At 48.9% G+C, this 115,343-nt stretch carries 83 protein-coding genes, 1 pseudogene and 1 riboswitch (1 of these 85 running past the window's edge); of the genes and pseudogenes, 54 read left to right on the top strand and 30 right to left on the bottom strand.

The window, feature by feature from the left end; genetic code table 11:
- From KW844_RS12500 to KW844_RS12480, 5 genes and pseudogenes are all read right to left on the bottom strand, one after another.
- On the bottom strand, positions 1–262 hold the 5' portion of the coding sequence (locus KW844_RS12500; protein WP_218377072.1) for an urease accessory protein UreE. It extends 200 nt beyond the left edge of the window; only the first 262 of its 462 coding nucleotides appear in the window; the start codon lies at positions 260–262; its stop codon lies off the left edge, out of view.
- Positions 263–274: 12 nt separating this feature from the next.
- Positions 275–2,131, bottom strand: a complete 1,857-nt coding sequence (ureC, locus tag KW844_RS12495; RefSeq protein ID WP_304502630.1) for an urease subunit alpha — start codon at positions 2,129–2,131, stop codon at positions 275–277.
- 118 nt (positions 2,132–2,249) lie between these two features.
- Positions 2,250–2,546 (bottom strand): annotated as a pseudogene (gene ureB, locus KW844_RS12490) (urease subunit beta); the annotation flags it as partial.
- A gap of 31 nt (positions 2,547–2,577) precedes the next feature.
- Complete coding sequence (ureA, locus tag KW844_RS12485; protein ID WP_073084946.1) at positions 2,578–2,883, bottom strand: urease subunit gamma; 306 nt, start codon at positions 2,881–2,883, stop codon at positions 2,578–2,580.
- Between the two features lie 279 nt (positions 2,884–3,162).
- Positions 3,163–3,540 (bottom strand): hypothetical protein, encoded by a 378-nt coding sequence (locus KW844_RS12480; RefSeq protein WP_218377071.1) that lies wholly within the window; start codon positions 3,538–3,540, stop codon positions 3,163–3,165.
- Between the two features lie 270 nt (positions 3,541–3,810).
- On the opposite strand from KW844_RS12480, the gene KW844_RS12475 reads away from it, so the two are divergent.
- The 7 genes from KW844_RS12475 to KW844_RS12445 all read left to right on the top strand — a co-directional run bounded on the left by KW844_RS12475 (position 3,811) and on the right by KW844_RS12445 (position 11,201).
- A complete protein-coding gene (locus KW844_RS12475) occupies positions 3,811–5,961 on the top strand; it encodes a TonB-dependent siderophore receptor (RefSeq protein WP_218377070.1) in 2,151 nt (716 codons plus the stop codon).
- Between the two features lie 9 nt (positions 5,962–5,970).
- The gene (locus tag KW844_RS12470) at positions 5,971–6,975 is read left to right on the top strand and encodes an ABC transporter substrate-binding protein (protein ID WP_218377069.1); all 1,005 of its coding nucleotides are present in this window, start codon (positions 5,971–5,973) and stop codon (positions 6,973–6,975) included.
- On the top strand, positions 6,972–7,661 hold the full coding sequence (locus KW844_RS12465; protein ID WP_218377068.1) for a class I SAM-dependent methyltransferase: 690 nt from the start codon (positions 6,972–6,974) through the stop codon (positions 7,659–7,661). The genes KW844_RS12470 and KW844_RS12465 overlap by 4 nt, the downstream gene beginning before the upstream one ends.
- Complete coding sequence (locus KW844_RS12460) at positions 7,658–8,665, top strand: iron ABC transporter permease (RefSeq protein ID WP_218377067.1); 1,008 nt, start codon at positions 7,658–7,660, stop codon at positions 8,663–8,665. The genes KW844_RS12465 and KW844_RS12460 overlap by 4 nt, the downstream gene beginning before the upstream one ends.
- The gene (locus KW844_RS12455; protein ID WP_218377066.1) at positions 8,665–9,441 is read left to right on the top strand and encodes an ABC transporter ATP-binding protein; all 777 of its coding nucleotides are present in this window, start codon (positions 8,665–8,667) and stop codon (positions 9,439–9,441) included. The genes KW844_RS12460 and KW844_RS12455 overlap by 1 nt, the downstream gene beginning before the upstream one ends.
- A gap of 24 nt (positions 9,442–9,465) precedes the next feature.
- A complete protein-coding gene (locus KW844_RS12450) occupies positions 9,466–10,401 on the top strand; it encodes a helix-turn-helix domain-containing protein (protein ID WP_218377065.1) in 936 nt (311 codons plus the stop codon).
- Between the two features lie 80 nt (positions 10,402–10,481).
- Positions 10,482–11,201 carry an SDR family oxidoreductase gene (locus KW844_RS12445; RefSeq protein ID WP_218377064.1) on the top strand — a complete coding sequence of 240 codons (720 nt, stop codon included), beginning with the start codon at positions 10,482–10,484 and terminating at the stop codon, positions 11,199–11,201.
- Between the two features lie 119 nt (positions 11,202–11,320).
- On the opposite strand, the gene KW844_RS12440 is transcribed toward KW844_RS12445, so the two are convergent.
- Both KW844_RS12440 and KW844_RS12435 read right to left on the bottom strand, forming a co-directional pair.
- Positions 11,321–11,674 (bottom strand): VOC family protein, encoded by a 354-nt coding sequence (locus KW844_RS12440; RefSeq protein ID WP_218377063.1) that lies wholly within the window; start codon positions 11,672–11,674, stop codon positions 11,321–11,323.
- A gap of 780 nt (positions 11,675–12,454) precedes the next feature.
- Complete coding sequence (locus tag KW844_RS12435; RefSeq protein WP_218377062.1) at positions 12,455–12,958, bottom strand: ester cyclase; 504 nt, start codon at positions 12,956–12,958, stop codon at positions 12,455–12,457.
- Positions 12,959–13,123: 165 nt separating this feature from the next.
- Between KW844_RS12435 and KW844_RS12430 the strand changes: the two genes are divergently transcribed.
- The 19 genes from KW844_RS12430 to KW844_RS12340 all read left to right on the top strand — a co-directional run bounded on the left by KW844_RS12430 (position 13,124) and on the right by KW844_RS12340 (position 44,262).
- Positions 13,124–13,720 (top strand): hypothetical protein, encoded by a 597-nt coding sequence (locus KW844_RS12430; protein WP_218377061.1) that lies wholly within the window; start codon positions 13,124–13,126, stop codon positions 13,718–13,720.
- A 227-nt stretch (positions 13,721–13,947) separates the two neighbouring features.
- Positions 13,948–14,814, top strand: a complete 867-nt coding sequence (locus tag KW844_RS12425; RefSeq protein WP_218377060.1) for an esterase family protein — start codon at positions 13,948–13,950, stop codon at positions 14,812–14,814.
- A 232-nt stretch (positions 14,815–15,046) separates the two neighbouring features.
- Positions 15,047–17,623 carry an endo-1,4-beta-xylanase gene (locus tag KW844_RS29085; RefSeq protein ID WP_255578394.1) on the top strand — a complete coding sequence of 859 codons (2,577 nt, stop codon included), beginning with the start codon at positions 15,047–15,049 and terminating at the stop codon, positions 17,621–17,623.
- Positions 17,624–17,642: 19 nt separating this feature from the next.
- Positions 17,643–18,236, top strand: a complete 594-nt coding sequence (locus KW844_RS12415) for an RNA polymerase sigma-70 factor (RefSeq protein ID WP_218377059.1) — start codon at positions 17,643–17,645, stop codon at positions 18,234–18,236.
- Positions 18,237–18,314: 78 nt separating this feature from the next.
- Complete coding sequence (locus KW844_RS12410; RefSeq protein ID WP_218377058.1) at positions 18,315–19,394, top strand: FecR domain-containing protein; 1,080 nt, start codon at positions 18,315–18,317, stop codon at positions 19,392–19,394.
- A 119-nt stretch (positions 19,395–19,513) separates the two neighbouring features.
- Positions 19,514–22,918 carry a SusC/RagA family TonB-linked outer membrane protein gene (locus KW844_RS12405; protein ID WP_218377057.1) on the top strand — a complete coding sequence of 1,135 codons (3,405 nt, stop codon included), beginning with the start codon at positions 19,514–19,516 and terminating at the stop codon, positions 22,916–22,918.
- An 11-nt stretch (positions 22,919–22,929) separates the two neighbouring features.
- Positions 22,930–24,810, top strand: coding sequence for a RagB/SusD family nutrient uptake outer membrane protein (locus KW844_RS12400; protein WP_218377056.1), 1,881 nt, complete (start codon positions 22,930–22,932; stop codon positions 24,808–24,810).
- Positions 24,811–24,839: 29 nt separating this feature from the next.
- On the top strand, positions 24,840–27,686 hold the full coding sequence (locus KW844_RS12395; protein ID WP_218377055.1) for a SusC/RagA family TonB-linked outer membrane protein: 2,847 nt from the start codon (positions 24,840–24,842) through the stop codon (positions 27,684–27,686).
- Between the two features lie 12 nt (positions 27,687–27,698).
- Positions 27,699–29,447 (top strand): RagB/SusD family nutrient uptake outer membrane protein, encoded by a 1,749-nt coding sequence (locus KW844_RS12390; RefSeq protein WP_218377054.1) that lies wholly within the window; start codon positions 27,699–27,701, stop codon positions 29,445–29,447.
- A gap of 24 nt (positions 29,448–29,471) precedes the next feature.
- Positions 29,472–30,428, top strand: a complete 957-nt coding sequence (locus KW844_RS12385; protein ID WP_218377053.1) for a DUF5627 domain-containing protein — start codon at positions 29,472–29,474, stop codon at positions 30,426–30,428.
- A 4-nt stretch (positions 30,429–30,432) separates the two neighbouring features.
- Positions 30,433–32,541, top strand: coding sequence for an endo-1,4-beta-xylanase (locus KW844_RS12380; protein ID WP_218377052.1), 2,109 nt, complete (start codon positions 30,433–30,435; stop codon positions 32,539–32,541).
- Positions 32,542–32,704: 163 nt separating this feature from the next.
- Positions 32,705–33,538, top strand: coding sequence for an alpha/beta hydrolase (locus KW844_RS12375; protein WP_218377051.1), 834 nt, complete (start codon positions 32,705–32,707; stop codon positions 33,536–33,538).
- Positions 33,539–33,756: 218 nt separating this feature from the next.
- Positions 33,757–35,247 (top strand): S41 family peptidase, encoded by a 1,491-nt coding sequence (locus tag KW844_RS12370; protein ID WP_218377050.1) that lies wholly within the window; start codon positions 33,757–33,759, stop codon positions 35,245–35,247.
- A 70-nt stretch (positions 35,248–35,317) separates the two neighbouring features.
- Positions 35,318–35,526: riboswitch (cobalamin riboswitch) on the top strand.
- Positions 35,527–35,629: 103 nt separating this feature from the next.
- The gene (locus KW844_RS12365; protein ID WP_218377049.1) at positions 35,630–37,699 is read left to right on the top strand and encodes a TonB-dependent receptor; all 2,070 of its coding nucleotides are present in this window, start codon (positions 35,630–35,632) and stop codon (positions 37,697–37,699) included.
- The gene (locus tag KW844_RS12360; protein ID WP_218377048.1) at positions 37,696–38,847 is read left to right on the top strand and encodes a YncE family protein; all 1,152 of its coding nucleotides are present in this window, start codon (positions 37,696–37,698) and stop codon (positions 38,845–38,847) included. The genes KW844_RS12365 and KW844_RS12360 overlap by 4 nt, the downstream gene beginning before the upstream one ends.
- A gap of 24 nt (positions 38,848–38,871) precedes the next feature.
- A complete protein-coding gene (locus KW844_RS12355; RefSeq protein WP_218377047.1) occupies positions 38,872–40,344 on the top strand; it encodes a PKD-like domain-containing protein in 1,473 nt (490 codons plus the stop codon).
- Positions 40,345–40,392: 48 nt separating this feature from the next.
- Positions 40,393–41,325, top strand: a complete 933-nt coding sequence (locus KW844_RS12350; RefSeq protein WP_218377046.1) for a DUF4465 domain-containing protein — start codon at positions 40,393–40,395, stop codon at positions 41,323–41,325.
- Positions 41,326–41,361: 36 nt separating this feature from the next.
- Positions 41,362–42,882, top strand: coding sequence for a hypothetical protein (locus KW844_RS12345; protein WP_218377045.1), 1,521 nt, complete (start codon positions 41,362–41,364; stop codon positions 42,880–42,882).
- 24 nt (positions 42,883–42,906) lie between these two features.
- Entirely contained in the window at positions 42,907–44,262 is a 1,356-nt protein-coding gene (locus KW844_RS12340) for a DUF5074 domain-containing protein (RefSeq protein ID WP_218377044.1), read from the top strand.
- Between the two features lie 110 nt (positions 44,263–44,372).
- Here the strand turns inward: KW844_RS12340 and KW844_RS12335 are convergent, their stop codons facing one another.
- Entirely contained in the window at positions 44,373–45,635 is a 1,263-nt protein-coding gene (locus tag KW844_RS12335) for an NAD(P)/FAD-dependent oxidoreductase (protein ID WP_218377043.1), read from the bottom strand.
- Between the two features lie 113 nt (positions 45,636–45,748).
- On the opposite strand from KW844_RS12335, the gene KW844_RS12330 reads away from it, so the two are divergent.
- Positions 45,749–46,288 carry a YbaK/EbsC family protein gene (locus KW844_RS12330; protein ID WP_218377042.1) on the top strand — a complete coding sequence of 180 codons (540 nt, stop codon included), beginning with the start codon at positions 45,749–45,751 and terminating at the stop codon, positions 46,286–46,288.
- 61 nt (positions 46,289–46,349) lie between these two features.
- Here the strand turns inward: KW844_RS12330 and KW844_RS12325 are convergent, their stop codons facing one another.
- The 3 genes from KW844_RS12325 to KW844_RS12315 form a co-directional block, all read right to left on the bottom strand.
- Positions 46,350–47,342, bottom strand: coding sequence for an ATP/GTP-binding protein (locus KW844_RS12325; protein ID WP_218377041.1), 993 nt, complete (start codon positions 47,340–47,342; stop codon positions 46,350–46,352).
- Positions 47,343–47,555: 213 nt separating this feature from the next.
- The gene (locus KW844_RS12320; RefSeq protein WP_218377040.1) at positions 47,556–48,542 is read right to left on the bottom strand and encodes a fatty acid desaturase; all 987 of its coding nucleotides are present in this window, start codon (positions 48,540–48,542) and stop codon (positions 47,556–47,558) included.
- A gap of 59 nt (positions 48,543–48,601) precedes the next feature.
- Entirely contained in the window at positions 48,602–49,483 is an 882-nt protein-coding gene (locus KW844_RS12315) for a lysophospholipid acyltransferase family protein (protein WP_218377039.1), read from the bottom strand.
- Between the two features lie 323 nt (positions 49,484–49,806).
- Between KW844_RS12315 and KW844_RS12310 the strand changes: the two genes are divergently transcribed.
- Complete coding sequence (locus tag KW844_RS12310; protein ID WP_218377038.1) at positions 49,807–50,481, top strand: response regulator transcription factor; 675 nt, start codon at positions 49,807–49,809, stop codon at positions 50,479–50,481.
- Between the two features lie 57 nt (positions 50,482–50,538).
- Positions 50,539–52,944 (top strand): TonB-dependent receptor domain-containing protein, encoded by a 2,406-nt coding sequence (locus KW844_RS12305; RefSeq protein ID WP_218377037.1) that lies wholly within the window; start codon positions 50,539–50,541, stop codon positions 52,942–52,944.
- 211 nt (positions 52,945–53,155) lie between these two features.
- On the opposite strand, the gene KW844_RS12295 is transcribed toward KW844_RS12305, so the two are convergent.
- The 8 genes from KW844_RS12295 to KW844_RS12260 all read right to left on the bottom strand — a co-directional run bounded on the left by KW844_RS12295 (position 53,156) and on the right by KW844_RS12260 (position 64,098).
- Complete coding sequence (locus KW844_RS12295) at positions 53,156–55,450, bottom strand: TonB-dependent receptor (RefSeq protein WP_218377035.1); 2,295 nt, start codon at positions 55,448–55,450, stop codon at positions 53,156–53,158.
- A 169-nt stretch (positions 55,451–55,619) separates the two neighbouring features.
- Positions 55,620–58,016, bottom strand: a complete 2,397-nt coding sequence (locus KW844_RS12290; RefSeq protein WP_218377034.1) for a TonB-dependent receptor — start codon at positions 58,014–58,016, stop codon at positions 55,620–55,622.
- Between the two features lie 5 nt (positions 58,017–58,021).
- A complete protein-coding gene (locus KW844_RS12285; protein WP_218377033.1) occupies positions 58,022–59,347 on the bottom strand; it encodes an HTTM domain-containing protein in 1,326 nt (441 codons plus the stop codon).
- Positions 59,334–60,410 (bottom strand): imelysin family protein, encoded by a 1,077-nt coding sequence (locus tag KW844_RS12280; protein WP_218377032.1) that lies wholly within the window; start codon positions 60,408–60,410, stop codon positions 59,334–59,336. The genes KW844_RS12285 and KW844_RS12280 overlap by 14 nt, the downstream gene beginning before the upstream one ends.
- 91 nt (positions 60,411–60,501) lie before the next feature.
- The gene (locus KW844_RS12275) at positions 60,502–61,614 is read right to left on the bottom strand and encodes a DUF4856 domain-containing protein (protein WP_218377031.1); all 1,113 of its coding nucleotides are present in this window, start codon (positions 61,612–61,614) and stop codon (positions 60,502–60,504) included.
- Positions 61,615–61,937: 323 nt separating this feature from the next.
- Positions 61,938–62,981: a HAMP domain-containing sensor histidine kinase gene (locus KW844_RS12270; RefSeq protein ID WP_218377030.1), complete on the bottom strand. Its 1,044-nt coding sequence runs from the start codon at positions 62,979–62,981 to the stop codon at positions 61,938–61,940.
- A complete protein-coding gene (locus tag KW844_RS12265; RefSeq protein WP_218377029.1) occupies positions 62,978–63,652 on the bottom strand; it encodes a response regulator transcription factor in 675 nt (224 codons plus the stop codon). The genes KW844_RS12270 and KW844_RS12265 overlap by 4 nt, the downstream gene beginning before the upstream one ends.
- Before the next feature lie 89 nt (positions 63,653–63,741).
- Positions 63,742–64,098 carry a helix-turn-helix domain-containing protein gene (locus KW844_RS12260; protein ID WP_218377028.1) on the bottom strand — a complete coding sequence of 119 codons (357 nt, stop codon included), beginning with the start codon at positions 64,096–64,098 and terminating at the stop codon, positions 63,742–63,744.
- 130 nt (positions 64,099–64,228) lie between these two features.
- Here KW844_RS12260 and KW844_RS12255 point away from each other — a divergent pair, with 130 nt between their 5' ends.
- The 3 genes from KW844_RS12255 (at position 64,229) to KW844_RS12245 (ending at position 65,994) form a co-directional block, all read left to right on the top strand.
- A complete protein-coding gene (locus KW844_RS12255) occupies positions 64,229–64,852 on the top strand; it encodes a DUF2306 domain-containing protein (protein WP_218377027.1) in 624 nt (207 codons plus the stop codon).
- A 60-nt stretch (positions 64,853–64,912) separates the two neighbouring features.
- Entirely contained in the window at positions 64,913–65,452 is a 540-nt protein-coding gene (locus KW844_RS12250; RefSeq protein ID WP_218377026.1) for a prolyl-tRNA synthetase associated domain-containing protein, read from the top strand.
- 95 nt (positions 65,453–65,547) lie between these two features.
- Positions 65,548–65,994: a nuclear transport factor 2 family protein gene (locus KW844_RS12245; RefSeq protein WP_218377025.1), complete on the top strand. Its 447-nt coding sequence runs from the start codon at positions 65,548–65,550 to the stop codon at positions 65,992–65,994.
- A 6-nt stretch (positions 65,995–66,000) separates the two neighbouring features.
- Here the strand turns inward: KW844_RS12245 and KW844_RS12240 are convergent, their stop codons facing one another.
- From KW844_RS12240 to KW844_RS12230, 3 genes are read right to left on the bottom strand one after another with little or no spacing between them, the layout of a single operon-like run.
- Entirely contained in the window at positions 66,001–66,819 is an 819-nt protein-coding gene (locus KW844_RS12240) for a helix-turn-helix transcriptional regulator (protein WP_218377024.1), read from the bottom strand.
- A 48-nt stretch (positions 66,820–66,867) separates the two neighbouring features.
- Positions 66,868–67,566, bottom strand: a complete 699-nt coding sequence (locus KW844_RS12235; protein ID WP_218377023.1) for a LytTR family DNA-binding domain-containing protein — start codon at positions 67,564–67,566, stop codon at positions 66,868–66,870.
- Complete coding sequence (locus tag KW844_RS12230; protein ID WP_218377022.1) at positions 67,563–68,588, bottom strand: sensor histidine kinase; 1,026 nt, start codon at positions 68,586–68,588, stop codon at positions 67,563–67,565. The genes KW844_RS12235 and KW844_RS12230 overlap by 4 nt, the downstream gene beginning before the upstream one ends.
- Before the next feature lie 140 nt (positions 68,589–68,728).
- Between KW844_RS12230 and KW844_RS12225 the strand changes: the two genes are divergently transcribed.
- Complete coding sequence (locus KW844_RS12225) at positions 68,729–71,119, top strand: outer membrane beta-barrel family protein (RefSeq protein ID WP_218377021.1); 2,391 nt, start codon at positions 68,729–68,731, stop codon at positions 71,117–71,119.
- A gap of 112 nt (positions 71,120–71,231) precedes the next feature.
- Entirely contained in the window at positions 71,232–71,777 is a 546-nt protein-coding gene (locus KW844_RS12220; protein WP_218377020.1) for a serine O-acetyltransferase, read from the top strand.
- Positions 71,778–71,820: 43 nt separating this feature from the next.
- On the opposite strand, the gene KW844_RS12215 is transcribed toward KW844_RS12220, so the two are convergent.
- Entirely contained in the window at positions 71,821–73,710 is a 1,890-nt protein-coding gene (locus tag KW844_RS12215; RefSeq protein WP_218377019.1) for a DUF4157 domain-containing protein, read from the bottom strand.
- Between the two features lie 198 nt (positions 73,711–73,908).
- Here KW844_RS12215 and KW844_RS12210 point away from each other — a divergent pair, with 198 nt between their 5' ends.
- A complete protein-coding gene (locus tag KW844_RS12210) occupies positions 73,909–74,160 on the top strand; it encodes a hypothetical protein (protein WP_218377018.1) in 252 nt (83 codons plus the stop codon).
- Here KW844_RS12210 and KW844_RS12205 read toward each other — a convergent pair.
- Positions 74,157–74,837, bottom strand: a complete 681-nt coding sequence (locus KW844_RS12205) for a bifunctional 2-polyprenyl-6-hydroxyphenol methylase/3-demethylubiquinol 3-O-methyltransferase UbiG (RefSeq protein WP_218377017.1) — start codon at positions 74,835–74,837, stop codon at positions 74,157–74,159. The genes KW844_RS12210 and KW844_RS12205 overlap by 4 nt on opposite strands.
- Positions 74,830–75,498, bottom strand: a complete 669-nt coding sequence (locus KW844_RS12200; protein WP_218377016.1) for an SMI1/KNR4 family protein — start codon at positions 75,496–75,498, stop codon at positions 74,830–74,832. The genes KW844_RS12205 and KW844_RS12200 overlap by 8 nt, the downstream gene beginning before the upstream one ends.
- Before the next feature lie 94 nt (positions 75,499–75,592).
- On the opposite strand from KW844_RS12200, the gene KW844_RS12195 reads away from it, so the two are divergent.
- Positions 75,593–78,025: a DUF4982 domain-containing protein gene (locus KW844_RS12195; RefSeq protein ID WP_218377015.1), complete on the top strand. Its 2,433-nt coding sequence runs from the start codon at positions 75,593–75,595 to the stop codon at positions 78,023–78,025.
- A gap of 66 nt (positions 78,026–78,091) precedes the next feature.
- Here the strand turns inward: KW844_RS12195 and KW844_RS12190 are convergent, their stop codons facing one another.
- Together KW844_RS12190 and KW844_RS12185 are read right to left on the bottom strand one after the other, a co-directional pair.
- Positions 78,092–79,615 carry a RagB/SusD family nutrient uptake outer membrane protein gene (locus KW844_RS12190; RefSeq protein ID WP_218377014.1) on the bottom strand — a complete coding sequence of 508 codons (1,524 nt, stop codon included), beginning with the start codon at positions 79,613–79,615 and terminating at the stop codon, positions 78,092–78,094.
- A 19-nt stretch (positions 79,616–79,634) separates the two neighbouring features.
- Positions 79,635–82,709, bottom strand: a complete 3,075-nt coding sequence (locus tag KW844_RS12185) for a TonB-dependent receptor (protein WP_218377013.1) — start codon at positions 82,707–82,709, stop codon at positions 79,635–79,637.
- 424 nt (positions 82,710–83,133) lie between these two features.
- Between KW844_RS12185 and KW844_RS12180 the strand changes: the two genes are divergently transcribed.
- The gene (locus tag KW844_RS12180; RefSeq protein ID WP_218377012.1) at positions 83,134–85,098 is read left to right on the top strand and encodes an alpha-L-arabinofuranosidase C-terminal domain-containing protein; all 1,965 of its coding nucleotides are present in this window, start codon (positions 83,134–83,136) and stop codon (positions 85,096–85,098) included.
- Positions 85,099–85,132: 34 nt separating this feature from the next.
- Here the strand turns inward: KW844_RS12180 and KW844_RS12175 are convergent, their stop codons facing one another.
- Positions 85,133–87,610, bottom strand: coding sequence for a glycosyl hydrolase 115 family protein (locus KW844_RS12175; protein WP_218377011.1), 2,478 nt, complete (start codon positions 87,608–87,610; stop codon positions 85,133–85,135).
- Between the two features lie 275 nt (positions 87,611–87,885).
- Between KW844_RS12175 and KW844_RS12170 the strand changes: the two genes are divergently transcribed.
- The 9 genes from KW844_RS12170 (at position 87,886) to KW844_RS12130 (ending at position 99,772) form a co-directional block, all read left to right on the top strand.
- Positions 87,886–89,106 (top strand): PQQ-dependent sugar dehydrogenase, encoded by a 1,221-nt coding sequence (locus KW844_RS12170; RefSeq protein ID WP_255578377.1) that lies wholly within the window; start codon positions 87,886–87,888, stop codon positions 89,104–89,106.
- Between the two features lie 252 nt (positions 89,107–89,358).
- The gene (locus KW844_RS12165) at positions 89,359–90,321 is read left to right on the top strand and encodes an FHA domain-containing protein (protein WP_218377010.1); all 963 of its coding nucleotides are present in this window, start codon (positions 89,359–89,361) and stop codon (positions 90,319–90,321) included.
- An 8-nt stretch (positions 90,322–90,329) separates the two neighbouring features.
- Complete coding sequence (locus KW844_RS12160; protein ID WP_218377009.1) at positions 90,330–94,166, top strand: TOMM system kinase/cyclase fusion protein; 3,837 nt, start codon at positions 90,330–90,332, stop codon at positions 94,164–94,166.
- Positions 94,167–94,177: 11 nt separating this feature from the next.
- Positions 94,178–94,528, top strand: coding sequence for a hypothetical protein (locus KW844_RS12155; RefSeq protein WP_218377008.1), 351 nt, complete (start codon positions 94,178–94,180; stop codon positions 94,526–94,528).
- A gap of 13 nt (positions 94,529–94,541) precedes the next feature.
- Complete coding sequence (locus KW844_RS12150; RefSeq protein WP_218377007.1) at positions 94,542–95,249, top strand: hypothetical protein; 708 nt, start codon at positions 94,542–94,544, stop codon at positions 95,247–95,249.
- Entirely contained in the window at positions 95,227–97,179 is a 1,953-nt protein-coding gene (locus KW844_RS12145; protein ID WP_218377006.1) for a TOMM precursor leader peptide-binding protein, read from the top strand. Before KW844_RS12150 ends, KW844_RS12145 begins: the two co-directional genes overlap by 23 nt.
- Before the next feature lie 165 nt (positions 97,180–97,344).
- Entirely contained in the window at positions 97,345–98,022 is a 678-nt protein-coding gene (locus KW844_RS12140; RefSeq protein ID WP_218377005.1) for a hypothetical protein, read from the top strand.
- 58 nt (positions 98,023–98,080) lie between these two features.
- The gene (locus tag KW844_RS12135; protein ID WP_218377004.1) at positions 98,081–99,106 is read left to right on the top strand and encodes a hypothetical protein; all 1,026 of its coding nucleotides are present in this window, start codon (positions 98,081–98,083) and stop codon (positions 99,104–99,106) included.
- A gap of 117 nt (positions 99,107–99,223) precedes the next feature.
- Positions 99,224–99,772: a hypothetical protein gene (locus KW844_RS12130; RefSeq protein WP_218377003.1), complete on the top strand. Its 549-nt coding sequence runs from the start codon at positions 99,224–99,226 to the stop codon at positions 99,770–99,772.
- A 59-nt stretch (positions 99,773–99,831) separates the two neighbouring features.
- On the opposite strand, the gene KW844_RS12125 is transcribed toward KW844_RS12130, so the two are convergent.
- On the bottom strand, positions 99,832–100,716 hold the full coding sequence (locus KW844_RS12125; RefSeq protein ID WP_218377002.1) for a retropepsin-like aspartic protease: 885 nt from the start codon (positions 100,714–100,716) through the stop codon (positions 99,832–99,834).
- Positions 100,717–101,139: 423 nt separating this feature from the next.
- Here KW844_RS12125 and KW844_RS12120 point away from each other — a divergent pair, with 423 nt between their 5' ends.
- Genes KW844_RS12120 through KW844_RS12085 form a run of 8 tightly spaced genes read left to right on the top strand, consistent with a single transcriptional unit; the run spans position 101,140 to position 113,200 of the window.
- Positions 101,140–104,250 (top strand): TonB-dependent receptor, encoded by a 3,111-nt coding sequence (locus KW844_RS12120; RefSeq protein WP_218377001.1) that lies wholly within the window; start codon positions 101,140–101,142, stop codon positions 104,248–104,250.
- Between the two features lie 18 nt (positions 104,251–104,268).
- Positions 104,269–105,624 (top strand): RagB/SusD family nutrient uptake outer membrane protein, encoded by a 1,356-nt coding sequence (locus KW844_RS12115; protein ID WP_218377000.1) that lies wholly within the window; start codon positions 104,269–104,271, stop codon positions 105,622–105,624.
- Between the two features lie 25 nt (positions 105,625–105,649).
- Positions 105,650–106,990 (top strand): DoxX family protein, encoded by a 1,341-nt coding sequence (locus tag KW844_RS12110; RefSeq protein ID WP_218376999.1) that lies wholly within the window; start codon positions 105,650–105,652, stop codon positions 106,988–106,990.
- Between the two features lie 20 nt (positions 106,991–107,010).
- Positions 107,011–108,660 (top strand): hypothetical protein, encoded by a 1,650-nt coding sequence (locus KW844_RS12105; protein WP_218376998.1) that lies wholly within the window; start codon positions 107,011–107,013, stop codon positions 108,658–108,660.
- A 22-nt stretch (positions 108,661–108,682) separates the two neighbouring features.
- The gene (locus KW844_RS12100; protein WP_255578375.1) at positions 108,683–109,174 is read left to right on the top strand and encodes a c-type cytochrome; all 492 of its coding nucleotides are present in this window, start codon (positions 108,683–108,685) and stop codon (positions 109,172–109,174) included.
- Positions 109,175–109,191: 17 nt separating this feature from the next.
- Positions 109,192–110,403 carry a sulfite dehydrogenase gene (gene soxC, locus KW844_RS12095; protein WP_218376997.1) on the top strand — a complete coding sequence of 404 codons (1,212 nt, stop codon included), beginning with the start codon at positions 109,192–109,194 and terminating at the stop codon, positions 110,401–110,403.
- A complete protein-coding gene (locus KW844_RS12090; RefSeq protein WP_218376996.1) occupies positions 110,400–111,836 on the top strand; it encodes an NAD(P)/FAD-dependent oxidoreductase in 1,437 nt (478 codons plus the stop codon). The genes soxC and KW844_RS12090 overlap by 4 nt, the downstream gene beginning before the upstream one ends.
- Before the next feature lie 23 nt (positions 111,837–111,859).
- On the top strand, positions 111,860–113,200 hold the full coding sequence (locus KW844_RS12085; RefSeq protein ID WP_218376995.1) for a YeiH family protein: 1,341 nt from the start codon (positions 111,860–111,862) through the stop codon (positions 113,198–113,200).
- A gap of 46 nt (positions 113,201–113,246) precedes the next feature.
- Here KW844_RS12085 and KW844_RS12080 read toward each other — a convergent pair whose 3' ends face one another.
- Positions 113,247–115,085 (bottom strand): UbiD family decarboxylase, encoded by a 1,839-nt coding sequence (locus KW844_RS12080; RefSeq protein ID WP_218376994.1) that lies wholly within the window; start codon positions 115,083–115,085, stop codon positions 113,247–113,249.
- Positions 115,086–115,343: the final 258 nt, after the last annotated feature.

Here is a 115,343-nt window from a genome sequence, read left to right as displayed (position 1 = left end):
CCATTTCTTTCAGCGTTTTTGGCGTAAACACGATACACTCGCAGGGCTTAATCACCAGCTCTATGTACTTCTCGTCGTCCATCCAGAGGATATCGCCATCGGCCAGCGGAACGCGGTTGTGTTTTCTGATCACTATTTCCATTCCCGAGCGGGTAGGGCGCCTGATAATTGTTTTGGTTGTTTCATACCATTCAATTTCAAACACTTCTCTCGATCTGTTTCCGGTTACCGGATTTTTCAGTACTTCCTCAATAATGATCATCGCTATATTTTATTAGAACAACAGGTAACGCTGTGCCAGCGGGAGCACTTTCAAAGGCTCACAGGTGGCTACTTTGCCGTCTACTTTTACTACATATGTTTCCGGATCTACTTCCAGTTTAGGCATGGCATCGTTGTGGATCATGTCTTTCTTGCCCACGGTGCGGCAGCCTTTCACGGGCAGTGATTTCTTTTTCAGCCCCAGTTTGGCTATGTTGCCGGATTCTATGGATATTTTAGAGACGAAATTGTAGCTGGTTTGTGCTGTTGCGCCACCGTAGGCACCATACATTTTGCGGTACAGTACCGGCTGTGGCGTAGGGATAGACGCGTTAGGGTCGCCCATTTTGGATGCTACGATCATACCTGATTTGTAGATCATCTCTGGTTTAATACCAAAGAACTCCGGACGCCAGATCACCATATCCGCAATTTTTCCTGGTTCGATAGAGCCTACATATTCGTCAATACCATGCGCTTTCGCGGGGTTGATGGTGTATTTGGCCATGTATCTTTTTACGCGGAAGTTGTCGTGCCCCTGGCGGTTATCTTCCGGTAAAGCCCCGCGCTGTATTTTCATTTTATGCGCCGTTTGCCAGGTGCGGGTGATTACTTCGCCTACGCGGCCCATGGCCTGGGAGTCGGAGCTCATCATGCTGATGACGCCGAGATCATGTAATACGTCTTCCGCTGCAATGGTGGAAGGACGGATACGGGAGTCGGCAAAGGCCACGTCTTCCTTGATTTCAGGGCTGAGGTGATGACAAACCATCAGCATGTCAACGTGCTCCGCAACGGTATTATAGGTATAGGGTTTGGTAGGATTGGTAGAGGAAGGCAGGATGTTAGGGAACATCGCGATCTGGATGATATCCGGAGCGTGTCCGCCACCAGCACCTTCTGTGTGGAAGGTATGAATCACTCTTCCATTGATAGCTTTGATGGTATCTTCGAGGTAGCCTGCTTCGTTTAAGGTGTCTGTGTGAATGGCTACCTGTGTATCATATTTATCGGCTACGCGCAGTGCCATATCGATGGTAGAAGGAGTGGCCCCCCAGTCTTCATGCACTTTCATGCCCAGCGCGCCGGCTCTGATCATTTCGGCCTGTGCTTCTTCGTTGGATACGTTACCCTTGCCAAAGAAACCGACGTTGATAGGCAGCTCTTCGGAGGCCTGCAGCATCTTTTCCATGAAAAATTTACCAGAGGTAACAGTGGTGGCCAGGGTACCGTCGTTAGGGCCGGCGCCGCCGCCAATGAGGGTGGTAAGACCACTGTACAGCGCAGTGTCAATGATTTCCGGACAGATGAAGTGGATATGTGTATCGATACCACCAGGGGTAACGATATAGCCCCAGCCCCCATGCACTTCCGTGCCAGGGCCGATGATCATACCCGGCGTAACACCGTCCTGGGTATCAGGGTTACCAGCTTTACCGATGGCTTTGATCTTACCATCTTTTACCCCGATGTCCGCTTTTACGATACCCCAGTGATCGATGATGATAGCGCCGAGGATACAGAGGTCCAGTGCATCTTTGTCCATCGTGGAGGTAGATTGCCCCATGCCATCACGCACGGTTTTACCACCGCCGAATTTGTTTTCTTCTCCATATACCTGGAAATCTTTTTCTATCTCAATAAACAGCTCGGTATCGGCCAGTCGCATTTTATCGCCGGTGGTAGGGCCGAAGAGTGACGCGTATTTTTCGCGTTTGATGTATAGGTTGCCGTTTTCGAATCTTACTTCATTGCTGTTTTGTGCGAAGGCTTTGTTGAGGCCCATCACCGTGAGGCCGGCCGTGGTCACCCCTACGATCTTGATCCATTCCCGCCTGTTCCAGCCTTTCTTCTCTTTATTATCGGACATATTTTTTGATTTAATGAATAGTGAAATGTTTCAACGATGCCCCTTATTTGGCGCCTTTGAAATTGTTCTTCTTCGCTTTGGCTATCGCTTCCGTTTTAACGGTGTTGCTGGCAGCATTGCCATCGGTGAGGTTGTTGAACCCATGGATGTTTTTCTTGCCGCCAAATTCAACGAGTATCACCATCTTTTTTTCACCTGGCTCAAAGCGCACGGCTGTACTGGCGGGGATGTTGAGCCGCATACCGAAAGACTTGTTTCTGTCGAAATCCAGTGCTTTGTTTACTTCAAAAAAGTGAAAATGTGAGCCGACCTGGATAGGGCGGTCACCCGTATTTTTTACTTCTATTCTAACTGTATTCTTTTTAGGATTACAGATGATATCTTCTTTTCTCAGGATAAGTTCTCCGGGTACCATAATAGTTTCGTTTAACAGGTTTAGCAAATCGTTATCGGATCGGGTCATGAACGGTGACCAGCTTGTTCCCATCCGGAAACAGCGCTTCTATCTGGATGTCGTGTATCATTTCCGGAACGCCTTCCATGACCTGACTTCTGGATAAAAGTTTAGTGCCCCATTCCATCAGCTCCGCCACCGATTTTTTGCCATCCCTGGCCTGTTCCATGATTTCACTGGATATGTAGGCAATACATTCCGGGTAGTTTAATTTCACCCCGCGCTTTAGCCGTTTGGCAGCAAGCTCTCCTGCCTGGTGTAATAACAGCTTCTCAATTTCCCGGGTGGTTAGATGCATAGTAATTGTATTTTGTTATGATTGAATATTCTTTGGTGTCAATGCCTATGTAGCTGGACACAGGTAGGACAGGGACAGCCCGGCAAGGCTGAACTGGCAACGTTTTTACCCGTTACCCGTTATGGATATGAATAGGAATGCAGCAGGCAACAGTCTTGTACAGACTGCACGATACAACGCTTCCTGTGCGTTATTGGTAATGAAATAAATGAAAAAATAAAAATAGCTGGACGCAATAACGTCTTCTACACGTTATTCGCAAATGCAATGAAAATAAAATCAGGCTAAGAAAAGAAGGCGTTCCGGAGGCGGGGTAATGAGTTCAAGGGAATGATGTTCCAGATAAAAGGTATCTTCTCCCATAATATGCTGAACAGCTGTAAGAATGATAGTCACAGGATCTTTCCTGTCAACCAGGTATTCGGAAAATGGGGTGTCTTCTTCCACCCGTTCTTCGTTGAGGCCATTGCGCTCTTCGTTCAGGTCGGAATAAGCATCACTATCCGAATGATCGGCATTAATAGTATATGATTTTTTTTGTTCTGCCTGTTTGATTAAAATATCGGGCATACTAACAGTCACCCATGTGAATAACAGCATGGAGAGGATGGCAGAAAGTCGGCGTATAAACTGATATGTCTGTTTTGGTAACCGCATAGAAGTATGACTGCGTATGAATCGCAGCGAAAGTAGTAAAAAGTTATTAAACAACAAGAGCTTGCTAAATTATTTCTGATTTGTTTGTAATTCTTTAACAATTAATGAGGAATATTTTTCTGCTATGTGCTTTTTGTTTTCATAAAATAAACGACCTTCGTGTCACGAAAATAAAATTCTTGCTACTTCTACTAGCGCACATGGCTACACTCCGTTGACTCGCGGACTTCTACAATTGCCAATTTTACTGATTCACTTTACTATTTTATTATGCTACGGAAAACTATGCCCATAGCGGTGTTTAGCATTTTTTGCTTAACCGCTGCTGCGCAGGAAAAGGAAACTACAGATACATTAAAAGTACTGAGCCTGAATGAACTGACTGTTACCAGTAAATATTACAAAAAATATAACCTAAGTAAAATATCTTCCGATTTACGCCTGCAATCACCCTTAATAGAAACGCCGCAGAATATACAAATCATTAGTGCGGAAGTATTAAAAGATCAGGTAGTATATAATTTAATTGAAAGCGTAACCCGTAATGTGAGCGGTACTATGCGCGAAGAACTGCATAATGCCGTATCGCCTGATATCTACTCCCGTGGCGGATATATTAATGCACAACGTAATGGTGTAGACCTTCGGCCTTTAATCAAAGGGCCGCTCGGTGATGATGCCGCCATGATTGAAACCATTGAATTTGTAAAAGGTCCTGCAGGGTTTATGACGGCCCTCAGCGATCCTGCCGGCTCTTATAACATCGTTACTAAAAAACCGACGGGCATCAAAAAAAATACTTTCAAAATGATGTACGGCAGTTTCGATCTTTTCCGCGCGGAAGCTGATTTGGGAGGCCTGCTGGATGAGAAAGGGAAGTGGCAGTACCGGTTTAATATGATGGGCATGAGTACCAACGGATTTATGAAATTTGATAATGGTACCCGGCTGTTGATTGCTCCTGCTGTGAAATATGTAGCGAGTAAAAAAACTTCCTTTACCCTCGAATACATTTACCAGGGTATGAATTATATGTTGCTGAGTGAAGCCCAGATCTCCCCATATGGATATGGTACATTGCCACGGGATTTCTCCATATCAGATCCCAATACCAAACCTTACAGGGCAAAGGATCATAATATATTCTTTACCACTGAACATAAATTTAATGATAACTGGAACCTCACAGCCCGTATCAGTAATATCAATAATGAATATAATGGAAGTATCTTCTGGGTATACGGAAAAAATAATCACAACCCTGATATCCTAAACAGATATTATGTATATGATGGCGTGGGCTATAATACTTTTTCTGCGCAGGCTTATATACAGGGGAGATTCAATACCGGCCGTATTAAACATGCGGTGATGGGCGGCATTGATTTTAATGATAAACGCAACAACACCACTGATACTTGGGAAACGGCCAGCACCATTTATCCGCTGAGTATTTCCAATCCGCAATACAGCCAGGTAATCAATAACAACGGGATCGGTGGCTCTTTCGAATCTGAAAATGACATCTCCGGAGAAAAAAACCGGACTAAAGGACATTTATATTATATCTCCGCCTATGTGATGGATGAAGTATCGGTAACGGATAAACTGAAGCTGAACGCCGGGTTGCGTATGACGCAGTCCAACGCCGACTTTAACCAATACGGTACTAAAACAGCTGCCAGCGACCTCGTGGTAACTCCCCGTGTAGGCGTTAACTATATGTTGCTGCCGGCCATGAGCGTATATGCATTATATGATCACTCGTACCTGCCGCAGGCCGGTGTGGCCTATGATGGATCGCCCCTGAAACCGCTGACCGGCAAAAGTTACGAAGCCGGTATTAAAAAGGACTGGCACGATGGCACCTGGAATACCACCCTTTCTATGTACCAGATCTACCGTAAACGTACCATCCTGCGGGACCCGGTTTCCAATGCTATTTATCAGACAGGAGAAAACAGGTCAGAAGGGGTAGAGGTGGACGTCCGTGGACGGGTCACAAAGGGGCTGAACATCGTCATGAATTATGCCTTCACTGAATCGAAGATCACTAAAGATGAAAAGAACCCGGAGATGGTTGGCATGGCCACTCCTAACCGAATAAAACATATCCAGAACACCTGGCTGAATTATTCCTTACCTATCCGTAAACTGCCTGGTATAGCCATTTCTACCGGGTATCAGTATATGGCTGGCCGTGCGGAACGCTTCACTACCACTAATCCGGAAGCGCTGAAGGACTTCTTCCGCCTGGATGCAGGTATCTCTTATACAAAAAAGAAGTACAGCATTAACCTGATCGTCAACAATATCCTGGATGATCATTTATACAGCACCGCCTGGAAACGGAATGATATGTATTACTGGGTACAAACGGCGCCAAGGAATTTTCGTTGTGCCCTTACCGTTAATATTTAAAATGATTACATGAAGCAGTTATTGATTTTATTGGCGATGCTAGGGTATCTGTCGGCATGTACCAACAGTCACCATACACCGGCAGCAGCGGCCATCACGTTAACGGATGTACAGGGTAATAAAGTCAGCCTGGCTAAGCCTGCGGAAAAAATCGTGTGCCTTTTTGATCCCATGGTAGATGCGATGTACATGTTACAGATGCAGCATAAACTGGTGGGTATCCCGGCAGAAACCTATACGGATAAGGAACTGTTTACGCCTTATAGCCTCATCGACGAAAGAATAAAAAATAAGCGCCTGGCGACGCCGGGAACCAATGAAACGGCTAACCTGGAAAGTATCATTGCCCTTAAACCCGACCTGGTGATAGCACAGCACATGAATGCCGGTACCATAGAAGGATTGCAGGCCATGGGCATAGCGGTGTACCTGGCATCTTCCGAAAAGTACGAGCAGGTGCTACAGGAGCTGGAAGACCTGGGAAAACTTACTGGCGCTGTGGATAGGGCCAGTGAGCTGGTGGCATATACGCAGTCACAGTTTGATACTATGCAATCGGCCGCTGCGGCTATTACAGCAAAAAAGAAGACTTATTTCACCTGGGCTAATGGTCGCATATTTGCTACCACAGGGCGTAACAGCATGATGAATGATTGCCTGGAGATCGCAGGGGTCATAAACGTATGTACGGCACCGGTAGATCAGCCTAACATCAACGCAGAAACGCTGATCGGCTGGAATCCGGACATGATCGTGATGTGGAATGATCCGGCGGAATTGTTTTATGCAAAAAAAGAATTAGCCGGTATCACAGCGATTAAAAATAAAGCGATTCATCACCTGATGCCCATGTTTTTTTATAACCCCCATACGCTCAAATCATTGACAGCAGCAGTACGCATCAATGGATGGGCTACAGGTAGGTCCGACGCTGCTTCCCTGGAAGCAGTAAAAAAAATGATCATCACCTATTACGGAACAACAATCGGTAACCAATTAATCACTTTATTATGATGCAGGAAATATCAGCTTATTGGGATAAGCAAAGCGCTATTTGGAGCGCAGAAAAACAAACGGCCTGGACCCAGCCGGTTACAGCCGAATGGGGAGGGTATTTTAGGGAGATGCTACCGCAGCTGACCGGCAACAAGGTCCTGGAACTGGGCACTGCCTCTGGTTACTTCGCTAATATCCTGGCGATGGCGGGCTACGAAGTAACAGCAGCCGATATCTCTGCGAACATGATCGCAGAAGCTAGAACGGTGACGGCTGCACTTAATTTGCAGGTGGACTACCGCGTGATGGATGCGCAGGAACTTATTTTCCCGGAGCAGCAGTTCGACCTCGTATTTACCAGGCTGATGACCTGGACCATCCCGGATATCAACACTTTTTACAGTGAATGCTTCAAGGTATTAAAACCCGGCGGCCTGCTCCTGAATTTTGATGGTGATTTTGGCGCCTGCCAGTTCAGCCAGGAAGGACATGAGAATTATCCGGCCGATATTATGGAACAGGCAAACAGGATTAAGAGCCAGCTGGACATTTCAAAACATCAGCGGCCTGCCCGGGACCTGGAAGTATTGAGGGAAGTGGGGTTTGTGCAGGTAAGTGCTGATCGTTTGGAAGATCAGGCCTTGCGCCAGTCGCAGGGCACATCAGCACTGTTTGAATTGAAAGGATATAAGCCGTTACATTGAAACAAGGGATTATCTATTTAATATGTTACGCGCTGCCAGTGCCGGTTATCCTGCTTTCGCTTTTCATCGGTTCTACCGGTCAGGCGGATGCAGGTACGGCACTGGAACTGGCGTACAAGAGCGTGACTGCGGCAGGGCTGTCACCATCGGAGGCGGATAGCTGGGCGATGATAAAAAATATCATCTACAACGTGCGGCTGCCCCGAGTATTGATGACATTTTTAGTGGGTGCTGCCTTGTCGGTTTCCGGATCGGTGCTGCAGGGCATTTTCCGTAATCCGCTGGTGGACTCCTATGTGCTGGGTATATCATCCGGTGCGGCGTTCGGGGCTGCGCTGGCCATGACGTTTGTGTTGATTCCGGTGAGCCTGGGCGCTTTCGCCGGCGCCATACTGGCCGTGGCATTGGCCTACCTGATTGCGCGTTCAGGTTCCGGCATCGTTACGATTGTATTATCCGGTATGGTTATATCCGGTATGTTTGCAGCAGGACTGGCGATTGTGCAGTACCTCAGCAACCCCTACAAGTTGCAGGCGATTGTGCAATGGACGATGGGAAATTTGCATGCGGCCTCCTGGCAGGAGCTGCAGCGTGTATACCTTCCCGTGATACTGGGGTTGCTGATCGTATATATCTACCGCTGGCGACTCAATATACTCTCCCTGGGGGATGATGCTGCCAAAGCCACCGGGGTGAACCCTGCGCTGGATAAATGGATATTAATTGGCTGCGCTACCTTGCTCACTGCCATTACCGTGGCGGCGGTGGGGATCATCAGTTTTTACGGCCTATTCCTGCCGCATATAGTACGGATGATGCTGGGTGCGGACAACAGAAAAGCGATTCCTGCCAGTATATTCCTTGGCGGCACGTTTCTGCTGGTGATCGATAATTTCTCCCGTTCGCTCTTTGCGTTTGAAATTCCGGTAGGCATCTTCACCATGCTGCTGGGAGGACCGTTCTTTATTTACCTGATGCGTAAAAACAAATTAAACTGGAATTAATGGAATTGGCAATTGAAGTAAAGCAGCTGAATGTTTCTTACGGGAAGCAAGCCATTCTCCGGGATGTGAATGTAGGATTTGGGGAGCGCCGGTTTTCTGTGTTGCTCGGAACCAATGGCAGCGGTAAGTCTACCTTGTTTAAAGCCATGACCGGCTTACTATCCGGCTACAGGGGTACCGTGCTGGTAAAAGGTAAACATATTGGCGAGTTGAGCCATCAGCATAAAGCAAAACAGATTGGTTTTTTACCGCAGTTTTACCAGACGGTTTTTCCTTTTACGGTGGAAGATATATTGCTGACGGGCAGAGCGGCCTTTTCCGGCTTTTCCCCTCATCGGAAGGATAAAGTACTCGTAGGAGAGGTGCTGGCGGAATTGGGGCTGGAAAGGCTGCGAAATAAGCTCTTTCCGCAGTTGTCGGGCGGTGAGCAGCAGATGGTGATGATAGGCCGCTTACTCATGCAGGACCCGGAGATCATCATCCTGGATGAGCCTACCAATCACCTGGATGTATACTATCAGCAATTCCTGATGAATAAGTTAAAAGCCTTTGTGGGAGAGGGACGCACGGTGATTGCCATCATGCATAACCCTACGTTGGCATACCAGTTTGCGGATGATTTCTATTTTATGCTGGACAAGCAGGTAGTGCCGGCGTGCCAGGAGGCGGTGCCGGAACTGGATATGTTAAAGGCTGTTTTTAGTACGGATTTTTTGCATATACCGCATGAGGAGTGGAAGATTGTGTTGCCGGTGGGAGAAGGTGTGTTAAGATGATTTTCCTGGTTATCTTTACTGACCATGGCAAAGCAAATTTATACGCATAAAGGATTACCGCATTATACCCTGGCAAACTTTCGTCATCTCCACCGGGAGCCGGATGATAGTTCTTCCTTTGGTTACAATAACATCTCCCCAGAAAAAAAGATAAAAGGCTTTGAAATCTATTCCAGTGAAGGCCTGGTGCCGGCGGTGGGGCCGCTGAAATCAGACTTTTACCGGATGAGTATTACCCTTAGCGGGGGTGTGGATGTGCAGCTGGGGTTGGAGCAATTCCGGCATCAGCCGGGAACCATTAGTTTTACTTACCCTGGCCAGGTGTTTAGCAAATCTAATATTCAGCCGGAGACTTTTGGTTATTATGCCTTGTTTGAAGCTGACTTCCTGGGGAGCTTTTTACCACCGGACCAGTTTCAGGAGGAGTTCCCTTTTTTCAATGTGAATGGGCAGCTGTTTATACAGCTCACCACGGAGGAAATCACACAGGTAGCAGCGTTTGTTGCCAGGATCAATGAGGAGGTACAGGAGGTGAAGGCTGGGAGAGAAAATGCGGTGCGCATGTATTTCTATCTCTTGTTGCTGGAAATTAAGCGCAGTTATATCGCTCAGGGGTTGCATCTCACGCATACGGATACACGCACCGGATACCTTATTCCAAAATTTCATAAGCTGGTGAGTCAGTATTTCCTGCAAAAACGCAAGGTGGCCGATTATGCTGCTATGTTAGGCGTGACCCCTAACCACCTGAACCGGACCATAAAAGATGCCACGGGGCATACCGCCTCAGAGGCCATCAGCACCATGCTTATCCGTGAATCCAAGGCGTTGCTGCGCTATACGGACGATACCATCTCCCAGATCAGTTTTCAGCTTGATTTCAGTGACCCGGCGTCTTTCACCCGCTTTTTCAGGGAGCAGACGGGGCGGACACCACTGGATTTCCGGAAAAATGCATAATCAGGTTAATTCAATGCATAGATGCGTTAATAGTGTTCTGTTGTAATCATTCGAAATTTGCTGGTATAAAATTGAACATTATGCCAGGAAAATTTGAAAACAAGCGTGTAGTAATAGCAGGAGGTTCCACCGGTATCGGGTTTGCTACAGCAGCCCTGTTGGTAGCAGCAGGTGCATCGGTAACTGTTACCGGTCGCTCCACGGAGAAATTACAAGAGGCTAAGGCCGCCATTCCCTCGCTGAGCACGGTGGTGCTCGACAGTAATAACAGGCAGGAGCTGGATCAGTTTTTTGCCAGCCATGGAACCATCGATCACCTGGTACTGGCTCTCAGCGGAGGCAAAGGAGCGGGGCCATTTGCTACACTGTCGCTGGAGGAACTGCGAACCGGATTTGAAGGGAAATTCTGGCCGCAGTTAAATACGCTGCAGTCGGCCATCCCGTATGTAGATAAATCTGGCAGTATTACGCTTATTACCGCAGCTTCTGCTGCCATGCATGCACCTGGTGTGGCTGGGCTCGCAGCTATCAATGGTTCGCTAGAGTTAATGATTCCATCTATCGCAAAGGAGTTACAACCCTTACGCCTCAACGCCGTTTCGCCGGGAGTGGTGGACACCCCCTGGTGGGATGCCATGACGCCTGCCGACAAAGCAGCGGCGTTTACACATTTTGCTGCACAAACGCTTACCGGACGTATTGCGCAGCCAGAGGAGCTGGCGGATGCGATCCTGTTTTTGATAGGGAACCGGAATGTAACCGGAACGGTTATACGCTGCGACGGTGGCATCTCCCTCTAAAAATAAAGCGGGTGTATCAGATGTCTGATACACCCGCTTTCATTCGGGGCCCTGATGGTGTCAGGCAGTCATTTAAGTAATGCTCAGGGCGTTCGTTTAGTTTTGATACATCCCCTTTATTAAGCTCCCTGTCCAAAGGTAAGCAGGTTGTTGTCCGGGTCGAGGATGGAAAATTCTTTTTGTCCCCAGGGCTTCACGGCCAGCGGCCCGTTGGGGTGAATTGCTACGTTGTTATCGATGAAGGACTGATAAAGCGTTTCAATAGCGTTGGTGCGTATATACACCATCCCGTAATTTTCGGTAGGGCTTAACTCCTTAAATTCGAAAAAATGGATTTCTACCTGATCCCTGTGTAGCATTAAGTACCCTTCATAATCTTCCTGGCCCAGCGGCTTAAAACCTAAGCGGAAGTAAAATTCTCTGGTGATTGCTTTATCCCGCATGGGAAGTTTAGGGCTGATCTCGGTAAGCATGAGTTATATTTTATAGTTACAATTTACTGATATTTCCATTGTCATCTCCCTGAAATCAGGGATTGTTTTTCTACGGGATATTTATCATCTTCGTTAGCGAACAAAAGTTGTTTTGTGAAAGTTACTGAGGCCTTGCTGACTACAGCAGAAAAACGAAAAATGAGAACCGTGTTTCTATCAAGGATGATTGTTTTCGTGCTGATGATATTGCCTTTGCTTTGCGCAGTTGTGTTTATTGTATACCGGGCGATCATGATGTGGGAGAATTAAATCATTTTTTGAAGTTTATCCATGCAATTCTTGCAAAACCCGGGATGTTTGGTGTTGGTCATGTTAATGATTTATCATTTATATTTCTAGGTTATACTTGCTCTCAATCCTCGCATGGAAAGATGGTTCAGGACTTGGTATCCAATTTTAGAGTTTTTGTGAATAAGCATTATGAACTCCATGAGGATTATGATTTGTACAAAGTAATTTATCTTCATTCAGGCAGTGCTATGCATTCTGTGGAGTTATTTAAGTAATTGTTGCTTGAATATTTATCACAAGTTGAGGTGCAACAAAATACCAATCTCTATGAAGGTTAAATACATCCTCTTGTTATTCGGTTTGCTTAGTCTTTTATATCTATGCTTTTATAACTCAAAATCCCTCCGGATTAAAAGGAAAAAGGTATTATGGAATGAACGAATAAAGGCCTACCATGAAAAGGACAGTATTAATAACTAAAATACTGCCCTTTTGTGATTGTAAAAATACAATGAACATATTTTAATGCTAATGGAGCTGTCCATTCACCCTTTCAATCGCTGCACTAAGGTCCCGGTCAATCACCCCCAGTTGCTGTAAAAAGCCCAGTCTGTCGGTCTGGATTTCACTATGGACTATCTTACCATCCTGAAATGTATAAATGGCAAAACCTTCGACTACCACCGACTTATTAGTAGGTTGGATCTGCTGGAATTTCCCTTTATGCGTACCCGCCATTTTTTGTTTTATCATTACGGTATTTCCTTCGGCTATGATGGCCGTTATCGTCCATTGTCCATCCGGAAAAGCAGCAAGCAATTCGGTTAGGTTTTGCTTGAATACCTGCGCTCCTTTTGCTCCCTGTTGATTGGTGTAGTCCACCGAAACAATACTGTCTACTAATGATAACTTCCTGTGACTCAGTATGTTTTCATACAAATTATGGATTATTCCTTTGTAGTTATTTGTTTGCGCGGCTGCTAATTGCGTACTAAAGGCCAGTACGAAAAATAAATGTGCTAATGTTTTCATGAGAAATATTTTGTTAACCCAAAGGTGTCAACTAATTACGCAGGGAAATTGTAAAAAATCATTGATTTGAGTGATCCCTTACCCAAATAAATGCGTAAAATCATCAGACACATAGGTTACCTTTAAATTGCTAACGTATAGGTACAAACGATTTAATCACTACTAATGAGAATAATGCTGTTGCTGGCAGCTGCAATATTTATTACTGCGTGCGGTAATAATCCGGGTGCTTCCCGCCAGCCCCCTAAAACACTGGCGGATACTTTATTTTCTTTTATGATTAAGGATCTGGCTAAGTATACAATGTTGGAAGATGTTAACTTCCCGGATAGTAATGAATTGTATTTCACCTATGAGCAAGGTTTTGATACAGCCCGATTGATTCATATCAGGAAAAGGGATTCCGTAATTCGTGTGCGTGTTTATCAGGTGCATCCACCTCGCCATGATGATGGTAAAATAGAAGCAGGGTTGTTGCCGCAATTTTTTGAAGGCATTAGTTTTAATCTATCCCCAAAGAAATGGGAGGGTATTAGGATCGGAGCAGAGTGCATTTTGTTGGCCCCATCCGGCCACCGTGATAAGTATCAACCTTTTGACGCGTCCACTTATATATTGGCCTTCAACAGCAACATAAAAGGGAATTATAATGAAGAAGAAACTGTAGAATTCGAGGCCTTTTTAGATTACCTGAAGCAGGAAGTATTATACGAGATACAGACAAAAAGGCCTCCGCCTGGGCCGTACCCCGTTGCTCAGTAAATAGGTAACTTTTGATCAACGCAGTCCACAATTCCTGATAGCTATCAGCAAAAACATTCGTTTTCTGGCAGGTATAAAAATAATTGTCAAATTTACAATTTAATTTTACTTTTATTCTCGCTAACACGTTAAACACCGGAATACTATTTAGTGTCCAGCCGACAGCCTTCGCCGCTCTTCTACTACAAACCACTGGCAAGTACTGATCGCTGCCCAAAAGAAACGTTATGAAAAAAATCTTCATGGCTGCCAGCCTCTTCATTTACAGCTGTGCAGCATCCGCGCAAATTGCGCAGCACGCGCCTGCAGGGTTCGATGTGCCTCAGCAGTCATCTGCTAAAGGAACCATCGATACCATTTACTACCCTTCCGCCACCGTGGGCGTTACCAGGAAAGCACTGGTGTACCTGCCTCCTGGGTTTTCTTCGCAAAAGCATTATCCCGTTCTTTACCTCCTGCATGGCATCGGTGGTGATGAACTGGAATGGCTACGAGGCGGACAGCCACAGGTGATCCTGGATAATCTCTATGCCGCCGGTAAACTAGCCGAAATGATCGTGGTGATGCCAAATGGCAGGGCCATGAAGGATGATCGCGCTACAGGAGATATCATGGCAAAAGATAAGGTAGAAGCATTTGCCGCATTTGAAAAAGACCTGCTGCAGGATCTAATTCCATTTGTACAGCAGAAGTACCCGGCATTCACCGATCGCGAACACCGAGCTATTGCAGGGCTATCCATGGGAGGGGGGCAATCCCTCAACTTCGGACTCGGCAACCTGGATAAGTTTGCCTGGGTAGGCGCTTTCTCAGCAGCCCCCAATACCAAAAGTCCGGAAGTGCTGGTGCCTGATCCCGCACTGGCAAAAGAGCAGCTTAAACTGCTGTGGATCTCCTGTGGCGACAGCGACCGCCTCGTCTCCTTTACCACCAGAACTCATCAGTACCTCGCTGAAAAACAAGTGCCGCATATTTATTACATAGAACCAGGCGTCCACGATTTCAAAGTCTGGAAAAACGGATTGTATATGTATGCGCAATTCCTTTTTAAACCAGTCGATCCTAACAGCTACCAAAAATATTCGACATTATAAGGTCACTGCGGAAAATAGCCGGATAACAGCGCAACAGGTACCGTAAAAAAAATTAGTATTTTCCCGGGAATTTGTTTTCTTTACAAAAGAACGAGCTGATATCTCTATATAAGAAATTTAACCATTTAGTGGCCTCCTGCTGTTAAATGGTTTATTTATACTGCATGTTATAATTGTCAGAATGACATTAATTATCCCGGTATAACCGGTCCACGATTATCAACCACGTTACATGAAAAAACTATTCTTTTTCATACAGTTAGCTATTGCCATACCTGGCACCACCTACGGGCAACAGGGTAATCCTGTCATATACGCAGATGTGCCGGATATCTCCATTATCCGCAGCGGCAACACCTACTACATGAGCAGCACCACCATGCACCTGTTTCCAGGTGTACCGGTCATGAAATCAACCGACCTGGTAAACTGGAAAACGATCAGCTACGCTGCCAATGCCCCGGAAGCGTCGGATGCACTCAATCTCGCCAATGGCCAAAGTGCCTATGGGAGAGGCTCCTGGGCAAGCAGCCTCCGCTACCACAAAGGCACCTACTACCTCAGTACCTTCTCCGGCACCACCGGAAAAACCTATATCTACCAAACAAAAAACATCGAAAAAGGCCCCTGGAAAGGCACGTCATTCAAACCTGCCCTACACGACCACACACTGTTTTTTGAAGATAACGGTCGCGCCTATATGCTATACGGCGCCGGCGAAATCAAACTGGTCGAACTCAACAACGACCTCTCCGGCATCAGGCCTGGTACATCACCCAAAGTAATCATCCCGGACGCCAGCATCCCGGCCGGCCCCAATATGGGCCTTCGCGCCGAAGGTTCCCAGCTCTTTAAACACAATGGAAAGTATTACCTGTTCAACATCTGCTGGCCAAAAGGCGGTATGCGTACAGTAGTCATCCATCGTGCGGATAAGCTGGAGGGCCCCTATGAAGGCCGCGTAGGCCTGCAGGACAAAGGCGTGGCCCAGGGTGGACTAATCAGCTCCCCTAAAGGGGAATGGTACGCGTACCTGTTCCGCGACAATGGCGCGGTTGGTCGCGTACCTTATATGGTGCCCGTTACCTGGAAAGACGACTGGCCAGTACTCGGTACCAATGGTAAAATACCGGATACCCTGCAGCTCCCCCGCAGCACTGGCTACAACCCTGGTATTGTTTGTAGTGATGAATTCACCCGTAAACCAGGAGAACCCTCATTTCCACTGGCCTGGCAATGGAACCATCAGCCGGATAACCAGCACTGGTCCTTATCCCAGCGGCCGGGTTACCTCCGCATCATCACCGGCAGAACCGACGAGGTAATTACGCAGGCCCGCAATACCCTTACACAGCGGACTTTCGGGCCGTTATCCACCGGCACTACCGCCATGGATGTTAGCGGTATGAAAGAGGGTGATTGCGCCGGCTTAATACTGTTACAGAAAAACTATGGCTGGATAGGCGTGAAAGATTCGGCAGGTACTAAGTACGTAGTAATGGTAAATACCAAAGACGGGAAACAAGTGGAAGAAGCCTGCATACCACTCACACAAAAAGTGGTATACCTGAAAGCGGTTGCGGATTTCAGGAACAACGCAGATAAAGCATATTACTACTATAGCACCAACGGTACCGACTGGAAACCCATCGGTGGCGTATTACAGATGTCGTACACCATCCCTCACTTTATGGGCTATCGTTTTGGCTTATTCAATTTTGCTACCAGGGAGACAGGAGGGCAGGTGGATTTTGATTTTTTTCATATAGATGATAAGGACGTTGATCCAAAAATCTCCCGCGTAAATAAAGGACTGAAAGATTACTACCACGATTACTTCCCAATCGGTGCAGCCGTTACGCCATGGTCTCTCAAAGGGCCGGAGGCAGCATTGATCACGCAGCAATTCAGTAGTGTCACCCCGGAAAACGCTATGAAAATGGCCGTCATCCATCCCCGCGAGGCGCTGTACAACTTCAGCGGCGCCGATTCCATCGTGGCCTTTGCTGTACGCAATGGTATGAAAGTCCGCGGACATGCCCTGTGCTGGCATAACCAGGCCCCAGGCTGGATGTTTACCAACGAAAAAGGTGATACGGTAACGAAGGAAGTGTTACTGGAAAGGCTGAAAGCACATATCAATACCGTGGTTACCCGCTATAAAGGAAAAGTATACGCCTGGGACGTTGTCAATGAAGTGATCAGCGATCAGCAAAATGAATTTTACCGCAACTCCGCCTGGCTCCGAATCTGCGGCCCGGAGTTCATTGAAAAGGCATTCCGCTGGGCACATGAAGCGGATCCGGATGCCATCCTTTTCTATAACGACTATAACGAAATCAGCCCGGTTAAACGTGCAAAAATCATCCGCATGATCCGAGAGCTGAAGGAGCAGGGCGTTCCCGTACAGGCGGTAGGGTTACAGGCCCACTGGGCAGTAAATGAACCCTCCGCAGCACAACTGGAAGCCACATTAAAGGACTTCTCCATCCTACAGCTGCCGCTACAGATTACGGAGCTGGATATATCTGTGTATGCCAAGGAACATTCCAGCAGGGCTGCTAAGCCGGCGGACTCCCTCATGGCATTCACCCCAGAAAGGGAACAGGCACAAATGGAACAGTATAAACGCTGCTTCGACCTGTTCCGCCAATATAAAAACGTGATCACAGGTGTTACATTCTGGAATGTATCCGACAAAGGCAGCTGGCTGGATAACTTTCCGGTGAGAGGCAGAAAAGACTATCCGCTGCTGTTTGATCAGCAGCTGCAGCCCAAAAAAGCATTCTGGCAGGTAGCCCTTTTTTAGTACGCTTAAAACCCGGTAAATGCAGCAAGAAAATCATATTAAAGATCTGCAGTTGCGCATCGCCCTATATGAGGATATAAAAGCCTACAATGCGCTGTACCTGCTGTTATTCGATGGCCTGCACCGGTTTGCCTATACAATTGTGAAGTCCAGTGAGGTGGCAGAAGAAATTGTGTCGGATGCTTTTGTGAAACTCTGGCAGATCCGTAACACCATTAATAAAATAGAAAACCTCCGGGTGTACCTCTACGTGATTACCAAAAATTTTGCGCTCAACCACCATGCGCAAAAGAATAAAATGCAGCTGGTACAGCTGGATCACCTGGAAGTAGAAGCCGTCATGGAGTTCAATAGCCCGGAAAACCTTTACATCTCCAACGAAATAATCCGTAAAATACAAACAGCGATCCGGCAACTGCCCCCACAGTGCCGGATCATTTTCCAGCTGGTGAAGGAAGACGGGATGCGGTACAAAGAGGTGGCAGCCATCCTCGGCCTGTCCGTACTCACAGTGCGCAACCAGCTGGCTATCGCCGTCAGAAAAGTAACGGAAGCACTGCCGCCGCAGTATAAAACCCTGTTTCAGTTCCACGACCGTTTTTCCCCCTCATAACCCTCCGGGAATTTTTTTTATTTCCCTTTGGTACATTTTCACTATTCCACTTGTCCCTATTATAACAGTTAGCTGTATATGCCGTTAGATCAAAGAATTTGGTTATTAGTAAGTCTGAAGTTAAGCGGGGAAGCTACCCCGGAGGAACTGGCGCAATTAGATCAGCTGATGGCGCAGGATTCCTCGCTGAAAGACGAACTGCAAATGCTGACAGCTATCTGGAATGCCAGGCATGCCGGCCTGGGCGTCAATAAAGACGAGGCATGGCTGCGGCACCTGAACCGGCTGCATCGCCCGGAACCTGTTAGTCAACCAGTGCCTCAGGCAACTGCAAAGCGGGTAAAACCCTGGCAATGGATGACCGCTGCCGCGGTAGTTTTTATCTGTTTCGCCGGTATAAAATATCTGTCTAACAGTAATGGATACACGCTAGGCAAACAGGCCAGTCACACTTATAAAACCCGGTCCGGCCAACGTATGAAGCTACAGTTGCCGGATGGAACCGCCGTGTGGCTCAACGTGGGCAGCAGGTTGACCTACACCGGTAACTTTAAAAGCGATACAAGGGAAGTGCTGCTCTCCGGTGAAGCTTTTTTTGATGTGGCGGCCGACAAAAACCGGCCATTCGTGATCCATACCAGCACCATTGACCTGCGGGTATTGGGTACGGCCTTCAACGTAAGGTCATATGAAGAAGAGAAGGAAACAGAAGCAGCGCTGGTACGGGGAGCCGTAGAAGTAACACTCCGCAATGATCCGGGAAAAAAGATCATACTAAAACCAAAAGAAAAAATTGTAGTGAACAGCGGTAAAATCGATAGCGCCGCCTATACCCTGACAGGACCAAAATCATCAGAAGAAAGTCCCCTGATAGTACTTAGTAAAATCCGCTACTGGGGCCGGGATAGCAGTAATAACCTGGAGTCAGCCTGGGTGAAAAACCAGCTCATGTTCGACAAGGAAAATTTAGAGAGTATCGCCGGAAAAATTGAGCGCTGGTATAATGTACAGGTTATCATTGCCGACAGCCGCCTCAACGATGCTAATTATACCGGACTATTCGAAAATGAAAAGCTGGAAGAAGTACTGGAAGCATTAAGGCTCACCGGCGGATTCCACTATACTATTGAAGGAAATACCGTAACAATCAACCGATAATAAATTGCTGATACAAAAGAGATAATCAACAGAAGGTAAAAGTAATTCCACTTGGCCTTCAGGCGGAGCTTTGTCCCGCCGGGCTACTATTTTTCACGTTTTGATAAGTTATGAACAACATGGCCAAAAAACTGCTGCTTGCCTGGGCGCTCCCGGCAAAATGCACACTGCTGATCACCGGCATGCTCTTCCTGCTATCCTTTACCAATGCCCCTTCACAGGATGCCATCAGTCTCACTTTAAATAAAGTAGACCTCATCCGGGTATTCAAAGCAATCGAATCCCAGGGACGTTACCGTTTTGTCTACAAGGAAGAAATTCTTCCACGAGAAAAGCGTGTAAGCATCCACGTTAGAAACGCATCGGTGGAGGAAGTCCTCGGCATTGCCCTGGAAAACACCGCGCTGACCTACCGTAAAATCAACGCTAACCTGGTCACCATCGTGCCGCTCGGCGCTGAAAAAATCACCGCCGCCCTGGTAAACGAAACGGTAAAAGGGAAAGTAGTCAACGAAAAAAACGAACCACTCGCCGGCGCCTCGGTAGTAGAAAAAGGTACGGCTAACTCAGCCATCACCCGCCTCGATGGGTCCTTTACCATCCAGGTGTCCAATGCCAAAGCAGTATTGCTGGTGACCTACATGGGCTACGCCCCCGGAGAGCTGGCACTGAAAACCGGGCAGTCGCCGGTAGCCATACAACTACTGCCGGTATCTGTATCCATGAGCGACTTTGTAGTAGTAGGTTACGGCCGCCAGAAAAAGGAAAGCGTGGTAGCAGCGGTGTCGCAGGTAAGCGGCACCGTACTGGAACGCGCCGGCGGCGTATCCAGCGTAGGCGCCGCCCTCACCGGCAACCTGCCCGGACTCATCACCTCCTCCAGCACCGGCCTGCCGGGAGAAGAAGACCCCCGCATCATCATCAGGGGCCGCAGCACCTGGAACAACTCAGATCCCCTCGTGCTCGTAGATGGTGTGGAACGGCCCATGACCAGCGTCGACATCAGCTCGGTGGAATCCATCTCCGTGCTCAAAGATGCCTCCGCCACCGCCGTATTCGGGGTGCGTGGGGCCAACGGCGTTATACTCATCACCACCAAAAGAGGACAGGCCGGCAAAGCCTCCATCCGGGGAACCGTCAACACCATCATGAAAGTGCCGTCCAAACTCCCCGGCAAATACGACTCCTACGACGCCCTCAGCATCCGCAACCAGGCCATCGAATATGAACTGGCACTAAAGCCGGAATCATGGAACGACTACCTCCCGGAAGCTATCCTTCAGAAATACCGTAACCCCGCCAGCCTGGAAGAAGCAGAACGCTACCCAAACGTGGACTGGGCCAAAGTGCTGTTTAAGGACTATGCCATGTCCAATAACGCCAGCGTAAACATCAGCGGCGGCACCAGAGCAGTAAAGTATTTTACCAGCGCCGACTTCCTCAGCGAAGGCGACTTGTTCAAGATATATGATAACAGCAGGGGATATAAGCCCGGATTTGGCTTTAAGCGCCTCAACGTTCGCAGCAATCTAGATTTCCAGCTAACCCCCTCTACCTTATTTAAAACGAACTTATTCGGCTCCTATGGGTCCAGAAAAAGCCCCTGGGGTTTTAGCGGCAACCAGTACGGCGCCTGGATCGATGCCTATACCACCGCTCCGGATGTGTTTATGCCCGTGTACGCCGATGGCTCCTGGGGCTTCTATTCACCCAGCGAAGGAAGAGCAGAGAACTCCGCCCGCTCACTGGCCATTGGTGGTATACAGTATCAGACGACCACTCGTATCACCACCGACTTCTCCATCGACCAAAACCTGGATATGCTCGTAAGAGGCCTCCGGTTCAATGCCACCATATCACTGGATAATACCTTCGTTGAAAGCGACAGAGGTATCAGTGACCTCTACAACGATACTCAACGTAAATGGATAGACCCTGAAACAGGACTGGTCATCTACAAACAAAAACTGGATGGAGTTACCAACTTCGACTTCCAGGAAGGCGCCAAATGGAGAACAGCCTCCGGTACCGTTACCGGCAACCAAAGAAGATTGTTCTACCAGGGCCAGCTCAACTACGCCACCACCATCGGCCAGAAACACAATGTATCTGCCATGGGACTGTTTAACAGGAACCAGAGTGCATCCGGCAGCGAAATACCCAACTACCGCGAGGACTGGGTATTCCGTACCACCTACAATTACGCAGGTAAATACATGATGGAATATAACGGGGCCTATAACGGATCCGAAAAATTCAGCGCCGAAAATCGCTTCGCCTTCTTCTCCTCCGGAGGCCTGGGCTGGATCGTAAGCAAAGAGAAATTTATGCAGTCCCTGAAATTCCTCGACCTGTTTAAACTACGCGCCTCCTACGGACAAATAGGGGATGATAATATCAACGGCAGATGGTTGTATATGTCGCAATGGGGCTATGGCGGCCAAACACGCCTGGGCACCTCCGGCGTAGACGCAGAATACAGCCCTTACACCTGGTACCGCGAATCAGTAGTAGGCAACCCGGACCTGCACTGGGAAAAAGTAGAAAAAACAAATCTCGGTGCCGACTTCGGCCTTCTCAACGGCCTCGTCACCGGTAAGGTGGATTTCTTCCGCGACCTCCGCAGTGAAATATTATTGGCCGGCGGTAGCCGCTCCATCCCGTCTTACTACGGTACCACCGCTCCCGTGGCTAACCTCGGCAGAGTACAATCACAAGGCTATGAAATAGAACTACACTTCAATCATACGTTCCGGAATAAACTGCGCCTCTGGGCCGACCTGAACATGACCCACTCCCAAAACAAAATCCTGGAAGCGGATAACCCCGAACTCTTACCGGATTACCAGAAAACAGAAGGGAAAGAAATCGGGCAAACCTATTCGTATGTGAGTCAGGGTACCTATAACACCTGGGATGAGCTGTACGGCAGCACCATCAATAACACCAACGATAACCAGAAACTGCCCGGTAACTACTACCTCGTGGACTATAACGGCGATGGTATTATCGATGCCCAGGACAACATTCCATACGGTTATTCCTCCTGGCCACAGAATACTTATAATGCCACGCTGGGGGCCGACTGGAAAGGCTTCAGCGTGTTTGTACAATTCTATGGCACCAACAATGCTACGCGCCAGGTAGTGTTTAATAGTCTCAGCTCACAAAGCCATTTAGTATATGATGAAGGCGCCTACTGGACAAAGGATAACACAACCGGCGTGATTCCCATGCTGCGTTGGTTATCCACTCCGGCGGGCTATTACAGAGGTACGCAGTATATGTACGACGGGTCTTATGTGCGTCTGAAAAATGCCGAAATCGCCTATACGTTTAATACCGGCTTTATTAAAACACTGGGACTGTCCGCCCTGCGGGTTTACCTGAACGGTAACAACCTGCTTACCTGGACAAAAATGCCGGACGACCGTGAATCCAACTTTGCCGGTACCGGCTGGGCATCTCAGGGCGCCTATCCTACTGTGAAGCGTTATAACCTGGGTGCTAACATAACTTTCTAAGCTATTCCACTATGATGACTAAGTATATCAAAACGCTGTTGCTCACCCTCGCGATTATACTCACCACCGGTCTGGTATCTTGTAAAAAATACCTCGACAGGGCAGATGAGTCCATCGTTTCCGGTGATGATGCCTTTAAAAATTTTACTAATTTCCAGGGCTTTACAGAAGAGTTGTATAACTGCATCCCTGACTTCTCCAATGCTTACTGGACCAATTCCTGGAATTGGGGGGAAGATGAAATCCAGTCTACTGCCCGTGATTTTCATTTTGTGGTAAAAATAGACAATGGTGATTTCTGGGGCTGGCAGGCACAGTACGATGGGTGGCAGGCCGGCTGGATGGACAGGAACACCACCAATACCAACGACGACCGTTTTTCAAAATCCCTGTGGAGGCTCGGCTGGTACGGTATCCGCAAAGCCAATCTGGGCCTGGAAAATATCGGTAAACTAAAGGATGCAACCGATGAAGAAAAAAACCTGATCAAAGGGCAGCTCTTGTTTTTCCGTGGCTGGTTCCACTTTATGTTTATGCAATATTTTGGTGGCCTGCCTTATATAGATAAAGTGTTACCCGGAGATCAGAAGCTCACCCTGCCGCGGCTCAGCTACCAGGAATGTGCGGACAAGGCAGCAGCGGATTTCAAAGAAGCCGCCGCCATCCTGCCGGTGCATTGGGATAATACCACCGCAGGTAAAAGAACGCTTGGGAAAAATACCCTGCGTATCAACAAAATAATGGCACTGGGCTATCTCGGCAAAAACTATTTATGGGCCGGTAGTCCCCTGATGAATTTCGCTTCTACCGGAAATAAAAATTATAACCCTGATTACTGTAAAAAGGCCGCGGATGCCTTTGCACAACTGCTTTCACTCTGCGAAAACGGAGAGGCACCTTACAGCCTGATTGAATTCTCCAAATACTACACGAACTTTTATACTACCGGCCAAAACTGGCTGCTGGCGGGCGGTACAGAAGCTATTTTCCAGGGGCCTTATTTCAATGGTAACAGCTCCAACTATGGTACCAGCAAGCAGTATCAACCATCATTATTATCCGGGGGAGATGTTAAATTTCTCCCTACAGCGAATTACGTGGATAACTACGGCATGGCCAATGGTTTACCCATAAAGGACATCACCCAGGCCGACGCTGAATCGGGCTATGATCCTGCCTATCCATGGAAAGGCCGCGATCCGCGGTTCTACAATGATATTGTGTTCGATGGCGTAAGATGTGTACAAGGTGCGATCACCCCGGAAACAGACCGGTACGCCAATCTTTATACTAACGGTAGCTACCGCAATATATCTACGGGTAGCCGTACGGGTTATCTCCTGTACAAATTTATTCCACGCACCGCCAACGAATACGACCAGGGCTATTCCTACGATAAAAGTCTCAATATCCATTTGCCATATATGCGCCTGGCCGATGTGTACCTCATGTATGCAGAAGCCGCCGCCGCAGGCTATGGCTCCGCTTCCGCCAGTGTAGCCAGCTACGGCAAAACTGCCGTTGATGCCGTAAACGTTATCCGCGACCGCGCAGGAGCAGGGCATGTGGCCACTAAATTCCTCGGTTCGCTGGAAAGCTTTATGGAAGAACTAAGACGCGAACGTGCCGTAGAACTCTCCTTCGAAGGCCACCGCTTCAATGACCTCCGCAGATGGATGCTGCTGATCGAAAGTCCGTATACACTGAAAAAATCCGTTGAATTTGACAGAACAGGGACTTTCAATACCACCGACCCTAAACTCAACAAGGTGAACAACTTGCGGGAAGTAGTAATACTCGAACGCAAGTACAGTACTAAACACTACTGGCTGCCATTGAAAAATTCGGATGCAAGCATGTACCTCGAGTTTCCACAGAATCCAGGCTGGTAATAGCTTCATCATTGTAAAAGGAAATTATCATGAAACAGATCATATTAACCACCATCATCGCTGCCGCGTGTACCGCCTCACAGGCACAGGATACCACCAGGAGTGACTATAGCCAGATTGTTGCCGGTTTACAGCTGGATAGCAGCAAACAGGGAGGAGAGGAGGAACTGGTTAGAGTAGCCGTTGACGTAGTGCACCACCGTAATCTGGCGATGAATATACCTGTAGTGAACATGGTGTCACTACTGAAGAAAAATTACATTACCTATTCGCTGGACGGGATGGAAGCCCTGGCGCCAGGCTTCAACGGCAACAGCCTCTGGGGCATGGGTAGCTACCTGCTGCTCATCGATGGCGTGCCAAGAGAAGCAGGCAACGTGATGCCCACCGAAATACAATCCATCGCCTTCCTCAAAGGCGTAGAGGCGGTAGCGTTATACGGCAGCAGAGCAGCCAAAGGCGTGGTGGCCATCACCACCAAAAGAGGAAAAGCGGGCAACATACATATTGATATGCGGGTAAATACAGGTGTAAACGTGCCGAAATCCTACCCGGAATATCTCGGCTCTGCCGAATACATGACGCTGTATAATGAAGCACGCGCCAACGACGGACTTTCCAAGCTCTATAGCGATGAAACCATTTATAACTACGCCTCCGGCAAAAATCCTTATCGCTATCCCAACCTGGATTACTACTCCAACGAATACCTGAAAAAAATGTACAACCGCCTCGATGCCACCGCCGAAATATCCGGTGGTAACGATAAGGCCAGGTACTACACCAACATCGGTTACTGGACGGCTGGCTCGCTGCTCAACTTTGGCGAAGCGCAGAAAAACGACCGGTCTGGCCGATTCAATATTCGCGGAAACATTGACATCTCCCTAAATGATTATATTTCCTGTAATGTAGATGCAACGGCTATTTTCTACACCGGTAAAGGGGTAAATGCCAATTACTGGAACAGCGCCGCCACCTTAAGGCCTTACCGCTTTTCACCACTGATTCCGCTCAGCATGCTGGAAGCAGAAGATGATGCCTCACAGCTGTTGGTGCAAAACAGCAATCATATCATTGATGGTAAATACCTGCTCGGCGGCACGCAGCTGGATCAAACCAATCCGTTTGCTGCTATCTACGCCGGTGGGTATAACAGTTATACCAGTCGCCAGTTTCAGTTCAATACCGGCGTAAATGCTGATTTAAAAAACGTGCTGCAGGGCCTTACTTTTAAAACCACCATGGCCGTAGATTATTCCACTACCTATAATCTCGCCTACAATAATTCCTATGCCACCTATGAACCGCAGTGGAATAGTTATTCAGGGGTGGATTTAATAAGCAGTCTTACCAAATACGGACAGGACGCCACTTCCGGTGTACAAAACGTCAGCAATACCTGGTACCGCCAAACCATTGCCGCCACTGCACAGCTGGATTATCTGACCTCCGTGGCCGCGAAGCATTTTATATCTGCTACCTTCCTGGTGAATGGTTTCCAGCAGTCGGAATCCGCCGTGTACCATAAAGTGAGTAACGCCAACCTGGGACTGCACCTGGGTTATAATTATAAGCGTAAATACTTCGTTGATTTCAATAGCGCCTACATCCATTCTGCTAAGCTGCCGCAAGGAAATCGCCAGGCATTGTCGCCCACACTTTCAGTGGCCTGGAATCTAAGCCAGGAGAACTTTCTTCGTTCTGCCGACTGGCTGGACCTGTTGAAAATAAGTGCTTCCGCAGGCCGCCTGCATACCGACCTTGACATCGCCAGTTACTATTTATACCAGGGCTATTACACGGTAGACGGCTCCTGGTACGGCTGGAAAGATGGTAGCGGTATTCCTGCTACAGAGTCGCGGCGGGGTGATAACCCTGACATGACTTTTCCCAGAAGAGATGAAGTAAATATCAACCTGGAAGCGTCGCTTTTTCATAAGCTGATTGAATTCAATTTCACCGCGTTCAAAAATAAAAACACCGGTAATATCGTACAGGCGGCCGTGTTATTCCCGTCATACTATAACACCGGATGGCCGGTATCTTCCTTTATTCCTTTTGTGAATTACAATGATGATACCCGTACTGGTTTTGATATAGGCGTTAACGTTAATAAACATATCGGGCAGGTGGACTGGACCCTCGGCGTATCGGGCACTTACTACAAAGCAGTGGCTTCCAAACGGGCAGAGGTCTACGAGGATGCGTATCAGTACCGGCAGAACAAGCCACTGGATGCTATCTGGGGATTGCAAAACCTCGGATTTTTCCAGGATCAGGATGATATTAGTAAATCGCCTGCCCAGTCGTTCGGTCAGGTAAAACCCGGTGATATCAAGTATAAAGACCAGAACGGAGATGGTATTATTGATGGGAGAGATGAAGTGTATCTCGGGAAAGCCGGCTGGTCAGGCGCTCCGCTTACATTGGGCGTACACCTGGAGGCAAAATGGAAAGACCTGTCTTTCTTTGCCCTCGGCGTAGGCCGCTATGGCGCTTATGCCATGAAAAATAATTCATATTTCTGGGTAGACGGAGAAGATAAGTATTCAGTAGTGACGCGCAACCGCTGGACGGAAGCTAACAAGGCCACCGCTACTTATCCGCGCCTCACCACGTTAAACAGCGATAATAATTTCCGTTCTTCCGACTTCTGGTTGTACAGCACCAATCGCTTCGACCTGGGCAGGGTACAGCTTACCTACGACCTGAATAAGCTGATCGGCAAAAAGAAGTTTGTACGGGAGCTGGGCGTATACGTGAGTGGCGCTAACCTGCTGACCATCGCGCAGGAGCGGGAAACACTGGAATTAAACATCGGTAGTGCCCCTCAAACCCGCTTTTATAATCTGGGCGTGAAAGCATTATTTTAAAAATCAGCAAACATGAATAAGGTACTAGTAATGATAACGGCTGCGGTGTTCCTGATGTATGGCTGTAAAGACCTGATCGAGCCGGCTATAGAAAACAACCGGCAGCTGGTGCCGGAATACCCGGCCAACGATTCCAGGTTTCCCTATGGTATCCTGCTGAATGCTTATAACCGCATCCCCACTAACTCCTGGTCGTTTAATGACGTAGCCACGGATGATGCCGTCACAAATGATCAAACCAATGGTTACCTGAAAATAGCACAGGGGCAATGGACCTCCACCAATAACCCGCTGAGCCAGTGGACCAACAGCTATGCCGCTATACAATATATCAACATCACCCTTACCGAAATTCCGAAAGTAAAATGGACGGCAGATAGTATTGTGAGTCGCCTGTTTGCCATGCGCGTGAAAGGGGAGGCAATCGGACTGAGAGGGTTATTTATGTATCACCTCCTGCAAACACATGGAGGCGTAGGCGCAAACGGACAGCTGCTGGGGGTGCCTATCCTTACGGACGTACAGGCGGATTTCAATAAGCCCCGTGCCACCTTTGAGGAATGTGTACAACAGATTTACAGCGATCTGGATTCCGCCATCGCCTTGCTGCCATTGGATTTCGAAAACCAGAGCATCGTGCCGGATAAGTATGGTAATGTGACCGTAGAGCAATATAACCGTGCCTTTGGCGGCGCTTTCCGGGGACTGTTTACCGGGCGCATTGCCAGGGCTATCAAGTCGAAAGTAGCGTTGCTGGCAGCTAGTCCGGCCTATGCAGCCGGTGGTGCCAGCAACTGGGCTACGGCGGCTAATCTCGCTGCCGACATACTGGATATGAGAGGTGGCATCGGAGGCCTGGCGGCCAATGGCTTAAACTGGTATTCCACTGCCAGCGAAATTGCCGGTCTCGCAGAAGGCGCCAATCCGCCGGAAATTTTATGGCGGAATAACTATGGAGATAACAGGGACCTGGAGCAAAATAATTTCCCGCCCACGATCTATGGCAACGGCCGCATCAATCCTACACAAAATCTAGTAGATGCGTTCCCGATGTTAAATGGTTACCCGATTGCAGATGCTGCCAGCGGCTACAATGCCAATGATCCTTATACCAACCGGGACCCGCGACTGAAGCTGTTTGTACTTGTGAATGGCAGCACTGCCGGCCCGGGTGCCACCGTGATCAACACCGCAGCGGATGGTACTACCAACGATGCACTTAATAAAGTTGGTACCTCTACCCGCACCGGGTATTACCTCCGTAAGCTGCTGCGCCAGGATGTAAACCTGAACCCGACTTCAGCCAACAATCAGCGACATTACAAGCCGCATATCCGCTATACTGAAATTTTCCTCAACTACGCCGAAGCGGCCAACGAAGCCTGGGGACCTACCGGTATGGGCGAAAATGCCTATTCCGCTTATGATGTGATCAAGGCAATCCGCAAACGTGCCGGTATTGGACTCACTAACGGGGATGCCTGGCTGGAAACGGCGAAAGGTAGCCAGGAAGCTATGAGGGCGCTGATCAGAAATGAGCGCCGCCTGGAGCTCTGCTTCGAAGGCTTCCGTTTCTGGGACCTCCGCCGCTGGAAGGCAGGACTGAAAGAAGGCGCCAAAGGTGTAAGCATTACAGGTGGTACGTATACCGTGATACCCGTGGAAGACCGCGTGTACCAGGATTATATGACCTATGGCCCTATCCCGTATACCGAAAAACTGAAGTACAACGCCTTGGTGCAAAATGAGGGCTGGCAGTAAAATATTACTTAAAATTTTTGAATTATGAAGATGCGTATTCTCGTTCTGATCATGTTATACTTCACCGTGGTATCCTGCAATAAGTCCAGGGACTTCCCGGACTATGAATACCAGACGGTGTACTTCGCCTATCAGTATCCTGTGCGAACGCTGACGATGGGAGAAGACGTTTTTGATACACAACTGGATAACCAGCATAAATGTAAAATCATGGCTACCACCGGTGGTGTGTACTATGCTAAAAAGGACGTGACAGTGGGCATTGCAGTGGATAATTCCCTGCTGGGAAACGGCCTGCTGTTTGGTGCCGGCAAAAGTGAAGTGCTGGCCATGCCTTCACACTACTACACCCTGGCGGATAACAAAATTATTATTCCGGCAGGCGGGCTTGCCGGTGGAGTAGAAGTACAGCTCACCGACGCATTTTTTGCTGATCCTAAAGCTATCAGTAATAATTACGTGATACCGCTGCGCATAGGCGGTGTAGCTGGCGCCGATTCCATCCTCGCCGGTAAGGACTTTATCCTCTACGCTGTAAAATACGTGAATACCTGGCATGGCAACTACCTGCGCCGCGGCAAGGATGTGGTGACCGGCAGTGTGAACCAGACCATTACCAGGCATCAGCTATATGTAGAGGATGATGCCGTGAATAAGCTGACTACACGGAGCCTTACTACTGCTGAGTTTCCGGTAGTGATCAAAGATAAAAACGGTACTAATGTAACATGCGTGCTGTTGCTCACTTTTGATGAAGGTGGCAACTGTATTATTACCGCAGGCAGCAGCAATTTCACGGTGACCGGCAGCGGAAAGTTTGTGAAGAAGGGAGAGCAGAAAAGCTGGGGCAACCAGGACCGGGATGCACTTTACCTGAATTACAACATGACACTGGCAGATATGCAGTTGGTTACCACTGACACATTGGTATTGAGGGATCGTGCGGTGACCATGGAAACTTTCACCCCTATAGCTAAATAATAACATGAACAGACGTTATACATTAGTACTCCCCACACTCGCACTTGCCATGATGGCTGCCTGTACCAGGTATGAGCCGCTGGACTTCCAGGTGGAGGCGCCAGAGAGTGCATTGGTACAGGAAGATATCAATGCCTATCAGGCATTGAAGTCTTACATCAACCGGGCCTCCAACCCGCAGTTCAAGCTGGGCGTGGCCCTTTCGTTGTCGCCATACGTAGCCAAAGGCGTGATGTACCGGCTGGCGAACCGGAATTTTGATGAGATCGTACTGGGATATGAAATGAAGCATGGCGCGGTGGTGCAGGCAAATGGCACGCTGGCACTGGATAATGTTACTAATCTGCTCAGTACCGCAAAAGCTGCTGGTATGGCGGTATACGGGCATACCTTATGTTGGCATGCCAACCAAAATGCCGCCTATCTCAATGGGCTGATTGCTCCCCTGATATTTACCTCTCCCGCTTATCCGAATGACCTTAAAAATACGGCACTGCTGGATGGTACTTTCAGTAGCTGGGGCAAAACCGGTACCATTACTGTGGAAGAAGGTGCAGGCATGAACGGGGGAAAGGCGGTGAAGCTGATAGCCGGCGCTGGTAATACACCAGAGGCCCTGCAGTTGATAACACCCGCTATCAATGCCGTTGCGGGGCATAAGTATGAAATCATCTGCTACGTGAAATCAGACCAGGACGGGGAAGGCCGCGTTGCATTTGAAGGCCTGAGAAACAACACGCCCTTTACTTCCTTTAGCACCAACATCTCCTGGAAAGAAATAAGGGTACAGGTAAGTGATATAACCGGTACAAATTTTAAAGTGCACCTGGACCTGGGCTATAAGCCAGGCGTTACCTATTACCTCGACGTCAGCAACATCTACGTATACGATACCCAGGGTACTCCCACCATCACCAACCTGGTCAAAAACGGTGATTTTGAAACCGGCAGTGCCTGGGGAGGCTGGGGTACCGGCTCTACCAGGGGTATCACCGCCGATGGCATGGGCACCGGCAATAAAGGTAAAGCATTTTACGTAACTAATACTGCGAAAGCTGCTAACTATTGGGATATACAAACTTCCTATGCCTTTGATAAAGCGCTGGACAACGGGGAAACCTACAACCTCAGCTTTTGGGTAAAAGGAACGGCTGAAGGTATCATCCGGCCTGAGTTACAGAGTGCGAACTATGCGTCTAACGGCTTCGGGCAGGTGCCTGTCACCAAAGAATGGAAACAGGTGAACATCTCTACAAAAACAACAGCAGCCGACAGAATACGGCTTATTTTCAGTTATGGAGAATTTGCCGGCACTGTATACATTGATGACGTGGTCCTAAGCAACGCCAAAGCGGTAGGCAGTGTAACCACCACCGTGCAAAAATCAGCCGCAGAAAAAGAGGTGATTATTGGCAATGCCCTGGAAGCCTGGATCAGCGGTATGATGGTAGCCTGCAAAAACGATGTACACGCCTGGGACGCTGTGAATGAACCCATGGACGATGGCAAGCCTGCGGAATTGAAAACAGGTATAGGCAAAACATTGCCAGCCGATCATTTCTACTGGCAGGACTACCTGGGGAAAGATTATGCAGTACGCGCCTTTCAACTCGCCCGTAAATATGGTAATGCGGATGATAAACTGTTTATCAACGATTATAACCTGGAATATAGTCTGGATAAGTGTCGCGGCCTCATCGCCTACGTGCAGTACCTGGAGAGCAAGGGCGTGAAAGTAAATGGCATTGGCACGCAGATGCATATCAGCACCACTACCAGCAAAGCTAATATTTCGGAGATGTTTAAGCTGCTGGCCGCAACAGGAAAGCTGATTAAAGTTTCGGAAATGGATATAGGCGTTGGCGTTAAAACCAGCGCCGCCACTGCGGAGCATTATAAGGCACAGGCGGAGTTGTACCAATACGTGATTCAGCAATACTTTGAGCTGGTGCCGGCTGCGCAGCGCTATGGCATTACGTTCTGGAGTCCGCTGGATAGTCCTGCCAGCTCCAGCTGGCGCGCTGGTGAGCCTATCGGCATCTGGACGGAGGCATACGTACGCAAGCTGGCGTATTCCACCTCCTGCCAGGCTTTGGAAACTGCAACGAAATAGGGTTGACATATAAAAAGAAATCCTGCCGGACGAAGTCTTCCGACTGGCAGGATTTTTTGTTTATGTACCAATCATGCAATCTGAGGTATATCTGAACGGTTTGCCATGAATAATACTAGCTATAACCTTATCTTCATAAGGTTAACATTCAAAAGACTATCTCATGGCAAACACTACCCCCCAGACAGCCACCTTCGCGGCTGCCGATGGTTTAAACGTATACTATCGCAACTGGAAAACTACCGATCCCAAAGCCGTTGTGGTTTTAGCCCATGGCTTTAATTCCCACAGCGGGTATTTTCAATGGACCGCTGAACAGCTGGTAAATGAAGCGTATGAAGTGTATGGCATCGACTGGCCAGGCAGGGGAAACTCTGATGGAGAACGTTATTACATCGCTGACTACAATGCTTTTACTGCTAACCTGGATCAGTTAGTGGAGATGGCAAAGGCTGCCCATCCCGGCCTGCCCGTATTCCTGTTAGGGCATAGTGCAGGTGGTGTGCTCTCCGCTGTTTACACGCTGGACCGCCAGGAGAAACTGGCCGGCTTTATCTGCGAGAGCTTTGCGTTCCAGGTGCCTGCACCTGATTTTGCACTGGCCGTGTTGAAAGGCCTTAGTCACGTGTTTCCGCATGCCCATGTACTGAAACTAAAAAATGAGGACTTTTCCCGCGACACCGCAGTAGTCGATTTTATGAACAGTGACCCGTTGATCGCCAACGAAGTGCAGCCCACCAAAACGGTGCAGCAACTGGTACTGGCAGATGAGCGTTTGAAAGCCGAAATGTCCACCATTCAACTGCCGCTGCTGATCCTCCATGGTACTGCGGATAAAGCCACCAAGCATGAAGGCAGCGAGTATTTCTATGAGCATGCCGGATCAGCGGATAAAACGCTGAAGCTCTACGAAGGTCATTATCACGATTTGCTAAATGACCTGCAGAAAGAAATTGTGATGGCGGAAATATTGGATTGGCTGAGAGAGAGAAGATGATGAAGAACATTAAATAAAAAAGGCCGCCTGAAGCAAGGCGGCCACAGATCAGAGGTTAGCATATAGGAGATCCGGCTTTGCAGATCCTCCGGATGGATTTTGCTTATATAGTTAGCGGTATTTGGATGGCCAAAAATAAGGAACAGCTACAACGGGTCATATTTTCACCGTATCTTTAAAATCAATGCCCGATCCGTTATTGCCATAATCCTGTTAACATGATGTCATCCCTTGGTAAAGCCGTCCTCCTTCCAATGCTGCTGCTGAGTACAGCCATTCACGCCCACGCACAAACTAAGCAGCTGACCGTGCCCTGCATGCAAAAAGACCTTGCACTCCTCTGGGATGCCGTGCAAGAAGTGCATCCCGCCTACGGATTATATACACCGGCAGATAGTCTGCTTGAAGTATACGATCAAACCATCAGGAGTATAAATCACCCTTTGTCTGTGAGTGAATTTATTGCAGCTACCTATCCACTAATCAGTGCATTGAAATGTGGGCATACGCAGCTGAAGTATCCGCTGCAATATACGCCCGCGGCTGCCGACCGGCTCCCGCGACTACCATTCCAGGTACTGGTACAGCAGGGTAGGGCCTGGGTCACCACCCACCAGTTAAAGGAAGTAAGTACCGGTGAAGAACTATTAAGCATCAACAGCATACCCGTAAAAGAGATCATTAAACATGGCGGCGACCTCTATGCCGCCGATGGTAACAACCAAACTTTCAAGGAGCTATTCCTGAGTGAATACGATGGCTTTGAGGACGCCTGTAATAAATATTACCACTGGCAGCCTCCTTATATTATTACCCTACAATCAAAACAGGGAGTAGTCCGTACGATCAGTGTGGATACCCTACCAATCACAGCGCCGGCACAGGAGCCACTGCCACCATTCGATAATTACAAGGATTGGCACACTTCTGCCAACACCGATTACCTTCCGCTGCGCTTTTTCAAAGACTCCGCTACCGCCTGGCTGGAAGTACATACCTATCAATACGATGATACATTAATATACAACAAGGCATTCCGGGAAATCCGCGAAAACAAAGTGAGGAACCTTATCATCGACCTGCGACACAATACTGGCGGGGATATCCGCATTGCCGCACACCTGCTTGCCTACCTGGCGAGCGGTCCGTTTCAAATGGTGGGCGACCTATGGGCACGCGTGCCCGATCCAGGTAAAACTAATTTCGATCCTTACTTCGATTCACTGAAAACATCCAGTTTTAAGGAGAGCTTTCAACCAACAGGCATCAAAAAAAATAATCGGTATCCTGTTGAATTTCATGCGGGATTCCGAAACCTGCTGCAACCTATCAATTTGGAGGAAGCAAATCATTTCAACGGTAATCTCATTGTACTTATTGACGGTGCTACATTTTCTTCAGGTGCCCACACCGCTGCTGCCATCCGGCAATACTGTAATAATGCAACATTCATTGGCCGGGAAACCGATGGTGGCTCCGAAGGTTGCAGCGGCGGCACTATCCAATGCCTCACCTTGCCAAACAGTAAAGTAGTAGTGGAGTTTCCATTACTGAGGGTAGTGTCCGTGCTGCGCCATCCGGTATATGGCCATGGCGTAATGCCTGATATAACGGTAACCTATACAGCTGCGCAGGTAGTTACGCAGGAAGACAGGGATTTGCAGGAAGCACTAAACCTCCTTGCCAATAAAGCCCACACCTGGCACTAATGAAGGACCCAGGTTAACATCTCCCGAAATAAAATGAATAGCCTTTTGCCCGGGTTTTAAATTTTTGTTGTACTTTCACGCCGCAATTGGTTTTTACCCTTCATTTCACGAAGGTTAAAATTAATAGGGAATCAGGTGCAAATCCTGAGCAGACCCGCTACTGTAAGTTCTGTATCAACACTTCGACATCCACTTGCCACTGTTTTTAATGACTAAAAACGGGAAGGCCGTCGAAAGTGAGAACAAGCCAGGAGACCTGCCATGCAACTATTTCGTAAGCACTCGGGGAAGGTGCTTTGAATCAACTACACTGAAATTATTTCAGGATTTTTTGAGTATGTCATCCGGTACCTGTACCGGACCAGTTTAATTTTTTATTGATATGTCAAACGCATTAAAAACGTTGATGATAACGTTTTTGGCACTTATTGGCACGCGCAGCTACGGACAACAAACCAACCGCGATTCCACCCACGTGGATACCGCCGGCGTAAGAACATTGCGGGGTGTAACCATTTCCACCATCGGCTATAAGGAAGTGATCCCTTCGCAGAAACTTACCGGCGAAAATCTAAAGAGCCTGAACAGTTTTTCTGTAGCAGATGCCATCCGCTATTTCGCTGGTGTGCAGGTAAAAGATTATGGAGGCATAGGCGGCCTCAAAACCGTAGACATGCGCAGTATGGGCACCAACCATATGGGCGTTTTCTACGATGGTATCCAGCTCGGCAACGCACAAAATGGCCAGATCGACCTCGGTAAATTCTCCATGGATAACATCGAATCCATCGCGGTTTACAATGGCCAGAAAAGCGATATTTTCCAGCCTGCAAAAGATTATGGCTCCTCCGGTACCATCTACCTCCGTAGCCGTAAACCGGCGTTTGATTCCACCAAAACCACCAACTTTAAAGGCGTATTCAAAACCGGCTCCTTCGATCTAATCAATCCCTCCGTACTGTGGGAACAAAAAATTTCTGACAAGGTAAATTACTCACTCAGCAGCGAATATATTAAGTCCTCCGGCCGCTACCCGTTCCGCTATAAAAGAGTATACCATGGCTCCGGCACTACCGCCTGGGACACCACCGCCACCCGCGAAAACGGCGATATCAACGCATGGCGCGTGGAAACAGGATTATACGGCAACCTTAACCGGGGAGTATGGAACGTAAAAGGTTATTTCTACGATTCGGAAAGAGGCATCCCGGGCGCCATCGTCAACAACGTTTGGAAACGCTCGCAACGCCAGTGGGACCGCAACTTTTTTGTGCAGGGTGGCCTGCAAAAAAATGTAAGCAAACGTTATGATGTACAGGTAAACGCAAAGTACGCCAACGACTATATGCGTTACCTCAATCCGGACACCACGCTACTGTACCTGGACAATAACTTTCACCAACAGGAATGGTACGCTTCCATCGCAAATAAGTACAGTGTATCCAAAAAAATAGATGTCAATCTCTCCACCGATTTTCAATACAATACGCTTAACTCCAACCTCGATGGCTTTGTGTTCCCGAAAAGATTCACCTCCCTGATCGCATTGGCCACGGCAGCGGAATTCGGACCGGTAAAAATGCAGGGAAGCCTGCTAGGAACTTTTGTAAATGAGCGCATCACAAGAGGCAACACTTCCGCAACGGATACCGCTGCAGCAGCGCCCTCCAAAAATGAAGTAACACCAGCCTTCTTTATTTCCTATAAACCCTTTACCAAAGCGGATTTCAATGTAAGAGCCTTTTATAAGAATATTTTCCGCATGCCTACTTTCAATGACCTCTATTATACAGACATTGGAAATATTAGCCTGCAACCGGAATATACACACCAATACAACCTCGGCTTCGCATACCGTAAAACCCGTGCCGGGTCGGTACTGAGCGAGTTTCAGCTCCAATCAGATTTTTACTATAACCAGGTGACCAACAAAATTGTGGCCGTACCTAAAGGCAGTGGCATGTACCGCTGGATGATGATGAATATCGGGGATGTAGAAATCAGGGGAGTGGATGTGGTGGCTGATCTGGCATTTACTTTTTCCCGGGAGATATTATGGAATATCAGGACCGCCTATACGTACCAGACCGCGCGCGACTATACCACACGTAAAAATCCGGAACTACAAAAGATCACGTATGGAGGACAAATTCCCTATATCCCGTGGCATAGCGGTTCGGTGATTTCAACGGTGCAGTATAAGTCGTGGCGACTCAACTACAGCTTTATTTATGTAGGCGAACGTTACCAGAACTCGGCTAACATACCAGAGAACTATGAACAGCCCTGGTATACCAATGATATATCCGCAGCTAAGAATTTCCAGTTCAAACGTTATCGCTGCCGTATTGCAGCGGAGCTGAATAATGTATTAGGACAGGATTACGAAGTAGTAGTGAACTATCCGATGCCGAAAAGAAATTATAAAATCATTTTATCCGTAGAATTATGAGCAGGTATTTTTTATTATCCTTCCTCGTGCTAGCCATGCTGGCATCATCCTGCCGCAAGGAGGTGGAAGTGTTTATTAATGAAGATACTTCGCTGGACTCGGCGGCTGATAATGCTTTTGCAGGATTCTACCTGTTGAACGAAGGCAATATGGGTAGTAATAAAAGTACACTTGACTATTTTGATTATACTACGGGCAAGTACCAACGAAATATTTATGCAGCCATCAATCCCAATGTGCCAAAGGAACTGGGGGATGTAGGTAACGATATCGCCATTTATGGCAGCAGATTGTACGCGGTGATCAATGCTTCCAATAAGGTGGAAGTTATGGATGCCCGCACCGCCAAAAGGATCGGGCAGATTGAAATCCCTAATTGCCGGTATATAAAGTTTGATAACGGTTACGCCTATATTACCTCCTATGCAGGCCCTATCCAGATCAATCCGAACTATACACAGAAAGGATATGTAGCAAAAATCGATACCGGCACTTTACAGGAGGTAGATCGCTGCATTGTAGGCTTCCAGCCGGACGGACTGGAGGTCACCAATGGCAAAATCTATGTGGCTAACTCCGGTGGCTATATGGGAGCGGGTAGCACGGAGAAATACGAGCGCACCGTTTCCGTGATTGACCTGGCATCTTTCAAAGAAGAAAAAAGAATTGATGTAGCCTACAACCTGCACCACATAAAGGCTGACAACCGTGGCAACCTTTGGGTAACCTCCCGCGGGGATTATAAGCAACTACCCTCCAGACTTTATTTCATCGATAAAAACCAGGATAAGGTGACGGATACTTTGCCCATTGCGGTCAGCAACTACTACCTCGATGGCGATTCCTTATACGTGTACAGTACCGAATGGAGCTACATCACGTATTCCAACGTAATCACCTATGCCATTGTAAACACACGTACGCATGAGGTGGTGAGTCGCGCCTTTATCACCGATGGTACGGATAAAGAAATCGAAATACCCTATGGCATTATGGTCAATCCGGTGACCAAAGATATTTATGTCACAGATGCAGGTAACTATGTATCACCTGGCATGCTGTATTGTTTTTCAAAAGACGGGAAAAAGAAATGGAGCGTTCGTACCGGTGATATCCCTGCGCATATTGTGCTATTACCAAAATCATAATACACCCCCCACCAATTTTAACGTATGAAAAAAGCCTTTTTTCTGAATCTGTTTACAGCTGCGGTGTTCCTTTCTTCCTGCAGGAAGGAGGAGTATCGCGCCCCCAGTATTACCGGCGTAGCTACTGATACCATGGTGTTGAATATAGGAGACAGGATGGTATTGGCCCCCAATGTAACCAACCTGAAAGGAAACAGCTATGCCTGGCTGGTGAATGGTAAGGAAGCCGCTGCCGGTCAGCTTAGCTATACCTTTGAAGCTACGGCTGCCGGGAATTTTGAAATTATTTTTCAGGTAGATAATAAAGGCGGCACCGACAGGCAGTCCTTTAAAATATACGTGGAAAAGCCCATCGGACTGACGATTGCAGATAAGCTGGAAGTGCCAATGGGTAAGGTGCTCGATATAATACCCGCCGTTGCAGGTCCTGAAAGAAATGATTATACCTACCAATGGTCCATTGGTGATTCGGTAATTGGTAGACAACGTGGGCTGAGCTTTATCTCACCAGCTGCCGGCACCTATGAATTGAATTTGCGCGCAACTGCCGGTAAGCAAACGGCTACGACTACACGCAGCATTACCGTTACCCCGGCACAATATGTACAAAATGCTTACCAGGTGCTGGAATACGCTCCTGCACCAGCTAAAAATCACAACTGGGCTATCATTGGTACGGCGGAGTTCTGGAAGTTCGGTCATGAATACCAGCTGCCATATAATGAGTTTTTAGTGAAAGCTACCGCCATCAGGAAAGACAACGTGGGCCCTTCGCTGGTAATCGGCTCCTGGGGCGGCTATGCTACCTTTAAATTTGATCATACCGTAGCCAATGCGCCCGGCAAGCCCGACCTGGAACTTACTGCCACCTTCTCCAAACTGGATCAGCCGGCGGTATACGTCGCCTACGACCGTAACAAAAACGGTAAACCGGACGAGGACGAATGGTTCGAAGTAAAAAATGATGATTATGGTCTGGAAGATATGCCGGACTACCAGATCATGTTTACCTACACCAAAACAGAAACTGACGCCAAAAGAATATATACCTACTACACCTGGAAAGATAACCAGGAAAAGCCAGCGCAAGGGGAGATGCTGACCAACAAAACCTTCACCAGCTCCATGACGGATGCCGGCACCTTTTCCTCCAGAGGATTTTTTCCGGGCCTCAGCATGACAGATATCCCCAACAAAAAAGTTATGATGCTGGACGGCTGGCAAAGTTCCTTTACCCGCAAAGGCAAACGTATTACCAAAAACCTCACCGGTGCTCCTCCATTTTCGCAGAAGCTGAATATCGATATTGACATGGCGGTAAATGCCAAAGGAGAACGCGTGCAATTGCCTGGCATTGATTTCGTGAAAGTGCGGAAAGTGGTATATCCTATCCAGCAGGACTTTATCAACGCCGGTGGCCAGGTAGTGGATTTCAACATGGATGAAACCCGTATGCTGCATGTGGGCGCTATCCTGGACAAACATCTTAAAAACTAGAAAGCCGGGCAACCCCGAATTAAATATCTCACCTAAAAAACTCGACTGATGAAAAAGTCCCATTTTAGTAAAACCCTCATCATAGCAGCACTATCTCTTGTTGTAGCATCCTCCTGTTCCAAGCAGAACGATCTGGCGCCAGATCCGATGGCACTGGATCAGGGCCAGGCAACAGCAGCGAAATCCCTGTTGACTACCTCTTACACAATTACATTTGAAGGGATTGGTCGCGGCTACATGGCCGACACTACTTCCTACGGCGATAATGCCTATTCTTCCTGGGGAGGAACCCAGATTGCCCCCTACACACATTCACCCAGCAACCTGAAATTTGCCATTAAAGGCGCCGGAGGCGGTACTCCGGTGGATTATTACAATGGCGGTTTTGTGGTGTCGGACTGGAATTATAAATCCAACATCGCCGGTAAAACGGGCGACTGGTGGTACTCTTACCTCAACCAGTGCAGTGTTTACTCCGGTACGCATGGCGCTAAAAACGGCGGCTACGGCGGCAGCAGTAACTTTGCGGTGCTGTTTGGTTACGTAGATGCCTGGAACTCCTCGTATGCTACCCGGCCTACCATGAATTTTACCAGCGGCAGCGGCGTGGTAGATGGGATGTACGTATGTCTTTCTTCCTACACCTATGGCGTGATTCAGAACGGTAACGCATTCGGCTCCAGCGGTGTAGCTACCCCACTCAAAGATGTGGCTAACGGAGAAGGCTATATTAAATTACTGGCCTACGGTTATAACGGCAATACCCCTACGAATAACGGCGACCCGGTAGAGATCTACCTGGCCAGCTATAGCAACCACCTGCCGGTGGTATCACCATTAACCGCCTGGACTTATTTCGACCTGTCAGATTTAGGAACCGTTACCCGTGTTGAATTCAACTTTGAAGGCAATGATAATGGCTCCTATGGCTTAAATACACCTGCGTATATCTGTATCGATAACGTAGATGTAACGATCTAAAGATATGCCCGGCTTTCCATTTTAAAATTATATCAAATGAATAATCGATTTAAATTTCTCGTTTACCTCGCCTGCGGTTTATTGGTAATCAGCAGCTGTAAAAAAGAAGAAGCAGAAATGCCGGAGGCGCCGCCGGTAATTAGCGGTTTGGACTCGGCGTATTATGTAGTGGTAAAAGAAACGCTGTTGCTGAAGCCCGCCGTGGAAAACAGGGTGGACTCCATCGTGTGGATGCTCAACGGCGCAAGGGCTGCCAATGGACTGCAGTATAGTTTTGTGGCGCCTGCCACTGCCGGTACTTTCAACCTGGTAGTGATGGCCTATAACAGGGGAAATATTATTCAGAAAGCAATTCAGATCACCACCGGTCAGTACCTGAACCGCGCCACAAATGCCAACGCAATTCTAACGCTGGAGGCTTCCCAGAAGTTTGCCGGTAAAACTGACATTAAATGGGAAGTAGTAACTGCTCCCGGTGCCTTGTACCGGCTGGCAGCTGCCAATGCCACCGCATTATTCGCCGCAACAGATAAGGGTGATTACAAAATCAGTGTTTCCTCCGGCAGCCTGACCGATACCTTGCTGGTAACAGTAAAGCAGGCAGCGCAGGCGCCATCTCCCTATATCACCAAAGTATTTGACTACCTGCCGGCACCTGGCCAGTTTGTGAATGAACTGCCCAAATACGCTGCCGGGGATACTTACGAAACCATGCTGGCTAAAGTAGAGAAAGAGTTGAAAGGGGAAGATGCCAGTGTTATTACACTTGGTGGCTGGGGTGGTTATGTAGTGGTAGGGTTTGACCATACCATTGTGAATGTAGCCGGGCGCCGCGATTTCCGCATCCAGGGCAATGCCTTTGGCGCTAATTCCAACCCTCGTCCTGATGCGCCTTTCGGCGGCAGCTGCGAGCCAGGTGTGGTAATGGTAGCCTATGATAAGAATAAGAACGGTAAGCCCGATGAGGACGAATGGTACGAGATCAAAGGCAGTGGCAACTTCGGTGCCGAAAAAGAACTTTGGTACAGCGCCGCAGCAAACGGTAAAGTGGATGTGCGCACCTTCCGTAATTATGAAATGACTTATAGTCGCCCTACCACCGAAACGCCCGGTACGCCTGATAATTTCATCAGTATCGCCAACTATATCAGCTGGAAAGACAACCAGGGGCAGCAGGGTTACAAAATTAAAAATACTTACCACTCGCAAAGCTATTACCCTGGCTGGGTAAAAGACAATCAGCTTACTTTCAAAGGCATCCGCCTGGCAGCCAACGGGGTAGATGAAAGTGGTACCGGTAGTTACTATGTGCTGTATGCATACGGCTACGGCTATGTAGATAATTATCCGAACATACACGACAACTCCGGTATTGACATCGACTGGGCCATTGATAAAGATGGTAATAAAGTGAATCTGCCAGGCATCGACTTTGTAAAAATATATAATGGGGTAAACCAGGAAAATGGCTGGCTCGGTGAATCTTCTACGGAGGTAAGCCGCGGCGAAGACCTGCATCTCCTCGGTACCAATATCACGACCATTAACCAGCAATAAAAAATCAATTAGTATCAATAGAGTATGAAAAAAAGTGTATTAGGCGTTGGGGCGCTCATCGCCGTTGCAGCAGTATCCTGTTCCAAAAAAGATTCCACGGATCTTGTTCCGGTAGAAGCCCTCGAAGTGGCGATTGTAAATGTAAGTGCGCAAAAAGATGTAGCGCAGGAAGACACGCTGATGTTTAAAGTAAAAGCCGCCAAAGGTAGCACGTTTGCATGGGCAGTAGATGGTAAAGATGCCATAGTAACCGATTCCGTGCTGAAATTTGTAACCACAGATTTAGGTGAACATAAAATCACGGTAACGGCTACACTGAATGGTCAAAAATCGTCTTCCCAGGAGACCATCAACGTGTATGGTAAATATAAGTTCGGTACGTTTGTGCTCAACGAAGGCAATATGACTACCGAAAATGGTACCCTTACCTTCATTAGTCCGAAAGGTGTGGTTACCGACAGCGCTTACTTTAAAGCGAATGGTACTCAACTGGGTAATGTGGCGCAGGATTTATTTATCAGCAGCAACAAAATGTACATCATTTCTCAGAATGGTAAAAAGAATGCAGTAGGGGCCTCTTTTGAGAACGACGGGATGCTGATTGTGGCCAATGCCGAAACACTGAAAAAGGAAGCTGCTTACAATGATGAAGTGAAAACCCTCAGCTGGCCTACACATGTGGCCGTGTTGAATGAGCAGAACGTGATTATCCGTGACAATAACGGCTTATCCCGGTTTAATACTGCTACCAAAGTGCTGACCCTAATTAAAGGTTCCAGGGGGGCGGCAAAAATGACCATGGCCGTATCCAATAACAAAATATTTGTAGCCGCTGGTACTAAAGTATTTGTGGTGGAAGCAGACAAGGATACTATCTCGTACGCGCTGGATATGAAAGCATCCGTAAGTGGGGTGGTAAGGGCAAATGATGGTAATATCTGGGTATCTACCACAGGTACGCCTTCCAAGATCTCCAAAGTTAATTTCAGAGATTATTCATTAATCAAAGCCAACGAGATTACCACCGGCAGCCTGAGCGCTGGCTTTGGCGCTACGCCTGGCATTACCGCCAAAGGCGACACGCTGTATTTCAGCGGTGCCGGTACTAAAATTTACCGTCACGTGTTTAGTTTGAATACCACTGAGTTCATGGTAGATGCGAAAACGATGGTAGAAAATGCCGGGATTGTATATAACAATATTGCGGTACACCCGGTTACAGGTGAAGTATACCTTAACACCATCAAAGGTTATGGATTGAACTACCTTATTAATAATATCAGTGTTTTCAACTTCAGCGGTGATGCTGCTTTGAGCGCTAACTATAAGGACTATACGAATTTCCCTGCGGGTACTTTCTTTACCTGGTCGTTTAATTAATCGAAACCGGCGCTGACGGCGGAATCTTTTGGGTGTATCCGGTTGTACGCCATTTGTAGAGCCGGGCTGCGCCCGGCTCATCGCTTCTGGGAGCCGGGCGCAGCCCGGCTCTACTTCGTTAGGAGGGCAGCCGCATTTTTCCCACTGGTCAGCGCTGCCTCCACCGTTCCCATGGAGGGACCTTCATACAAGTATTCTCCGGCAAAAAACAGGGTGCCGGCCATTGGTTCCTGTAGTACCTTCCTTGCGGCGTTACTCGCTACTTTATCATATGCATACGATCCACGCGTGAATGGATCGGCGGTCCAATTGACCACCTCCCAGCGCTGCAGCTGCGATTGTAATGTAGCTACCGGTCGTCGGTAAATGTTACTGAGAGATTGCAGGGTAGCCTGTAATATTTCTTCCGGTGAGCAGTCCTGCATTTCCCTGGCAGGCGGGCCACCCAGCCAGCCCGTGAGCAGTGTGCTGCCCGGCTCCGTTTGTGTCCAGTAGGTAGGCACCTTTTCACCAGATACCACCAGTCTCGTAGTATCACGACTTATTGCAGGATTGCCGAAGGCGGTATCCTCCATCCAAAAAGGGGAGGTGAACTCCAGCAGCACTTTGATGATAGCGCCAAAGCCAATGTCGCGAAAGGCGGCTTGTTGTTGAGGGAGAGCAGGTTCAAAAACCACCGCGTTGTCCTGTTGTAATACACCCAGCGGTAAGGCAACTAATACTTTCGGAGCCTTATAAGTAGCGTTTTGCGTATGCACGAGCCCTTCCGCCCATTCAATGCGCCGTACCACCTGCTGCAATAGTATCTCACTACCTCCCTTTATACAAACAACTTGCAGATACTGAATCATAGCACTATAGCCGGCAATTACCCGGTGCTGCGCTTCGTCATCGTCATGTTCCCACTCATCGCGGATAGCGAAAGTGCTTACCTCACTGAGCGAGGCGGTGTCGTAACCATTTACGTATGCGGTGATTTCCTCCCGCATGCCGGCGTATTTATCTCCCGCGAAATGCTGGTCCAGAAAGCTATTCAGTGGCATGTCACTTTCCAGCTGGTTCATTTTGTCCAGCAGTTCATCCCACCCGGTTACCGGCTCATCACCTTGTAACATGTGCCCGTCAGCATGATGGAACATTTCAAAACGGGTATCATTATACGAAATGCCTGCCTCCTGAAGGAGTTCCAATGTAACGGGTAAATTACCGTGTATGAACTCGGCGCCTGTTTCAGCAAAAGTAGTATGAATGCGGCCACCGGTGCGGTCCCGTGCTTCCAGAACACATACCTTTTTTCCTGCTTTGGTGAGTATGCTGGCGGCCATCAGTCCCGCTGCACCTGCACCAATCACTATAATATCAGCTTGTTTCATGTTTTCCGTTGATATAGGAAAGTTACTGATAATGTGTCATGCAGGCATGCAGTTGCCCATTATTTCTTAGAGAAGTAATAGTATCTTTAGCCCCGTTTTAACTGTCCATAAATATGCTTTCAGTCAGTGAGGTCAAAACAAACCGACCCAACACCTTCGATGTACCGCTCCAGAAACTGGTGTATAAAATGCTCCGTGAAAAGGGTGTCACCTACCAGCGGGTAGAAACCAATGTCACACCCGCAGTGCAGGAATACCCCCTGCTGGAAGCAGCCTTACAGGTAAAAATGATGCAAACACTGCTGCTGTGCGACCGGCAGCAAAATGATTTTTACCTGGTCATCACCCCACAGGAAAAACCATTTACACCGGAAGACCTGAGCGCAGAACTCCGCCTTTCTCCCGTGACTATGGCACCTGTGAAATTGCTGCAATCACTATTGGGTACGGATACTGCCGGTGCTACCATACTGAGCCTGCTGCTCGATACAGAAAAGCATGTACAGCTGGTGATCGACCGGGAAGTGATACAGGCGGAATATTTTGGATGTACGGACGGGAGTAGCACTAATTTTCTTAAACTAAGTACGGAGTGGCTTACGGGGGAGTTTATACCAGGGATGGGGCATGATCCGTTGTATGTGAATTTTTAAATGGTTGCTAAAACCAACGGGTCAACATAACATTCAGGAATAAAATAATCGTCCATTGCCATCAGATATAACTTTCACTATTAGTAAATAAGTCTACTCCGATTTGAAAGATGTCATGCAATTCCTTATCTGAGAGCTGGCGAACAGTGGTTGCCCGGTTTTTGTAATCCACTATGAAGACTGCTAATTCTTCTCTGGCATTTTCCAGCAAATCATTTAAAATAAAGGGACTATGTGTTGCGATCATGTACTGATTATCACGCTTATGGATTATTTCCTGCGTGAAATGAGTCATGTATGGCGGAAACGAATGTGCCTCGGGCTCTTCAAACAATAATATGCTGTTATTATTGGATGAGATAGCGGTCTTATAAAATATAATTCTTTGCAAGGTATCAGCAATAGAATTATAAGGTATCAAAAATATATCATCATCTACTTTATGCTGGATAACCTTAATGGTCTGGCTTCCTTTATCAAAAACAATTTCCAGATTATTTGCTGCAAACAGCCCTTTCACTTCCTCTCTAAGAGATGGATCCTGCTCAATAATGGAAAATAAGTTAGGCCCAAAAGGAGGAATTAAGTATTTGGCATGCCCCTTTTTATATACCACATCTGAGTTATAGGTGTATCGCTTAACCGGGGAAGTATAGGTATTGTTTTTTTTATTAGCCTTCACCATTAATTTGGCATCAACGCTAAAAACAGCATCATCAAATGGGGCCTTGCTAATGCGAATATTTAACCCTTCTTTCGGGTTATAAATTAAAGTGCATAGTCCCACGTTGCTTTTAATAACAGCATCCCGCATTGGGTTACCATTGTAAAATAACTCTGATTCATGTTCTACTCTAACAAGATTAGAAAGCTTTTTGGAGGAATTTTCTTTCAGATAAGGAATGGAGTAAAGCGACAAAGCTTCTATTATATTAGACTTTCCAACATTGGGGCGACCAATAAATAGATTAATGCGCTTGAAGCCGATCAAATCCAGTTGCTGAATGGATTTGAAGTCCGAAATATGTAAATATTCAATGAAATTAGCCTCCATATAGCTAAATTAATCAATTAGATTTAAATATTTGCTTACGTCAATGATTTTTAGCCATATTACGAAAATGTTGCGCTGGCGGATTCTTCTGTTGGGTAGTATAAGATGTAGGGAGATGATAGCCTCAATTGGCAAAAGTGCTGCTGAAAACCTGCTTCCATCTAAACGAAAAGCGCGAACCACCGGTCCGCGCTTTTCGTTTAGATAATGCCGTTACGCCCGTATCGCCGCTTCCCGCAACGATACCATCCGCTGTAGTTTCGGGTCCCAGATCTTCAGCCTGCAACAGGCTATCATATCTTTGAGTCGCCAGCTGGTGGTTTTTGCACGCTGTAGCTCCGGGATCTTTGCCATCACCTCCGGCAACCTGTAAAAAGGAATTTTTGCATTCAGGTGGTGAATATGATGGTAGCCGATATTGCCGGTAAACCAGTTCATTAATGGAGACATTACCATATAGCTGGACGACAACAGCGCCGCATCATGGTAGCACCAGTCCTCATTTTCCTTAAACGTTACACCCGGGAAATTATGCTGGGCATAAAACAGGTAAGCCCCTATGCCACAGGCAATGGAAAACGGCAGTAAAACGAAGAGCAGCCAGGCTTCCCAGCCCAGGAAGTAGAAAATGGCCACACTGCCGCTTACGTGCAAAATGATGGCGAGCAGACTGTCCATATGCTTGCGCGGACTGCTCAGGAACGACTGCACACACATGCCGATGAGGAACATGGACAGGTAACCGGACATAATCGTTAACGGATGCCGGGTAAAGAGGTAAGCCCTCCTTTCCTTAGTATCCATTTGCTCAAATTTATGGCGCGTAGCAATAGGGTAGGAGCCAATGCTGGCGCTGAACAGTTTAGAATTATTTTTATGGTGGTAATCGTGAGAACGCTTCCAGATACTCGTTGGCGCAAGGATATAGAGCCCGAAAATCGTCATCACGGCATTGGCAATAGCGGAATGTTGCAGGATGGTATGGTGCTGGTGATCATGATAAATCACAAACATTCTTACAATCAGCAGTCCGGCCAGGATGCTGGCGGCCAGCCGGATAACAAAATAGGGCAGTAAAAGGGTACCTGTAAGGGCACCGGCCAGTAATGCCAGCGTGGTCCACAAATGGAACCAACTGCTGGACCTTACTTCACTGGCAAATGGTTTTGTTGCCAGGATAAGGTCTTTTCCTTCGCGCATAGGTCTTTGGTTTGTATGATATGTATTTTCGCAGTACTGCTGCGTCAGTTGAATCAGTGTCAGGCGGCAAGTGTTCTTTTGTGCTTCCAGCGTCTGTGCGACCACAGCCAGGTTGCGGGCTCTTCGATAATGTCTTTCTCCAGTTTTCGTGTGTGCAATACCGTGATATCGCCTTCCGCCGCTGCAGAAGGGTTTTCTACCAGCATAGTTGCTGTTACAGTATAATATCCTCTTTTTACCTTGTTCACCGACACATATACTACCGGCGAATTCATTTTCTGTGCAATCTTTTCCGTGCCTTTTGATACCGGAGTGTCCTGATGCAAAAATGGTACCCATTGTGCCGTGGAAGGCTGGGGCGACTGATCCGCAATAAATGCCGTTGCATTCACCTCATGCCTGTTTTTTACCATTTCCCGGAAAGTATCCTGCATGGCAATCAGCTTGGTACCAAAGCGGGTACGCATATGGTACATCAGGTCGTTAAAGCGCTTGTTGCCCAACGGGTGATAGATCACATATAATTGTTGCTTACATAAAATACTGAAGGTATTGCCGGCCCATTCCCAATTGCCCTTATGACCCATTACCAGCACAGCGCTCTTGTTTTCGGCAGCCAGCTTATTAAACAGCTCCACAGTTTCGGGCGTGAAACTGCAGCGCTTCACCATCTCTTCTTTACTGATGGTAAGCGTTTTGAATGTTTCCAGGAACATATCACAGAGGTAACGATAAAAATCCCTACCTATTTTTTGTAGTTCCGCTTCTGATTTGTCAGGAAAAGATGCCCGAAGGTTACCCATCACTACCTTCTTCCGGTAAGAAAGTACGTAGTATAACAGTATAAACATCACATCAGATAACAAGTATAACAGACGGAAAGGCATCAATGCAAGCCCGTATATTACAGGTCGCAGGCAATAAAAAATAACAGTTGACAAGTTAGCAAAGGTTTAGTTGCTGCTCCCCTAAGGGAACAGAAGTAGTAAATATATGGGTATGGCGGCACTTTTCATAATCTTTATGCATAACGAAAGTGTTATAATATTGTCGTTTATGTATCATATCGAATTATCATTTAATGTGAAGTTGCCTTCTGTACTGGGTTTTACCTTAATTCAGGCTTTTACCCTATAGGACACGCCAATCGACAGATACCCCTATTTTCTCTATAAAAAAATTTAAAAAGTACCCCAGGCAGCACTTTTCCGGTACAGATTTTATTCAGAATGAGGTGCTACCTTAGCCGCTTAGTCCTCCTGATATGAAGATTTTAATTATTGAAGATGAACGGTCGCTGGCGCAAAGCATCAGTACTTATCTGGCAGATGAACAATATCTGTGCGAATTTGCCGTGAACATGAACGAGGCCTATGAAAAAGTAGATCTCTACGAGTACGATTGCATCCTCCTCGACCTCATGCTGGCCGGCGGGGATGGGTTAAAAGTCCTGGAAGAGATTAAATCCCAGAACAAACAGTGCGGAGTCATTATCATTTCAGCCAGGGATTCAGTGGACGATAAGATAAGCGGCCTGCGCCTCGGTGCGGACGACTACCTGGCAAAGCCTTTCCACCTTTCAGAACTGGCCGCCAGGATCTATTCCCTCATCCGCCGCAGGAATTTCGGCAACGATGACGTGATTCATTTTGATGATGTACAAATTAACCTCCAAGGCAAATCAGTCACCATCGCCAACCACCCCGTACCTCTTACCCGTAAGGAATACGACCTGCTGCTGTATTTCATCAGCAATAAAAATAAAGTCATCTCTAAAAATGCACTGGCAGAGCATTTGTCGGGAGATATGGCAGACGCGCTGGATAATTTCAATTACATCTATGTACATATCAAAAACCTGAAACGTAAGCTCACAGAGGCCGGATGCGATAATTACCTCAAAACCATGTACGGTACCGGGTATAAGTGGGAAATGTAATGACGCTTAAGAATTTCAACTGATTTGGATGCTAACTATGCAGAAAAAGAACTGCAGATGCAACGAATCATCCTTTTCCTGCTATGGCTCACCGGCACTACGCTCGCCGCTACTGCACAACAGGCAACCGTATCAGGCATAATCAAAGACGCAGCCACCAGGGAACCAATGCCCTTTGTAAATATCTCCCTCCTCACCACCAGCGACACAAGCCTCGTGAAAGCAACTATCACAGCCGAACAAGGCCGGTTTCAACTGCAAAATGTACGGCAGGGCAGTTACCTGCTCATGGCGTCCTATTTAGGCTACCAGCCCCACTACCTACCGGTAAGGGTAGGGGAACTCAACCCCTTCCTGGACCTTGGTACCATAGCACTCACCAGCAACGCGAGGAAACTGAATGAAGTTACCATTGCCGGAAAAGCGGCGATAGTATCTCCCAAAATGGATAAGAAAACATTTAGTATAACCGATAACGTTAGTCAGACCGGCGGCTCTGTACTGGCAGCCATGAAAAACCTGCCTGGCATAACGGTAACGTCTGATGGAAAACTGCAACTGCGCGGCAGCGAGCAGGTAATGGTATTGGTGGACGGGCAGCAGACCGCCCTCACCGGCTTCGGCGGCCAGAGCAGCCTGGATAATATCCCCGCCTCGGCCATTGACCGCATTGAAATCATTAACAACCCCTCCGCCAGATATGATGCCAACGGCAACGCCGGTATCATCAATATCATCTATAAAAAAGAAAAGAAGGAAGGCTTTAATGGGAAAGCGGGGATCACCACCGGTTTGGGAGCCCTCTGGATCAAACAGGATAACTATCCCGGTATCCGCCCCCAGTACCAGCGCACACCAAAGGTAAACCCTTCACTCAGCCTCAATTATCGCAAAGGGAAAGTAAACTTCTTTCTGCAAGGGGATTACCTGTATAACCAAACACTGAACAAAAATGAATTTGTTGACCGGTTTTATGAAGATGGCACCGTTGTAAAACAACAAACCAAACGTAACCGCACCACCAACGTAGGTACGCTCAAAGCCGGGGCAGACTGGAACCTCAGCAGCCAGGATAACTTTTCGGTGTCCGCACTGTACACCCGCGAACACATCCTGGATCGCGGGGATGAGCCGTTTTTTAATAAAGATTTGTCGCAACGCCTACGCCTGTGGCAGTTTCTGGAAGATGAAATGAAAACCACTTTTACCGCTTCCACTGCCTGGCAACACCGCTTCGCGCAACCAGGCCGGGTGCTGAATGCCGGATTCAACTACACCTTCCACCGGGAAGATGAAAAATATTTCTTCACCAACTTCATGCCCGCCTTCATCGGCCTGGACTCCTTCAAACTGCTGTCCGACGAGCACGTAGCCGATTTTAACCTCGACTACATACAACCTTTACATTATGGCCGCTTTGAAACTGGTGTGAAATTCCGTAAACGCAGCATCCCCGTTAATATGCAATTCAAGCCCGGTGAAAACTCCCCGCTGGACGTAAACGCAGGCGGGTGGGCCGATTACAGCGAGGTGATCCCGGCTGTTTATGGTAACTACATCCTGGAAAAAGAACATGTTGAAGTAGAAGCCGGCCTGCGGGTAGAATATGTAAAAATCGATTATAAGGTGAATCCAAACCATCCTACGTATAAGAGTGACGGTTACGAATACACGCAGCCATTCCCTAATCTGCGCCTGGCTTACAAGCTCAATGAGGATAATAAGTTCTCCCTGTTTTATAACCGCCGGGTGGACAGGCCCAACGAAGTAGACATCCGCATATTCCCAAAATATGATGATGCTGAAATTATCAAAGTAGGCAACCCTGGCCTGCGGCCACAGTATACCAATACGTTTGAGCTGGCCTATAAAACCGACTGGAGCAAAGGGTTTCTTAGTACTTCCATCTATCACAAACGCATGGATGCCACCATTACACGTATAGCCAGCACCGTACCTGGCAGCACACTGATCTATAACATTTTCCAGAATGCAGGGAAGAGTTACAATACCGGCACGGAAATGTTGTTATCCCACCAACTAACGCCATGGGCTACACTGGGATTGAACCTGAACGGCTACCAGCATATCATGGACGCCTTTACAGTGGTGAACCTGTACCCGGTGGAAAATACATTTAGCGCGCCACGCCAATCCATGTTTTCCGGGAATGTGAAACTGAACGGCACTTTTCATTTTCCGCATGCGCTGGAAGGTCAGCTCACAGCTATTTACCAGGCACCGGACCTGGTGCCCCAGGGTAAAACCTACGCCCGTTTCTCCATCGATATGGGTGTTAAAAAAGGAATACAACACGGCAGAGGAGAACTGTTTGCAAACGTAACTGATGTGGCGAATACACTGGTGAATAAGAAAGAAGTAAACGGCAATGGCTTTCGTTATGTGAGTACTGATTACTATGAAACGCAGGTGTTAAGGGTAGGGTATAGTTATAAATTCTGATCATGTAAGTGGAATCCTCCTGTCCGCACCAAAAGAAATGCGGCTGTATCAGGTATGATACAGCCGCATTCACAAGAAATAAAGTTAAAACTTAAACGCCGCACTCGCCGTGAAATTCCTCGGCTTCTGCGGATTTACAGACCAATAACCCGTATAATACACTTCGTTAGTGATGTTATTAACGTTTACGGATATACGGAAATGTTTGGCGTTATAAAAAACACCTGCATTCAGCAAGGCATAATCCGGCAGGTAAAAAAATGCCGGTTTTGCTGTTATCAATCACCTTATACCGGCTGGCATAGTTACCACCTGCGCCTATGCCGAAATTTTTCAGCGTACCGGTACCAAATTTATAGGTAGCCCAGAGGTTCACCAGGTTCTGCGGTCCCTGACCACCCGGAGATCTGCCTGGCTCACTATAAAAATCGGTATTGTTACCTTCCAGTACTTTTGTGTGGTTATAGCTGTAACCGGCAATGATATTAAGTGCCGGCAGCGGATGTGCATTCAGGTCTATTTCAAATCCTCTGCTGCCAAATACACCACCCTGTGTGCTGTTCCTTGGATTATGGCTATCGGGTATCACCTTATTGGCTACACGAATATCGTAAACCGATACGGTTGTATATAACTTATTGGCAAGGATATCTGCTTTGATCCCAAACTCAACCTGGTTGGCGTGTTCTGGTTTGAACGACTGGGTACGCTCGTAAGTGCCCGCATCGTTATAAACCGGCGACGGTGCCACATTCAGGAACGCATTCATGTAGCTGGCGAAAGCCGACACCTTTTCCGGAACGATCTGGTACACCAGGCCAAACTTAGGCGACAAGGAGAACTGATCGTATTTATCGCTGTCATCGCTGGCGTTCTTATCCCCGTTGGACTTATAGTAATCCGCCCGCAGACTCAGCATCACCAGCAGGGAGTGGGTGAGGTTAATCATATCTGATGCGTAAGCACTGTAGGAGCCGTTTGATACGTTGGAGTTGTTGCCTTCTGTGCCGGCAAGCAGTCCATACACGGCATCCTTAGTAAGTGCCACAGCCGGAAATACTTTCCCTTCGGCATCAGTATAATCGGTCACATCGCCCTGCGGACTAACATTTCTTCCGGTAGCCCATCCGGAGCCCTGGTCTATTACATTACGGTGGAATATATCGAACCCTAAGAGCAGGCGGTTGCGCAGACTACCAATTTTAAAGTCACCATTGAAGTTTTGTTGAATATCAAATGTTTTGGTGGTGGTATTGTCAATATGAAAATCCTGGCCAAACCATTTATCGCCCGGGTCCTGGTCCCATATATAGGTATATAGGCCGTCAGATTTGGCATTGCTGGCAGAAAAAACGGTCTGGGAAGTCCAGTTGGAGGCCAGTTTATACAGCATCTGTGCCTGCACGTTGAAACGGGGATTTTTCATTACCAGTTCATTGCTGGTGAAAGATTCCTTCACATTCAGGTTTAGCTCATCGATAGTTTTAAAATCGAGTTCATGTTCGCGGTCGGAGTGAAAGAACACCGGTGGTACGGCTCTCTTTTCCTGCAGAATTTCCGCCATCACCTGGAAGGAGAGGCGGTTGTTTACTTCGTATGACAGGGAAGGGGCTATAAAAAATGCCTTTCTGAAGCCTGCATTCTGAAAAGAGTTTTCCGTAGTATAGGCAGCGTTTACACGCATGGCTATTTTCTGTTTTTTGCTCAGCAGGGTATTCACATCCGCCGTAACGCGGTTGAGGCCGAAGCTGCCTACGCTGTAGCCTACTTCTCCGCCAAAGCCGTAGTATGGTTTTTTGGTAATGGTATTTATTATACCGCCATAGCTATAGAAGCTGGCACCAAAAAGGGTGCCTGAAGGGCCTTTCATGACCTGCACTTCTTCCACATCGGCGGGATCGAGGTTGCCGCTGGTAATGCCTGGTAAGCCATTGATCAGAGAAGGCTGTGCATCAAATCCGCGCAGGGCGAAATAGGAGGCGCCGTCTCCGGAGCGGCCGGTGGACTGCCAGGTCAGGAAAATACCTGGCACATTCCGCATGATATCATCATAAGCCGTAATGCCTTGCTGTTTCATGATTTCAGTGGAAACAGCATTGTATACCTGCGGATTTTCCAGGTTCTTCAATGGGATTTTGGCCACCATCCTGCTTTCCTTGTTCAGGTTGCGGGAAGATACGGTTACCTCGCTGAGTTGGGCAGCGCTTTCATTGAGGGTAAAGTTCAGCTGCTGAGCGGCGCCGGCTGTAACATTTACTTCTTTAAATTGTGTGACTGCGCCTACGGAAGTAACCTTTAGGGTCCAGCTTCCTGGCTTAATATTCTTGATGGTGTATTCGCCTTTTTCGTTGCTGATGCTGCCCAGTTTCGTATGCTCCACCGTCACAGTAACGTTGATGGCCGGATGGCCGTCGTTAGTAGTTACAATGCCGCTGATAGCGCCATTTTGGGCGTATGCTGCCATCGAAAAGAGAAGGGCGCATACGAGTGATAAAATTCTGGTCATTAGGATGATCTGGTTGATGAAAACTTTTGCAAAGGTCAGGTGACGAAAAGGGAAATGTTTACGCAATCGGGAAAATTTCAGGTAACGGATGGCTTCGCTATGGCATAAAAAAGGACTGTCTTTTCAGACAGTCCCGCATCACACACTTTGGGGTCACAAACAATACACACTACAGTTTGTATTGAACAGTAAAGTAAAAATTACGTTTGTCCGCCGGCAAAATACCAGGTCCCGGATACCCATCCGCTCTTCGCGTGAAATACTTCGTATCCGCAAGGTTATTGATGCCGGTATAGAAGGTAAACCCGCGCCAGTTATAACTCAGACTCAGGTCCATTACATGAAATGCATAAATAGCGCCATCCACCGTCGTCGGTGTTATCTCTGTATTGGTAGCATCCGAATATTGTTTGCCCTGGTAGGAGTACTGCCAGCTGATATTAAACCTGGGATTACCAAAGCTGATACCGGTGCGGAACAGCACCGGTGGCACGTTTTCTACCAGCTTATCGGCAAAGGCGGTGTTTTTGGTGGCAATGTACCGCGCGTCGATCAGGGAGAGGTTCGTGTATACGTTGAGTTTATACCTGGACCGCGCCTGGGTGATAGCTTTGAGTATATCTCCCTCCACCAGCATTTCCAGGCCCAGGTTGCGACTGTCAGCTACGTTGGTGCGTAACCGGTAGGTCATGAAATTGGAGTCTTTGGTAAAGATGGAGCCGATACGGTCGTTGTACTTCAGATAAAAAGCACTCACATCTACATATAACCAACCTTTAAAGGAGCCACGATAGCCGAGGTCCACATTGTAACCGGTTTCATCATGCAGGTTTGGGTCCACGCGGGCATTATTGTTTACCACCCGGATATCATTGAAGTTTATGGACCGGTAGTTTTGGGAGATGTTACCGTACAACTCAGTACCATTATCGAATTTCCAGGAAGTTCCGATGCCCAGGAGGGTAAAAGAGCGTGGATTTTCTTTGGTTTCTTGGATCTTTTCGTTGTCAATAAACACGTTTTGTTTATAGTAATACCCGTTTGCTTTGGTATTGATATGCTCAAACCGGATACCCGGTGTTACGCTCCAGTGGCTGTTTAGCTGGAAAATATTTTCCACGAATGCCGCCAGGTTGTAGCCCGGAAAGCGATAGCTGGATTTGTTAGGCTCCGGGGTGATAAACTCGAAATCGGCATTGCTGCCGTCGTTGCCATCGCCTTGGCTCCTTTTGGTGAGGCCTTTATAGTAGCGACCTCCCACGAGGAATGTGCTGTTAACACTGCCCAGCAAGGGATAGCGGTGAATGAAGCGTAGCTCGGAACCGAAGTTGCTGTAGCGGTCTTTCATGAAATCCCGCGGCCCGCCTATATCCGGACGATTGATGTAGGAAAGGATGCCGATGGCTTCACGGCCGCCTTGTAAGGTAAAGTTGCGCCAGTTCAGCTGCGAGCGGGGTGAAAACTTGTAATCAAGGCTCAGGTTAATCAGGTTCCAGTCTACCTTAAACCAATTTCTTTCTCTTACGGAGATGGATGGGTCTTCGTGGAATTGCTCATCCGTGAGTCCTCCCGGCTGCTGGGCCAGGTATTTCATCAGCGTATACTCCCCCGTAATGCGGAATTTGGGCGTAAGCTGATACGCCAGATGGATATAGGCATTGTGTTGGTCAAAGTGACTGTTAGGGCGCCAGCTGTCGCTTCTTTTAAACTGGTAAAACGTATAGTAGTTGAGTTTACCCTTGGCTACGGTGCCGCCTACACTGTTAAAGGAATTGAAGAATCCGAAAGAGCCGCCTGTTTGGCGTGTCACCAGCTCAAAGGGCTTGTCGGCCGGACCTTCCTTCATCACGAAATTAATCAACCCGCCAAACTGCGGACCATATTGCAGACTAGCTGCGCCGCGGATAATTTCAATATGGTCCAGCGCTTCAGCAGAAGGCGTGTAGTAGCTTTCCGGGTATCCCAGCGCGTCAGCGCTGATGTCGTAACCATCCTGGCGGATATTGAAATTGGAGGAGCGGTTGGGACTAAGGCCCCGCCCACCGATGCCCAGCTGCAGCCCACCGTTGTCGTATTCCCAGATATTGAGTCCGGGCACGCGGGCGTATATCTGCCGGGTATTATTGGAAGCCAGGTTGGCATTCAGGTTTTTCAGCTGTATGATCTCTGTTTTTTTACCGGCGTAAATAGCAGTGCCTACTACATCGCGGAGCTTGCCGGATACCGTTTCCTGTTTGCTGTTGGTGACTACTACTTCTGTAAGCGTATTTTTTTCCAGGTTAATGTCCAGTTTGGCTGTGGGAGAAGGTATGGTGACAGCCTGCTCAAAGGTTTTGTAACCGATAAAACTAATAACGAGGGTATAGGTTCCTTTCTCCATTTTAGCAAAGCGGAAAAATCCGTTTTCATTGGAGGCCTGGGTCGTGTTGCCCGGCATAATCCGCACTATAGCCCCTTCCAGCGGTTCATTGCCGCTGCGCACTGTTCCTTCCAGGGCGTACTGGGCAAATGCCGCAGGTATGCCAATGATAGTCAGCAACAGTATTGCTATAAAACCAGTTCTCATGTTAATCATTTATAGGGAAGAATCCATTTGTAGTGGCGCCAGCTCAGTGGCTGCGCCGCCAGATTGGTACTTGAATCGATGAATAATCGGGAGCGTTGTCCGTTGAGGGCTACATATATTTCTGCGTATACCTCCGGACTTTTCCATCCCTTCTTTGTAAAATCCTGCCGCAGGTAATGGGCGTACTTCAGGATCATATCCGGTTGTGTGCTCATCATTTTTTCCTGCAAAGGTGTCAGATAGGCAGCGTTATTGATGGTGGTAGCCCGTTGGTGGCCTGCTTCCTTTACGGTGAAATACGCGGTGCCGGCTTTTTCCATCAGCATTACCCGCCATGAAAACCGGTAGCCTTCCTCATTCCAGAAAAGGCGGTCCGGATACAGGAGGAAACGCAGCGGCAGCAGCAGTTGTATGATCATATATAACACCACTACTGTTTGCATCACCCTGGGATAAGAAAAAGTATAGGCCTTACCGTTAGTGCCTGCATTTTTATATCCCGGTAGCAGCCGCTCATGAAAATCGCCGGAGAAAAAGATCAGCGTAGCTGCTATCATCACGTACGGAAACATGCCGATGCCCGGAAAAAATATGGCGGTAGCCACATGGAAGCCAACTACTACAGCATAGGCCCATGGCCGGGTACGGCGATTCAGTAAAAAGAAAACAATGAAGCAGTCGTACAGGCAGCCGAACCAGGAAAACACGTAAGCCACCCAGGGCTTGTACATCAGCGGACCTACAAGCGGGAGGTGACTCCTTGCCGGCAGCCATGTTTTCATGGGCTCGGCTTGCAGGAGCCAGTCGCTGTTGATTTTAGCAAGTCCCGCATATACATACACGATGGCCAGCTGAAACCGGAGGATACCAATGGTCCACGCGGGTACTTTATCTCTCCTTAAAAAAGGCCACAGCAGCGTATCCACAGCATACCTGCGGTTAGCGGGCAGCCAAATCAGGATGAATGCTACCAGACTGATAAAGTAATAATGGTTCAGGTAGGTGGTTACATCTATCAGCTCCACATAGGTAAATCCCAGGAAGAACACGATGGTGGCCAGCCGGTAAAATAGTCCGAGCGTGATCAGCAGTGTACTTAGGAGGATCATCCCAAAAAGTATATACATGCCCGTGGCCCCCAGTGGCTGTACCCATTCAAATCCCCAATAGGTGAAGTGATAGGCGGGCTGGATGTACAAGGTATCGATCCAGCCCCGGAGTACAAAGCGGAGCAGACTGCCGAACATCAGCAATCCGAAAATGATGCGGAAAGTGACCAGCGGCGCAATAGACACTGGCCGCAGCCAGGGATGTGCCTTAGTCGCCGTCATTGTCCATATAAGTTATCTGCACAGCAGTGGCGGAAGCTACATCTGTTTTGATGAGGGTGAGCAGCTTCTGTGTTTCGCGGTAGGCTGTTTCTACTACAGCGGCATTGTTGGTAAATGCGGCCGACATTGGGTCCGGGATGGCATTGAGTGCATTCAGCGCCAGGTTGAATTGTGCCAGCACATCGCTGTTGAGCTGCTGTTTGCCCAGCAGGTTCAGGTAATCGTCAATTCCATTGCCATTGCCGCCGGTATAATATTTTTTTAATGCACTGAGGTTGGCGATGCTGAGGTCTTTCGTATAGGCGGAGAAGTAACCTTCGCATTTATCGGCGAACACGATGCCATTGGATTGTTTACCGAAAGGCCAACCGATACGGGGGCCTTTAAGCGCATCCATTTCGAAGGCAAACTGGTTAACGAGGCTGCCGATGGAACTGCCCACGTTGGTTTGCAGATTGGATACAAATACTTCGCGGTATCCGTTAGTCCACTGATTTTGCGTATTGGTGAGCAGCAGCTTCATGCGCGCGAAAATATCCTTTACATATTTTTTGCGGTTGGTGGCAGTAGTACCATTGAATTGCTGTACCGCATTGCTGGAAAAAAAGAGGTAGTCCAGTGCCGGAAATCCCTGTATACTGTCGGATGCTATTACCTGTGCCAGGTTGTAGTTACCGCTCTGGATGCCGGTTTCAATTTTATTAATAGCAGTAGGGAAGGTGTTAACGGTGTTGTTTAGCTGCTGTGCGGCGCCTGGGCCAAAGTAAAGGGCGGAAATGCCTTCAAAGGAAACGTAGGCGTTTTTAAAAGGCAACTTCAGGGCTTGTTGTGTTACGGCGGAAGGTGCTGCAAGGAATGCATCAGCAGCGGTTTCCAGGAGGGCAATTTTGGATTGCAGATCGCTGTAGGCGGGCTGTATCAGTGTGTCCGCATAATTCACGAGCATATTTTTCTTAAATACGTCGGTAGCGTTGCCGGTAGTGCCGCCGGTGTTGCTGTCTTTACCGCATCCGAAGAGGAGGCAGCCAGCGGCAGCAATGATCCAGTTGTGAGTTGATTTCATGGTGTGTGTGTTGTGATGCTTATTTATTAGAAAAGCAGGTGCCGGATGTGTGGGCCGGCACCTGCGCAAATAGTGTGTGTAGTAGTATCGATTATTGCAGTGTTCCGTATGTGTTGGTCAGGATCGTCTGCATTTGTTTCAGTTTTGCGTTGGTTGCATCGGCTGATAAGTCGTAGAAATTAGTTTTCATGATATCAAGCAATACCTGGTAGTTAGCGGCGGTGAGCTTGCTGGTAGCAGGGCGGTATTTCAGCGCCAGCACAAAGCCATAACACTCGGAGTAAGCATGGAACTTAACTGCGAGGTCGGAGCTGCCTTGTGGCAGGGTAGCGTAGGCATAAGCCGCAGCTGCCACTGTTTTTTCCAGCATTTCCTTGATGGTGGTGATCGCCTGATCGCGGCCCGTGTAGTCTTTAGCGTTAATAGCGGCGCGACCTTTACGGAACGCTGTGAAGATGGTACCGCCGGCCTGGATCACACGGCCTCTTTCGCGGAAGTAGCCGCCGATAGCCAGTGGTCTGTTTGCTTCAGTGTTAGCGTATGTTTTAGCGGAATCGTAATCTTTAGGAATGCCTACATAACCGAAGGCGAGGTCCCAGTTGTGCTGCATGGCAGTGCCGGTGCCGGCTTTCACGGTGTTGTTATCGTCTTTTTGGGATTGATCCAGCAGGGCGTTGATTTTCGCAATCTGTAATGCACCCATGAGGCCTTTGGCTACGAGTTGGTTGAACTCTACGCCGGAGTAGTTTACCAGGCGGGTGCCTACTTTACCCGCTGTGCCAGGTGCTGCAGTTGCGTTAAAAGAAGCGCTTACCTTCACCATGGAGTCGGCCAGTTGTTTAAATGTAGCCGCATCCGTTGCTTTACTATTGAGGCCAAAGCCTAATGCGTTGATAGCCGTAGTAGCAAGCGGGAGGTTGGTGGTAGTTTCAGCGGTGAAAGCACTGTTCGTATTATTCCAGAGGTAGTTGGCCGAATCAGCGGATAATTGGCGACCGGTGCTTTTACCCAGCCAGGAAGTGAATCCTGCCCACATGGAAATGCTGCCAGTGGCTTCTGCATATTCAACGTTTTCGAAATTGTATGTATCAGGAACAGTGTAAACAGGTGGGGTAGCAGGAGCATCGTCTTTCTTACAGGATGCAACAGTCAGTATAAAGGCGCCGAGAATAAGTGGTGTACCAAGGATTTTTCTATGTAACATTTTTCTGATTTTGATGCAAAGCAACAAAACAGATTCACCGCACTTTACTCAAATGCGGAATTCGATTTATCTAATCGGGAAAAATGTTTGACAAAAGAAGATCCGGCCGCTGTACGGCTGAATGATGATGCAAGATTAGCATAAAAAATTCAGAATCTGAAATTATTTGGAATTAAATCTGAAAATTTTCTGAATTTATTTTTGGACTGCGTGTATCCATGGCTGATAGCCGAGTAAACACGCCAGGTTCGGGGGTAGAGACGTAGTCTCTACCCACTGATAGCACCCGTGCCGAAGGCATGGGTGTTGTCAGGGCCTCAAAATTAAAAAGTGATCCTGAAAATATGCAAGGAAGCATCAAACTGATATTCCACCTGCCACCCATACCGGGTACAGATCTGCTTTATCAGCGCCAGTCCCAGACCAGAGCCGGAACTATGGGAAGAAGTAATGGCAAACCTTTTAAACAGCTGCTCCTCCAGCAATGCTGTTTTTCCGGAATTTTTTATAGATAGGTGATCTGGACGTAAGGTGATATGCACCGTGCCGGGAGTGGTGCTATGGCGGATCGCATTCGTGAGCAGGTTGCCCAGCAGAATTTCGAGCAGGATCCGGTTGCCCTCTACCAGCACGCCCGGTACGATGTCCATTTGCAAGGTGAGTTCCTTTTCTTCAAAATAAAAAGATAACTGGGAGAGCAGTTCTTCCAGCACGGCACTCATGTCTACCTGTACCTTATCTGCAAACTGGCTGTTTTCAATTTTAGTCAGCAACAGCAGATTTTTGTTGATTCTGCTCACGCGTGATAGTGCAAACAACGCTTCTTCGATCAGCTGAAACTGTGCATCGTTCAGTTGCTCGCTTTGCGACAGCAGGTCCAGTTTAGACTGCACCACCGCCAGCGGTGTTTGCAACTCATGGGAGGCATTATCGGCAAATTCCTTTTGCTGGTTGTAGATGTTGATGTTGGCTGTCAGCAGCTTTTCCAGGCTGGTGTTAAGATCATCGAATTCGGTGATGCCGGTTTTTTTGAAGCTGATGTCGTGAGGCTGGTGGAGGTTGAAGGCCTTCATTTCGGCCAGACTCTCGTAAAACGGCTGCCACATCCTCTTTGATAGCATCCGGTTCATTAAAATCAGCGCACCCAGCAGGAAAATGAAAAAGACGACGCTGAGCAGCGTAACAGCACCAATGATCAGGAAGCTGTCTTCCCGGGCGGCCTCGGTGGTGAGCATCACATTATGCTCTTCCATTTCGTATTGCCACAGCCGGCTGATGGCGAAGTAATAGATAGGGATACTGCCAACCAGCACAATGCCGGCGCAAATGATAATTTTACGAAGGGAATAATTCAGCAGTTTACTCATATCTCCCATTTATAGCCCGTTCCATAAATTGTACGGAGGTAGTTGCCGCAGCCGCCATCAAAGAGTTTCTTTTTTAGATTTTTAATATGTGCGTATACGTGGTCATAGCTATCGAAATCCACCACGCCGGCACCGGAAATATGCTCTGCCAGAGCGGATTTTGATAATACCCTGTTGGCGTTGCTCATCAACAGCAATAATAATCCGAATTCCTTTTTTGTAAGTACGATCGGTTTGTCGTGAATGGTCACTTCTTTGCCAAGCACGTCCACTTTCAGTTCTTTTTGCTCAATAATATTGACATTACCCAGCTGCCTGCGCCTGATCAGCGAAAAAATGCGGGCAGAGAGTTCAGAAAGGTAAAATGGTTTTGATATATAGTCGTCGGCTCCCAGGTGCAGGCCTTTGATGCGGTCGTCCAGGGAGTTTTTAGCGGAGATAATAATGGTGCCATCGTTCTTTTTCAGTCGCCGCAGTTCCTCCACGATGGCGAGGCCGTTGCCACCCGGCAGCATGATGTCCAGCAGGATGCAATCGTAGTTACAGGCATGAATTTTTTCCATCCCTTCGGTATAATCAGTCGCAAAGTCGCAGGTATAGCCCTCCTCCCGGAGGTATACGCCCATACTCTTTGCCAGCTCCGGTTCATCTTCTATAATTAGAATCTTCATTCGATAAATGTATTGTTCAATTCTGTGTAAATTCTGAATTATGTGGATATACGGGATATGCACGGGATTGGTTGCCTGTGCTATAAAAATTATATTTCTGTCAGCCGTTCCTTGATGAGGTCTGCGTGTTGCAAGCCCCAGGCATCGATTTGGGAAAGGATAGGCAGCAGGGTTTCACCCAGTGGTGTCAGGCGGTAGGCGGTATGTTTGGGATACACCTGCTCATTTTCCTGTTTTTTTTCAATCACCCCAAAAAACAGCAACTCCGCCAGCTGCATTTCTATTACCCGCGGGGATGCTTCTTTGATGCTGCGGGTAATCTCGCTGGGTCTGGTAAAACCTTTATGGATAGCGTCGAGAATGCAGCATTTCCACTTGCCTCCCAGTACTTTCATACCGAGGATGAGGCCGCAGTCCAGGTCTTCTTCTATTTTTCTTGTATACATGTTTGTATGGCTTACCGGTTAAAGTTACAGAATATCGTGATGCAGCCGCAGCCTCCATACCGAATCTTTTTTCGGTTATTGCGCAGGCCTTTGCTTCCATGGATATTTGTACCACAAAATTATTAGCAACATGGAGAAGAATATCAGACTACAGTACAGCGACTTATTACCCCTGATTATATGGATAGGTGTTTTCTTTGTAACCTGGCTGTTTATGCACGGGGCGGATCATTACCTGGCTATGACGCCCGAAGCACTGGGCAAATATTTCAGGCAACGGTATTTCCTGATCACACATATCACCTCCGGTGGTGGTGCGCTGATCTCCGGCGCCCTGCAGTTCTGGCCCAAGCTGCGTAACTTCAGTCCGTTGCTGCATCGCGGTATCGGGTATATCTATTTGCTGGCTATCCTCAGCAGCAGTATATCAGCACTCGTACTATCATTTACCTCCGCCTATCATGTCAACTGGGCCTATGCATTCACTTTGCAGGTATGGGCTTCTGTATGGATCACCAGCAGTTTCATCGCCTGGATTACAGCTGTTAAAAGGCAGTTTAAGCTGCATAAGGAATGGATGATCCGTAGTTACATCGTGACTGTCGCATTCCTGATTTCAGGTTTTTTGTATAAGATACCGGCCATACAGGAGCTTGGCAGCTTCGAAGCGGTTACGGTGCCGCTGTTCTGGCTGGGCTGGTCAGTACCCTTGTATACTTACGAGATTGTACGCAGCGTAAAGTGGAAGCAATAGCCGCCTTTTGATTTTCAACGGTCAACGGCTATCTTTGACCACAAACCGGAACTACTTTTTATGATTTTTGTAAGTGAGGCTAAAGCGACTGCACCACTGGAATTTAAGACACCGCTGCAGCAAATGGTATATACACTATTACAGGAAAAGGCCGTTCCATTCGAACGGGTGGACTGTGAGCCAGCCATCACCATGGAGGACTGCATCATGATCGATGAGCGCCTGCAAATGAAAACGGTGAAAACGTTATTCCTTTGCAACCGCCAGCAAACCCGGTTTTACCTGGCAATTACCACTGCTGCCAAACCTTTTGTTACCAAAGATTTCAGCGCTGCGCTGGGAGTTTCCCGCGTGTCATTTGCGCCGGTGGAGCTATTGCAATCCATGGTAGGGGTAGCGGTTGGAGCGGCCACTGTTTTCGGCCTGCTGCTGGATAAGGAGGAGCAGATACAGCTGGTAATAGATCAGGAGGTGCTGCAGGAGCCCTGGTACGGCTGCAGCGATGGTACCACCACCAGCTACCTCAAGCTTCCTATGGAATGGGTGATGAAGGAATTTATACCGGCTACGGGCCATGTGCCACAAATGGTGACGCTGTAAGCATGTGCGTCCACGGCCTATGAATTTTTTGATTTGTTCGCTTTTATACAATTCTGGCTCCATCGCATTAGCTTCCTTTGTGTAAAAATAAACCCATGAAACAAATCCTGTTCTTAACCGCTTGCTTGTTGATCTCTTGCCTGGCCATTGCCCAATCCGACGATAAACTGTTAAAGGAGGCCAGAACAGCTATCGAAGCCAGTAATGCCAACTACGGGGACCTGGCCCTCAAAAATGACGGTAGTGTGCTTACTTGCTATACAGATGATGCCTGCCTGTTCCCGCCGGGTGCTGCGCCGGTGTGTGGGAAGGCTAATCTGGCGAAATTTTTTAAAGATGGTCCCCAGATACATGTTAAGTTCAATATTCAGCATCTGTACGGCGATGCGAAAGATTTTGTAACAGAGGAAAGTTTCTATGTGATGACGGACCTGCGTGGCCACAAAATCGATGATGGGAAAGTGGTGGTCATATGGAAGAAAACCAGTGCCGGCTGGAAAATGCACCGGGATATGTTTAGCAGCAACCATCCTGTGAAATAATAATCACTAAAATCCAATATTCACCGCCTGCTGATACGCTTCGTCATTTTTTGTGAGCGAACGCCGGGCATCGGAAGGAGTAATGCCGGTAAACTTCCGGAACTCCCTGATGAAATGCGCCTGATCATAATACCCACATTCATAGGCAATAGCCGTAAGCGAAACAGGGGAGTGCAACACCTGTTGCAAACTCTTGTTGAAACGTACAATTGCAGCAAAGGCTGCAGGGCTCAGGCCTATGTTGGACATATAGAGCTTTTGGATGTACCGCGCTGATATGCCGGCATTCCGCGACAAAGAGGATAAATCCAGTTGCGAAGGATCGGATAATACCTGGTGGGATAACTGCTGTACCAGCGTTACCTTTTTCAGTTGCTTTTCATTCTTTGCCAGCTGCAGAAGGAGATAATTCTCCAATACCCTGATCTTTTGCACCACCGGCTCCGCTTCCATCACCCGGTAAAAGAGTTGCCTGCTTTCCAGCAACTGTACATCGTACAGGTCCGTGGCGTAGTTGGTAAACTCCGATAGCGGATATGGGAAAAACAACGTACTGGCGTGAGGGTAGATGCGGGCGATGAGTACTGTAGTGCCTTTCTTTACTGTTAAACGGGTAGGAAGCGTCAGGTGCCCCAGCAGTTCAATGGCAGGGGTGTCTTTCTTCCGCCCGTTTATAATGGTGGCCGCCGCCCCTGCGGAAATGTTGATGACGAGGTCTACATAACCACTGGGGTAAAAGACTTCGTTGTCGATATCCTGTTCAATGGTAACAACGGTATAGCTCTTAATGTAGGGCGCTAATAGGGCGGATGGTAAAAATTGCATGTTGGCAGGGTATCTAATCTTCCCGTCTCTAAAGTTAACCTTTTTGAACTATTTTTTGGCTATCCATTCCCCCACCAGCTTGCGGTAAGTTTCCCCTATGGGCAGGAAAGTCCCGTCCGACAATTGAATCTGATTGCCTTCAATTACTTTTATTTTATTCAGCGGAATAATATAGGAGCGGTGTATACGCACAAACTGCTGCGGCGGCAGTTGCTCCATGATGGCTTTCATGTTTTCCAGCACCATTATTTTCTCAGTGGTGGTATGGATACGGATATAATCTTTCAGTCCTTCAATATAGATGATCGTGTCCGGCGAAATTTTGTAATGCTTTCGGTCCGCTTTTACAAACAGGAAATGATCGTTTTCCGCAGGCTGAAACGCTTCCTGCCACCGGTTGTATTTTTCTATGCTCTGGTAAAACCTGTTGAAGGTAATGGGTTTTAGGAGGAAGTCGATTACATGGAACTGATAGGTCTCCAGCGCATATTGCGGATAGGCGGAGGTGATGATGAAATTATGTTGCCGGTTGAAAAGTTGCATCAGCTCAATGCCTGTTAGTTGCGGCATTTGTATGTCGAGAAATACCAGGTCCACCGTTTGGGTGTTTAGCACTTCCATGGCTTGATATACGTCACTATCTGCATAGAGCACCTGCAGTTGTGGCACCTTTGAAGCGTAGTCCGCTATCAGTTTCACCGCAAATGGCTCATCATCCAGTATGATACAGTTGATCTTCTTCTTCATTTTAAATTAATTGTCAGTTCGGCAATAAACCGGTTATTTTCCCGCGTGAGCGTAAGCTGGTGGCGGTTTGGGTAATAAATAGCCAATCGTTTTTTCAGGTTATCCAGGCCTATGCCCCCCAGTTTGTCTTTTTTTTGTGTGCCGATGTCATTGGCTACCTGGAATAGCAGCCGCGAGTGATCTGCATCCAAGCGGATGGTAATGGGGGAGTCGGCGGCTGCCCTGCCATGCTTTAAGGCGTTTTCCACCAGCGGCGACAATACATACGGTGGTATTTCAATATGTGCCTGCCCAATATGACTGCTGAATTGAATAAACCCGGTTTCCTGGTGCCGCAGCTGTTCCAGCTCAATATACGCCTGTATATAATTCACTTCCTCCTGCAGATTGATTTTTTCTTTCTGCGATTCGTAGGTGGTAAACCGCATCACCTGGCTGAGTTTTTCAATCGCAGGCAATGAATTCTCCGATTGAAAATACACCATGGAGTAAATGTTGTTGAGTGTATTGAATACAAAATGCGGATTGATCTGCGCCTTCAGGAACTTGATTTCTGTATTTTTATTTTCCTCCAGTATCGCCGCGTTGTATTCCAGCAGCCGGATGAACCAGATGCCCAGCCAGAGGAAGGAGCTGAAAATTATAGGCATACTGCTGTAGTGGAGGTTGTCCATTAAGTAATTGAGCAAATCCGGATTCGTATAGTTGACCCGGTTATACAGCAGTTGTGTGATTACCTGCTCCAACAGGTAACGCAGGCCTGTAAAAAACAGCCAGGATAATAGTACGCCCAGCAACAGCTTACCCCAGCTGAAACCCCGGAACACCCGCTTCATTACCACCAGGTAGTGAAAATAAAAGGTGCCTGCAAATGCGATCACATAGGTACTGTAAAACAGGTCAGGTGTGTACAGTTGCGCATGGAAAGGATTTTTTACGAAGGTGAAATACGCAGCCAGCAGCCAGAAGATCCCATGGATCATGACTTCTTTCGTACGCGTTAAGGTGCCCGGTTGCAGCATGCTGTATTGTTTTTTACAAATGTATTCATTTCAGGATGATCGGGGCGCCGGGTTCGTAGATCAACGGGCAGGGTTTGTCGATAAAAGTAGTTTGTGGCTGTAAATGCAGGCAGTTTTGTGCCACATTCAATACTCGTAGCATGAAACAGATGATCTTTTTACTGGCAGCCATCCTGGTATACACCAACGCCAACAGCCAGCAATACCAAGTCAAAGGAAATGTCAGGAACGAACAAGGCATTGCGCTGCCATTTGTATATACCGGGTTAATGCAGCAGGATTCCCTGCCGGTGGCGCAAGCCCTGACCGATACGCTGGGTCACTTCTCTCTCCAAACAAAAAAAGCTACCTGCCGACTGATCATCAAACAGTTTAGTAAGATTTGCCTGGACACGGTACTACTGGTGGATAAGGACATCGACCTTGGTATCATCATTGTTCAGGAAGTAACCGAGTTGCAAGGGGTCACTATTGCTTCCCGCAAAAAGGTGATTGAGCAACAGGTAGACCGCCTCGTTTTTAACGTGGAAAACGCCACGATGCCTGGCGGCGGTACGGCCATGGACGCACTGAAATCGACACCTGGCGTAAGAGTGCAGCAGGATAATGTGTCCATCGTAGGAAAAGGGGAGGTGCTGGTAATGATTGACGACCGGTTGCAGCGCCTCTCCGCGGAAGACCTGGCCAGTCTGCTGAAAACCATTCCCTCCGATAATATCAAAAGTATTGAAGTGATCACTACGCCGCCTGCCAAATATGTGGCATCGGGAAACAGTGGCCTGATCAACATCCGGTTGAAAAAAGCCAGGCCCAACACCTGGGACGCTACTATCGGTGCCGCCTACACGCAAAAAACCTATGTCGGTGGCAATGTAAACGGCCTTTTTAACTATAACCGCAATCGGTTGTCCCTACAGGCTTCCGTGAATAAAGGGAAACAGCAGTTGCTAACTACCACCAACAGCGACATTTTTTACACCAGGGAAACCTGGGGGCAGTCGGTAAGCGACAAATCCAGTAGCGACGTACTGAGCACCACGCTGGGACTGGATTATCAGCTGAGCCGCCGCTGGGCGACCGGGTTTAAATACCTGGGCAGCTTTACGGATCGTGATGGACAGAATCAGCCATTCACCACCCGTACCAATACGGGCACTATGCAGCCCGCAGGTTATATTACAACGGAGGTACAGGCCAACAGCAAACCAACCATGCATGCACTTAACTGGCATCATCAGTTTACGCTGGATTCGCTGGGAAAAAATATCACTGTGGACGTCGATTATTTCAACTACCACAAAAGTGATCGCCGGGCATATGCCGGCAACGAGCTGGGTGCGGATAAAGGGATGCTGCCTGGGAGTTATTTTGCAGCTGTCAACAGCAATATGAACAAGGTACAAAACTACGCTGCTAAGCTGGATGTAACCCTGCCTTACAAATGGGCCAATGTGAGTTTGGGTGGTAAAGCCAGTTATACCAACACACTCAACAACCTGGTGGTATACGATCAGCACACGGGCGAGCCGGTGTTAAACACTGACCAGTCCAATATTTTCAACTATAAGGAGTATAATCAGGCACTATATTTTTCTGCCGGCAAAAAGCTCCGCGATAAATGGGAGGCCCAGCTGGGGCTGCGTGCTGAGGCTACGCAAACAAAAGGGTATTCCTATAATTTGCAACAAACCAATACTAACCAGTATCTGCAATTTTTTCCTACTGCCTATGTTACTTACCAGGCAGCGGAAAATCATCAGTTTTCCATGCAGTATAGCCGTAGAATTCGCCGTCCTGATTTTGATTACCTGAATCCTTTCGTGATTCGCAACAGTCCTTACTTTTACTCCGAAGGAAACCCGCTGCTGAAGCCTTCTTACATCAACAATCTGGAGTTTTCGTATATCCATCAGCAGAAGTGGGTGAGCAATCTTTATTATTCCCAGGTAACGGATTTCGGGCAGGAGTTATCCATTTTGGACCCTGCCACTAACGTGACCAGGCAAACGCCGCTGAACTATGCTAATACTTACCAGCTGGGGCTTTCTACCTACTATAACTGGGATAAACTGAGCTGGTGGAATAGTTTCACCGGATTTAATATGAACTACCAGCATGTGCAGTCGAAAACCGGTTTCATTGCCTCTACCGAGGGCTATAACGGTTACATATATACGAATAATGACTTCACCGCCAATGCCGCCAAAACCTTGTTTTTTGGTCTCAATTACGGATTGCAGCTGCCGGGCCGCTACCAGATATTTCATATCTCCACGATGCATCTCCTGGATGTATCTGTAAAAGTATTGTTCCTGAAAAAGCAATTATCCGTGACGGTGAGTGCGGAGGATTTGTTGAATGCACAGCGTCCGTTGATCAGCTATTATTCCAATGCCATCAAAACTAATGTCCGTAGCTATGGGGATACGAGGGGTTTCCGGGTGGCGCTGAGCTATAAACTGGGAAAAGGTAACAATAAATTTAAGCAACGGGATTTTGGTAATGAGGAGGAGCGCAGCAGGGCTCATTAAGCCTTTTTCCCTGAAAGGAATATTATCTGGTCTGGAATTTGTGAGGAAAGGACGAATTTTGAAAAACCATTAACCCGTTACTATTTCTTTAACCATATCGAGGACTAAATAAATGAACAGAACAATTCAGGCGGACCTGTTCCGGTACGGCGGATTATCCGGTACCAAAGGGCTGATAAAAGGGTTTCGGAAGCCCGGGTTCCGCTATATGTATGTATTCAGGCAGGCGTCGCAGGGAGGCAGGTTTTCATTGAAGCGCCTGTTTTTTTCCTGGTTGCGCAGGAGGTATTCCTACAAATTCGGCTTCCAGATTCCGGTTGGCACGGCCATAGGAGAGGGCTTTTTCATCGGCCATCACGGCACCATTGTGGTAAACGGGAAAGCGAGGATCGGCAAAAACTGCAATATCGCCCATAACGTTACCATCGGACAGGCCAACCGTGGCAGGCTGGAAGGTTTTCCTACCATTGGCGATCACGTTTGGATGGGCACCGGTGCAGTAATAGTGGGAAATATTCACATTGGGAACAATGTACTGATTGCCCCCAATGCATACGTGAACATGGATGTACCGGAAAACTCCCTGGTATTGGGAAATCCGGCGAAGATTATTCCAAAGGAGAATCCATGTGATGGGTATATTAATAATATTCTCTGATGATATTTACACCAGGCGGAAGATAGCTCTTCCGCCTTTTTATTTAGAAAGGCCCTGAAATAGTATCTTCCACCACCACATTTATCACCAGTGGGGTATGGCCAGTCCTTCTGTGCTGCAATATCCAAAATGGCAGCAGCAGTTGATTTATCACCGTGCCGGAAAAACCCGACCTCGACAAATCAGTAGTATCAACCCCAAAGTCATCACAGATGGTAAATCTTACGGAAGCTGAATAAGTCCTGGCGGCAGGATCTATGGTCATACCTGTCAGTTCTACCACTGTACCCTGCGTTCCTCCAATCAAAATCCAGAGTTTATGATCAAAGGGGCCACTGAAATCATAGGCCGGCGGACTGGCAAGCCTGATGGCTGAGCAGTCAATCACCCTTGATGCCGATGCCGCCTGCGCGCTGAGGTTGGTGATAAAATCGGCAGCCACGGTGCCACGATGCCGGATATAGTTGGGATGCGCCAGCACCTCTCCAGATATGGTTGAGCCTACACCAAAAGTTCTTGTTGATGCAGTAGAGTTATAAAAATCATTAAACAGGGAATAACCCTCGGGTGCGCCGCCAGTACTGAGTACCGCCTGCGGTGCTGCCCGCAGCGCAAAATCAGGCATGCTATCCATTGCTGCTGCCTCTGATGCCAGTGAGGACGGAACGGCCGACAATGGGAAGGTAGCCGTAGTAGCATCATCCCCGGTGCCGCAACCGCCACGGGTACCGATGGTGATAGGGAATGCCGGGCATGGTAATACGGTAACCGGCGGAGGTGGCGCTACGGCCGGTGGCGGAGCAGGTGCCGGAGTAGGAGCAGGCGTAGGGGTTGGGGCGGGCGTTGGCGCAGCACCCAGCACAGAAGCCAGTGCCAGGCGGTATGCTTCCTGCTGGATATCGGCATAGTCGCCACTGTTAGCCCGTATGCGTCTGTAGCTGATCCTGACACGTATATTCCTGCCGGGAACACTGGGCCTGGTGCCCAGGGTATTAGCGGCGCCCATAATACCATCGTGACAGGCATTGATGAAGTCTGTCACCGCTTCGGTAGTGCTTGCGGGAGCACCGGTTACTACCAGGTGCACATCCCACACAGGGCCGGTAGGATAGGCGGCGGTGGCGAAATCCTGCGGAATGGTACGGCGTTGCACCGCCGTATTGCCGCCCGACTGCTGTAAGGTATGCGTGAGTTCATGCGCCAGCAGGTGTTTGCCGGAATCTGTTTCCGGCGCATATTTGCCGGCGTTGAAATAGATATCATTGCCCACGGTAAAGGCCTGGGCTTGCAAGGAATCGGAAAGCCCGGCTGCCTGATGATTGTTATGAATTCTTACACCGGAAAAGTCCGCATTAAACCGGCTTTCCATAAATGATTGTACCGGCCGGTCCATGGGCCTGCCACCGCCTCTGCTGCTGTTAATTTCCTGGGAAGTACCGCTGTCCACCGCCGTTGGTCCGGACTCTTTCCGTTGAAGGAAGGGCATTTGTGGCCGGCGTTGTACCAGCTCTTCTTCCTTATTATTTTCCGGCATGCGCTGTACCTGTTCCTCTTCACATGCTGCGCACTTACGCTGAATTTTCATAACCGGGGTCCGTTGTACCTGCTCTTCCTCATCGCCGCTTTCCGGCATGCGCTGTACCTGTTCCTCTTCACATGCTGCGCACTTACGCTGAATTTTCATAACCGGGGTCCGTTGTACCTGCTCTTCCTCATTGCCGCTTTCCGGCATGCGCATCACGCGGTCGGCCATCTGGTCGGCCTCTGCTTCCAGTGGGTCATCTGTACTGCCTAAGGATAATTTAAACTGAATAGGAATAAACTTCCTGACAGATAGTTCATTGTGATCGGATTCACCGGTGATGGGGGCAATTTCCCGGTTAGCGGCTGCGGTAACGGGCTGCGCCTGATGTTCGGAAACATACTGCGACATAAGATCAGATTGGGGTCAATGATGGGGTTACAAGTGGCGTACTTTTTCAGTAGCCTCCATCTACAAGTTACGAAAAATTTCGGGTCCGGGGAGTTTGTAACTCACTATTTAATAGCTATGTTTGCTGTCACTAGGATGCCCTTCGTGGACCAATGGAGGGCGATTAATGAATATTACAATTTTGTAACTCCTAATACTATGAATATGAAATCTGACAACCTGTCTGCACAAAGTACTGAGCAATTGCAGAAAACTGAAAAATTATTGAAAGGAGCCACTATTGGGCTTGGCGTCGTTTTACTTGGCATCATTGTGCTCTCCATTGTTATGTGGGGGAAGAAAGGCACCATTGCCATGAACATCATGCCTATTGCGTTGCTGCCAATATTAATTCTTAACATCACCAGCAGACAGCGTATTTTAAAAGAGCTGAAGTCAAGAGAAGCCTAACAGGACAATACGAAAATTACAGATGCCGGTAGTTGGGTTTGCGGATGCAATGGTTCTATCATCTCCCTGATAACAAGACCCGCGCTGGTAAATAATTTTGTCCAGTCGGCCAGTGTGCGGAAGTACCACTGGTACGGCTGTACGAAATCTCTTTTCATCCCGTTCCAGCTGCCGTCCTTCCAGCCAGTTATGTAGTCGCCCTGCTGTGCCATGGCAAAAGGATGCAGGGTTTGAATAAATACCATACCGCCTGGCTGCAGCAATTGCGGCATGCTGTGGAGTAACTGATTGCTGTCTGTTTCATCCAGCAGTGCGAAGTTGATCACCGCAGCGGTGGGTGTTTCCCTTAGTTTATAAATACCTGTAGCCAACTCTCCAAACGTGGCCACAGCATACCCGGGGCCACCTTTTGCAATGGCATTGCTGATGAGTGCGGGAATGGCATCTACGCCAAATGCAGTAATGCCTGCGGCTTGCAAGCTACGTGTGAGCCACCCTTCGCCGCAGCCAATGTCTACAATGGAAGTAGGGGCAGCAGCGGTGATCGACTGCACAATGGCGGCATTGGTCACCAGGTTGCGGCTCTCAATTTCTCCATGATCAATAGTGGCAATCCAGTTGCCGGCGTTCGCCTCCCATGAGGCAGTTATGCTTGTGGAGTACCTATTTTTATTCATCTTCTGTAGAGATGTAATCCCAGTCGATATCCAAACGTTCGAGTAATGCTTCAAACCGTTCGTTTGCCTGGGTGCCAATGAATATGCCCGTCCAGTTGCCCTGCTGGTCCACAGACACGCTGATCACCTCCTCGAAATGATCAGTGAAAATCCGTTGCGATTGCAACGTGATGCCCTTTACCTCTTCCCAATTGCTTTCGATATATGTTGCCACCTCCGGCGCCACCGTATCAAAGCTATTGGCATTGTAAGTTAAGCCACCCAACGTACCATTATAAATCGCCATCAGCAGGAGAAAGCTTTCCACAGAAGGGGCATCCTCATACCATTCCGTGCCTCCGGGATGGTAGTTGCCATATACCGGCGGGTTGTCCCCGGTAAGATCCGCTTCCTTAATGCCCCAATAAGCCACTACCTGGTTCTCTTCATAAAAAACAAAGTAGCGGTCGTCCGAAAAGCCGGTCTGGCCGGGTGTTAGCAGCTGATTATGTGAGCGGTTGATGAGTTCATTTTTGCCCAGGGTAAGGTAGTATGTCCGCAAGGCAGCAGGTAATTGTATCCCCAGCCGTGCTTCCAGTGCCGCTATCTCTTCGTGGCTATAGCCTTGCTGCGTGGTTTCCGGAAGCTGATATAATCTGCTGATCTGTGGTAAGATAGTCATATATGCAATGGGATGAATTCCCCTAAATGTAAGTTTTTCACAGCTTTAAGCTAATATTTTTATAAATTGTCAGACTAACAATTAATTATTCCGTATGCCACTTTCCCGTGTGAAAAAACTGCTGCTCTTCCACCTGCTACTGGTAAACATCGCCACCGCACAGGTGCGGGAGGTAACTGAGCTGCATGACAACTGGAAATTTTCCAGGGGTAAAAATGATAACGCCTGGCAGCTAAGCTTTAATGATAAAAACTGGCAATCAGTGTCGGTGCCGCACGACTGGGCCATCTACGGTCCGTTCGACAAGGAAATTGACAAGCAGGATGTGGCCATCACGCAGAATAATGAGAAGGTATCTTCCGAGAAAACCGGGCGCACGGGTGCATTGCCCTATATCGGCGAAGGCTGGTACCGGAAAACATTTCATCTCTCCCAATATAAAAAAGGACAAAAGGTACTCCTGCTGTTTGAAGGAGCCATGAGTGAACCTACGGTGTACCTCAACGAAAAGAAAGCAGGAGAGTGGCACTACGGCTACAACTACTTTTACCTGGATATCACTGACCTGTACCAGCCCGACAAGGAGAATCTGCTGGCTGTACACCTGCAAAATGCGGATCAGTCGTCCCGCTGGTACCCCGGCGCAGGCCTGTACCGCAACGTAAGCGTGATCGTAAAGAACCAGGAAAGTATTGATGAATGGGGAACCTATATTACCACTCCTATGATCACGGACTCGTTTGCGAAGGTGAATATCAAAACCAAAGTTAGCGGTAAAGGGCTCACGCTGGTCACTGAAATTATGCATCCCAATGGTTTTATCCTGTCGTCAGATACGGCGCTGGCTCCCTGGGGAAATGAGTTTGACCGCAACATCTCCGTTCGCAATCCCTCCCGCTGGAGCCCTGAATCCCCCATGCTCTATAAGGCTATTTTACGGCTGTATAAAGGCAAAGAACTGAAAGATTCTGTGACCACAATATTTGGTATCCGCGAAATAAAATACGACCCTGCCACCGGCTTTTCACTGAACGGCCAAGTGCGCAAATTCAAAGGGGTGTGTTTGCATCACGACCTTGGCCCACTCGGTGCTGCTGTTAACAAAGCAGCCCTGCGCCGGCAGATGCAGATCCTTAAAGACCTTGGCTGCGACGCTATACGCAGCTCCCACAACATGCCTTCCCGCGAGCAGCTGGAACTGGCAGATGAAATGGGATTTATGTTCCTCGCCGAAACCTTTGATGAATGGGCAAAGCCAAAAGTTAAAAACGGGTATGCCCGGTTCTTTAACACCGACGCAGAAAAAGATGTTGTCAACTTAATCCATGCCACCCGCAATCACCCCTGCATTGTGATGTGGAGCTCCGGCAATGAAGTGCCCGACCAATGGGGATCTGAAGGCGTGAAGCGCGCAAAGTGGCTCCAGGATATCTTTCACCGCGAAGATCCCACCAGGCCGGTAACCGTAGGAATGGACCAGGTGAAGGCTACCATGGCTTCCGGCTTTGGCGCCCTGCTGGATATACCCGGACTGAACTATCGTACACACCTATACGAAGATGCCTATAAAGCATTTCCGCAAGGACTACTGCTCGGCTCAGAAACTGCTTCTACCGTAAGTTCCAGGGGTGTGTATCATTTCCCGGTAGTAAAAGCAAAAGATAAACAATACCCGGATTTACAGTCCTCTTCCTATGATATGGAATACTGTAACTGGTCCAACCTGCCGGAAGAAGATTTCATATTACAGGACGATAAACCATGGGTCATTGGTCAGTTTGTATGGACGGGCTTCGATTACCTCGGGGAGCCTACTCCCTATGATGATAAATGGCCTTCCCGCAGTTCTTACTTCGGGTTGTGCGACCTGGCAGGCATTCCCAAAGATCGCTATTACCTGTATCGCAGCGTTTGGAATACTACTTCGCCTACCTTACACATCCTGCCACACTGGAATTTTCCAGGCAGGGAAGGGGATACCACCCCAATATTCGTGTATACGAGTTACGACAGTGCAGAGCTGTTTGTCAACGGTAAAAGCAAAGGCATACAAAAGAAAAACAGCAGTACCCCGCAAAACCGCTATCGCCTCATGTGGATGGATGTGACCTATGAACCGGGAACCGTCAAAGTAGTAGCTTTCGGGAAAGATGGTACACCTGCTGCGGAACAAACCATAGTAACCGCAGGCAAGCCGTATAAATTATTACTGGAGCCAGACAGGAAGCAGTTAAGGGCAGATGGTAACGACCTCTCCTTTGTAACAGTTACAGTACTGGATAAGGACGGGAATGTTTGTCCGGATGCGGCGGAGCAGCTGCAGTTTTCAGTAACGGGCAACGGTAGTTTCCGTGCGGCCTGCAATGGGGATGCTACTTCGCTTGAGCAGTTTCACCTGCCAACCATGAAAACGTTTAGTGGAAAGTTGGTAGTGGTGGTGCAGGCAGCGAAGAAATCAGGGGATATTGAGTTGACCGTGAAAGGGAAGGATTTGCAGGGAGCTAAAGTGTTACTGAAGGCACAATAAGCACATTTGCATTAAATAAAAAGGTCCACGGTTTCTCACCGTGGACCTTTTTATTTAATTGTCATACTATTTCCATTTGTTATTCTGTTCCATCTTCGAGTTGGTAGTAATTTCATTCTGTGGAATCGGGAAGTAGTCATGTTTACCGTTCACAAAATATTGTTTACCCACCTTGTCGCTGTTGGTGATCTCCTGTTGCAGCAGGCCCCATCTTTTCAAGTCATAGAAACGTTGTCCTTCCCGTGCAAACTCAATCATACGCTGGTGTCTGATTTCAGCCATCATCGCATCCTGGCCGAGGCCGGTGGTAAGCGCGCCGAGGTTAGCTCTTGACCTTACATCCTGTAAATAAGGATAAGCGTCACCGGTTTTACCTTGCAGGGTGAGTGCTTCTGCCAGCAGCAGTTCTACATCTGCATAACGCAGGATGCGTTCGTTGATGCTGGACGTATAGTCGCCACCTTTACCACCTTTCAGCTCATTATCCTGCGTATAATTCTGGTATTTTTTAAACATGGATTTAAATCCGAACTGCAGTTTAAAAGCAGAAAATGGTTTGTTATAGAAAGTGGCGCCTGGATAATCCCAAATCAGTGTTGCGTACATGCGTGGGTCCAGTTCATCGGTAGTTGTTTTTTCTTTCTGGAATTCGTTGAAGAGTTTGTCGGTAGGACTCACTTCAAACCAACCGGCTACTTCCCCAGGCGCAAATTCCTGAGCGGTAGTAACACCCAGTGTTTCGTTGGCGTTTTCACCAGCCCATGGGTTGGTTCCGCCTACATCTGCCAGTTGAACTTCGAACAGTGATTCGGCGTTGTTCTCTGTGGTAGCTTTGAAATTATCTTCGTAGTTAGCCACCAGATGATAGGTGAAAGGTGCAGTGGTAAGCTGTTTGAGTGTTGTTTCTGCATTTGCATAATCTTTCGTGTATACGTAGGATTTACCAAGCATACCAAGTGCGGCACCTTTCGTAGCTCTGCCGATGTCGGCGCCGGTGTAGGCAACAGGCAGGTCAGCGGCTGCTTCGGAAAAGTCTTTGATGATCTGCGCCCATACGTCTTTCTCTGGTGATTTGGCCACGAAGTAATCATCGATCACTACGGGAACGGTAGTACGAATGGCTACCTCTCCGAAGTTGGTTACAAGGATAAAGTAGTTAAGACCGCGCAGGAACTTGGCTTCTGCGAGATAGGCTTTTTCCTTGTCTGCCGCGAGGCCCGCTTTACCTGTATTTTCCAGGATCTGGTTGGCGCGGAAGATGGCACGGTAGCATACGTTGAATATACCTTCCGACACGCCGTTGTCCGGTGTGTTGGTAAAGGTGGATAATTGGTAGAGTGCTGCCACATCGTTTCGGATGAAGAAATCATCGCCGCGGCCATTGGATAATTCTACTCCACGTACACCCCATAAACCACCATCTACGTTTTTGAGCAGTCCGTAAGTGGCTGCCATTGCGCTTCTTACATCACTTTCTGTTTTCCAGAAAGTTTCAGTGGTGATTTGATTTGGATTGGTCAGGTCTAACGTATCGCGTGAGCAGCTGGCAAAAACCAGCGTGGCCGCGACCGATATCAATATCTTTTTCATGCGTTGAATTTTTAAGTAATTACAATGACAGTTGTATACCAACAGAAAGTGTGCGGGCAAGTGGGTAGGAAACGTGACCGAAGTCTACGCCTCTGTCCAGGATGCTGCCAGATCTGCCAATGTCCGGGTTAAACCCTTTGTACTTGGTGATGGTAAACAGGTTGTCGGCACTCAGGTAAGCTCTCAGGGATGTGATTTTGGCACGTTCCAGCAGTTTAACCGGTACGGTATAACCCAGCTGTACGGTTTTAAATCTGAAGTAAGAGCCGTTTTCCAGGAAACGGGAAGAGGTGCGAGAGTTGAAATTCGGATCATCTATCACCGCACGTGGCATGTCTGTGTTGGTATTGGTTGGCGTCCAGGCGTTGAGCGTGGTGCGCGCGTAGTTATACTCCAGGTTCATGCCTTCCAGGTCCTGACGCAGACCGTTATAGATTTTATTTCCCTGTGTGCCTTGTAAGAACATGTTCAGGTCAAAATTATACGCATTGAGGGTGATGCCCAGGCCATATTCGAATGAAGGGAAAGAACTGCCCATATCCAGGCGATCAGCATTGCTGATGGTACCATCGCCGTTGGCATCAAAGAATTTGATGTCGCCAGGTTTGGCAGAAGGTTGGATCAGTGACCCGTCTTTGCCTTTGTAGGCGTTGATTTCATCCTGTGACTGGAAAATGCCAAGTGATTTGATCAGGTAGAAAGAAGCAATTTCGCCGCCTGCCTGTGTGAGTGTAGCATCTGCACCGTGGTGAGTAGGCTGGCCGCCCGGGATTTGCTGTGTACCAGTACCCAGTGCCAATACTTTGTTTTTGATAGAAGAGAAAGTTCCTCTTACACTATAGCTTACTGCACCAATGTTATCATTGTAGCCAATGCCCAATTCGATACCCTTATTGAGGATATTACCGCCATTTACGTATGGGTTGGAAGAGGAGCCGGCAGATCCTGGAATAGGCACCTGGAGCAACAGGTCCGTGGTATTTTTACGGAAGTAGTCCGCAGTGAGCGTTAGTTTATCATGCAGGAAAGCAGCGTCAATACCTATGTCAACGGTTTCTGTATTTTCCCATTTTAAGTAGGGAGATGCATAGGCCGTTTGGATAGCCCCAAACCATTTGGACTGATCACCATTTACATAGTTGATGTTAGAATTAATCAGCGGAGTAAAGCCATAGTCTGCAAATTCCTGGTTACCCAATATACCGTAGCTACCACGAAGTTTCAGCATGGAAATGGCGCCCGATGGTACTGACCAGAATTTTTCGTTGGAGATATTCCATCCTGCTGCGATAGACGGGAAGTTACCGTAGCGGTTGTCCGGCGCGAAGCGGGAAGATCCGTCACGACGGAAACTGGCAGTCACCAGGTAGCGGTTATCGTAAGAATAGATCACACGACCGAGTACTGACACCAGCGTGCTTACCAGTTTATTGCCAGATACAGAGCCGGTGATGGCGCCGTTATCCAGTTCACTTATGCCATCAGAGAGGCCACTTCTGGCAGCGCCGGAAGAATCTCTGATCGACTTTTGATAGGCATACCCGGCTAAGGCCTGGAAGCTATGTTTACCGAAATCTTTTGCAAAATTCAGGGTGTTCTCTGCCATGACCAGGTTATACCTGTTTCTGGCTTGGGAGAGATTGTTGGTAGGATTGGCGAAAAGGCCACCTACCTGATATCTGCGGGTATAATCTTTTTGCTCAATAAACGCATCCGTATAGCCCAGGTTGAATTTGTATTTCAGGTAGGGGAGGATGGTTACTTCTGCAAACGCATTGGCGAGTATGGAAGTGGTGTTGGTGGTGATGTCTTCCAGGTGCAACTGCGCTACCGGGTTCGCCACGTTTACCACCGGACCGCTGGCACCGGAGTAGCCACCAACCGCATTTTCGTCGTAGATGTCAAATACCGGAATCATTTTTACCGCAGAACCAACCGGGTTACCACCTTGTCCGCCCCAGCCACCAGGCATTTTAGTCCAGGTTTCGCGGGTGAGAATCAGTGATTGACCAATTTTTAAGCGGCCTTTGGTTGTTTCCGTTTTTTCGCGGACACCATAACGTTTGTATCCGGTAACGTCTACGATACCATTCTGGTCGTTATATTGTCCGGAGAAGCTATAGCGGGTGTTTTCGTTACCGCCGCTTACGGAAAGATTGTATTGCTGCATCATAGCAGTTCTGTAAATCGCATCCTGCCAGTCAGTGCCTGCGCCCAGCTGGGAAGGATTTGCGGCGATGTCCAGTCGTGGTAAACCGGCATTATCATGCGCCATATTACTTACCGTAGCCCATTCCTGCGCATTCAGTACATCGTATTTTTTAATCAGTTTTTGTGAACCGAAGTTGGCATTGAACTGGATTACCGGAGGTCCGTTTTTGCCGGACTTGGTAGTAACGAGTACTACGCCGTTGGCAGCGCGGGAACCATAGATCGCGGCGGCAGATGCATCTTTAAGCACATCCATGGATTCGATGTCGCCCGGTGCAATGTTATTGATATTATCCACCTGCACACCATCTACCAGGTAGAGCGGATTAGCATTGTTGAACGTACCAACACCGCGTACCAGTACACGCATGCCTGATCCGGGATCACCACCGGCGGCTTCCACGGTAACACCCGCCAGCTTGCCCTGCAGGGCTCTGCTCACATTGCTGGCGCCTTCCGTTTTGATATCTCCGGCTTTTAATGTAGCAATGGAACCGGTCAGGTCTTTTTTCTTAACAGTACCATAACCAATGATCACTACCTCATTGAGGCCGGCAGTGCTCTTCTTCAACACTATATTAATGGAATTCTCATCTCCTACTGTTATCTCTAAAGGCTCAAATTCCATCGACGAAACCTTCAATTTGTCGCCCGGATTAACGGAAAGAGAAAACTGGCCTTTCTCATTTGTGATGGCGCCACGTGTAGTGCCCATCACCTGGACCGACGCCCCGAACACAGGCTGGTTGCTACCATCCTCCGTTACTTTACCTGTAATTTTTTTCTGTGCATTTACTGCGAGTGTGCAGAGGATAAAAAATAATAGAATCGCATGCCTGATCCAGGCAGGTGGTGAGATACTCACCCCGGTGTACTTTATCATACGGGAATGTTTAGTTATTCAGATTTTAGTTGGACTTACTGTATGGCTAAATTAGTTGTCAATAAACGTGGATCCGATGGATGATAAGATGGTAAAAATGGATAATCTTATTCCTCCTGCTCGCAATATAGTTTTTAATTGTCAAAATGACGCGTAAAAATTTTCAACTTTTTTATGCCATCGGTTGCGTAATAAAAATTTAACCACACCCGATAAAAATAGCACTGGTAGCGTTTTAATAAAATTATTTTGTAAGATGCTTTTGCTGATATTTGTTGATTCTTTCCGCCCGATGGCCGTTGAGGAAACGCATCAACCTAAGTTATCAGTGTCTGTTATGGTTGTTTTTTGGTGTGTTTTTATTAATTGTTAAAATGACAATTAATATTTATAAATTGTAGCCTATATTTCAGCAATTTCCGTTATGAATAAATTACTTGTATCCTGCTGCCTGTCGCTCTTATGCACCGCAGCCTTCAGCCAGCAAAAGACGTTTATTGTAAATGCCGCACAACCAGGTGCCCCTATCCAGTCCACCATGTACGGCGTATTCTTCGAAGACATTAACATGGGCGCCGACGGCGGCATCTACGCGGAACTGGTGAAAAACCGTTCCTTCGAATTCAACAGCCCCCTGATGGGCTGGACCATCAACGGGAAAAAGGAAGAAGGGGACCTTCTCGTCCTCAACAGTCACTCCTACAACAAAGCCAATCCCAATTTCCTGCGCCTGAAAGTACACAACCGCCGCAAAGGAGAGTGGGGCCTCACCAACGAAGGCTTCCGCGGCATGGGTATCCGCACAGGAATTAACTATAACCTGTCCATGATGTACCGCACCGCAAAACCAGGCATCACCATCCACGCAGAGCTGGTAAACGCTAAAGGAAAAGTCATTGGGCATACTGCTTTTGAACCGGCACCGGGTAACGGCGACTGGCAAACGAAAACGCTCTCCTTTACCGCCGCTGAACAAGATACCTCCGCAAAGCTCACCCTGTGGCTGGAAGGCAACGGTACCATCGACCTGGATATGATTTCGCTTTTTCCGTCCGATACCTGGAAAAACAGGCCCAAAGGCCTGCGCGCAGATATGGTGCAGATGCTGGCCGATATGAAGCCCGGCTTTATCCGCTTCCCCGGTGGCTGCATCGTGGAAGGGCGCGACCTCGCCAACCGCTTCCAATGGAAGAAGACGGTAGGCCCCATCGAAAACCGCGAACTGATCATCAACCGCTGGAATACAGAATTTAATCACCGCCTCACGCCCGACTACTACCAGAGCTTCGGACTGGGATTCTTCGAATATTTCCAGCTGGCAGAAGATATTGGCGCGGCACCACTGCCTATCCTCAACTGCGGTATGGCCTGCCAGTTTAATACGGCGGAATTGGTGCCTATGGAAGATTTGCAGCCATATATACAAGATGCCATCGACCTGGTGGAATTTGCCAACGGCCCCGCTACCACCACCTGGGGTAAAGTAAGGGCAGACATGGGCCACCCGGAACCGTTTCACCTCACTATGATCGGTGTGGGCAACGAAAACTGGGGTCCCCAGTATATTGAACGTGCCCGCGTATTTGCAGATGCTCTCAAGGCAAAACATCCGGAAATCAAGCTGATATTCAGCTCTGGCACCGATCCTAACGGCGCACGCTTCGATTTCCTTAACGATACACTCCGGAAAATGAATGCAGACTTCATCGATGAACATTATTACCGCAGCCCGGAATGGTTCCTCGCCAACGCAGCCCGCTATGATAACTATCCCCGCCAGGGCTCCAAAGTTTTTGCAGGGGAATATGCCGCACATGAAGACAAAACATTTACAGGATCTGATCGTAATACCTTGCGTGCTGCCATTGCAGAAGCTGCCTTCCTCACCGGTCTGGAACGCAATGCCGACGTAGTACACATGGCCTCCTATGCGCCGCTGTTTGCCAGCGCAGCAGCCTGGCAATGGGCGCCCGACCTGATATGGGTGAATAACCTCCAGGTAGTAGGCACCCCCAGCTACCAGGTGCAGAAATTATACTCACTTAACAAAGGTACTAACGTATTACCGCTGTTGTCCGGCAACAAGGCCGTAAGCGGCCAGGATAGCCTGTACGCTTCTGCCGTTATCGATCAGCAGCAGCAGGAAATTATTGTGAAACTGGTGAATGTGAGCCAGCAACCCGTGACGAGTAAAATACAGTTGCAGGGAAAAAATCATCTCTCTAAAAAAGCCACCCTTACCACGCTTACCTCCAATGACCCGGTTGCTGTAAATCGTTTTAATAATAAACCAGTGGAACCGGTAGAAAGCGAAGTGGTGGTTAACAAACAATCGGTGGCACTCACGCTGCCGCCGAATTCCTTACAGGTACTACATATTAAGTATTGATAAATTTCGAAAGGGCCAACCGGCCCTTTCGAAATTATTTTCCTACCGGGAACATATAAAACTGCCGCTCCGGCTTAAAATCAATCATCCATTGATCCACCACCACATGATTGTCCAGGGCAGTGATCGTAAGCGTATGCCTTCCCTTGGATAAATGATGACTGGTAACCTTCACTGCCTGCCCCCGCATCACATGCTCTTTCCATTTCTCAGATCTGTAGGGTTCTTTAAACGAACAAACGGTTGGCCTGCCTTCGTCAATGGTTACACTGAAACGGATGTCGCCTTTATCATTCGGCTGTGTAGGAATCACCGCCGTACGCAGCACCGCGGGCCCTTCCTGGTCCGCGTCAAAGTCATAACTGATGCTGGCGCCCTTCGGCAACGCTACTGCCTGCATGCTATGGCCCAGCGATTGAATGACCTGTACTTTCCCGGTTACCTTCGTATAGTCAGCCGCGTTAGCAGCAATTACACCTTCCAGGTGCAGCGGTAATGCCGGCTGGTTAACGGGTGTAATACTTTTTACCACTTTCAGTGGCAGCTCCGGCGCACGGAATACAGGCAGGTCGCGGGGCTCCGCATTCATGGCGTGCTTCCATTTGCCTGCTGCCATTACGTTGTTATAGTGATCCGTCAGCCTGACAATCTCCTCATAAGCCTGCTGACTTTTATAGCAGGCACTTTGCAAAGCCAGGGAATCAGGCTGGTCATCAGCCGCGATGCTGCGCGCACGCTGTGCTTCCAGCCATTTCGTAGCCATTGCCGCAGCGCCAAACACGGGGTATTTGATCCGTGCAAAGAAAGCATCCTGCTTGTCGGCCGGAATATTTTTTTCCACCTCCGCCAGCGTATTTTTAATCTGTTCGTAACTGTTTAAATAGCGATCCAGCTCTCCGCCAAATTCAGTTTCGCTGAATGCGGTATTGATCACCGGGGTCCAGCCTCTTTCATATTTCGCCTTATCTTCTTCCACTTTGCTCCAGCCCATAAATTCAGGACGGCGGATGCCGCACAAACGGGAAAACTCCTGCATGGCCGGATATAACTGTTCTCCTGCCGCCTTTCCAAAATCGCGCACCAGGTAACTGCGCATTTTGTTTTGAATAGTATTAGGGGGGATGTCGTTTATATTCCAGGCAAGGTCCAGGAAAAATTCCAGGTCGTAGCCGGCAATTTTAGGGTCGTGTACATTGGTGACCCACAAACGCCTGGCCTGATGATCATAGGCTTCCCGCATTTCATTATAGATCAGCCCATGCTGCGTGGTAGTGAGCCAAAGGTAATCATGCGGACGCCCCCAGTAGCTCAGGTGGTAATATACACCGGCGCCACCACTGCGCTTTTGCTGGACACTGTCGCTCAGCCGGGTCATGTAACCATAGTTATCATCACACCAGGTAAGCATCACATCTTCCGGCACCTGCAATCCGTTTTCATAAATCTCCAGTACTTCTTTATAAGGCACAAACTGCTGGGGGATTTTTTTCAGATCAGGGTTGATGTATTTGGTAAGCAGCTCACGTTGTTCATAGATCACCCGTTGCAGTGCATCTGTTTTTTCTTTCAGTGTTTTCACACCTTCCATGGACCCATCATGTACGCCCCGCATACCTATGGTGAAAAAATTCTCAGATAGTTTCACTTCTTTCAGCCGCTCTGTCCAGTAATTAACCACAGCATCGTGGTTGTCGATGTAGTTGAAGTGTCCGCGCTGATTTTCCTTCCATTCATCCACGTTATTTCGCATCAGTGGCTCGCAGTGGGAGGTGCCAATTACGATGCCACAGCTGTCCGCCATTTCCTTTGCGCCTTTCGTGAAATAGAAAGCAACGGTACCTGTGTGCATAGCCGGCCATATGGTGTTGGCTCTCAATCGCAGCAGCAGCTTGAATACCTGTTTATAAGTCTGCGCAGCAATGATGCCGGTATCAGCCTGCGGAGCATAGTTTTTGGAGCTCCAGGGGCGTAGGCTCCAGTCTTCATCATTGATGAATATACCCCGGTACGCTACTGTAGGGGCTTGCAGGGTACGATAGTCCGCAGGTACGCTCAGCTGCTGCTTTTTTTCCGGCGTTACATCCCCCCACCAAACCCAGGGGGAAACACCCGCCAGGCGGGATAATTCCAGGATGCCATAGGCAGTCCCCCTGGCATCACTGCCAGCCACCAGCAGCTGGTTGCCATTAGCTTTGATGAAAAAAGCATCCATAAGACCGGTCATGCTGTCCACCGGAACGCCGAGCCGCTTCAGTTCTGCACTATTGTTACGGTTGAGCTGTAAAATTCGTATGTCGCCATTTTTCCCCGTTGTGGGGGCGGGCACCCGTCCTGTAACCCGGCTGATATCTTCCCGGAACATATCCAGGGCCACCTGTATAACGGGTGTGCCTGGCGCCTGCAGGGTATAGGTGACAGGCGATTTTCCATTATACCAGATTACCTCTGCGCTTTGGGCGAGGAGAGTGGAAGTAGCCACCATACAGGTACTGAGCAAGAGTAAGTTTTTCAAACGCATAGTAGTTGTGAATACGCAAAGTGGAATTTGCTCATTTGAGCATCAACAATAATAATTGTTTTTTAGGGAGATGGTAACCTGTACTTACCTGCCTGGCGCCGCGTGCATTATAGCGGGCGCTGTTGAATAAAAATACGGGCTGGCACTACAATGAAAGCGGGCTGTAAGGCGTTTCCTGATAGTTACTGTGCAAATTGGTATTTTAATTGTGGTAACATAACATATTAACCATACTGTAAGCATTTAAAAACCTCTCAACTATCCTCCACATGAATCACATGAAATCTTATGCATTGATGGCAGGTATGCTGCTTGTTATTGCCTCCTGTTCCCGCGATGAGCCGGGCCCTGGCAATCCTTCAGCCCCTCCGGTGGAAACCAATCCGGCAAATACAAAATATCCGCCTGCTTTTACTGGCCAAACACGTGCTAATGGCGCTGTTACAAAAACTAAAATTAAAAAGGACATTATTACCTCCGGGCTTACCAGTCCCTGGGGCATCACCGAATTGCCTGACGGGCGTTTGCTGGTGACAGAAAAAGCCGGTAATATGCGCATTGTTACTACCACCGGAGAGGTGAGCAGCCAGATTACCGGGCTGCCAGCGGTAAATGCGGCCGGACAAGGCGGCCTGCTTGGCATTTGCCTGGACCCGGACTTTGCCACCAACCGAACCGTATACTGGACCTTTTCGGAAGTCGTAGCCGGCGGTAACCTCACTTCTGTGGGCAAAGGCCGCCTTGCCAATGACGAAAAAACCATTGAAGGCGCCAGCGTCATTTATCATGCGCTGCCCCGCCGTACCAGCAACCTCCACTATGGCAGCCGTATCCTGTTCGATAAAACCGGTAACCTGCTGATTAGCACAGGAGAGGGCTCCAACCTGGATACGCGGCCACTGGCACAATCTGTTACTGCTGTATTAGGGAAAGTGATCCGCATTACCAAAACAGGACAACCCGCACCAGGCAACCCAACGTTTACTGAAACCGGTGCCTTACCTGAATTGTATAGTATTGGCCATCGCAATCCACAAGGCCTCGCCATCCATCCGGTAACCGGTGAGCTCTGGGAATGCGAACATGGTCCCAGAGGTGGTGATGAAGTCAACAGGGTACAGCCAGGCCGCAACTACGGCTGGCCTATCATCACCTACGGTATAGAATACAGCGGTGAGCCTATCGGCGATGCTATTCAGCAAAAAGACGGTATGGAACAACCCGTGTACTACTGGGACCCCGTGGTATCACCCAGCGGCATGACCTTCTACGCAGGCAAGCGCGTGCCTGAATGGGAAAATAACCTGTTCCTCGGCGCATTATCCGGTCAGCACATTGTGCGCCTGGTATTCAGCAATAATAAAGTGATTGGTGAAGAACGTTTGCTGGCGGGAGAAGGGCAACGCTTCCGTGATATCACGCAAGGGAAAAGCGGAGCACTCTATGCCATCACGGACCAGGGCCGTTTGTACCGGATTGATAAAGAGTAATATCGATTTCGTATAGCCGTACAGGTAAATTATTTTATACTACGCTCGTGAGGGGACCGGAAGGTCCCCTTATTTTTTTATTACGGCTGAATCCGCGAATATTTTTTGCAGATTGAGAATGCAGTTGTAAATTCGGATCGCCATTCTAAAAAATGCGGCCTATAGGCCTGTTGGATTATTCCTGTCCTTATTCCTCACAACGTATACCTGTGAAATGACCATTATCACCACCGGAATCCTCAATGAGATTACATGGCGAGCATCATCAATGTGGTTACAGAAGAACTCATCGTTCTTACCCCTTTATTTACCGTAGGTCGGAATGCAAGTCTGGTAAACCTGCACCTGTCGTTTGGCGACATATCCCAATCCCATGCAACCCTGTTATGGTCCAGAGAGGGCTGGCAGCTCCGGGATCATAGCCGTAACGGTACATTGCTGGATGGAGAACACATCTGGCAGCGTACTACCAGGCTCACCAAAAATCATATTCTCCAGTTTGGCAGTGATGCACAAACAAAGTGGAAGTTGCAGGACCTGGAACCGCCTTTTCCTTTTCTGAAGTCGCTCAATCGCCGCAACCACATCATACGCTTATCCTTTGCTACCGCATTGCCCGATCAGGTGCAGCACGAGGCAGCTATCTATTTCCTGCCGGAAAAAGGCTGGGTATATGAAAAAGAAGGGAGCGTAAACGCTTTATCGCACGGCCACAAAATAGCTTTTGCAAATGATGAATGGGAGTTTGTATCCATTACTGAAATAGAAGATACCATTGACCAGCAAGCCCTGGTAGCGGGCGCCAGGCTGTTGTTTCACCTCAGCCTGAATGAAGAACATATCCGGCTGGAGCTGCAGCTGAGCCGGCATCAGTCGCTGGACCTCGGCAACCGCTCGCATAATTACCTGCTGTTGTCGTTGGCCCGTAAACGTTATAGCGACCATCTCCTCCAGCTGCCTGATACCGATCAGGGCTGGTGCACCATCGACGAAATAACCGAAGACCTGTCACGTGAAATGCAAAAAGATGTAGATGTTTATTTCCTCAACCTTCAGATTTTCCGCTTACGCAAACAGTTATGTGAAATTCCTGAAATAGGATACCTGTTCAGTAATATTATAGAGAGAAGACCCGGTGAAATTCGCCTCGGTCATCCTTATTTCAGCATTATCAAAGGAAACCATATTGAAGCGGATATAACATCCCTCAGATAATCCTGTGTATGATACATCAAACCATGCGGACTGCCGGTTTTCCGGTAGTAAGCAACTATGAACTGCTGGAAGCAGCCGGAGAAGGCGCTACCTGTCATGTGTACAAAGCCATACAGCAACATACCCGGCAGCTGGTGGCGCTAAAGGTACTGAAGCCCCTGCTGTCGGAATCTATCCAGCTCACGCGCTTTGAGCGTGAAGCAAAAGTATGTGCGGGCATTAGTCACCCCTATATTGTAAAGCTGCTCGATAAAGGCAGGACTTCCGATGGCGTGCCCTTTGTAGCTTTTGAGTTCCTGGAAGGTTTAACGCTCCGGCAGCAGCTGCAACAACACGGGCCCCTCACCATTGCCGAAACGCAGGCGCTGATGGGGCAGCTGCTGGATGCGCTCTGCTGCGCACACGCCAACGGCGTGGCCCACCGGGACCTGAAGCCGGACAATATCATCATCATCCGCTCCGGCGCCGTGCCCCATGTGAAAATACTCGACTTCGGCATCAGCACGTTTGTGCAGGATTTGCAACATGGTGATACGATGGGAACGCCGGCCTACTGCGCACCGGAGCAACTCCGCGGGGAGCCGCCTACCACCCGCGCCGACCTCTACGCCTGGGGCCTCATACTGATTGAGTCCCTCACCGGCTGCGCCGCCATCCAGGGCAACAGCATCGCCGATATTTATTATCAGCAACTCAGTCCTGATACCATACCCATCCCTGCATTTCTGAAACAGCATCCGGTATATGACCTGTTGCAGGCCGTCCTGGCAAAGCATCCCAACGATCGTATGGGTGATGTGCACACGCTGTTTGAGCGCTTCCGGCAGCTGGATTTATCCACCCTGCAACTGCTACCCGCCTCACAGGTGGCCCTGGAGGAACACGGACATCTGACTCAGGATAACTCACTGGCATGGATGTACGAAAAAAAGGACAAACGCCAGATTACTATCCTGTGTGCCAGCATCAGACTGGTACATTCGCCCGATACTACCGCTGATGAAGATATACTAGAAGAAATTCAGAAGGCACAACTTACTGCCTGTACCGACATTGCCACCCGCAATGGAGGCTTTCTGAAAGGTGTGTACGCGGATCAGTTTATGATCTATTTCGGCTATCCCACCTCGGAAGGGAATGCTGCCTACCTGGCTGGCAAAGCTGCTTTTGAGATACTAACGGCCACGGAGGCACGCAGTAAACGCCTGCAAAGGCAATATGGGCTCCAGCTCGATACCCGCATCAGTATTCATACCGGTAATGTTATTTGTCGCCCGCAGCGCATCCCCGAAGGCCATGCCCCTAACCACGCCCATCGCCAGCTGGCACAGGTTGCCAGTCAGCGTATAGTCGTTTCCGTAGCGGCGCGGCAGCTGTTGTCGCACATGGCGGTGTTTGAGCGACTCCTCCACACCGCCGAAGAATTTGCGGATGCCGCCTATATGGTAAAAGAACGCAGTGGCAGCGCCTTTGCTCACTTGCTGGATGGTGGCAGCAAAGAACTCTATGGCCGTTCACAGGAATTACAAACTATCCGGCAGGCCTGGGAGCAGGATAGTGCCGTGCTACTCATCCGGGGCGTAGCCGGCATGGGCAAGTCAAAGCTGGTGTACGAAGCATCTCGCATGGCAGCCAATCATCTCCTGGAAATCCGGTGCATGCCGGAATACCGGCATCGCGATCTGTACATCATCTTCAGCCTGCTGCAACAGTACTACGGCTTCAGGCCGGAACTGCCCCAGGAAACGAACCTGCAGCTGCTGGTGAATATGCTGGATAATGCAGGTATAGCAAAGGATACGGTGATGCCTATACTCTTATCGTGCCTGGGTATGGCATTTACGGCTGAATTTCAACCGTCGTTACTATCGCCGGGAGAGCAGCGCCGACAGCTCGTGCACACCCTGATCCAATGTTTGACCAGCATCTCCCTGGAAAAAAAATACCTGGTGATCATTGAAGATCTCCACTGGATAGATTCAGGCAGTGCCGCTGTGCTACAGGAAATAGCGGAGCAGCAGTTGTGCAGGAATATGTTGGTGATACTAACCACCAGGCCTTCCTTTGAGATGCAATGGCAGACTGGTAAAGTGTTGGAACTAGGGCCGCTGGATACCGCTGCTTCCACCACGCTGATAGCGGACCTGCTGCAACACAAGCAGGTGGAGCCGGCGTGTATGCAGTACCTGTTGCGGCATACAGACGGTATCCCGTTTTTTATAGAAGAGTTTACCCGCTACCTGCTCTCAAAAAATATGCTGGTACTGGAGGATAATAGTTACCGGTTTGCAGATCCCACCTTCGAACTAACGGTGCCGCTTACACTAAATGAGGTGCTGGTGGCGCGACTCGATGTACCCGGCGCAGCCCGCGAAACCGCCCAGCTGGCGGCTTGTGCTGGCAGGGAGGTATCTTGGCAACTACTGCGGCAGATTTCCTCGCTGGAGGAAGAAATGCTGCAACAGCACCTGCAAACATTGGAGGCACATGATATCATGTACCGGCTGCATACGGAAAAAGGGCTGGTATATGTATTTCGTCATGCCCTGATCGCTGAGGTAGCCTATCATAGCCTGCTGCTGAACATGCGGAAGGTTATACATGCCCGCATCGCCAACGTGCTGCTGCAGGATGATCTTCCAAATGATCCGCATCATGCTGCTACCATTGCAAGGCACCTGTATCAGGCCGGCAAATGTATGGAAGCGGTGGACTGGCAGATTAAAAGCGTACAACTGATGCTGGGTGGTATCACCGGTAAGGAATCGCTGGTACTGTGCCAGCAGGCCCTGAAATGGTTGTATTCCCAGCCGGAAGATGCGGTACGTACGCAAAAGGAGGTGATGGTGCGCCACCTGATGCTGTCGGTATTGGTAGTGCTGGAAAGCTATGGCGCGCCGGCGGTGAAAGAGCAGCTGGACATACTGCTGGAACTGTATCAGTGCCGCGAGGCCAACGAGGAAATTTTGCCGGCGATGCTCATGTATTGCAATTATTACGCAATGACGGGCAACTGGAAACAGGCCACTACTACGGCGCGGCACCTGCATGAGGTAGCGCATGCCACCAAAAATCTGAAATACCGGATCGTATCCTCCGTTTACCTGGGGCTGCAATATTTTAATAACGGCGAGTTGCGGCATGCTGCTGCCATGATGGAAGAAGCCCTGCAGCTCTATGATGCAGCGTTGCATAATAGTCTCGCCTACGAATTTGGACTGGATCAGGAAGCGCTGGCCAGCAGCACACTTGCCTGCGTGTATACGCTGGCCGGCGAGGCAGATAAGGCCGAAACAATGGTACGGCGCGCCATTGCCAAGGTGGAGGCTATCGCGCATCCGCATACCAGTGCATCCACCTGGCTGGGCCTGGCCTGTGTATATTTTTACCAGGGCAACCGGGAACAGGTAAATTATTACAGCCAGGCTTTGTTACAGGTCAATGAATCGAGCCAGCTGCATATGTTTGGTAACTACGGCGCCATTTTACAGGCATGGGCGCAGCGCGACCTGCAAGCCGCTAAGGCAGCGCTGGAGCAGGAAGCACGGAAAGGGATTCAGTCGATGAACAGTTTCTGGAATGCGGTGGTGGCGGAAATAGAAATGCATGCAGGGGAAAATGAGTCGGCGATGAACCGGCTGACTAATGCATTATCGCTCATAGGTGATGCGGATGGAGCACTGTACCATGCCGAAATACATCGGCTGCTGGCCGTTTTGCACGCAGGCAATCGTAATGATGCGGTGGCTGCCGAACACCTGCAAACTGCAGCTACGATTGCACTGGGCCAACAAGCCGGGTTACTACGGCAACGTATATACGCAGAAATGAATCACGCACTTTAAAACCAAAATATATGAACCCTGAATTATCCAACAGATGGCTGGAAGCCTATTATTCAGCCGTACAATTTTGCTGGACGCAACCGGCGTTTCAGGACAAATTGATTGCAAACCCGAGGGCCGTACTGGAGCAGGAATTTGGCTTCACTTATCCGTCCGTGCTGGACCTGCAATTTCGGTTTGTGCCCGATCAGAATTTTTCGGCTTTCCCGGAATTTCCGATCAGCATTTTCGATTATCCGCCTGCTACCACCGTTTCCCTGTTGGTGCCTTTGGTGCCGCCGGCGCCTACCGGATTCACTGACCTGGCATACCTGGTAGATTTGCAATCACCGGAACCACTATGCTGCTGCATGTGCTTCTGATAAAAATTTAGCTATGCATTCTTTATTTATTTCTGACACGGGCCTTCACGGGCAGTTCATAGAGATGTACCGCGACGCAGCCCACACACAGCTTTTTGGCTGGATGTGCAGTTACCCGGAAAATGATCACCCCGGCAGGGTGGTGGAACTATGGGCGCTGATGTCCGGTGAAGATGTGAATTTATCCGGAGTAGCATTTTATCCGGTGCAGGTAACCACCGGTTTTGTGCCACATAATTTTGAAACGTGGCTACTGAAATTACAGGAGGGGCCTGACTTTGAAGCCTTCATTTATCGCGTGGCAGCTTTTGAGCTGCCGGATACAAAGGAGAGCTTCATAGGTACGATGGCAAACGGTATTTACAACAGCAGTGGTGATTTACACAGTAAGCCTGTGCTGGTGGCGGTAACGCTGATGTCGGCGCAGCGGCAGCTGGATGAGCAGGCAGCTGTTTCCGAGCAACTGATGCTGATGGGGACTTTCGAGGCCTCGCAGCCGCTGTTGTTGTATTCGCCGGTGACCCTGCTGGAGCCGCCTGTAACTTCAGAGGAGTTTCTTTCCAGCAAAGGTATTCCCGGAATCACGCTCACGGGCACTAAAGCCACGGTGCCACTGCGGGAGCGGGTGCTCACGATTGTGGGCTCCAGCTCGCCGGAGCAGCACATTCAACGCTTAACAGCATTAAAAGAATTAGCCGATGGCATTACAGTCAATGGATGATTTGTTGCTGCTGGCTCCTGGCTCGCGCTTCCTCCCGTTGGGGGAGGTAGCGGGCCTGGTGCTGGGCAGCAGCCGAATAACACCTGTATCGGGCAGGTTGCCGGTGGCGCTGATAAATATGGTGCAGCAGCAGTCTGTATCTGCCGCCGGCTGCGTAAGAGAGTTGCAGTCCTGCTACCCCGTACCGTATTTATTGATGGAGCTGGACCGCTTAAAGCGCGATGGCGTGTTTACCAGTCGCCAGCGCGTGGAGGAAGAGTATGTACTATTGCAGCACCTTACTATTGCCGATGAAAAGTATGTAGTGGATCAGGTAGATGGAAATGCTTTGGTGGCGGCACTTTCCTCGTGGCGCAATACCATGGCGACAGGTAAGTGCTGGGTGCCGGTGATTACCGGTAACGGCTATACGACGATTGGTCCGGTATTTCATAGCGACAGTCCCTTTTGCCCGCAGTGTATGTTTGCCCGCATCGACCGGTACGTGAAGGAAGGTGAGGAGGACATAAGCGTTATTGCTCCGGTGGCGCCTGAGCTGGGAGCTGCCGTGCAGGAGGCCTTGCTGCACCTGGTGGCGGCGCCGCATACCGGGGAATATTTCCATGTGGGTGAGCAATACGGGCTGCATCAATATCAACTGCAGCGGCGTCCGGAATGTACCATTTGTGGCGACCCCGGCTTAGTGGCCCGGCTGATGCAGGCACCTGTAACGCTGACGGATACACGCACGGCATATCGCGCAGCGCCGCCTGCCGTCACCTGGGAAAAATGGAGTCACCATATAAATCCGGTAATGGGTATTGTGCGCCATTTTGAAAAGATCGGTGATTATACCTGGCGGGCATTGCTGCCCGATGCTGCGCCGTTTACTTTTTTACGTGCTTACGGGAAGGGCTATACGGAAACAGCGGCCATGGTAAGCTGCCTCTGCGAGGCCATAGAGCGATGGAGTGCCTGCTGGCGTGGTGATGAGCCACTGTTGCTGGCTACAGTAGCGGAGTTGCAGCCGTATACGGTATCACCCGCTGCGGTGCAGCATTTTGCTCCGCAGCAGTTACAGTGGCCGGAAGACACACCAGCCCTGGGTCCGGTGCCGGATACGCTGGTAGTAAACCGCTGGCTGCCGGCATGGTCGCTTACACACCAGGAGCGGCGTTACGTGCCTGCGGATATGGTATTATATAATTTGCCTGTTACGGGAGATGGCAGGGCTGCTGTGTTTGATTCCAACGGTATGGCTGCAGGGAGTACCATGCCGGAGGCCATTTTGCAGGGGTTGCTGGAGCTGATAGAGCGGGATGCTGTGGCTATCTGGTGGTTTAACCGCTTACAGCGGCCGGAGGTGCCGCTGGCGCTGATGCAGGACCATGAATGGTGGCAGCAGCAATGGGAGCGGCTGATGGTCGCTGGCTGGCAGGTGCAACTGCTGGACCTCACCATTGATACGGGCGTATATGTGATAGCAGCAGTGGGAGAGTACGCAGGTGCTTACCTGACTGGCTATGGCTGTCATTATTCCCTGAAAGAAGCTATGCTACGGGCTTTTACTGAGCTCATACAGATACAGGCGATCATGGCGCCGGTGCGGCCACCGGAAGGCCTGGAAACAGATTATTTACGGTCGCATGCAGCTGCAAAACGATTCGATGCTGCAGTCGTAAAAGGGACGGCGGAGGAAATGTGTGCGCAGTTAATAGCAGGACTGCAAACAATACAAATAGAAACCATCGTGGTCGACTGCACCCGTCCGGATGCGGGCCTGCCGGTGGTGAAAGTGCTGGCCCCCGGTCTGCGTGCTTTCAGGCCGCGCTTTGGTGCCGGCAGATTGTATGAAGTGCCGGTAGCATTGGGTTTGAGAGAAGAGGTGCAGGCCTACCAGGCGCTCACCCCTATGTGGCTGGTGCCATCACAAGGCAATACAGCAAAGTAAGTTTTACATCTCCCGGAAAAAACTAAATGAAATATGATGAAATAGGAATGCGACAGCTGCCATTGTAGTTTTGAGGTATCAAGTCAAACGGAGCTCCACGACTGATATCGGGCGGAAACCGAAAAGCCTTAACAGAGTAGGTGATCAATACTAAACTATGAAACAATGGCAGATTACAGTTTAAACGTTGGCTTTACCAACGATCAGTTAAAGACATTATACGCTACAGGTACCAACGTAGTAGTAGCAAAACCCTCAGGCGCGGGCAACCCGAATGTGGCCTGGCAGGTATTCAAACCCTTAATGGCTAACCAGCTGGCATGGGACGAACAGTATGGTCTTTATGCTTCTACCAGCAATGTTACCAACGGCGCAACACTCACCCAAATGTCAAGTGTACCTGTAGGTGCAGCTATGAATAAACTCTACACCCTGCAGGATTCCGGGGTAATTTCCGGCCCGGCCAGCGGTGGGCAGCAAAATGCCTTTTCATTACTGAATGTATACAGCGGCATGCCTTATATGACCGTTGGTTTGTACCAGAATGCGAATGTAAACGGAATAGATATTCTTGGCAACGCCATTTCAGCGGTGCCAGTGCTGAAAATGAGCACCGCCGTGATGACTCCTTACACCACCGTTTACATCTGGTTGCAATCCCAGGTAGCAAGTAATTCAGTAGTAACCAATGTAACCTCTCCAATGACGCAGTTGAATTTCGGTGGCGGTATAAACAATATCTCCGTGGCATACGACAGCGACTCAGGTACCTTTTTGCCTACCGGTAATTTCTCCATGACTGCAAAAAAGCCTGAAGTTATCATCATTGAACCATCACTCTGATTTCCACTATTAATAACCTGGAGGAGGCCTTAATGGGCCTCCTTTTTAATTCAATCCTATGGAAAAGATAATGAGTGGCAACACATCGCTGGACGATCTGTTATTCGCCATGCAACAGCGTAATCTTGTTTACAACGGCGATTTCCGGTACTACAGCAACCAGGTACTCACCGGTGGGCTGGTCACTTATAATTGTCCGGATGGCTGGGTATTCTCAAATCCGGGTTCCTTTGCTTCAGTAGGTTTTGATGTAGCCAGCAATAGTTGCTTTATCAATACCGGCGGAAGCTCGCAAACAGTGAGTCTTCACCAGGCCATACACGAATTTCCCCGCTGGCAGCAAACCTTACCGGGTAGTTATGTATCTGCCACCGTTATCATGAACGTTTCCGGTAACTACGCGGTAGACGTAGCGCTTACGGATGGTATAGATGCCGATACGGTGACCAAAAGTTCAGGCGGCGACCTGCAGTTTGATTTGCAGCTCAAGGTGAATAACAATGCTACCGGTGTGTACCTGGCCATAGAATGCACAGTACCCAATGTGCGGATCAAAATTTCCCAGGTATATGCAAATGTTGGAATGGTAGCTATTGGCACACTCCCGGGTATGGTGCAGGGTATCATTGGAGAAAGACGGCAGTATGTAGGCACTGAAACTGCTCCGGCAGAAGAGATATCCCTTTGTCAGCCACCCGTTTCACTGGGCGCTGGCTACACCCGGCTGAACTCCGTGGTAAACGGCCGCTTTGGCAGCAGCGGCAGTGGCATCTCCCTGACACCGGATATGCGCGGTTATTTCAGCCGTTCCTGGAATAATGGAGCTATCACCGATCCGGATGCCGGCCAGCGTACTGCCCTGGGAGGCAGCATTACCGGGGATAATGTGGGTACGGTGGAACAGGACATCTACCAGAAACATAACCACCCACTGATATGGAGCGCCAACCAACCCGGCATGAACGGCAACGCAGGACCGGTTACCGTCATCAACACAGCGCAGCAATCCAATACCGGCGATGCCGGCGGTAATGAAACTAGACCTAAAAATATCGCAGAGCTGTATACCATTAAATGGGCCTGATCATAAAAATAGCAGTTAGTAATGATTCTCGATTCGGGGCTGGCTGTTGAGCCGGCCCTCTTTGTGTGGTGTGAGAATATCCTAAAAAAGCTATCTTCGCCGCCAAAAATCACCCGCATGCACCTACGAAATATCCTCCTTGCCCTGTTCGCCCTGTTGCTTACTGCTACTGCCTTTGCCGGGGGCATGTCTGCCTGGGAGGAGAAAACACCCAAAGGCAACACCATTTACCACGATGGCACTGCCGGCGGCTGGATAACTTTGACCATGGATACCACGGAAGTCATGTTCAGGCATTTCTATTTCTATAAAGGCTGTACCATCGCTACGGACGACTCCCTGCATTACATCATCAACGAAAATAATAATACCGTACAGCGCTTTGATAATGAGGCTGCCTGGAAGGCCGCCATCAAAGCGCAACATTTGAACCCGCTCTGGAAAAGAGAATATAACGATTCCTATGGCACCGATAAATTCGGGCATATATTGCTGCTGATTTTCTTTCCGATCCCCTTACTGCTGCCAATATTATGGCTGGTGTGCCTGATCAGCCTGTTTTTTCCTTCGGGGAAGTTTTTCGCAGCGAGGAAGCATTTTTCCTGGATATACCCGGTGATAGTGCTGTTGGTAATTTTTTACGATAACATACCGCAGAGTATTTGATCGGCAATAAAAAAAGCGGTTGCATCTTTTGGATACAACCGCTTTTCCATATTATTATCTTACTTCCCCACCAGCAGCACATTCTTACTCAGGTCAAAAGTAATTTTTGGTCCGAGCCAACTAATCCACATAATACCATCATAAATTAGCCCGTCAATAAATTGCACCGGGAAATGTTCGGTATGTACAGCAGGAGTGGCAGCAGCAGCTATTTTATTGAGTTTGGTAAGGTAGATATTCGAGACAAATTTTTGGTTCATTTCGCTTTTCTTTTCAATTCTTTTCACACGTGTACTGTCGCCCGCGTCCACCTGTAAAGCATTCATGAAGCGGGAATTGAGGCGGAATACATCTTTTCCGGCGCCACTATCCAGCGATACCTGCAATTGAAGCGTATCGTTTACCTTGAAGTAGGCAAACAAGGTCAGCGCTTTGTTGCGCGATTGCTCCTGCTGTACCGGTATGGCGCTGGCTGTTTTATGGATGGCCTGAAGTGTTGCCGGTGTTTCCAGGCGGATCACCTGTTGTTGCTGGTCAATCGTAAAAGGTACCGATTCCAGTAGTTTCAGGGAGATGATACCATCTATGCCACCCAGGTTCACATCCATATAACTGATCTCTTCGGTGGCTTTGCGATAGGAACCCAGCTGGAAATCCCTTACCTGGTACAGGTCTACATCAATCCTTTCGCCGGTAGCACGGAACCCGGTGTAAGCACCATCTTCTTTTACTAAATGGGGCAGCTTGTCCGCAAAAGTTTTTGTAAATAAAGTGAGTCCCGCGCCGGTGTCAAAAATAAATTTCCCTTCCACGCCGTCAATGTTGGCTTTCACCAATATATGGCCGGAAGGTAACAGCTCGAAGGGGATTTCATTCTTTGCCTTTTGGGCGTAAGCAGGTGCGGCAATAAAATAAAGCAGTAGCAGATATAGGAATGCCTTCATTTTTTTCCTGCGAATGTAATTAATTATTTTTTATAGAGAGATGTAACTGCGTATAGGCCTGCCTGTAAGGGTGTTTTGAAAGTTACCTGTGCATTATTATTTTTAATTAGTCTACTAAAACTATAGACTTTATGAAAATTATTGTATTATTGTAGTATCAGGCATTCCGAATGCCAATTAAACTATTTTCATCCGCCCCTACCATGTACGGCAATACAACCAGAACTACCATGATACAGTTATTAGCATGCAGACAATTTGAAAATCCAGGTTTCCGATGTTGTTAAAAATTCTCGTGAATAAATAAAAAAAGCCGGAACTGTTGGAGCAGTTCCGGCTGGCAAACAAGGCTGTGAGACATTTAACAGTGCAGTATGTAAATACATGCACCGGCCTTATTTTTTTCATACCAAAGTAAAGATAATGAAAATTGCTATTGCATGCAGTTTAGGACTGCTATTGCCCGTGATTTCCCGGGCACAGTCCAATCCTGTACCTAAATCGGGTACCATTGTACAGCACAACATCTCCCTGTCCGGAAAAATTATTGACGGCAAAACCTTGCAGCCGCTGGAAGGAGCGGTGGTACACATTAAAGGAACTACGCACGAAGTACAAACCAACCAACAGGGCGACTTCTTTTTCCGCACCGGACAAAAAGTCCCTGTGATCTACCAGATTTCTGCATTGGGCTACCAGCTTAAAGAAATTTATGTAGATCATTCCAACGCCGGTAACATCCCGCTAACAGAGCTTTCCCAGCAGTTAAATGACGTGGTGGTAGTAGGGTATGATACCCGTAAACGCCGCGACCTCACCAGCGCCATATCCTCTGTAAAAGGTGCAGATGTAGTGAGCTTACCTGTAGCCAGCTTCGACGCACAGCTGCAGGGCCGCGCCGCCGGCGTGCAAATTAATTCCAATACCGGTGTGCCCGGCGACGGTATATTCGTTCGCGTTAGAGGTACCACCTCCATCAATGCGGACAACAACCCGTTATACATAGTGGATGGTGTGTTTATCAATAACACCAGTCTGCAAACGGTGAGCACCGGCGGCCGCAGCGCCTCTGTGCTGGCGGATCTCAATCCCGCTGATATTGAAAATATTGAAGTGCTGAAGGATGCCAGCGCCACCGCCATCTACGGTTCCCGCGGCGCCAACGGAGTCGTAATCATCACTACCAAACGGGGTAACTACAATACTAAATCCCGCCTCAATGTGGATGTATCCGGGGGCGTAGCCTGGGCGCCAAAACTCTGGGACCTCACCACCGGCCCGCAGCACGCTGAACTCATCAACGAATTTTACCGCAACTCCCTCGCCGATGCACAGGCCGCTGGTGATGCCGCCGGCATCACCAAATATAGCTACCTGCCGTTCCGGTCCAAAACGGATAACCCTTCGGCAACGCCCGCCCCGCGCGGACTCCCGTCGGAACAACAAACATATGACCGCCTCGGTGAAGTGTTCGGCAACGCAGGGCTGCAAAACTATAACCTCTCCCTCGCCGGTGGCAACAAAGAAACTAAATACTACATCGGTGGTGGCTTCGCTAAGCAGGAGTCCATACTTAAGCCAATGGCATTCGACCGCGTCAGCTTCAAGCTGAACCTCGATCAGCGCGTCAACGACCGCATCACCGTAGGTACCAGCAACAGCTTTTCCCGTAGCTACCGCAACCAGGGTCGCGCCGGTGACGGACCACAGGGTGGACTCTTACAGGCAGCACTACATACCCCTACCTATCTCCCTGAAGTAAACGCGGATGGTACGCCCGCCAGATGGGCCGGATTTGACAACGTACAGGTATTGCTCAACAACTATGATGTCAACACCACCAGCCTGCGATATATTGGTAACCTATACCTGGATGCGAACATACTCCCGGACCTGAAGTTCCGTAGTACATTCAGCCTGGATTACGACAACTACAACGAATCGGAATACTGGAATAACCAAACCCAGCTCGGTGCAGCGCCCACTAACGGCCTCGCTACCTCCGCCATCACACAAAACACGGCATGGATCAACGAGCAAACGCTCTCTTACCGCAAACGCCTTGGTACCAACCACTTCCTGGGCATTTTGGCAGGTAATACCCTGCAAAGCAACACCATCGCCATAACATCCGCGCAGGGTACCGGCTTCGCCAGCAACTCCTATAAGAATATATCGTCAGCGGCTACACGTACCGCCGGACAAACCTGGACCAAGGTAAACCTGGCCAGCTTCTTCGCCCGCGTGGATTACAACTACGCCGGCAAATATTACCTGGAAGCCAGCTTCCGCGCTGATGGCTCTTCCAAATTCGGGGACGACACCAAATGGGGCTACTTCCCGGCAGTAGGTGCCTCCTGGCGAATTAAAGAAGAGTCGTTCCTGAAAAATGATAACCGCATCAGCGACCTGAAAGTACGTGTGAGCTATGGCATCACAGGTAACCAGGCAGGCATCGATAACTTCGCTTCTCAAGGCCTCTGGAGTGGTGGCTTCGGCTATCCGGATGGCAGTGCCGGCGACCAGCCCGGTACTGCACCGCAACAACTCTCCAACCTCAACCTCCAGTGGGAGCGTACCAGCCAGGCCAACGCCGGCCTGGACCTCGGCCTCTTCGATGGCAGGATCAACCTCACCGCAGATGTATACTATAAATACACCAACAACGTATTACTGCGTTTACCCGTTGAAGGTGTAACCGGCTTCGGCAGCATCAACAGCAATGCAGGTGAAATCAGCAACAAAGGCTATGAAATAGGTATCAACACCGTTAACATTGCCGGTAAGTCGTTCCGGTGGAGCAGCAACCTCACCATCTCCGGCAATAAAAACCGCATTGAAAAATTACCAACCCCGATTTACCAGTACAACCGCGACTGGATCATCATGCAGGAAGGCTCACCTATGTACTCCTTCTGGCTGTATAAGCAGCTGGGCGTGGATTCCAAAACAGGAAACGTGATTTTTGAAGGCGCCGAAAATGGTAAACTGCCGGTATCCGCCAGGAAAGTAATGGGCAACGCTATGCCTAAATTTTTCGGGGGCTTCAGCAATACCTTTTCCTGGAAAGGGTTCGACCTGGGCATATTGTTCTCCTACCAATATGGCAATGATGTATACAACCTCAATAAATTTTTCGGTGAAGGTGGTGGCACCAGGGATGCCAACCGTGTACTGGTGGCCGATCAGCTGAACCGCTGGCAAAAGCCCGGCGATGTAACGGATGTACCGCGACTCACCGCATACGGCCTTAACTACACCATTGATCAGAACAGCCGCTTCCTCGAAGATGGTTCCTTCCTGCGCCTGAAACAGGTATCACTCAGCTACACCATTCCTAAAAGCGTGAGCCAGCGCCTGCATATCAGTCAGCTACGTGTATACGTGATCGGTAGTAACCTCTGGCTGCTCACCAACTACAGCGGCCCTGATCCGGAAGCGAACGTTACTTCTATCCAAACCGTGCAAGGGCTTGATCTGGGCACACCGCCGCAGCCACGCAGCATACAGGCCGGCATTAACCTCACCCTTTAACCGAAAAACTACCAACTCATGAAAATATTCATAAAATATAGCAGCATCCTGGTTACTGCGCTGACGTTGTTGTCGTGCCAGAAATTCCTGGATGTAAAACCAAAGGACTCCGTTTCCGATGATCAAACGATCGTAGATAAAACCTCCGCACAAACCGCTTTGCGTGGCACCTACCGTAAGCTGGCCGCCGATGGTTACTATGGCAGCCTGTTCCAGACCTTTGGCTACCTGCCGGGTGACAATGTACAGTGGACCGGCTCCCAGTCAGTGATACAGCAGTTTATCACCCATAATATCCAGGCGGATAACGGCAACCTGGCTACGGTATGGTCGGCCATCTATGCCACCATCAACAGTGCCAACCATGTTATCACAAAAGTACCGGGAGTAAAGGATGCCACGTTCACGGAGGCCGACAAAAACCAGATCGTAGGGGAGGCACTGTTTATCCGCGCACTAAGCTATTTCGACCTGGCCCGCACCTGGGGAAATGTGCAAATAACGTTAACGCCTACACTTACCGCTACTGATAAAAGTCAGACGCAGCAAAGTACTCAGGAGCAGGTGTATGCGCAGGCACTGGCGGACCTCAACGCCGCCGAGCCGCTGCTGAAAGCGCCCACCACACCTAATCCGGTGAGGGCTAACCTGGAAACCGTATGGGCGCTCAAAGCCCGCTGGTACCTCTACAAGGGTCAGTGGAGCGATGCCGCTACCTACGCCTCCAAAGTGCTGGCTAATCTGAAAAACTACCAGCTGCAACAACCTTACGCCGCCTTCTTTTCCCCAGCCAGCACTGTGGCCACCAAAGAGAGCGTGCTGGAGTTGTCGTACAGCGCCACCTATACCAACGGCCACCGCAACTACTGGCAGCCACCTGCCAACGGCGGTACCCGCCAGTGGGCACCTGCTGATGCGTTGGTAACGCTGCTCAATGATCCTAAAGTGGGCGGTAACCGCAATATGCTCATCGCAAAAACCAGTGCAGGCCTGTGGTATGGTAACCTTTATTATCGTAGTCCCGCCACTGATCCGGCTTACCTGATTCGCATAGCAGAGCTGTATCTCGTATATGCGGAAGCGTTAGCACAACAGGATAAACCAGCCGAAGCGCTGATCCCGCTCAACGCTATTCGCGTGCGGGCAGGCCTGGAACCATTTACCAACGCCGATAAGTCGGCCGTACTGCTGGCTATCGAAAACGAAAGGAGAGTAGAGTTTGCACTGGAGCCACACCGCTGGTTTGACCTCGTAAGAACCAACAGGGCAGGGGCGGTACTCGGTGTCACAGATGCCAACAAGTTCCTGTTCCCCATTCCGGCGCAGGAAGTACGCTTATCAAACGGAAAATTAACCCAGAACCTGGGCTATTAATACATCACATTTATAAATAGCAGCCATGAGTATCATTGCACAAACAGGGGAATTGCACCCATGGAAGCCGCAGCAGAAGCTGCTCTTCCGCATACTGTTCGTATACCTGTTGCTACAGGTACTGCCGCTCGACTGGACATTTTACCGCTACCTCGGGAGCATCAGCTGGGGACATACTACCTACCAGGATATTTTTAACCTGGCACACTACAGTACCCGCTTCACCGCAGGTCCGGCTACGTTTGCCGACTGGGGCATCCTGCTCGTAATCGCTGTGGTGTCTGGCGTGGTATGGACCTACCGCGACGCCAACAAAACGGCCGACTATAACCAGCTCTGGTACTGGCTTCGGGTGCTGGTGAGATACAGGCTGGCACTGGCAATACTGGCCTACGGATTTATCAAATTCTTTCCGTTGCAGGCGCCTTATCCATCGCTCAGTAATTTGAATACCGCCTATGGTGCGTTTAACCGCTGGAAACTTTTTTCCATGAGTTTAGGGATTGTGCCCGGGTATGAATTATTCCTGGGGCTGGTAGAAATCCTGCTTGCGGTAGCATTGTTGTATCGTAAAACCGCCTCCATAGGCGCTTTCCTGTTTCTTATTTTTTGTGGTAATGTGTTCATATCCAATATCGCCTATGAAGGAGGGGATACGGTGTACAGTTTGCAGCTCATCCTGTTCGCCTTTTTTATTTTCAGTTTTGATTTTTTTCGCATAGTGAGATTGTTACTGCTACAGTTACCAACTGCCCCGAATACATTCCGGCCGCAGTTCAGCAATGGACTGAGTGTAGCGCGGATAGCGCTGAAGTCGGCCTTTGTACTCTGTTTCATCGTGATCTACGGCATTAAAACAGGCATCGGTGCAAAGAAGGACCCTTACCAGTTTCCCGGTACACCAGGGTTAGCAAATGCGGAGGGACTCTATAACGTATCTACGTATGTGCTTCAACGTGATACCATCGCCTATTCTCCTGTGGACCCTCATCGCTGGCATAATGTGGTATTCGAAAGCTGGAATACCATCTCCATAAAATCCCTGGAACCAGTAACCGTAGATAACAATAACGCACATACGGTGATTACTGCACAGGAGCCGAGGAATTATGAATCGGAAGGTACCAATGGCCGCCGCTATTACAGCTATACCATCGATACTGCGCACCATCAGCTGCTGCTGAAAAATAAGAATCCCCATTACAAAAATGAGGTGTTCGCCCTTACCTATAGGAGGCCTACGCCGGAGCAGCTGGTGCTGCAATCAGGTGATTCGCTGTATGTAGTGCTGGACAGGCTGCCAAAAAAATACCTCCTGCAGGAGGCCACTGGTGGTGGCAGCAGAACCAGGAAACTGAAATTATAAACGGCTAAAAATATTTTTGTATGTCGATATCAGAAATTAGTGTGCAGGATGCCAACGTAGCTGATAGCGCTAAGGCAGCTGTACATACAGGCCAGGCACCGGCTGTAAAACGGGACTGGAAAGGCTACGAGAAGATTTTATTTCGTATAGCCTTCCTCTTCTTCATCGCTATTTCTATTCCTAATACACCGGAATGGTATGCGCAACTGTTTGGGCTCAACTGGCTGCAGCTGAATTACCGCGATCTGTACGACATCGCGCGTTTTGGCTCCGGCATCAACTTCTTTGGTAATACCATATTGGGTACCAGCTTACTGGGCTATGCCAACTGGATTACGACCTTGCTGATCGCCACGGCCGGCGGCCTGCTCTGGACTGCCATTGTGAAAACGCGTAAAACAGAACGGGCGGAATACTACACGCTGTACTACTGGCTGCGCGTGGTGGTACGCTACCGTGCAGGCATTGGTATTATCGGTTTTGGATTCACAAAGCTGTTGCCTTTGCAGATGCCATATCCATCTTTTGGGGTGCTGAATACGAACTTCGGCGACTTCACTGCACAAAAGATCTACTGGCTATCCATCGGGATTGTGCCCTGGTATCAGGTGTTTGCAGGAGTAGTGGAGGTGGCAGCAGGTTCATTATTGTTTTTCCGTAAAACTACTACCCTGGGGTCTATCTTATTGCTGGCGGCACTGGGAGATATTGTGTATGTGAATTTTGCATATGATGGCGGTGTACACGTGTACAGCAGCTATTTCGTACTGCTGGCCGCATTCCTGCTGGTGAATGATGTGCCTAAAATTTACCGCCTGCTGATACAGGAGAAATTTACGGTTCCTGTTCATTACTATCCCACGCTGAACAGGGCGGGGCTGGTGCTGCGGGTGAGCCTTAAATCCCTTACGATCTTCCTTTTCCTGGGCGTGCTTTTCTATCTCCAGTTAATCAATTTTTTATATGACCCGTATAAACAGCCTGCAGTAGCAGGTGTGAAGGAACTGCGGGGTAATTATAATGTGACGGAATTCCGGATCAATGATCAGGTGATTCCTTTTAACCCACTGGATACCGTTCGCTGGCAGGAAGCTACTTTCGAAAACTGGTCCACTTTTACCTACCGGGTCAACAAGCCACATCCCCTGGATTTGTCGAATGGTGGCGGAGATCCGCAGCGGGATGTAAACAGGACATTTGAAATTACCGGTGTTGCCGGCGGACAACGTGCCTTCCACTACTTCGCAGATGAAACCAATCATACCCTCTACCTCGAAGATAAATACAAGGCTGTTCCCGATCGTAGAAACAGAACGGCCGGTGTAGGTGGCGATGGTGGCACTGCTGCCAACTTTGGTGTGGAAGCGGAGCAGGAAAAACCTGCTGAAAAACAGGAGGACTGGATACCTGCTGCTGCGCAGAAAAACATCAGGGATGAAGCGCTGCAAATTGAGCCCATCGCACTTTCTGCACGCCGTGCCCGCGATTACGCCGCGGCAAAGAAAAATGAAAAACGAAATCGGTTTGTGGTACAATACAACACCACTGATGGTAATCACATCATCCTCACCGGCACAGATGAAAAGAAAAATCGCATCTATGTGGTATTGGATCGGGTAGACAAACATTATGCGCTGGAACCAGGTAAACTACAGGCGGGAAAATATTAGCGTGTGGACATGCCTGTTAGTCATGGTCATAAGCTGCAACCGTTCACCGGAGCGCTTTGGCATTGGCAGGCCTGCCACACAGCACGAAATTGATGCCGTCAACATCTCTATTGCACCGGATGGAAAAGGACTGCCACCGGGCACGGGCCATGTAGCCGAAGGCAGGGCGCTGTTTATTGCTAAATGCGCACCCTGCCATGGTCCTACCGGTACAGAAGTGCCACAATACAGGCTGGTGGCTACTCCTGATGATACTACGCATACCAGGGCTATTGGTAACTACTGGCCGTATGCTACCACGCTGTACGATTACATCCGCAGGGCCATGCCTTTTAACGCACCCGGCTCACTGAGTAATGAGGAGGTGTATCACCTCACCGCTTTTCTGTTGTACAGCAATCAGCTGATCGACAGTAATAGGGTGATCAGCGCACGTACCCTGCCAGGTATTGTGATGCCTGCCCGTAAATGGTATGTCAACGACGACCGCCGCGGCGGCAATGAGGTAAGGTGATTTAAAAACAGTAATGAATGAAGGAAGATCAGATAAAGCGAAGAACATTATTGCGTGCCGCAGCAGTTACTGCGTTAGGGTCTTTAGTGCCGGGCCTTTCGGCCCGGCGGATGCCGGAGGCCGCCCCGGAGGACCCCACGAAAGTCCCGGGTACACCCGTAGGCAAGGTGGGCACCAGGTCGCCCTTCGAACAACCACAAAAAAAGGCTTCCGATATCTCCGCCCGCTCGCCCTTGCAGGACTTCTACGGCATCATTACCCCGTCGGACCTGCATTTTGAAAGGAGTCACAATGGCGTGCCCCGCATCGATCCGAATAGGTATGAACTGCTGATACATGGTATGGTGGAGCGTCCTATGGTTTTTACTTTAAAAGATCTGAAGCGTTTCCCGGCATTATCGCGCATCGCGTTTATAGAATGCTCCGGCAATTTCAGGTCTGGCAAAACAAACATGACACCGCAGGAAATCTGCGGACTCACCAGCCAGAGCGAATGGACGGGCGTGATGCTCAGCACCCTCTTCCGGGAGGTGGGCGTAAGTCCCAAAGCCACCTGGTTCCTCGCCGAAGGCTCCGATGCTGCTGTGATGACGAGGAGTATACCAGTACGCAAGGGCTGGGAAGATGCCATGATCGCCTACGCACAAAACGGAGAAGCCATCCGCCCTGAACAAGGCTACCCGGCAAGATTGTTTTTACCAGGATGGGAAGGCAATACCAACGTGAAATGGATCAGGCGGATTGAACTGTCGGACCAGCCTTTCATGACCCGGGAGGAGACTTCCAAATACACAGAAACGATCAAGGGTGGAAAGATTCGCCAGTTCAGTTTCGATATGGATGCCCGTTCCATCATCACCTATCCCAGCTATCCGCAAACCGTGGAAAAGGGATGGATAGAGATTCGTGGTCTTGCCTGGAGCGGCCGCGGGAAAATCAGCAAAGTGGAAGTCAGCACAGATGCCGGTAAACACTGGCAGGCAGCCACTTTGCAGGAGCCGGTGCTGGATAAGGCACACACTGCTTTTCGCTACGGCTGGCACTGGAACGGTGACACCACAGAAATTATGAGCAGGGCAGTGGACGATACGGGCTATACCCAGCCCACCCTTAAACAGCTGACGAACGCGCGTGGCACAGATATGGGAGGGTATCACCTGAACCCTGTGACTGCCTGGGTCATCCAGCGCGACGGGACTGTACTTTTTAAACCGGAGAAATTCAGATGAGCAGGAGCACGAATGATTATGACGCCATAGTAGTGGGTGCAGGTCCTAACGGGCTGGCAGCCGCTATCACCTTGCAGCAGCACGGACTACAGGTGCTGCTGCTGGAAGCGAAGGATACGGTTGGCGGTGGTACTCGTACCAAAGAACTGACCTTACCGGGCTTTCAGCATGATGTATGCTCCGCCATACATCCCATGCTGATTATGTCCCCTTTCTTTCAGCAGTTGCAGCTGAAAGATTACGGCCTGGAGCTCATTTTTCCGCCGGTGGCTGCTGCCCATCCTTTTGATGATGGCAGCGCCGCGGTGCTGCGGGGTTCCGTGGAAGATACTGCCGCTTTACTGGGTACTGACGGTGACGCCTACACGCAGTTGGTTGCTTCGTTGGTGAAAAATTGGAAGGACCTGGGCCCGGATATTCTGGGTCCCCTGCATTTTCCCAAGCATCCGTTGCAGCTGGCGGCCTTTGGGCTCACGGCATTACGGTCCGCAGATGCAATTGTAAAGCGATTCCGCACCAAACAGGCGCGTGGCCTCTGGGCGGGCATGGCAGCGCATTCCATGCTGCCGTTCAATTACCTCTCCAGCGCTGCCATCGGTACGGTGCTGTGTACTGCCGGGCATGTGGCGGGGTGGCCGCTGGTGAAAGGCGGCTCGCAGGGTATTGCCAACGCAATGGCAGCGTTATTTACCGCCTTTGGTGGCGACATCGAAACCAACTCGCCGGTAGATGATTTGTCGCACCTGCCGCCTGCAAAGCTATTGCTGCTGGACGTTTCACCACGGCAACTGGTGCAGATGGCCGGTACGCGCCTGAGCGGGAGTTATGTAAAAAAGTTGAGCCGTTACCGTTATGGCCCGGGTGTATGTAAGGTGGACTGGGCGCTGGACGGCCCTATTCCTTTCGTGAATGACGATTGTCGCCGCGCAGGCACCGTGCATATCGGCAATACCTATGAAGAGATTGCTGCTGCGGAGGCAGGCACCTGGAAAGGGCAGCTCTCCGAAAAACCCTTTGTACTGCTGGCACAGCAAAGTTTATTTGATAGTACCCGCGCGCCCGAAGGGCAGCATACGGCCTGGGGTTATTGCCATGTACCTAACGGCAACACCGCCGATATGACCAGTATCATTGAAAACCAGGTGGAGCGCTTTGCGCCGGGGTTTAAAAAACGCATTGTTGGCAGGCATGTGATGAACGCTGCCGCAATGGAAACCTATAATGCTAACTATATAGGAGGAGATATTAACGGCGGCGCCATCGACATCTCCCAGTTATTTACCAGACCTGTGCTGAGCAGTTCACCCTACCGCACCAGCGCAAAAGGGATTTACCTCTGTTCGGCTTCCACGCCGCCGGGAGGCGGTGTACACGGCATGTGTGGCTATCATGCGGCCATGCGCGCCTTAAAAGATATTAAAGTAATTCATTGATCATTTCTAATACACGCTTACAGATGAGCCAACAACCTTTATCAATTGTATCACCACAAAAATCATGGCTGGAAAGTCTCACCGAGGACTGGTGGGCAGTACTTACCGGCGGCTTTATTATCCTCGCCATCCTTGGCATAGCACTGGCGTTGCCAGGCTTTAAATTTACCTTGCCGGCATATGGCTGGAGCAATGCTGCGGAACTGACCGGCAAAGTGCTGGCACCCGCCAATCTGTTGCTGATCGTGCTTACGGGTGTTATCTTTTTTGTACTTTCTGCTATTGCAGTGAAATCGATGGGCGACGATATGAGCAAGTACATCGCAGGGTTTGGGGTGTTGTACCTGCTGGCGGTGATTTCGCTGATCATTGCCGGTAACAAAACATTATCGTACTACGGACTCGAATACGTGGTATTCGCACTCGTGCTGGGCCTTTTTTTAGGCAACATCAACGTTACCCCGGAGTGGCTGAAGAAGGCCGCCCGTTCTGAGTTTTTTATCAAAACCGGGTTAGTGATTCTGGGTAGCAGTATTCTTTTTACAGATATTATTAAAGCTGGGTTACCTGGTATCATACAGTCGTTGCTGGTAGTGGCGGCAGTATGGTTTTTTGCCCTCTGGTTCAGCAGGAAGTTAAAGGTAGATGATGAGTTTGGCGTGATCCTGGCGTCCGCTGTTTCCATTTGCGGCGTGGCGGCAGCCATTGTGGCAAGTGGTGCTATCCAGGGTGATAAAAAGAAACTTTCCTATATCACTACGTTGGTGCTGCTGGTAGCAATTCCAATGCTGGTGTTGCAGCCATGGCTGATACGGGAGTTTCACATCCCTGAAATTATTGGCGGTGCCTGGCTGGGAGGTACGCTGGACACTACTGCATCTGTGGCTGCCGCTGCGCAATTGGTAGGCCCTGCCGCCGTGAAAGCAGGAGTGATCATCAAATTTTCTCAGAATGTGCTGATAGGGATCGCCGCATTTTTTATTGCTATCTGGTGGAGCTACAGAGGAAAAGCAGAGGGTAACGCTAACGAACAAACGAAATCTCCCGGATTGGGTATTGTATGGGAGCGCTTCCCGAAATTTGTATTGGGCTTTATTGCGGCATCACTGCTGTTTTCCTTTGCCGTGCCGGGCGAAACCATTGGCCAGGTAAAGGATATATTGAAGAGTCTACAAACGATATGGTTTGCGCTCGCATTCGTGTCTATCGGTCTGGAAGCCCGTTTCGGGGACCTGGTGAAAATTGAAGGTGGCCGCCCGGCGATTGCGTTTATTGGCGCGCAGGCGTTTAATGTACTGTGGACACTGCTGTGGGCCTGGATCTTGTTTGGAGGGTATTTATTTCCGATACCGGATATTAAGTAAGTATTTTAACTTTTTGGAGGATGCCAATGGCATCCTCCAAAAGGAGCTATATGATCCCATGCAGCACCCCGCCTTTCTTTCCCATATCATCCACCCTGGCTTCCACAGCAGGGTCCAGGATGAGTGGCGGCGCGTGATGCGGCTTGATTCGTGCATCAATAATCAGTGGCCCTTTACAACCCCAGTGTTTATGGCGGATAAAGGCGTTGATGCCGTGTATATCATGTGACGGGTTACTGCGTGTAAACGTAACCCATACAAAGTTGTTGATGGTGGCCGCGGTGAAGCCGGCATCATCACAAAGGACGATCAATGCCAATCCGTTTAGTGGCGCATTTTTCAGGTGATCGTTGAGGATGGCAATCTGTTCGCCCGCTTCAGCTTCACTGCCATAAGCAGGTGCATCCAGGGCGAGTACGCCCGGCATAGCCAGTTTGAAAGCACCGAAAGGCCTTGGTACGCTAAAAGTCGACGGTACTTCCTGCCACAATTCCCTGCGCTTTTCTCCGGCAGCTGCAATGGCCACCTTACTGCCGGCATTGAGGTCACTGCCGGAATAATCCAGCGTGTCAATGGTGGTATTGGTATAAAAGTGCAGATCCCGGGTGGTGTCAATGCGTTCGAGCATATGCACCAGGAATTTACTGATATCGTGGGTATGCAGCGAAGGATCATCTTCCCTGGCGCAGATGAACAGGTATTTGGCCAGGCTCAGTTGATTACTGCCGAGGATATGATTGGCGATGGTGAGTATTTCCTGTGGTTTACGTTCCTTCAGATACGGCGTATATCGCTCGCTGCCGATGGCAAACAGCAGGGGGTGTACGCCTGCGGCATCCACAGCGTGGATTTCCTGCACCCCTGGAATTTCCTGTGGTATGGCGTTGCCGGTGATTTCATGGATCAGCGCACCAAAGCTGGTATCTTCCTGCGGAGGGCGCCCCACCACTGTAAATGACCAGGTAGGATTCTTTTTGTGATATACCCTGCTCACTTTCATGAGTGGGAAGGGGTGGGTGAGACTATAATACCCCAGGTGATCGCCGAAGGGGCCTTCCGGCTTGTTCTCGTGCGGCATTACGGTACCGGTAATCACGAAGTCGGCGTCCGCTGAAATGCAGTAACCCTCGTCATCATAGAAGTATCGGAAGCGGCGGTTGCCCAGCGCGCCGGCAAACGTCATCTCCGACAATCCTTCCGGCAGCGGCATTACGGCCGACAACGGATGGGAGGGAGGTCCGCCCACAAAGATGCTTACTTTCAGTGGCTGCCCTTTGGCGTTGGCCTTGGTTTGATGGATGCCAATGCCGCGGTGCAGCTGGTAGTGCAGCCCTATTTCCTGGTCCTGTATGTAATCGTTGCCGGCCAGCTGAATACGGTACATGCCGAGGTTGGCATTCATGATGCCCGGCTTGTCTGCATCTTCGGTATACACCTGTGGCATGGTCACAAATGGCCCGCCATCCATAGGCCAGTTAACGATTTGAGGTAGTTCGCTGATCTTGGTGCGGCCGTAGGAGATAGGCGCGTTTTTGCCCGTTTTCATGGGCAATGCCGAAATAGCCGTAGCAGCTACGTTGAGGTAGCGGAACGGATGTTTGATAGCTTTTATCGGGTCGCCCTTAATATCTACAAGTGTTTTGATCTTTTCCAGCGTATCTCTGAACATGAATTTGGAGCGGTCCAGGGTACCAAAAAGATTGGATACCGCAGGGAATTTGCTGCCTTTTATATTTTCAAAAAGCAGTGCCGGTCCGCCATGTTCGTATACCCGTAGATGTATGGAAGCCATTTCCAGGTAAGGATCTACTTCCTGTTTAATACGGATCAGATGCCCGTGCCGTTCCAGATCATTGATGCAGTCTTGTAAGCTATTATACCCCATTTTGTCGTTCTTAGATTGAATCCGGCCAAAATTAGAGCAATTTTGCTAATAATAACCTGTTCACTTACCGGGAAAGAAAAAGGCGCCACCGGCGCCTTTTTCTTTCCCGGAATTTAAAGCGGGGCGAAGGCTAGTCATGGTCGGAAGAAATTCCGACCATTTCTTTATGTTTTGAAGTAAATATCAGGATTTCCGCCACATAAGACAACGATTTGAGCAATTGCCAGATCCCTGACTTCCATAGCCATGCGCCTTTTT

This window comes from Chitinophaga sp. sic0106, from assembly GCF_019219075.1.
Lineage (GTDB): Bacteria > Bacteroidota > Bacteroidia > Chitinophagales > Chitinophagaceae > Chitinophaga.
The sequence above is the reverse complement of the archived record's forward strand: the minus strand, read 5'-3'. Positions and strand labels throughout refer to the sequence as shown.

Coding starts and splice junctions, on each gene's coding strand:
- KW844_RS12265 (WP_218377029.1), bottom strand. CDS start 63,652: ATGAAGATTCTAATTATAGAAGATGAACCGGAGCTGGCAAAGAGTATG.
- KW844_RS12120 (WP_218377001.1), top strand. CDS start 101,140: ATGAAAATTGCTATTGCATGCAGTTTAGGACTGCTATTGCCCGTGATT.
- KW844_RS12235 (WP_218377023.1), bottom strand. CDS start 67,566: ATGAAGAAGAAGATCAACTGTATCATACTGGATGATGAGCCATTTGCG.
- KW844_RS12340 (WP_218377044.1), top strand. CDS start 42,907: ATGAAAAAAAGTGTATTAGGCGTTGGGGCGCTCATCGCCGTTGCAGCA.
- KW844_RS12275 (WP_218377031.1), bottom strand. CDS start 61,614: ATGTTACATAGAAAAATCCTTGGTACACCACTTATTCTCGGCGCCTTT.
- KW844_RS12320 (WP_218377040.1), bottom strand. CDS start 48,542: ATGCGCGAAGGAAAAGACCTTATCCTGGCAACAAAACCATTTGCCAGT.
- KW844_RS12080 (WP_218376994.1), bottom strand. CDS start 115,085: ATGGGGTATAATAGCTTACAAGACTGCATCAATGATCTGGAACGGCAC.
- KW844_RS12410 (WP_218377058.1), top strand. CDS start 18,315: ATGCCGTTAGATCAAAGAATTTGGTTATTAGTAAGTCTGAAGTTAAGC.
- KW844_RS12090 (WP_218376996.1), top strand. CDS start 110,400: ATGAGCAGGAGCACGAATGATTATGACGCCATAGTAGTGGGTGCAGGT.
- KW844_RS12220 (WP_218377020.1), top strand. CDS start 71,232: ATGAACAGAACAATTCAGGCGGACCTGTTCCGGTACGGCGGATTATCC.
- KW844_RS12245 (WP_218377025.1), top strand. CDS start 65,548: ATGAAACAAATCCTGTTCTTAACCGCTTGCTTGTTGATCTCTTGCCTG.
- KW844_RS12425 (WP_218377060.1), top strand. CDS start 13,948: ATGAAAAAAATCTTCATGGCTGCCAGCCTCTTCATTTACAGCTGTGCA.
- KW844_RS12140 (WP_218377005.1), top strand. CDS start 97,345: ATGGCAGATTACAGTTTAAACGTTGGCTTTACCAACGATCAGTTAAAG.
- KW844_RS12150 (WP_218377007.1), top strand. CDS start 94,542: ATGCATTCTTTATTTATTTCTGACACGGGCCTTCACGGGCAGTTCATA.
- KW844_RS12305 (WP_218377037.1), top strand. CDS start 50,539: ATGCAACGAATCATCCTTTTCCTGCTATGGCTCACCGGCACTACGCTC.
- KW844_RS12165 (WP_218377010.1), top strand. CDS start 89,359: ATGGCGAGCATCATCAATGTGGTTACAGAAGAACTCATCGTTCTTACC.
- KW844_RS12450 (WP_218377065.1), top strand. CDS start 9,466: ATGGCAAAGCAAATTTATACGCATAAAGGATTACCGCATTATACCCTG.
- KW844_RS12100 (WP_255578375.1), top strand. CDS start 108,683: ATGGTCATAAGCTGCAACCGTTCACCGGAGCGCTTTGGCATTGGCAGG.
- KW844_RS12135 (WP_218377004.1), top strand. CDS start 98,081: ATGGAAAAGATAATGAGTGGCAACACATCGCTGGACGATCTGTTATTC.
- KW844_RS12250 (WP_218377026.1), top strand. CDS start 64,913: ATGATTTTTGTAAGTGAGGCTAAAGCGACTGCACCACTGGAATTTAAG.
- KW844_RS12270 (WP_218377030.1), bottom strand. CDS start 62,981: ATGAGTAAACTGCTGAATTATTCCCTTCGTAAAATTATCATTTGCGCC.
- KW844_RS12170 (WP_255578377.1), top strand. CDS start 87,886: ATGAATCACATGAAATCTTATGCATTGATGGCAGGTATGCTGCTTGTT.
- KW844_RS12130 (WP_218377003.1), top strand. CDS start 99,224: ATGCACCTACGAAATATCCTCCTTGCCCTGTTCGCCCTGTTGCTTACT.
- KW844_RS12325 (WP_218377041.1), bottom strand. CDS start 47,342: ATGGAGGCTAATTTCATTGAATATTTACATATTTCGGACTTCAAATCC.
- KW844_RS12230 (WP_218377022.1), bottom strand. CDS start 68,588: ATGCTGCAACCGGGCACCTTAACGCGTACGAAAGAAGTCATGATCCAT.
- KW844_RS12400 (WP_218377056.1), top strand. CDS start 22,930: ATGATGACTAAGTATATCAAAACGCTGTTGCTCACCCTCGCGATTATA.
- KW844_RS12185 (WP_218377013.1), bottom strand. CDS start 82,709: ATGATAAAGTACACCGGGGTGAGTATCTCACCACCTGCCTGGATCAGG.
- KW844_RS12155 (WP_218377008.1), top strand. CDS start 94,178: ATGAACCCTGAATTATCCAACAGATGGCTGGAAGCCTATTATTCAGCC.
- KW844_RS12415 (WP_218377059.1), top strand. CDS start 17,643: ATGCAGCAAGAAAATCATATTAAAGATCTGCAGTTGCGCATCGCCCTA.
- KW844_RS12200 (WP_218377016.1), bottom strand. CDS start 75,498: ATGACTATCTTACCACAGATCAGCAGATTATATCAGCTTCCGGAAACC.
- KW844_RS12145 (WP_218377006.1), top strand. CDS start 95,227: ATGGCATTACAGTCAATGGATGATTTGTTGCTGCTGGCTCCTGGCTCG.
- KW844_RS12280 (WP_218377032.1), bottom strand. CDS start 60,410: ATGAAATCAACTCACAACTGGATCATTGCTGCCGCTGGCTGCCTCCTC.
- KW844_RS12330 (WP_218377042.1), top strand. CDS start 45,749: ATGCTTTCAGTCAGTGAGGTCAAAACAAACCGACCCAACACCTTCGAT.
- KW844_RS12160 (WP_218377009.1), top strand. CDS start 90,330: ATGATACATCAAACCATGCGGACTGCCGGTTTTCCGGTAGTAAGCAAC.
- KW844_RS12360 (WP_218377048.1), top strand. CDS start 37,696: ATGAGCAGGTATTTTTTATTATCCTTCCTCGTGCTAGCCATGCTGGCA.
- KW844_RS12255 (WP_218377027.1), top strand. CDS start 64,229: ATGGAGAAGAATATCAGACTACAGTACAGCGACTTATTACCCCTGATT.
- KW844_RS12115 (WP_218377000.1), top strand. CDS start 104,269: ATGAAAATATTCATAAAATATAGCAGCATCCTGGTTACTGCGCTGACG.
- KW844_RS12445 (WP_218377064.1), top strand. CDS start 10,482: ATGCCAGGAAAATTTGAAAACAAGCGTGTAGTAATAGCAGGAGGTTCC.
- KW844_RS12390 (WP_218377054.1), top strand. CDS start 27,699: ATGAATAAGGTACTAGTAATGATAACGGCTGCGGTGTTCCTGATGTAT.
- KW844_RS12285 (WP_218377033.1), bottom strand. CDS start 59,347: ATGACGGCGACTAAGGCACATCCCTGGCTGCGGCCAGTGTCTATTGCG.
- KW844_RS12225 (WP_218377021.1), top strand. CDS start 68,729: ATGAAACAGATGATCTTTTTACTGGCAGCCATCCTGGTATACACCAAC.
- KW844_RS12125 (WP_218377002.1), bottom strand. CDS start 100,716: ATGAAGGCATTCCTATATCTGCTACTGCTTTATTTTATTGCCGCACCT.
- KW844_RS12365 (WP_218377049.1), top strand. CDS start 35,630: ATGTCAAACGCATTAAAAACGTTGATGATAACGTTTTTGGCACTTATT.
- KW844_RS12385 (WP_218377053.1), top strand. CDS start 29,472: ATGAAGATGCGTATTCTCGTTCTGATCATGTTATACTTCACCGTGGTA.
- KW844_RS12440 (WP_218377063.1), bottom strand. CDS start 11,674: ATGCTTACCGAGATCAGCCCTAAACTTCCCATGCGGGATAAAGCAATC.
- KW844_RS12375 (WP_218377051.1), top strand. CDS start 32,705: ATGGCAAACACTACCCCCCAGACAGCCACCTTCGCGGCTGCCGATGGT.
- KW844_RS12210 (WP_218377018.1), top strand. CDS start 73,909: ATGAATATGAAATCTGACAACCTGTCTGCACAAAGTACTGAGCAATTG.
- KW844_RS12290 (WP_218377034.1), bottom strand. CDS start 58,016: ATGAGAACTGGTTTTATAGCAATACTGTTGCTGACTATCATTGGCATA.
- KW844_RS12350 (WP_218377046.1), top strand. CDS start 40,393: ATGAAAAAGTCCCATTTTAGTAAAACCCTCATCATAGCAGCACTATCT.
- KW844_RS12465 (WP_218377068.1), top strand. CDS start 6,972: ATGATGCAGGAAATATCAGCTTATTGGGATAAGCAAAGCGCTATTTGG.
- KW844_RS12110 (WP_218376999.1), top strand. CDS start 105,650: ATGAGTATCATTGCACAAACAGGGGAATTGCACCCATGGAAGCCGCAG.
- KW844_RS12195 (WP_218377015.1), top strand. CDS start 75,593: ATGCCACTTTCCCGTGTGAAAAAACTGCTGCTCTTCCACCTGCTACTG.
- KW844_RS12395 (WP_218377055.1), top strand. CDS start 24,840: ATGAAACAGATCATATTAACCACCATCATCGCTGCCGCGTGTACCGCC.
- KW844_RS12430 (WP_218377061.1), top strand. CDS start 13,124: ATGAGAATAATGCTGTTGCTGGCAGCTGCAATATTTATTACTGCGTGC.
- KW844_RS12480 (WP_218377071.1), bottom strand. CDS start 3,540: ATGCGGTTACCAAAACAGACATATCAGTTTATACGCCGACTTTCTGCC.
- ureA (WP_073084946.1), bottom strand. CDS start 2,883: ATGCATCTAACCACCCGGGAAATTGAGAAGCTGTTATTACACCAGGCA.
- soxC (WP_218376997.1), top strand. CDS start 109,192: ATGAAGGAAGATCAGATAAAGCGAAGAACATTATTGCGTGCCGCAGCA.
- KW844_RS12240 (WP_218377024.1), bottom strand. CDS start 66,819: ATGCAATTTTTACCATCCGCCCTATTAGCGCCCTACATTAAGAGCTAT.
- KW844_RS12435 (WP_218377062.1), bottom strand. CDS start 12,958: ATGAAAACATTAGCACATTTATTTTTCGTACTGGCCTTTAGTACGCAA.
- KW844_RS12295 (WP_218377035.1), bottom strand. CDS start 55,450: ATGACCAGAATTTTATCACTCGTATGCGCCCTTCTCTTTTCGATGGCA.
- KW844_RS29085 (WP_255578394.1), top strand. CDS start 15,047: ATGAAAAAACTATTCTTTTTCATACAGTTAGCTATTGCCATACCTGGC.
- KW844_RS12085 (WP_218376995.1), top strand. CDS start 111,860: ATGAGCCAACAACCTTTATCAATTGTATCACCACAAAAATCATGGCTG.
- KW844_RS12215 (WP_218377019.1), bottom strand. CDS start 73,710: ATGTCGCAGTATGTTTCCGAACATCAGGCGCAGCCCGTTACCGCAGCC.
- KW844_RS12405 (WP_218377057.1), top strand. CDS start 19,514: ATGGCCAAAAAACTGCTGCTTGCCTGGGCGCTCCCGGCAAAATGCACA.
- KW844_RS12345 (WP_218377045.1), top strand. CDS start 41,362: ATGAATAATCGATTTAAATTTCTCGTTTACCTCGCCTGCGGTTTATTG.
- KW844_RS12260 (WP_218377028.1), bottom strand. CDS start 64,098: ATGTATACAAGAAAAATAGAAGAAGACCTGGACTGCGGCCTCATCCTC.
- KW844_RS12380 (WP_218377052.1), top strand. CDS start 30,433: ATGAACAGACGTTATACATTAGTACTCCCCACACTCGCACTTGCCATG.
- KW844_RS12190 (WP_218377014.1), bottom strand. CDS start 79,615: ATGAAAAAGATATTGATATCGGTCGCGGCCACGCTGGTTTTTGCCAGC.
- KW844_RS12475 (WP_218377070.1), top strand. CDS start 3,811: ATGCTACGGAAAACTATGCCCATAGCGGTGTTTAGCATTTTTTGCTTA.
- KW844_RS12205 (WP_218377017.1), bottom strand. CDS start 74,837: ATGAATAAAAATAGGTACTCCACAAGCATAACTGCCTCATGGGAGGCG.
- ureC (WP_304502630.1), bottom strand. CDS start 2,131: ATGTCCGATAATAAAGAGAAGAAAGGCTGGAACAGGCGGGAATGGATC.
- KW844_RS12355 (WP_218377047.1), top strand. CDS start 38,872: ATGAAAAAAGCCTTTTTTCTGAATCTGTTTACAGCTGCGGTGTTCCTT.
- KW844_RS12335 (WP_218377043.1), bottom strand. CDS start 45,635: ATGAAACAAGCTGATATTATAGTGATTGGTGCAGGTGCAGCGGGACTG.
- KW844_RS12180 (WP_218377012.1), top strand. CDS start 83,134: ATGAATAAATTACTTGTATCCTGCTGCCTGTCGCTCTTATGCACCGCA.
- KW844_RS12310 (WP_218377038.1), top strand. CDS start 49,807: ATGAAGATTTTAATTATTGAAGATGAACGGTCGCTGGCGCAAAGCATC.
- KW844_RS12470 (WP_218377069.1), top strand. CDS start 5,971: ATGAAGCAGTTATTGATTTTATTGGCGATGCTAGGGTATCTGTCGGCA.
- KW844_RS12370 (WP_218377050.1), top strand. CDS start 33,757: ATGATGTCATCCCTTGGTAAAGCCGTCCTCCTTCCAATGCTGCTGCTG.
- KW844_RS12105 (WP_218376998.1), top strand. CDS start 107,011: ATGTCGATATCAGAAATTAGTGTGCAGGATGCCAACGTAGCTGATAGC.
- KW844_RS12455 (WP_218377066.1), top strand. CDS start 8,665: ATGGAATTGGCAATTGAAGTAAAGCAGCTGAATGTTTCTTACGGGAAG.